The sequence below is a fragment of the Ensifer sp. GW101-20A05 genome, assembly GCF_059424735.1.
Map to the genome: position 1 here is coordinate 1 of NZ_JBWKZT010000012.1, position 108195 is coordinate 108195.

Below are 108195 nucleotides of genomic sequence, written 5' to 3' on the forward strand. Positions count from 1 at the left end.
GTTAACCGTGACGGCGTTGAGCGTGGCCAAATCCTGTGCAAGCCGGGTTCGGTCAAGCCGCACAAGAAGTTCATGGCTGAAGCCTACATCCTGACGAAGGAAGAAGGCGGCCGTCATACGCCGTTCTTCACGAACTACCGTCCGCAGTTCTACTTCCGCACGACGGACGTGACGGGCATCGTGACGCTGCCGGAAGGCACGGAAATGGTCATGCCGGGCGACAACGTCACCGTTGCCGTCGAGCTGATCGTTCCGATCGCGATGGAAGAAAAGCTGCGCTTCGCGATCCGCGAAGGTGGCCGTACCGTCGGCGCAGGCATCGTTGCCTCGATCGTCGAGTAATCGACGAGACTGAGGGCGGAGAAATGCGAGGCGCATGTGCTATGCGCCTCGAACATACCCGCCCCGAAAGAATTAGTTGGTCGCACGGCTTGCCGAAGACGACGAAATAGTGCAAATGGCGCCCACGCGTGATTTGCACGGTGCTTCGACGTTGTGCGCTCACAAAAAGACAGGCCGGCCACGGCCGCTCAAATAGGAAGGGGCAGGGGAAACCCTGTCCCTCCGATCTTTGAAAATTAGCGGACTGGCCGAACATTAAACGAAGTTCAATGCGTGTTTTTCCACGGAAACCGCAGACAACATGAACAAGGATAAGTCGTATGAACGGCCAGAACATCCGCATCCGCCTCAAGGCGTTTGATCACCGGATCCTCGACGCCTCGACGCGCGAAATCGTGTCGACGGCAAAGCGTACCGGTGCAAGCGTGCGCGGTCCCGTACCGCTGCCGACGCGCATTGAAAAGTTTACGGTCAACCGCTCGCCGCACGTCGACAAGAAGAGCCGTGAACAGTTCGAAATGCGCACCCATAAGCGCCTTCTCGATATCGTAGACCCGACCCCGCAGACCGTTGACGCGCTGATGAAGCTCGACCTGGCTGCCGGCGTCGACGTGGAAATCAAGCTTTAATAACAAGGAAGGTACGTGGACCCCGGTCCAACGGCTTCCGAAAACGGGCGACCTCAAGATCGGATGATCTCAAGGAAACCTTAAACCAGAGATGTGAGGGGGCTCGCCCCATCACTAACTCTCAAGAGGAATGAACCGATGCGTTCAGGTGTGATTGCACAGAAAGTGGGAATGACCCGCGTCTATAACGACGCCGGTGAGCATATCCCGGTTACAGTATTGAAGCTGGAGAACTGCCAGGTGGTAGCCCAGCGTACGGAAGAGAAGAACGGCTACGTGGCTGTCCAGCTGGGCGCCGGCCGTTCGAAGGTCAAGAACACGCCGAAGGCGATGCGCGGCCATTTTGCTGCTGCCAACGTCGAGCCGAAGGCGAAGCTCGTCGAGTTCCGCGTTTCCGCGGACAACCTGATCGACATCGGTGCAGAACTGACGGCCAACCATTTCGTTGCCGGCCAGCTCGTTGACGTCACCGGTACCACGATCGGTAAGGGCTTTGCTGGTGCGATCAAGCGCCACAACTTCGGTGGTCTGCGTGCAACGCACGGCGTTTCCGTATCGCACCGTTCGCATGGTTCTACCGGTTCCAACCAGGATCCGGGCCGCGTTTGGAAGGGCAAGCGCATGGCTGGTCACATGGGTCAAACCCGCGTCACCACCCAGAACCTCGAAGTCGTATCGACCGATGAAGACCGCGGTCTGATCCTGGTCAAGGGCGCAGTCCCCGGCTCCAAGGGTGCCTGGATCGTCGTTCGTGACGCCATCAAGTCGGGCACCCCGGAAGGCGCTCCGCGCCCGGCCGCTGTGCGCGCCGAAGCATCGAAGTAAGGGAGCCGAGTAATGGATCTCAACGTCAAAACCCTCGAGGGCAAGGACGCGGGAAAGGTTTCCCTTTCTGACGCCATTTTCGGCCTCGAACCCCGTGAAGACATCATTGCCCGCGTCGTTCGCTGGCAGCTCGCCAAGAAGCAGCAGGGCACGCACAAGGCCAAGGGCCGCGCAGAAGTTTCGCGCACCGGCGCCAAGATGTACAAGCAGAAGGGTACGGGCCGCGCCCGCCACCACTCCGCTCGCGCTCCGCAGTTCCGCGGCGGTGGCAAGGCCCATGGCCCGGTCGTCCGCAGCCACGAGCATGATCTGCCGAAGAAGGTTCGCGCCCTCGGCCTGCGTCATGCACTGTCGGCCAAGCTGAAGGCTGCAGAGATCATCGTCATCGACGATCTCGTTGCCAAGGAAGCCAAGACCAAGGCTCTCGCCGGCGTATTCGCATCGCTCGGCCTCACCAACGCTCTCATCATCGGCGGCGCCGAGATCGAGAACAATTTCAAGCTCGCAGCCCAGAACATCCCGAACGTGGACGTTCTGCCGGTTCAGGGCATCAACGTTTACGACATTCTGCGCCGTGGCAAGCTCGTGCTTTCCAAGGCTGCCGTGGAAGCTCTGGAGGAGCGGTTCAAATGACGGATCTTCGCCACTACGACGTGATCGTGTCTCCCTCGATCACTGAAAAGTCGACGCTGGTTTCCGAGCAGAACCAGGTCGTCTTCAACGTCGCCAAGGACGCTTCGAAGCCTGAAATCAAGGCTGCTGTCGAAGCTCTGTTCGGCGTCAAGGTTACGGCCGTGAACACGCTCGTCCGCAAAGGCAAGACGAAGCGTTTCCGCGGCTTTGCCGGAAAGCAGAAGGACGTGAAGAAGGCGATCATTACGCTCGCCGACGGTCAGTCCATCGACGTCTCCACCGGTCTCTAACGGATAGGCCCATTAGGGTAAAAACCCAAAAGGGAACAAGAAAATGGCATTGAAAAGTTTCAATCCGACGACCCCGAGCCAGCGCCAGCTGGTCATCGTTGACCGGGCTGGCCTCTACAAGGGCAAGCCGGTCAAGGCGCTGACCGAGGGCCTGTCCTCCAAGGGCGGTCGCAACAACCTCGGTCGCATCACCGTTCGCTTCCAGGGCGGCGGTCACAAGCGTACCTACCGCCTGGTCGACTTCAAGCGTCGCAAGTTCGACGTTGAAGGCACGGTCGAGCGTCTGGAATACGACCCGAACCGCACCGCCTTCATCGCGCTCGTCAACTATGCCGACGGCGAAAAGGCCTACATCCTCGCTCCGCAGCGTCTCGCTGCCGGCGACAAGGTCATCGCTTCGGAGAAGGCCGTTGACGTCAAGCCCGGCAACACGATGCCGCTGCAGTACATCCCGGTCGGCTCCATCATCCACAACGTGGAAATGAAGCCGGGCAAGGGCGGCCAGATGGCCCGCTCCGCCGGTACCTACGCGCAGCTCGTCGGTCGTGACCAGGGCATGGCGATCCTTCGTCTGAACTCGGGCGAACAGCGTCTCGTGCACGGTTCCTGCCTCGCATCGATCGGCGCCGTATCGAACCCCGATCACGGCAACATCAATGACGGTAAGGCTGGTCGTTCGCGTTGGCGCGGCAAGCGTCCGCACGTTCGCGGCGTCGTCATGAACCCGGTTGACCACCCGCACGGCGGTGGTGAAGGCCGTACCTCGGGTGGTCGTCACCCGGTTACCCCGTGGGGCAAGCCCACGAAGGGCAAGCGTACGCGCTCGAACAAGGCGACCGACAAGTTCATCATGCGCTCGCGGCACCAGAAGAAGAAGTAAGAGAGGAAGTCTCGAATGACTCGTTCAGTATGGAAAGGTCCGTTCGTTGACGGTTATCTTCTCAAGAAGGCTGAGAAGGTCCGCGAAGGCGGTCGTAACGAAGTGATCAAGATTTGGAGCCGCCGCTCCACGATCCTTCCGCAGTTTGTCGGCCTCACCTTCGGCGTCTACAACGGCAGCAAGCACGTTCCGGTCAGCGTCAATGAAGACATGGTCGGTCACAAGTTTGGCGAATTCTCTCCGACCCGGACCTACTACGGTCATGGCGCGGACAAGAAGGCAAAGAGGAAGTAACAATGGGCAAGGCAAAAGCCGAACGCCGGCTGAAGGATAATGAGGCGCAGGCAATTGCGCGCACGATCCGCGTCAGCCCCCAGAAGCTCAACCTGGTTGCCGCGATGATCCGCGGCAAGAAGGTCGACCGCGCTCTGGCCGAACTGGAGTTCTCCCGCAAGCGCATTGCAGAAACGGTCAAGAAGACCCTTGAATCTGCCATCGCAAACGCAGAGAACAACCACGATCTCGACGTCGATTCGCTCGTCGTTGCAGAAGCTTACGTTGGCAAGTCGATCGTCATGAAGCGCTTCCACGCCCGTGGTCGCGGCCGTGCATCGCGCGTCGAAAAGCCGTTCTCGCACTTGACGATCGTCGTTCGCGAAGTGGAAGCCAAAGGGGAGGCCGCATAATGGGTCAGAAGATTAATCCGATCGGTTTCCGTCTCGGTATCAACCGGACCTGGGATAGCCGTTGGTTTGCAGACAACGCCGAATACGGCCAGCTGCTTCATGAAGACCTGAAGATCCGCGCTTACCTGATGGAAGAGCTGAAGGCTGCCGGCATCGCCAAGGTGGTCATCGAGCGTCCGCACAAGAAGTGCCGCGTCACGATCCACTCGGCTCGCCCGGGTCTCATCATCGGCAAGAAGGGCGCCGACATCGAAAAGCTCCGCAAGAAGCTTTCCGAGATGACCAACTCCGAAACGCACCTCAACATCGTTGAAGTGCGCAAGCCGGAAGTTGACGCAACGCTCGTTGCCCAGTCGATCGCCCAGCAGCTCGAGCGCCGCGTGGCTTTCCGCCGTGCGATGAAGCGCGCTGTTCAGTCGGCCATGCGTCTTGGCGCCGAAGGCATCAAGATCACCTGCGCCGGTCGTCTCGGTGGCGCCGAAATCGCTCGTACCGAATGGTACCGCGAAGGTCGCGTTCCGCTGCACACCCTGCGTGCGGACATCGACTACGGCACGGCCGAAGCGGAAACCGCTTTCGGTATCTGCGGCATTAAGGTCTGGATCTTCAAGGGCGAAATCCTTGAGCACGATCCGATGGCTTCCGAGCGCCGTGCGATCGAAAGTGACAACCAGGGCCCTGGCAGCCGTGATCGCGACCGTGGCGATCGTGACCGCCGTCGTGAAAACGCGTAACATTCGCGTTTGGCAGCCAATATCGGAGAAGTAAAAAAATGTTGCAGCCAAAGCGTACGAAGTATCGCAAGCAGTTCAAGGGCCGCATCAAGGGCGTAGCCAAGGGCGGTTCTGATCTTGCCTTCGGCGAATTCGGCCTGAAGGCTCAAGAGCCGAACCGCGTCAATGCGCGCGAGATCGAAGCGGCCCGCCGCGCGATCACGCGTCACATGAAGCGCGCCGGCCGCGTGTGGATCCGTGTGTTCCCCGACGTTCCCGTAACCGCCAAGCCGACGGAAGTCCGCATGGGTAAGGGTAAGGGTTCGGTCGAATACTGGGCATGCAAGGTCAAGCCCGGCCGTATGATGTTTGAGATCGATGGTGTCAGCGAAGAACTTGCCCGTGAGGCACTTCGTCTTGGCGCTGCCAAGCTCTCTGTCAAGACGCGCTTCGTGCAGCGTATCGCAGAGTAAGGAGTGAACTCATGAAAGCCGTAGAAGTTCGCGCTCTGAGCGCCGATCAACTCAACGAAGAGCTTGCCAAGCTGAAGAAGGAGCAGTTCAACCTGCGCTTCCAGAAGGCAACCGGCCAGCTCGAGAAGTCTTCGCGTATCAACGAAGTCCGCAAGGACATCGCACGCGTCAAAACCATTGCCCGCCAGAAGGCGGCAGAAGCCAAGGCCTAAGGACCAGAAAATATGCCGAAACGCATTCTGCAGGGCACTGTTGTCAGCGACAAGAACGACAAGACCGTCGTCGTCCGGGTCGAGCGCCGTTTTGCGCACCCGATCCTCCAGAAGACTGTCCGTCGCTCGAAGAAGTACAAGGCGCACGACGAAAACAACCAGTTCAAGGTTGGTGACGTCGTTTCCATTGAGGAATGTGCGCCGATCTCGAAGGATAAGCGCTGGACGGTTGTAGCCGTCCACGCTTGATTTCTGCAGGTTTTGACCTGAAGACCCTTGCGTCTTGGGCAAATACCTGTATGAAGCACGCAATTGAAGCAGGGGAACGCTCGAGTCCGGGCGTTCTTTTGCTTTGAGATGAGCACTATAAGCCAGGCGAGGGGGTTTCGACCCAACCGGCCGGGTAACAACAAGAAGGCGACCTGACATGATTCAGATGCAAACAAACCTCGACGTGGCGGATAATTCCGGCGCACGTCGTGTCATGTGCATCAAGGTGCTGGGCGGCTCCAAGCGCAAGTATGCGTCGGTCGGCGACATCATTGTCGTTTCGATCAAGGAAGCCATTCCGCGCGGCCGCGTAAAGAAGGGTGATGTCATGAAGGCTGTTGTCGTTCGCACTGCGAAGGACATCCGCCGTCCGGATGGCTCTGTCATCCGCTTTGACACCAACGCAGCCGTTCTTATCGATAACAAGAAAGAGCCGATCGGCACCCGTATCTTCGGACCGGTTCCGCGCGAACTTCGCGCCAAGAACCACATGAAGATCATCTCGCTGGCTCCAGAAGTACTCTAAAGGAGCGTAGAGAGATGCAAAAGATTCGCAAAGGCGACAAGGTTGTCGTTCTCACCGGTAAGGACAAGGGCCGTACCGGCGAAGTCGTCCAGGTTATGCCGAAGGAAGACCGGGCTGTTGTGCGTGGCGTCAACATGGTGAAGCGTCACCAGCGCCAGACCCAGAGCCAGGAAGCCGGCATCATCAATAAGGAAGCCTCGATCCATCTTTCGAACATCGCGATTGCCGATCCGAAGGACGGCAAGCCGACTCGCGTCGGTTTCAAGATCGACGGTGACAAGAAGGTCCGCGTGGCCAAGCGTTCGGGAGTAGTGATCGATGGCTAAGTCCGCTTACGAGCCGCGGCTCAAGAAGGAATACGTAGAGCGCATCCGCAAGGCGATGCAGGAGAAGTTCTCCTACGCCAACGAAATGCAGATCCCGCGCCTCGACAAGATCGTCATCAACATGGGTGTTGGCGAATCGACGGGCGACTCGAAGAAGCCGACCGTTGCTGCTGCCGACCTCGCTGCGATTGCTGGTCAGAAGCCGGTAATCACCCGCGCTCGCAACTCCATCGCAGGCTTCAAGCTTCGCGAAGGCATGCCGATTGGTGCCAAGGTTACCCTGCGCGGCGTTCGGATGTATGAGTTCCTGGATCGTCTCGTGAACATCGCTCTTCCGCGCGTTCGCGACTTCCGTGGCCTCAATCCGAAGTCCTTCGATGGCCGTGGCAACTTCGCCATGGGCGTCAAGGAGCACATTGTGTTCCCTGAGATCAACTACGACAAGGTTGATCAGATGTGGGGCATGGACATCATCGTTTGCACGACGGCTACTAACGACGACGAAGCACGCGCTCTGCTCACAGAGTTCAACTTCCCGTTCCGTCAGTAATCCGTAACGACAAGCGTAAAGAAGGATAACTGTTATGGCGAAAACGAGCGCAGTTGAAAAGAACAAGCGCCGCCGCAAACTGGTTGCCGGGCAAGCTTCAAAGCGTGCCGCGCTGAAGGCAATCATCATGAACCAGTCTCTGCCGATCGAAGAGCGGTTCAAGGCAACCATCAAGCTGGCAGGTCTGCCGCGCGATGGATCCAAGACCCGCATTCGCAACCGCTGCGAAGTCACCGGCCGTCCGCGCGCCTACTATCGTAAACTTCGTATGTCGCGTATTGCGCTTCGCGAACTGGGCAATCTCGGCAAGGTGCCGGGCATCGTCAAGTCGAGCTGGTAAGGAGACGGGCACATGGCAATGACTGATCCGCTGGGCGATATGCTCACCCGTATCCGTAACGGCGCGGCTCGCCGCAAGTCGAGCGTTTCCACGCCGGCTTCGAAGCTCCGCGCACGCGTTCTGGATGTCCTTCAGGCTGAAGGCTACATCCGTGGATACTCTGAAGTCGTGTTTGGCAACGGCAAGGCCGAGCTGAACATCGAACTGAAGTACTACGAAGGCGCTTCCGTAATCCGTGAGATCGGACGCGTTTCCAAGCCGGGCCGCCGAGTTTATGTCTCGGTTAAGTCCATTCCGCAGGTCGCGAACGGCCTCGGCATCACCATCCTTTCGACCCCGAAGGGTGTGATGGCCGATCACCAGGCACGCGAACAGAATGTTGGTGGCGAGATTCTTTGCTCCGTCTTCTAAGGCGTAGCAAGTTCTCCATAGCGAACAGACAGGTATAAAAATGTCTCGTATCGGTAAGAAGCCCGTTCAGGTTCCGGCAGGCGTCACGGCAAGCGTTGATGGCCAGAAGGTAACGGCGAAGGGCCCGAAGGGCGAACTGTTCTTTGTTGCAAACGACGAAGTTTCGGTAAAGCTCGAAGATAATGCGGTTGTCGTACAGCCGCTCAGCCAGAGCAAGGATGCTCGTTCGAAGTGGGGCATGTCCCGCACGATGATCGAGAACATCTTGAAGGGCGTCAAGGACGGTTACGAGCGCAAGCTCGAAATCAACGGCGTTGGTTATCGTGCGTCGCTGCAGGGCAAGAACCTGCAACTGGCGCTCGGTTTCAGCCACGACGTCGTCTACCAGACGCCGGAAGGCATCACGATTGCTGTTCCGAAGCCGACCGAAATCATCGTGTCCGGCATCAACAAGCAGCAGGTCGGCCAGGTTGCCGCGGAAATCCGCGAATACCGTGGCCCCGAGCCCTACAAGGGCAAGGGCGTCAAGTATGCCGAAGAGCGGATTGTCCGCAAAGAAGGCAAGAAGAAGTAAGGATCACGCGAAATGGCTAGCAGGAAAGATACTCTTGTGCGTCGCGCCAACCGCGTGCGCCGTCAAATCAAGGCGGTCGCCAATGGCCGTCCGCGCCTGTCGGTTCATCGCTCGTCGAAGAACATCTACGTACAGGTTATCGATGACGTTGCCGGCAAGACGCTTGCGTCTGCCTCCACGCTCGATACCGATCTGCGTTCGTCTTTGAAGACGGGCGCTGACGCGGCAGCTGCTGCTGCCGTCGGCAAGCTCATCGCTGAGCGCGCCGTAAAGGCTGGCGTCAAGGACGTTGTCTTTGATCGTGGCGCCTTCATCTATCACGGCCGCATCAAGGCTTTGGCCGAAGCTGCACGTGAAGGTGGTCTGAACTTCTGATCGATCACAGGGCGGGCCTCGAGTCCGCCCTGGACGTTCAGTGGTTTCCGGTCGCTTCCAGTCGGAAAGACGGAGGCGACTTTTGTCAATCTGCCGATTGCACCCGGAAAAGAAAAAGGAAAAGGACAATGGCACAAGAAAGAAAGGGTTCTCGCGAAGATCGCCAGAACCGCGAAGAGCGCGACAGCGAATTTGTCGACAAGCTCGTAGCAATCAACCGCGTCGCCAAGGTGGTGAAGGGCGGTCGTCGTTTCGGTTTCGCCGCTCTCGTCGTCGTTGGCGACCAGAAGGGCCGCGTCGGCTTCGGCCATGGCAAGGCACGCGAAGTGCCGGAAGCCATCCGCAAGGCGACGGAAGCTGCCAAGCGCGACCTGATTTTCGTCCCGCTGCGTGGTGGTCGTACCCTGCATCACGACGTTCATGGCCGTCACGGCGCCGGCAAGGTGCTGCTGCGTTCGGCCAAGGCCGGTACCGGTATCATCGCCGGTGGCCCGATGCGCGCCGTCTTCGAAACGCTCGGCGTTCATGACGTCGTCGCCAAGTCGACCGGTTCGTCGAACCCCTACAACATGGTTCGCGCAACCTTCGACGCCCTCAAGAACCAGATGCACCCGAAGGACATCGCAGCTCAGCGCGGCATCAAGTACGCCACGCTCCAGGCTCGTCGTGTTTCCTCCGGCGCTGCTTCCGAAGAATAAGGGAGCTGACAGATGGCTAAGAAAGAACTTGCCAAGAAGACGGTTACCGTCGAGCAGATCGGTAGCCCCATTCGCCGTCCGGCCGTGCAGCGTCAGACGCTCATCGGTCTGGGCCTCAACAAGATGCACCGGGTTCGCACGCTCGAAGACACTCCGTCTGTTCGCGGCATGATCCGGACCGTCCAGCACCTCGTTCGCGTCGTCGACGAGAAGTGAGGGGGATAAGCTCATGAAACTGAATGAAATCAAGGACAACGAAGGCTCTACCCACAGCCGTAAGCGTCTCGGCCGTGGTATCGGTTCGGGTTCCGGCAAGACGGCCGGCCGCGGTGTCAAGGGTCAGAAGGCTCGTTCGGGCGTTGCTATCAACGGCTTCGAAGGCGGCCAGATGCCGATCTACCGTCGTCTGCCGAAGCGCGGCTTCAACAACATCTTCGCTTCGGAGTTTGTTGTCGTGTCGCTCGGCCGTATCCAGACGGCAATTGACGCCAAGAAGCTCGACGCTTCGAAGACCGTCGATGCGGCTGCCCTCAAGGCTGCCGGCGTCATCCGTCGCGAAAAGGACGGCGTCCGCGTTCTCGCTGACGGCGAACTGAAGGCGAAGGTTTCGATCGAAGTCGCTGGCGCTTCCAAGTCGGCGATCGAAAAGATCGAAAAGGCCGGCGGTTCGGTCAAGCTGCTCGCAGCCGCTGCTGAATAATATTATTGATGAACCGCCCGGGGTGCTTCACTCCGGGCGGTTTTGCTCCCATATGTGAGCCTCACGTCCGCAGCCGGCGAATCGCTTGCCGCAAGCGGACATAGCGGAAACCACGGTGAGGCATCCGATTGCAGACACAATCGCCTCGCGTCCGGTTTTCAATACGAAAAGTTACTCCTTCCGGAACGGACCGGGTGTTCCCGCTGATTCCGAGATTTGGTACGCGGAGAATTGCATGGCTTCTGCAGCGGAACAGCTCGCCTCGAACCTGAATTTCTCGACTTTCGCCAAGGCGGAAGATCTGAAGAAACGGCTTTGGTTCACGCTTGGTGCGCTTCTGGTTTACCGTCTTGGCACCTATATTCCGCTGCCCGGTCTTAACCCGGAAGCGTTTGCCCAGGCATTCCGCGGCCAGAGCGGCGGCATTCTCGGCCTCTTCAACATGTTTTCGGGCGGTGCAGTTGAGCGCATGGCGATCTTCGCGCTCGGCATCATGCCCTATATCTCTGCCTCGATCATTGTTCAGCTGATGACCTCGGTCGTTCCGGCTCTGGAACAGCTGAAGAAGGAAGGTGAGCAGGGACGCAAGATCATCAACCAGTACACCCGCTACGGCACGGTGCTTCTCGGCACGGCGCAGGCTTACGCCATCGCCGTCGGCCTCGAGAGCGGCAATGGCCTTGTGAACGATCCGGGCTGGTTCTTCCGCATTTCGACTGTCATTTCCCTGCTCGGCGGCACCATGTTCCTGATGTGGCTCGGTGAGCAGATCACCTCGCGCGGTATCGGCAACGGTATTTCGCTGATCATCTTCGCTGGTATTGTCGCGCACCTGCCGACGGCTCTCGCCGGTACGCTCGAACTCGGCCGCACCGGCGCGCTTTCGACGCCGCTGATCCTTGCGATCATCATCATGGTCGTTGCCGTCATCGCCCTTATCGTCTTTGTCGAACGGGCGCAGCGCCGACTTCTGATCCAGTATCCGAAGCGCCAGGTCGGCAACCGCATGTTCCAGGGCGACACCTCGCACCTACCGTTGAAGCTCAACACTTCGGGCGTCATCCCGGCAATCTTCGCATCCTCACTGCTGCTCTTGCCGGCAACGCTCGCGGGCTTTGCCAACACGGCGGCGCTGCCGGGCTGGGCCACCACCATCGTTGGCGCACTTGCTCACGGCAAGCCGCTCTACATGGTCCTCTACGGTGCGATGATTGCCTTCTTCGCCTTCTTCTACACGGCAATCGTCTTCAATCCGAAGGACACGGCCGACAATCTCAAGAAGCACGGCGGCTTCATTCCGGGCATTCGTCCGGGTGAGCGCACCGCGGAATACATCGATTACGTCCTGACGCGCATCACCGTCATCGGTGCGGTCTACCTGATCTTCGTCTGCATTCTGCCGGAAGTTCTGATTTCGCAGACCGGCGTGCCGTTCTACCTTGGTGGTACGTCGCTTTTGATTGTTGTCAGCGTGACCCTTGATACGGTAGCACAGATCCAGGGCCACCTCATCGCACAGCAATATGAGGGGCTGATCAAGAAGTCGAAGCTGCGCGGAGGAAAGAGGGGACGATGAGACTGATTTTTTTGGGACCGCCGGGCGCTGGCAAGGGGACGCAAGCCAAGCTTCTGACGGAGAGATACGGCATTCCGCAGCTTTCCACAGGCGATATGCTGCGGGCGGCCGTTGCCCAGGCGACTGAGGTCGGCAAGCGTGCCAAGGCCGTCATGGATGCCGGTCAGCTGGTATCCGATGAGATCGTCAACGAAATCGTGTCGGATCGCATCGACCAGCCGGATTGTGCAAAGGGTTTCATCCTTGATGGTTACCCGCGTACCGTTCCGCAGGCGATTGCGCTCGGCAAGATGCTCGAGGGCAAAGGTCTGAAGCTCGACGCAGTCATCGAGCTGAAGGTCGACGAGGCAGCCCTTGTAAAGCGGATGGAGAATCGCGTAGCGGAAACCATCGCTGCGGGAGGCACGGTCCGTTCGGACGACAATCCGGAGGCGTTCAAGCGCCGGCTGACCGAGTATCGTGAAAAGACCGCACCGTTGTCGGAGCATTATGCCGGTACGGGGCAGCTGAGAACGGTGGATGGCATGGCGGATGTGAACACCGTTACTGCCGAGATCGAGAAGATTCTGGCTTAGACACTGGTCTTTGCCGAAAAGGAACCGCCGGGGAGTTGACTTTTCCGGCCGATTCCGCCAAAGACAGCGCCAACTCGCGACATGAGAGCGATCGGCGCGGTCTTCAAAGAAAATGAAGTCCGAGTACGGTCGTTTTTGACGTGTCTCGAACCTCAATCAACGTGCGGCTCTTCGAGGTCGCGTAACGAAGCACCTATTGCCGGATGGCAACTGGAACGCAAGGAGAATAGACGTGGCACGTATCGCTGGCGTCAACATCCCGACGGCGAAGCGCGTAGTTATCGCGCTGACCTACATTCACGGGATCGGCCCGAAATTCGCACAGGAAATCATCGAGAAGGTCGGTATCCCGGCTGATCGTCGCGTGCATCAGCTGACGGACGCTGAAGTCCTGCAGATCCGCGAAGCGATCGACCGTGACTACCAGGTCGAAGGTGACCTGCGTCGCGAGACCTCGATGAACATCAAGCGCCTGATGGACCTCGGCTGCTACCGCGGCCTGCGTCACCGTCGTGGCCTGCCGGTTCGCGGTCAGCGCACCCACACCAACGCTCGCACCCGCAAGGGTCCGGCGAAGGCGATTGCCGGTAAGAAGAAGTAATTTCCCGAAAAGGGAGATTGGGAGGCTGGCGTCAAGCGCCGGCCTCCTTTTGCAGTTTGGAAAGGCGCTTGCCTGACCGCCGTCCGGTCCAATGACCGGGTGTGAAGTCCGCGGAGTGGATATCCTCTCGGCGGGAGAATGAAGATGCAGGGCAGGGGACGACAAATCCTTTTCCCGGTGGAGCCGCTGGAATTACGGCGGTGCAGAGATCTAAGAAAGGGATCCTATGGCCAAGGAAGCCACCCGCGTTCGCCGTCGCGAACGCAAGAACATCACGTCTGGCGTTGCTCACGTCAATTCGTCGTTCAACAACACCATGATCACCATCACCGACGCACAGGGCAACGCGATTGCCTGGTCGTCTGCCGGTGCCAAGGGTTTCAAGGGTTCGCGTAAGTCGACCCCGTTTGCCGCTCAGATCGCCGCTGAAGACTGCGCCAAGAAGGCTCAGGAACACGGCATGAAGTCGCTGGAAGTCGAAGTTTGCGGCCCGGGTTCCGGCCGTGAATCCGCTCTTCGCGCGCTGCAGGCTGCGGGCTTCATGATCACCTCGATCCGCGATGTGACCCCGATCCCGCACAACGGTTGCCGCCCGCGCAAGAAGCGCCGCGTCTGATCATTTGCGTTCAACATGCCGGTGAGGGGGCATCCGCTCTCTCCCGGTCTTCGGGGCTCGGTTGTCACGATTGGATGGTGGCAACGAACGGAAGGCAGAAAACATGATCCAGAAGAATTGGCAGGAACTGATCAAGCCGAACAAGGTGGAGTTCGTCTCCTCCGGCCGCACCAAGGCAACGCTGGTTGCGGAACCGCTTGAGCGCGGCTTCGGTCTGACCCTCGGCAACGCGCTTCGCCGCGTGCTTCTGTCGTCGCTGCGTGGTGCTGCTGTCACCGCAGTGCAGATCGACGGCGTCCTGCACGAGTTCTCCTCTATCCCGGGCGTCCGGGAAGATGTGACGGACATCGTGCTCAACATCAAGGAAATCGCCATCAAGATGGATGGCGACGACGCAAAGCGCATGGTTGTGCGCAAGCAGGGTCCGGGCGTTGTAACCGCCGGTGACATCCAGACGGTTGGCGATATCGAAATCCTCAACCCGAACCATGTGATCTGCACCCTCGACGAGGGCGCCGAGATCCGCATGGAGTTCACCGTCAACAACGGCAAGGGCTACGTGCCGGCTGATCGCAACCGTTCGGAAGATGCTCCGATCGGCCTGATCCCGGTCGACAGCCTGTACTCGCCGGTCAAGAAGGTGTCCTACAAGGTGGAAAACACCCGTGAAGGCCAGGTTCTTGACTACGACAAGCTGACGATGTCCATCGAGACGGACGGTTCCGTCACCGGTGAAGATGCGATCGCATTTGCGGCCCGCATCCTTCAGGACCAGCTGTCGGTTTTCGTCAACTTCGACGAGCCGCAGAAGGAAGCAGAGGAAGAGGCAGTCACCGAACTCGCCTTCAACCCGGCGCTTCTCAAGAAGGTCGACGAACTGGAACTTTCGGTCCGTTCGGCCAACTGCCTGAAGAACGACAACATCGTCTACATCGGCGACCTCATTCAGAAGACCGAAGCAGAAATGCTCCGCACGCCGAATTTTGGTCGCAAGTCGCTGAACGAAATCAAGGAAGTTCTCGCTTCCATGGGTCTGCACCTCGGCATGGAAGTGCCGTCCTGGCCGCCTGAGAACATCGAAGATCTCGCCAAGCGTTACGAAGACCAATACTAACCATTAGACTGCGGGCGGATGCCTGCAAGTGAAGGAGAATAGCCATGCGCCACGGTAAAGCCGGCCGCAAGCTGAATAGAACCGCCAGCCACCGCAAGGCGATGTTTGCCAACATGGCAGCTTCGCTGATCGAACACGAGCAGATCGTTACGACCCTGCCGAAGGCCAAGGAAATCCGCCCGATCGTCGAGAAGCTCGTCACGCTCGGCAAGCGCGGTGACCTGCACGCTCGCCGCCAGGCGATCTCGCAGATCCGCGACGCCGCTGTCGTTTCGAAGCTGTTCGACACGATTGCATCGCGCTACGCCACCCGCAACGGCGGCTACCTGCGCATCATGAAGGCCGGCTTCCGTCACGGCGACAACGCCGCGCTCGCCGTCATCGAATTCGTTGACCGCGACGTCTCGGCAAAGGGTGCGAAGGATCTCGCCCGCGTTGCCGCTGAAGCTGAAGCTGCTGAAGCAGCCTAAGCCGATCGAAGGCAGTGAAATCGAAATGGCCGGGTGTTCATCACCCGGCCATTTTTCTATGGGCGGTGGTTTGCACCATTTCAATGCTTGGTCGAGCGCTTGAGCGACCGAGTATCCGGCTGCTCCGAGCGAATGGGAAAATTACACTTTTCCTGGGATCGCCCTGGCCGGCGCGCTCGCCGTCTGACGTTTGCGACGGAGATAGGGTTTGCGCGCCAACCGCCAGAGAAGCAACGCGGCGACCAAGCCGAGATAGAGCATCTGCTCGGGGCCAACGACCTTCACCGACATGGCAAAATGCAGGGCGCCGGCGGCAGCAATCACGTAGGCGAGCCTGTGTAACGTGTTCCAGCGGGTGCCAAGCCTGCGGATCGACCAGGTGTTGGACGTCAACGCCAGCGGGATCAGCATGACGAGGGCCGCCATGCCGATGGTGATGAACGGACGGCGCGCGATGTCGGCGAGGATCGCCGGGACGTTCAGCACCTGATCGAGCAGCATGTAGGCCAGGAAGTGCATCAGCACGTAGTAGAATGCCAGCAGCCCGAGCGCCCGGCGGTAGCGTAGCCAGTTGATGCCGAAGAGATCGCGAATCGGGGTGATTGCCAACGTGGCCACGAGAAAGCGCAGCGCCCAGATCCCGAGCAGATGCTCGAATCCCTTGACCGGATTGCCGGGCAGTTGCCCGGTAGCGCCGAGATAGAAGGCAAACGCCGCCGGCACCAGGCCAAAGCCATAGAGCGCCCAGACCGAGCCCGAATGAAAGCGTTTCGGGAGTATGGGCAGGCCGGCCATCGTCAGTAGTTCGCTCTCAGATCCATGCTGGCATAGAGGCTGGCAACCTCGTCGGCATAGCCGTTGAAGGGCAGGGTGTCGCGACGGTTGGAGCCGAAGAAGCCTCCGCCCCCGATGCGGTTCTCCGTCGCCTGGCTCCAGCGCGGGTGATCGACGGCCGGGTTGACGTTGGCATAGAAGCCGTACTCGTTGGGGGCCGAGAGGTTCCAGGTGGAGGGCGGCTGCGCCTCGGTGAGCGAGATCCGCACGATCGACTTGATCCCCTTGAAGCCGTACTTCCAGGGGGTGACGAGCCGAATCGGTGCGCCATTCTGGTTGGGAAGCGTTTTGCCGTAGACGCCGACGGACAGCAGAGTGAGCGGGTGACGGGCTTCATCGAGCCTCAGTCCTTCGCGATAGGGCCAGGGCAACGGCTGAAAGAAGCCGGATTGGCCCGACATCTCCGCCGGGCGAACGACCGTTTCGAACGAGACATATTTGGCGCTGCCCAGCGGCTCCACCTTGTCGAGCAGGGTCGAAAGTTGGAAGCCGGTCCAGGGGATCACCATCGACCACGCCTCGACGCAGCGCATGCGATAGACGCGTTCCTCGATGGGGAACTTCAGCAGTTCCTCCAGCCCGAACTCCTTCGGTTTGCCGACGAGGCCATCGACCTTCACTGTCCAGGGGGTCGGCTTGAAGCCGCTCGAATTGGCGGCCGGATCGCCCTTGCCGGTCCCGAATTCATAGAAGTTGTTGTAGCCCGTGACGTCAGCTTCGGGGGTCAGGTCCTCGTCGACGACGTATTTGCCTTTTGGTGCGCTAAGCGCCGCCGCGATACCTGTGCCGCTTCCGGCAAGAAGGACGCCGCCGACCGCGGCGCCCAGGAATGCGCGGCGATTGATGAAGATGTTCTCCGGCGTGATTTCGGAGGAAACGATTCGTGGTGGACGGTAGGATGGCATGGTCTTATCCGAGAGTGGTTTATGAGCCTTGTCTTGTACGAACTCAGCAGACTTTCGATCACCGTGAAAGGGGTGCGGAACCACGTTTTCGTGCGTAGCGCGTGAAGCCGGCAACTTTGCGTATCCTGCGCCAACATTTGCCTTTTTTCGCGCGAAATCCTATCTGAACGTAGCCGTGACGAATAGGAGAATGCTTCACATGATCGTTGGTCAAAGAGCGCTTGTTGCGCTCGTCATTGCTGTGTCTCTTGCCTGTCCGGCATGGGCTGAGGAGGCCAAGACGGTTCCGCAGTCGCGCACCGAAATGCAGCTTTCCTTCGCGCCGCTCGTCAAGCAGACGGCAAATGCGGTCGTCAACGTCTACGCCGAACGCGTGGTCGAGCGCCGCTCGATCTTTTCCGGCGATCCCTTCTTTGAGGAGTTCTTTGGCCAACGCATGCCGAACCGCTCGGAAAAGCAATCGTCGCTCGGCTCCGGCGTGATCGTCGGCAAGAACGGCATCGTCGTGACCAACAATCACGTCATCGAGGGCGCCGACGACATCAAGGTGGCGCTGGCGGACGGGCGCGAATTTCCCTGCAAGATCGTGCTCAAGGATGACCGACTCGACCTGGCGGTGCTGAAGATCCAGTCGGAAGGCCCGTTCGAGATCGTCCCGCTCGGCGACTCGGATGCGGTCGAAGTCGGCGACCTCGTGCTGGCGATCGGCAACCCGTTCGGCGTCGGCCAGACGGTCACGAGCGGCATCGTCTCGGCTCTCGCGCGCAACCAGGTTTCTTCAGGGGATTTCGGCTTCTTTATCCAGACGGATGCGGCGATCAATCCGGGCAATTCCGGCGGCGGCCTCATCGACATGAACGGTCAATTGATCGGCATCAACACCGCGATCTTCTCCAAGGGTGGCGGCTCGAACGGCGTCGGCTTTGCTATCCCCGCCAATCTGGTAAAGGTCTTCGTCGCGTCCGCTGACGGCGGCAATGGCGCCTTCGTCCGTCCCTTCATCGGCGCAAGCTTCGAACCGGTGACCTCGGAAGTGGCCGAAGCCCTTGGCTTCAACCGCGCCCGCGGTGCGCTGGTGACGGCTGTCGTGGCGGGTGGCCCGGCCGAACTGGCAGGCATCAAGCCGGGGCAAGTGATCACCGCCGTCAACGGCATTGAAGTCGAACATCCTGATGCGCTCGGCTACCGCTTGACGACGGTCGGCATCGGCCACGAGGCGCGCGTTACCGTGTCGGAAAACGGTAAGCCGCGTGAGGTGATGCTCAGGCTCGATCGGGCGCCGGAGACCTCGCCGCGTGACGAACGGCTGATCGAAGGTCGCAATCCCTTCGCCGGCGCGGTCGTCGCCAATCTGTCGCCACGTCTAGCCGAGGAACTGCGCGTGTCGACTTCGCTCCAGGGCGTCGTCGTCATGCAGGTCAACCGCGGTTCGCCGGCAGCACGCATCGGCCTTGAGCCGAAGGACATCGTGCGCTCTGTCAACGGCACGGCGATCGACACGTCCAAGACGCTGGAGCATGTGATGGCCGACGACGCCTCCTTCTGGCGCGTCGAAATCGAGCGGGACGGCCAACTTATCCGTCAGTTCTTCCGATGAGCGATCTGTTTACAGCACACGAGCCTCCTGAGATGGCGTCCGCAAGACCGCTTGCCGACCGGCTTCGCCCGCGTACGCTCGCCGAAGTCACGGGCCAGGAGCACCTGACCGGGGATGATGGCGTGCTGTCGCGTATGATCGCGTCGGGTTCTCTCGGATCGATGATCTTCTGGGGACCGCCAGGCACCGGCAAGACGACCGTCGCGCGTCTGCTTTCGGGGGAGGCGGGACTCGCCTTCGAGCAGATCTCCGCCATCTTCTCCGGTGTTGCCGATCTCAAGAAGGTGTTCGAATCGGCGCGTGCACGGCGCATGTCCGGCCGGCAGACCCTGCTGTTCGTCGACGAGATCCACCGTTTCAATCGTGCCCAGCAGGATAGTTTCCTGCCCGTGATGGAGGATGGCACCGTCATCCTCGTCGGCGCCACGACCGAAAATCCGTCCTTCGAGCTCAACGCCGCTCTGTTGTCCCGCGCTCGCGTGCTGACGTTCAAGCCACACGGTGAGGACAGCATCCAGGAGCTTCTGTCCCGTGCCGAGCAGGCAGAAGGCAAGGCGTTGCCGCTTGATGCGGATGCACGCGCGAGCCTGATCCGCATGGCCGATGGCGATGGCCGTGCGGCGCTGACGCTGGCGGAAGAAGTCTGGCGCGCCGCGCGGCGCGACGAGATCTTCGATGCTGCAGCGCTTCAGAACATCGTCCAGCGCCGGGCGCCGGTCTACGACAAGGGCCAGGACGGCCACTACAATCTGATCTCGGCGCTGCACAAGTCGGTACGCGGTTCCGATCCGGATGCCGCGCTCTATTATCTCTGCCGCATGTTCGATGCGGGCGAGGATCCTCTTTATCTCGGGCGACGGCTTGTACGCATGGCGGTTGAAGATATCGGCCTTGCCGACCCTCAGGCCCTGGTGATCTGCAATGCCGCCAAGGACGCCTATGATTATCTGGGCTCGCCGGAGGGGGAATTGGCGCTTGCCGAAGCCTGTGTCTATCTGGCGACCGCGCCGAAGTCGAACGGGGTCTACACTGCCTACAAGGCGGCGATGCGCGCTGCCAAGGAGAACGGCTCGCTGCTGCCGCCGAAGCACATTCTCAACGCCCCGACCAAGCTGATGAAGGGCGAAGGCTACGGCGACGGTTATCGCTACGATCACGACGAGCCGGATGCCTTTTCCGGCCAGGACTATTTTCCGGAAAAGATGGGGCGCCAGACTTACTATGATCCGCCGGAGCGTGGTTTCGAGCGAGAAATCCGCAAGCGGCTGGAATGGTGGGCGAAACTCCGCCGGGAGCGCAATGCTCCCTAGAATGCCCAGAAAACTGTAAGACGGCCTTTCCTTGTGCTTGGCCCGGACGAAAACCCCGTCGTTTTCAAGGATTCAAGGAATGCGGCACGTGGCTTAGCCTTGCCACCGGTGCAAGGCTGATCTGCCCGTGGCTGCCTTGCCGTCGGAACCGGAGTGTGAGATAGAACCGGCATTGCAGACGGCTGCACGGTTCGCGAATTCGAAACCGAACATCCGCGGGGACGGCCTCGCTCCAGTATTAGGAGTTTGACATGGCCTGGTTCCTTCTTTTGGTTGCCGGTATCCTCGAAATCGGCTGGGCAATCGGTCTCAAATACACGGATGGCTTCACGCGCGTTACGCCGACGATCCTGACCGTCGGGTCGATGATCCTCAGCATCGCGCTGCTCGGCCTTGCCGTGCGCACCCTGCCGCTCGGCACGGCCTATGCGGTCTGGACGGGTATCGGTACGGTCGGTACCGTCATCCTCGGCATCTTCCTGTTTGCAGAGCCGGCGACCTTCGTCCGCCTCGGCTGCATCGCGCTCATCGTCAGCGGCATTGCCGGGCTGAAACTCGCCGCCTAACGCAGCGTAATACACTAACGTGGCGTTAGGTAAGCAGGGCGATCTTGCTCTGAAGCCGTAACCATAATTGCAAACGAAGCGGGCTGCTCGTCATGAAGGACGCGCAGCCCGCAATCGTATTCAGAGATGTTTCGCTGTCTCCGTTTACCGCAAGGCGTCCAGAACCGCAGCAGTCGCCAGCATTTCCTGCCAGCGGTTTTCGCGGCGGCGGAAGGCTTCCTCGTCGGTTCCCCAATGCTCGATCTGCCAGTCTTCGTCGACATGCGCGGCCGTCCAGGCCTCTTCGGCCGTGAACCTGCCGGAGGCGAAGGCAAGCGCCAGCAGGGCCGAACCCGTCAGGCTGGTCACCGTATGAACGCAGGTGAGCCCGAGCGGAGTGGCGAAAGCGCGCAGGCCCTCGGCATAGGCCGAAAGGGCTTCCTCCGGCTGCTCCTGATGGATCACGCCTTCGGCGAGGATGAAGCGGGCGCCGAGCGTTTGCCGCGCCCAGTCGAGCACCGGGTTCCAGATCTCGTTCTGGCGTGCGACCAGGCCTTCCGGGCTGTCGGCGCGATAGCAGATCATGTCGGTTCCGGCGAAGCGCAGGATGTCGTCGAACACCGAGCGCTGGTCTTTCGCAACACCATCGAGCGCCGTGTTGACGATGCGGGTGACCGGCATTCGGGCGGGATCGATGACCTCGGCCTGTGCCTCCCATTCGGCGGCCAGCATATCGGCAAGCTTGCGTGTCGGCACGGCAAGCGGTTGCTTTGCTGGCGTGCGCACCGTGCGGCCGTCGAGCAGCACGGCGTGGGTGTCGCCTTCCGCCGCAGCGACGCTGACCGCCTTGTAGAAGCGCTTCGGCAGCGGCTTCAGCATCTGAATCTGTGCGCGGCGGACCGGATCCTCGTGGCTCATCGCACCGCTGAGCTCGTCGCGAATATCAGGCATGATTGTGTTCCATCCATTCAATGATGTCTGCCGGCGTCTGCGCAACGAAATCGGCACCCGCCTCGATGAGATCGGGAACGGACGCATAGCCCCAGGCTACGCCGATGGCGGCGGCTCCCGCGGCCTTGGCCATTTGCATGTCGTAGATCGCGTCGCCGATGACGACCGTATCCTTCGCATCGATGCCCGCTTCCGAACAGCACTCCGTCACCATCGCCGGGTGCGGCTTGGAAGGGCAGTCGTCGGCGGTGCGCGAAACGAAGAAGATATTGTCGAAACCGTGGGTTTCGGAGATGTGAGTGAGGCCGCGCCGAGACTTGCCGGTGACGGCGCCGATCAGCAGCGCGTCCCGCGACGAGAGCGTCTGCATCATGTCGGCGATGCCCGGAAACAAAAGCTCCTGGAAGCCGGCTTCGCTGCGCACGCCTGCGAAGATCGACTTGTAGTGCGCAGTCATCGCCAGTGCCAGGTCGTCGACGTGCTCGCGGCCAAGCAGGCGGGCAATGGCGATGTCGAGTGTCAGGCCGATGATGCCCTTGGTTGCTGAAAGCGGCGGGCGCTCGCGATCGAATGCCTCGAAGGTGCGCGCCATCACCTCATGGATCAGCCCGCCGCTATCGACCAGCGTCCCGTCGCAATCGAAAAGCGCCAGTTTCATCAGTCGTCCTCGCCCGGCTCGTTCTCTTCAAAGCCCAGTAGGTTCCAGCTTTGGACCATGTGCGGCGGCAGCGGCGCGGTCACGCGCAGGCGACCGCCGTCCGGATGCGGGATATCGATATGGCGCGCGTGCAGATGCAGACGGTTCTGCATGCCGCCGGGCAGGCTCCAGTTGATATCGGCGTCGAAATACTTCGGGTCGCCGAGGATCGGGTGACCGATATGCAAGGCATGCACGCGCAACTGATGGGTACGGCCGGTATAGGGCTCCATCTCGAGCCAGGCGAGGTTCTGTGCCGCTTGCTCACGAATTCGGTAGTAGGAAATCGCGTGGTCGGCACCGTCCTCGCCATGCTTGGCGATGCGCATGCGGTCGCCGTCCGGCGTCTGTTCTTTGACCAGCCAGGTCGAGATCCGGTCTTCGCGCTTGCGCGGCACGCCTTTCACCAGCGCCCAATAGGTCTTCTTGGTGTCGCGCTCTCGGAAGGCGGCCGTCAGCTTCTGGGCGGCGCCACGCGTACGGGCAATGACCAGAACACCTGAGGTGTCACGGTCGAGGCGGTGCACCAGACGGGGCTTTTCGCCACGCTGATTGGTCCAGGCCTCGAGCATCTTGTCGATGTGACGGTTGACGCCGGAGCCGCCTTGCACGGCAAGCCCGGCCGGCTTGTTCAGCACGATCACCTTCGCGTCCTCATGCAGCACCATCCGCGACAGCAATTCTCCGTCGGGCGAGTGGCGAAGGTCGCGGCCGGCGATCGGGCCTGTCTTCGTCTCCTTCGCATCGACGCCAAGGGGAGGGATGCGCACCGTCTGGCCCGGCTGTAGGCGCGTGTCGGACTTGACGCGGCCGCCGTCGACACGGATCTGGCCCGAACGCAAAAGCTTCTGCAGCGGACCGAAACCCAGCCCCGGAAAATGCACTTTGAACCAGCGGTCAAGGCGCATGCCTGCCTCGTCACCGTCCACTTGCCTGTGTTCTATGCCTGCCATTTGAGCGAACCTGCTTTCTGTTCCTGCAGCGTCGCGCGTCAATCTGAAGCTCTTACGTTGGGATGGACGTAAGAAAACGCTTCAGGTGCGCAAGGGCTGCCGCAATCCTTTAACGGCTGCATGACAATGCCCCTGAAGCGATGACGGTTGAAGAGCAATGCAGCAACGCACCGCGTTTCCCTCAGGCTACGCAGCGCTCGTAGAAGCAGCCTTTAGACTATTGCGCGCATCAGAGCCAGCCCGCTGAAGACCGCAAGGAGCGAAAGCGCGACGCTGGCAACGACATAGATGACGGAAAGCATGACATCACCACGCTCGAAGAGCGTGATCGCATCCAGCGAAAAGGCGGAAAAGGTGGTGTAGCCGCCGAGAACCCCGGTGATGAGGAACACGCGCATTTCCGGCGACGCGCCAAACTTGCGCATGATCGCCTCTGCCAGCACGCCGATCAGGAACGAGCCGGTGATATTGACGCCGAGTGTGCCCCACGGGAAGCCCGCCCCGAGGCGATGGACGGTCCAGAGGCCGACAAGGTAGCGCAAGATCGAGCCGATCGCGCCGCCGGCTCCAACGAGAAGGAGGTGGGTCATCAGTCGCTCCGGGACAAAATCGGCCTAGGCCAGCCGTACGGCATGCCACTTCAGGTGATCGTCCATGAAGGTGGAGATGAAGTAGTAGGAGTGGTCGTAGCGCTCATGCATGCGCAGCGTCAGATCGATGCCGGTTCCCTTGACCGCATCCTCGAACAGCCACGGGCGCAGGCCGTTTTCGAGAAAGCTGTCCGCCTTGCCCTGGTCGATCAGAAATTCCGGGAAGCGCGCACCGTCCTTGACGAGGGCGCAGGCATCATATTGGCGCCAGGCGGCGCGGTCTGTGCCGAGATACTTTTCGAAGGCGCCGACCGACCAGTCGGCGGTCGAGGGCTCGACGATCGGCGCGAAAGCCGAGCAGCTCTTGAAGCGATCCGGGTGTTTGAGCGCAATGGTCATGGCGCCGTGGCCGCCCATGGAATGGCCGAAAATGCCCTGGCGGCTCATGTCCATGCGGAAGTGCTGGCTGACGAAAGCGGGCAGTTCTTCGGTGATGTAGCTGTACATCTGGTAGTGCTCGGCCCAGGGCTTCTCGGTGGCGTCGACATAGAAACCCGCGCCCTTGCCCATCTGCCAGTTCGTCAGTTCGTCTGGCACGTCGGCGCCGCGCGGGCTGGTGTCGGGGCAAACGATGATAAGCCCGAGTTCGGCGGCCATGCGCCGGTATTCGCCTTTCTCCATGACGTTCGCGTGCGTGCAGGTGAGGCCGGACAAGTACCAGAGCACTGGTCTCGGTTCCTTGATCGCCTGCGGCGGCACGAAGACGGCAAAGGTCATCTCGCCCTTGCAAGCCTCGGAATCGTGCGAAAAGACGCCCTGCATGCCGCCGAAAGCGGTGTGTTGCGAGAGGACCTTCATGAAATGCTCCTTGGGTAATGATGCTCAGCCGGCAAGCTGCACGGCCGCGTTGACGGCGGCGGCGACGAGCACGGTGTTGAAGAAGAAAGAAACGACGGCATGCATCAGATTGATGCGCCGCATGGCTGTTGTGGTGATGGCGACGTCTGAGGTCTGCGCGGTCATACCGATGACGAAGGAAAAGTAGAGGAAATCAAAACCGCCGGGCTCGGGTGTCTCGGGAAAGTCGAGGCCACGTGCAGGCTCCGGCGTCTTCGCATCCGCGGAAGGCACCCAGTATATGTGCGCATAATGCATCGCGGCCATCATATGGATCGTCGCCCAGCCGAGCACGACCGAGGCAAAGGCGAGGCCGAGCGCGAGTGCGGATCCTGTTTGCTGGGCGTTGAGCGCAAAGAACAGAGAGATGAGCGAGCTCGCAGCCGCACCGAATGTCACGAGGAGGATAACGAACTCGGGCTCGTCGGTGTTTCTGGCATGGGTCTTCAGGTGCCGCCCGGTCATCATCCGCAATCGCCGCCAGCACATGACGAGATAGACGCAGAAGAAGGTGATCGCAGCGCCTTCAAGTGCGAAGCGTCGCGCAACGAACCAGAGGACGGGCACGCTTGCGAGCGCGCATAGAATGGCGGTGTAGAAGGGCCAGTGCCTGAGCTTCGTCGTCGTCGCTGTCATCCAGATACCCCTGCGATCTGCAGCGGAAGCGGCTGCCGCACCGTCACTTTTTCGCCTGCCGTGCGAGTCGGTCAAGCGTTTCGAGGAAGGCGGATCGATCGCGCGGCGTGAAGGCGGCGTTGTAGCCCTTGCTCTCGCCGGTTTCACGCAAATGCTGCCCAAGATCGCGCATCGCCGAAGCCATGCCGATATTGCCCTTGTCGAAGATGCGTCCGGAAGGGCCGGTAACCAACGCGCCGGCAGCAACGCAACGCACGGCCAGCGGTACATCGGCGGTGACGACAACATCGCCCTCCTGCGCCCGTTCCGCGATCCAGTTGTCGGCCGCATCGAAACCCGCCGAGACGATGACGTTGTGTACCGTCGGGTCGCGCGAGGGGCGCAGGCCGGAATTGGCGACGAAAGTCACCTCTATTCCATGGCGTTCGGCCACCTTCAGGATTTCCGCCTTCACCGGGCAGGCATCGGCATCGACATAGATCATCTTGAATCAGTTTCTCAACGGGACTGAAAAGGCGCCGGAAATCAATCGACTCCGACGCCGTTCTGAATTGGATTGTGAAGCAATTCCAGGAAAAGTGCGAAGCGGTTTTCCGTCCGGAATTGCGTCGTTCAGGTTGTGAAGCAATTCCAGGAAAAGTGCGAAGCGATTTTCCCGGAATTGCGCCATTGCCAGCTTAGCTTAGTAAAGAACGACCGAACGGATGCTTTCGCCGGAATGCATCAGCTCGAAGCCCTTGTTGATGTCTTCGAGGGCCATGGTGTGGGTGATCATCGGATCGATCTCGATCTTGCCCTCCATGTACCAGTCGACGATCTTCGGCACGTCGGTGCGGCCACGCGCGCCGCCGAAGGCCGTGCCCATCCAGCTGCGGCCGGTGACGAGCTGGAACGGCCGGGTGGAGATCTCCTGGCCGGCGCCGGCGACGCCGATGACGACGGACTTGCCCCAGCCGCGATGCGAGGCTTCGAGCGCCTGGCGCATCACCTTGGTGTTGCCGGTGCAGTCGAAGGTGTAGTCGGCGCCGCCGATCTGGTCGGCCCCACGCTTGGTCATGTTGACGAGGTAGGGAACGATGTCGTCGCCGACCTCCTTCGGATTGACGAAGTGGGTCATGCCGAAGCGTTCGCCCCAGGCCTTCTTGTCGTTGTTGAGGTCGACGCCGATGATCATGTCGGCGCCGGCAAGACGCAGGCCCTGGATGACGTTGAGGCCGATGCCGCCGAGACCGAAGACGATCGCGGTCGCGCCCATCTCGACCTTCGCCGTGTTGATGACCGCACCGATGCCGGTGGTGACGCCGCAGCCGATGTAGCAGATCTTGTCGAACGGCGCGTCCGGGTTGACCTTGGCAACGGCGATCTCCGGCAGAACCGTGTAGTTGGCGAAGGTCGAGCAGCCCATGTAGTGATGGATCTTGTCCTTGCCGATCGAGAAGCGCGAGGTGCCGTCGGGCATCAGGCCCTGGCCCTGGGTCGAGCGGATCGCGGTGCAGAGATTGGTCTTGCGCGACAGGCACGACGGGCAGGAGCGGCACTCGGGCGTGTAGAGCGGAATGACGTGATCGCCCTTCTTCACCGAGGTGACGCCCGGGCCGACGTCGACGACGATGCCGGCGCCCTCATGGCCGAGGATGGCCGGGAACAGGCCTTCCGGATCGGCGCCGGACAGCGTGAAGTCGTCCGTGTGGCAGATGCCGGTGGCCTTGACCTCGATCAGCACTTCGCCGGCCTTTGGGCCTTCGAGTTGAACCGTCATGACCTCGAGCGGCTTGCCTGCCTGAACGGCAATGGCGGCACGTACATCCATCTATTTTCTCCCTAGGACAAAAATGGTTTCGGGCCGCCAGGGCGGCGGCCCGTTGGAATCGACAATAAGCTAACGAATGTTCTGTTGAACGCGATTGAGTTCCATCTCAAGTGCGGCGATGGCCTTGCCGGTCTGTTCGTGCAGCTTCTTGACCAGGGCAAGCTGCTCGCGAAGGCCGTCGCGCTCGTCATCGACCGCGTCCGAATCCGGCGCCTTGCCGAGGCCGGCGATCAGCCAGGCCGGGGTAACGCCCAGCACGCCGGCAAGCATGAAGAGCCGGTTCGTCCGGGGTTCGGCGCGGTCGCGCTCCCAGGCGGCGACCGTTTCAGCGCGGACTCCGAGTTGGTCTGCCAGGTCCTTGGTGCTGATGTTGGCGGCGTCGCGCGCCCTCCAGATGCGTCCTCCCAGCGTATCACCGTCGCTGGTGTCGCGCAGGCGGGCAATCATCGTTTCGGTGGACAAGCGCATGGATATCTCCTTTGCCACGGTTACGTTCAAAGGTCCCGGAGAGACGGCAGGAAGCCGCTTTTGACTTCCGGGGCGGAAGATGGTCCTGAGCTTATAGGCATTCGGCCAGCGAGGGACCACCCCGAAGCGCCAAAAACACCGTCAATTGCGGCTAAGGCGCGGATAGTTCGGCCTCCGGCGCATCCTCGGCCGTTGAAAACCGTAGCCTAGGCTCTAATGTGCGGCGGCCAACCGGAGCTTGCCCCATGACCGATGCCCGAACCGCGGCTGCCGAGCCTGCCGATACCGTGATGCAAGGCGTCGCCATCATGCTCTTTGCGATGGTCATCCTGCCCGGCATGGACGTGATCGCGAAGTATATGGCCGTCTACGAAGGCATGTCGCCCGGCCAGGTGACCTTCTACCGGTTCTTCTTCCAGCTGGTGGCGACGTTGCCGATGCTGCTTGGCGCCGGCGGCCTGCGGGCGCTGAAGCCGAAGCGTCCCTGGGCCAATCTGCTGCGCGGCGTGCTGCTGGCGACCGCGGCCTTGTTCTTCTTCATTTCCGTGAAGTACATGCCGCTGGCAGATACCTTTGCCATCTATTTCGTCGAACCCTTCATCCTGACCTGCCTTTCGGCGGTGTTCCTGAAGGAGAAGGTCGGCTGGCGACGCTGGCTTGCCATCGTCGTCGGTTTCGGTGGGGCGATGATCGTCATCCAGCCGAGTTTCGCGGCTTTCGGCGTGACGGCTTTGCTGCCGGTGGCCTGCGCCTTCGTCTTTGCCTGCTACCTGCTTCTCAATCGCGCGGTCGGTACCGGAGACTCGCCGCTGACGATGCAGACCATCGCTGGCATCGGCGGCACATTGATGATGGCGCTGGTGATCCTGGTCGGCAACGGCATGGGCAGCCCCGATTTCGTGCCGTCCTTGCCCAAATCGGCGCTTGGCTGGACGCTGGTGGTTATCCTCGGGGCGCTCTCCGGCTACGGCCATCTGCTGGTCGTCAAAGCCTTCAGAGCGGCACCTGTCTCCTTGTTGGCGCCATTCCACTATTTCGAGATCGTCACGGCGACGGCGCTCGGCTATCTCATCTTCGGAGACTTCCCGTCGCTCTCCAAATGGCTCGGCATCGCCATCATCGTCGGGTCCGGCTTGTTCATCATCTGGCGCGAGCGGCAGGCCGGCCGGCGGGCGGCCGCTTGAGCGATATCACGCCCCGTCGTTCTTCGTCGGCCCGAATACGGTCTCGAAGGCCTCGCGCAGCCGGATGTCGACATCCGGCATCATGACCGGTAGGCCGAGGTCGACCAGGCTTGTTACGCCGTAGCCGCGAATACCGCAGGGCACGATGCCGCCGAAATGGTCGAGATCCGGATCGACGTTCAGTGCGAAGCCGTGGAAGCTTACCCATTTGCGCAGGCGTATGCCGATCGCGGCAATCTTGTCTTCCGCCACCGAACCGTCGGGCAGGGCGGGCTTTTCCGGGCGGCGAACCCAGACGCCGACCCGGTCTTCGCGGCGCTCACCTCTCACATTCATCGAGTCGAGCGTGGAGATCACGACGCTTTCCAGCGCAGCGACGAAGGCGCGGACGTCCTGTTTTCGGCGCTTGAGATCGAGCATGACATAAACGACTCGCTGACCCGGCCCGTGATAGGTGTATTCACCGCCGCGACCCGTCGAGAACACCGGAAAGCGATCCGGCATCACCAGGTCAGCAACATCGGCGCTGGTGCCGGCTGTGTATAGCGGCGGATGTTCGACGAGCCAGACGAGTTCGTCCGCGGTGCCGGCGGCGATCGCGGCAGCCTCCTGCTCCATCAACTCGACTGCCTGTGGATAATCCACCAGATCAGAGGCAATCCGCCAGCGAACCGGGGGTGATTCCGGGGGGGCGAACATGGTCTGGCTCAGATTCTCACGCTGCATTCGGTCGGCATTCCTGTTTTTCAGAGCTTGTAAATGGGATGGCGTGTGACAAGAGTCCAGCGTTTCCAACGCTTCCCCAGCGGGCTGTTGAAATAGTTTCATTTCCCGTCAAATTTCTGTCGTCATCCCCTTGTGCCCCCCAGGGGCTTTTGCTACATGCAGCCCCGTCGACGCAGGTCGGCATCTACCACGATGCGGTCGTGGCGGAATTGGTAGACGCGCAGCGTTGAGGTCGCTGTGGGGCAACCCGTGGAAGTTCGAGTCTTCTCGACCGCACCAAAAAAACCCGGCTTTGGCCGGGTTTTTTGTTTTTTATCCTGCCCCTGGCGAACACGGCATGCTGCGCGGAATCGCATCGCCGACACATCCTTTCGCGGCACGTTTCCAATCTAGAGTAGGCGTTTGGCACGGTGGGAAGGAACTCGCTCTCCTTGCTGGCGATTGGCCGAAGACGAACGGGATCCCGCCCCCCAGCAATCGGTCTCGGCGCGGTGCCCGACAAAGTGCGCGCGCCTGGTGCGCGGAAAGGCGACCTGGCCGCTTCGCCCGCAATGCGAAGGCCGCTGAAGTTCTGTCGTGATCTCCCGAATTGTGCACAGCCATCTCTTGTGCACTGCGGGGGCTTTTGCTACATGCAGCCCCGCTGGCGCAGGTCGGCATCTACCACGATGCGGTCGTGGCGGAATTGGTAGACGCGCAGCGTTGAGGTCGCTGTGGGGCAACCCGTGGAAGTTCGAGTCTTCTCGACCGCACCAAAACCGGCTTCGGCCGGTTTTTTCGTTTTTATCTCCAACGCTTAGGTCTTGAGCCCACCGCGCGGCTCAGCCTCGGGCCGAAGCTGCAAGCCCGCAAACCTCAATACATCTTCCGACCGCACTTCGGCGTGCATAGCGCTTGCCGCCGCGGAAAAAGAGTGAACGAGCACCGCCACGTTGCAGGCGAAATGGCTTGGAATGTTATTTGGTGCTAACCTTGGCGCGGTATTCCAGAACGAGGGCCGGGCTGGAAGCAGTTTTCTGGGCGCGGCGGTGGCTGGGCGACCTGCACCGATGACGAAGCCTGTTTGCTTGGGAGGTTCCTTTGGGCGGCGATCTCAGGGCTGTTGCAGATGCAATCCTCAATACCGCCGTCAGCGCCGCGGATGGCGTGCCCGGCGTCGTCGCGATTGCCACAGATAGACGGGGCGACATCTACACGGGTGCAGCCGGAAAGCGAGCATTGGGTGGCGATTCGGACATGACCGCCGACAGCGTCTTCGGGCTCTTCTCGATGACGAAAGCGATCACCGGCACTGCCTGCCTGCAACTGGTCGAAGAGGGCAGGCTCGATCTCGATGCTCCAGCCAAGCGATACGCTCCCGAGATTGGCAAGCTGCAGGTGATCGATGGCTTTGATTCCTCCGGGAACCCGAAGCTCCGCCCGCCCAAGCGGGATATCACGACGCGCATGCTGCTTTTGCATACGGCTGGCTTTGGATACGACTTCTTCAATGAGACCTACGCCAAGTTGGCCCGGCAGCATGGGCAGCCGAGCGTGATCACGAGCTCCTATGCGTCCATCCGCACCCCATTGCTGTTCGACCCAGGCGACGACTGGGAATATGGAAGCAACCTGGACTGGGCCGGACAGGTGGTGGAGGGCATAGCCGGTAAGCGATTGGGCGAGGTGATGATCGAGCGAATCCTTCAGCCGCTCGGCATGGACGATACCGGTTTTGCATTGACCCCAGCGATGGCCTCACGCGTGGTCACGCTGCATCAGCGGGACGATGCAGGGCGATTGCAGCCGGTGCCCGATTTCCGGTTCCCCCAGGAACCCGAGGTCCAAATGGGTGGGCATGGCCTCTACTCGACAGCTACCGATTACTCAAAATTTATTCGCATGTGGCTCAACGACGGGGTGGCACCCGGCGGCCGCGTGCTGAAACCCGAAACCGTCGAAATGGCGGAAAAGAATGGCCTCGGAGAAAAGAAGATCAAAAAGCTTCCCGGGGTGATACCGAGCCTTTCGCACGACGTCGAATTTTTCCCCGGAATGCCGAAATCCTGGGGGCTTAGCTTCATGATCAATGATGAAGCCGCGCCGACAGGCCGACCGGCCGGCGCGCTGGCCTGGGCTGGGCTTGCAAACCTCTATTACTGGATAGACCGCCAAAATGGTCTCGGCGGCCTCTGGGCGACGCAGATATTGCCCTTCGTCGACCCGGCCTCGATCGGGGGCTACCTTGACTTCGAAACGGCGGTCTACTCCGCCTTTCCAAGGTAGTCGGCCGAAACATTTGATTGCACACGCCAAGCCTGGGTCGCTTGCACCGCGCGCCGCGCGCTTGCCCCGCCCTGCGTCCACGTCGTCAGCTGTTGCCTTGCGGTCCGCTCTGGTCCATGCGGCGGCGGATAAGCTTGAAGCTGTGATCGGGCTGAACCTCATAGGTTTCGTAGACCATCTGCCCTTCATACATGAAACGGTGCTGAACCATGGTGCCGGGAGCGGCCTGCGTCTTTCTTTTGCTGGCGTTTTCGCCGTAGGTCAGGCTCTCGGGCAGGGGCTCAAGACTCTGTTGGGCACTGTTGCAACCGGCGAGGGCCAGGAGGCCGATGACTGCAAGATATGTTGGCTTCATTGTTCGATCCTTGGTGAACTGGGAGGCATTTGATGCTGTCGGCGGGAAGTCCTAGACGCGCGTTTGTTCCCTTGTCAGCTTTTCGAATTTCTTGATCGCCCGATCGCGTTTCAGGCGCGAGAGGCGTTGGGTCCAGAAAATACCGTCGAGCTGGTCGATCTCGTGTTGCAGGCAAATGGCCATCAGCCCTTCGGCTTCCTCTTCGACCTCTTCGCCCGAAAGGCTTTGATAGCGAACACGGACGGTCTGCGGTCGCTCGATGTCCTCCGAAACCCCAGGCATCGATACACTGCCTTCAGCATGTTTCATGACTTCGGCGGAGTTCCAGACAATCTCTGGATTGATGTAAATCCTGACGCCGCTCTCCCGGTCGAGCTCGATCACCGTCACCCTTTGCAGGACACCGACATGCGGAGCGGTGATGCCGATACCCGGTGCCGCTCGCATCGTGTCGAGCAGGTCGTCCGCAAGGGCTTCGAGCGCCGCATCAAAGTGGGTAACGGTGTCCGCCTTCTGGCTCAGTAAGGGACTGGGAAAACGGACAATGGGACGGATCGCCATCAGATGTTCCTCGGCTGCAGCGTTTGCGGCGCCGTGCGTCCCGTTGAGGAGCGCAAGGGGCGCCGTAAACCTTGGGCTGCTGTTTCGTTCTCTGATATCGATTCCGGTTCCAGGGAACGAAGAGAAGTGCTAGCCGATCGCGCGATCGATGTCGACAGTGTCGAGATGCAGCCGGTTTCTCATGTATTTGCAACAGCTTGAATAAATCTGTTATCGCCGCGCACAGGGTGCTATCTGTGCTGTGGACCTCGGCGGGGCTTTGCGCTAGCAGGGCTGTAGGACCCAACTTCCGGAGCACGGCAGCGGAAGAGGCACCAACCGTCAGTGACGCATTCTTTCCGGTCCGTATGATGGAGCACCGGAAAGCAGCAATCGTTTCGAGGGCGCCCATGAGCAATATCGGCGACGACGACAGCGGTATCGAAGACGTCAAGACCTTTGACGGCTCGGACATCTATGCCGACGACGGTTCGGTCCGTTCCGATTTCCTCATGCATGTCGGGGCCGCGATCGCCGATCGCGATACGATCTATCTGCGCCAGCACGTCGCCGGCCTGCATTCGTCGGAACTCGGCGACCTGCTTGAAGCGATCCAGCCTGACCAGCGCCTGGCGCTGGTCTCACTGCTCGGCAAGGAATTCGACCTTTCGGCACTGACCGAGGTCGACGAGGCCATCCGTCTCGATATCGTCGAGCATCTGCCGAACGAGCAGATCGCCGAGGCCATCGGCGAAATGGACTCGGACGACGCCGTCTACATTCTCGAGGACCTCGACCAGGAAGATCAGGACGAGATCCTGGCGAAGCTTCCCTTTACGGAACGAGTTCGCCTTCGCCGCTCGCTCGACTATCCGGAGAGCACGGCCGGCCGGCGCATGCAGACCGAGTTCGTGGCGGTGCCGCCATTCTGGACCGTTGGCCAGACGATCGACTACATGCGCGAAGACGAGGACCTGCCCGAGAGCTTCACGCAGATCTTTGTCATCGACCCGACCTTCAAGCTGCTCGGTGCCATGGACCTCGACCGCATCCTCAGGACCAAGCGCTCGGTCAAGGTCGACGCGATCATGCATGACACGAGCCATGCGATTCCGGCCGAGATGGACCAGGAAGAGGCAGCGCAACTGTTTGAGCAATATGACCTTCTCTCCGCGGCGGTCGTCGATGACAATGGAAGGCTCGTCGGCGTGCTCACCATCGATGACGTCGTTGACGTCATTCAGGAAGAAGCGGAAGAAGACCTCTTGCGCTTGAGCGGTGTCGGCGATGAAGAGCTCTCGGACTCGGTTGCCGAGGCATCGCGCTCGCGCGTGCCGTGGCTGTTCATCAATTCGATGACGGCGTGCATGTCCGCCTCGGTCATCGGTCTGTTCGATGCGACCATTCAGCAGATCGTGGCGCTCGCCATTCTGATGCCGATTGTCGCCGGAATGGGCGGCAATGCCGGCTCGCAGACCATGACCGTTACCGTCCGCGCGCTTGCGACCCGCGGCCTCGACATTCACAACGCGCCGCGCATTATCCGGCGCGAAGCGGGCGTGGGGCTGTTGAACGGCATGATCTTCGGCACGCTGATCGGCCTGCTCGCCGGTCTCTGGTTTCAGGACCCGAACATCGGCGGTATCATCGCCACGGCCATGCTGATCAATATGATGGCCGCAGCACTTGGCGGCATCCTCGTCCCGCTCTGCCTGGACCGCTTCGGTGCCGATCCGGCCGTGTCTTCTGCCGTTTTCGTGACGGCCATCACCGACATAACCGGTTTCTTCAGTTTTCTCGGCATCGCCACGTGGTGGTTTCACGTTACGTGAGGTGAACGCCGTTGTTTGACTTTTACGTCAAGGTCAACGATAGTGTATACGCATTACAGCGCGCGCGTCTTCCATGACACGCTGAGATCGCTGTAACACTTTGACCTGCTGCATAATTTTGACCTTAAATCGATACCGATTTTAGGAACGATGCAGTAAATCATGGAATGGCAGCGTGAATAAATATTATAGCATCACCGAATTGACGCGGGAATTCGGCATTTCCACCCGAACGCTGCGGTTCTATGAGGACGAGGGCCTCATTCATCCTGAACGCCGTGGACGCACGCGCCTGTTCCGGCCTGCGGATCGGCGGCTGATCCAGGAAATTCTGCGTGGCCGGCGCATCGGCTTCACGATTGCCGAAATCCGCGAAATCATCCAGGTCTACAAGGATCCACCCGGCGAGATGGGCCAGCTTCGGCTCTTGATGAACCGTGTCGAGGAAAAGCGCGAGGAGCTTCGGCAGAAGCGCAAGGATATCGAAGACACGCTGGCAGAGCTCGACAATGTCGAGGAGGCTTGCCTGACGCGTCTCGCGGAGATCGGCGTCGGTACCTGAGCGGGCGGGCGTATTCTTAAAAGCGAAAGTTTCGAAGGGTGGCGTCCGCGCTGCCCTTTTTGGTTTTGGGCGTTACGGTCTTTTGGTCAGATCCAGCGGCTGGTGTGCCGACAATAACGCTCGAACTCGAAGCCGAAGCGCGACAGCAGATGCCGCTCTTCGTTGCGAATGGCAAAGACGGTCGTCAGCATCACCGCTGCGATCGCCGTGATGAAGAACCAAGGATTGAGCGTCGCCAGGCCGAAGCCGACCATCATCAGGGTGTAGCCGAGATAGATCGGGTTGCGTGTGAAGCGGAAGGGGCCGTAGGTGACGAGGCAGGTCGCCGACCGGTAGGGCATGACGGCCGTGTGCCGGTCGAGCAAGGTCTTGACTGCCCAGAGATCCAGCCAGATGGCGACGATGATCAGTGTGCCGCCGCTGATCCAGGGAAACCAGCTGTGTCCGTGTGCGACGGGGATGGGGGAATATCGCGCCAGAACAAGGGCCGCGAGCGTGGCGACGCCGTAGAGCAGGGCGGGCCACGGGAAATTCAGCGGCTTGGCACGATAGGCATTCATGTCCTAGTCCCCTGATTGCACGTCCATTGTGCACTGTCGCGCGATTCGCGCAATGCGTTCATCGGTGCTGACGTTGATCTCTCCCCTGTTCAGGCTGTCGAACAGGTTCTGTTGTACCAGAAGGTCGAGCGTACAGCCGCAGAAGGCCTCGCACGGCACGGCCGGGTTCCCCTGGTTGCAGGCCGCGACGCAATTGCTGCGGTAGGCTTGCTTGGGATCCGGCAATGTTGGCGGTGAAATCAGCGAGAAGAGATAGACCAGTCCGATGAGCACGGGCTGGTGAATGAGGTATATGGCCAGACTGTGACGGCCGCCGAAGACGAGCGGGCTCATCCACAGTTTGCCCTTGCCACCTGTGGACGGACGGCTTGCGAGGACCGCGACGAGCCGCGCATGGAAGAGCTTGGCTGCGGCAAGGCCGAAGAGGAAAGGCCCGAGCCACGGCAGCAGCGGCACATAGTCGTTGGAGCGCGGCAAGGTTTCCGACAGTCCGACCCACCAGAGCCAGGGTGCATCGAAGGCCGGCGAGCGCAAATAGAAGGGTGCCGCGATGGCTGCTGCCGCCGCAACAAGGGAAACGACGGCGGGAAGCCGCAGGAAGACAAGGCCGATCACGCTTGCCGCGGCGATCGCATGCAGGATGCCGAAGAAGATGAAGGTGTCCGGGAACGCGAAATAGGTCGCGGTCGTGATCAGCGCTGCCGCACCGGCGATTTTGGCAAAGCGCCGCATGAACGCGTCGAGGCGAAGCTTCGGCCATTGTCCGAGCACAAGGCTGTACCCGGCGAGAAACAGGAAGCTGCTGGCGATGAGCCGGGCAAAGATCTTCCAGCCGCCGGTGCCGGCGGTTCCCGCGGCGACGTAGCCGAAGAACTCGAGATCCCAGACGAAATGATAGGTAGCCATGGCGAGCAGTGCCACGCCGCGCGCGACGTCGATGAAGGCGAGCCGCCCCCGTGCGGCAGATTGAGCCGGTATCGGTGTCGTCGGTGAAGTCACATTGCTGTCGGACATGGGCATTCGCCATCCTGTGGGCGTGAAGAAGAGTGCCATGTTTGGCTTGTGCCAAACACGCGTCGTTGGCTGATGGTGGAAGTGGTCAGGCCTGGTCTGTTTCCGTTCAGCGCGATGGGCGCGCATGCTGTCAGGGCGTTGCGTCCGGCAGCAGCGCCGCGCGTGCCTCCGAGAAGAACTGCCTGCGGGTCAGCACAAAGATGACGAAGACGGTGAGCCCGACGAAGACATAGGGGCTGATGAACCAGCCGAGATATCCGATCGACAGGAAAATCGCCCGAAGCCCGGCGTTGAAGTGCTTGGCGGCCAGCACGTTCATGCGGATCGCCCGTTCGGCTGCCTTCTCCGCCGCCTGCAGGTCGCGTTGCATGTCGGCGGTCATTGGAATGCCGCCCATCAGGATCGAGCAATAGTTGAACAGCCGGTAGGACCAGCCGAACTTGAAGAAGGAATAGCCGAAGAGACAGGTGAGGCCACCGACCTTCAGCTCGAACGCGGTCCGACCGCCATGGAAGACATAGGGCATGTCCGCGAAGATCACTTGCACCTGTTCGGTTGCGCCGAGCAGAGCGAAGCAGCCACCGAGGGCGAAGATCGTCGTCGAGGCAAAGAAGGCGGTGCCGGCCTGCAGCCCCGCGATGATCTGCGTATCGATCATCTTCAGATCGCGGTTGAGCGAATTGCGGATCCAGCGGCCACGATGCTCGTTCATGAGGCGGGTGAGACTCACCCGCTTGAAGCCGCGCGTGCCGTCGGTCGCCCAGCTGAAACCCGCCCAAAGCAGGATAAACACGACAAGCGCTATGTAATCTTCGAAGGTCATACACGTGTTTTTGGCATGGCTTTTGGAAAATGCAAGGTGGCCGCGGCGGCGCGGGAATCGACGGCGCGTCAACTACTGTGATGAAATTGCGGCGGAATTTTTCTCCGCTCCCGCCGGCCAATTGCGCGGTTTTCACCAGCTTAGTGTACTGAGCGGCGAGGGCCTGACACCTTTCCGCCACATTTCCCCATTGCGCAGTAACACTTTCTTCAATATGCAAGGCCCCAGACGCGGGCACCCAATGTGCTGCTCGCGGCCGTTGAGAGTGTTTTCGGAGACATCATGGACAATACAATTCAGAAATCTTGCTGGGGCGTAACTGCACGCGCCGTGGCTGGTTTCGCTGGCGTTCTTGTTCTTGCTTATCTTTTCGGCGGCCTTTGATATCTGGTATCTAGAAAAGACCACTGATTGACGGCGCGGCTTCCCAAAAGCCGCGCCGTTTTTGATTCCAGGCAGCCAATCTCGACACCCCGGAGCCTTTGCGGGATGACAATGTCGCACGGATGGGATCGAATGTCGGTTGACCGCCTGACCGTCTGCTATGGGATCGCTTAGGCTTCGTTCCTATATTTGTTGCGGATTTCCTTAAATCGGTGCCGATCTGAGGATAAAATCGCGCAGTAAATATGAGGATAGCGCGCCGGTTCGCACAGACCGTGAAGCGTGATATCGAGGCAATCGTGAATGCGGTGCTCGGGCAATCATGCCGGTGCGCCGCGAGTCAGTCTCCGGGGCAGGCAAACTTATGTTTCTTTCCGTCTTCGACGTGTTCAAGATCGGTATCGGGCCTTCGAGCTCGCATACGATGGGGCCGATGTCGGCCGCCAACCGCTTTCTCGAACTCATTCTTTCCGACGACTGGCCGCGCCCGTCCCATGCTGCCGTTGCGGCGATCAAGGTCAGCCTGCACGGTTCGCTGGCCCATACCGGTATCGGCCACGGCACGGGCAGGGCGGTTGTCCTTGGTCTCGTCGGCGAACGCCCCGACCTGGTCGATCCTGATCGCATGGACGGCTTGATCGACGAGGTCGAGCGCAGCGGCCGCATTTCGCCGCCGGGACATCCGTCCTATGAATTCCAGCCGAAGACGGACCTGGTCTTCGACAAGAAGGTGCCGCTGCCCGGCCATGCCAACGGCATGTCCTTCTCCGCGTTCGACCGCGACGGCCGGCTGCTGCTGAAGCGGATCTATTATTCGATCGGCGGCGGCTTCGTCGTGACCGATACGGAACTCGAGGCGATGCGTGCCTCGAAGAACAAGGCGGCCGGCGTCAAGGTGCCATTCCCGTTCTCGTCGGCCCAGGAGATGCTGGACATGGCGGCCCGCTCCGGGATGACGATCGCCCAGATGAAACGGGCGAACGAAGAAGCGACCATGTCGCCGGATGAGCTGAATGCCGGGCTCGACCGCATCTGGGGCGCGATGAGCAACTGTATCGACCGTGGGCTGAGCCAGGAGGGCATCATGCCCGGTGGCTTGAAGGTCCGCCGCCGCGCACGCTCGATCCACGACAAGCTGCAGGAAGAATGGCGCTCCAACAAGACCAACCCGCTGCTCGCCAACGACTGGCTGAGCGTCTACGCGATGGCGGTCAATGAAGAGAATGCCGCCGGCGGCCGCGTCGTCACGTCGCCGACCAACGGTGCAGCAGGCGTCGTCCCCGCCACTATCCGCTACTACATGCATTTCCATGACGACGCGGATCAGGAGGGCATCCGCGACTATCTGCTGACGGCTGCCGCAATCGGTGGCATCATCAAGCACAACGCCTCGATCTCCGGTGCCGAGGTCGGCTGTCAGGGTGAGGTCGGCTCAGCGTCTGCCATGGCCGCTGCCGGACTTGCTGCCGTCATGGGCGGTACGCCCGAGCAGATCGAAAACGCCGCCGAGATCGCACTCGAGCACCACCTCGGCATGACCTGTGATCCGGTCGCCGGCCTGGTTCAGGTGCCGTGCATCGAGCGCAACGCGCTCGGTGCGGTCAAGGCGGTGACGGCAGCCTCGCTGGCGCTCAAGGGCGACGGTAAACATTTTGTGCCGCTCGATGCCTGCATCGAGACGATGCGCCAAACCGGCGTCGACATGAACGAGAAGTACAAGGAAACATCGACCGGCGGTCTCGCGGTCAACGTCGTCGAATGTTGAGCCGCCACGGTGATTGTGGATGAACAGCGTCCGGCCGCTTGACCGCAACGGCCGGACGGGTGTTCAAAACAGCTATGTCTCTGCATCTCATAAAGCTCTGCGTCGGAGCGGAATCGATCGAGGACCTGCGCGAATGGGTTTCGCGCAAGGCTATGGCCGCCATGGCCGCTGGCCTTGAGCCCCATTCCTTCCACACGACCCGCATGGTGCCGAAACGGGTGGAGGAACTGCTGAGCGGCGGTTCGCTCTACTGGGTGATCAAGGGGACCGTGCAGGCGCGACAGTCCTTGATCGGTATCGAAACCTTCACGGATGGCGAGGGTATCGGCCGCTGCAATCTGCTGCTTGGCCCGGAAGTGGTCGAGACGGAGTTGCAGCCGCGGCGTGCCTTCCAGGGCTGGCGCTATCTCACCGACAAGGATGCGCCGCGCGACCTGGCGTCGCTTTCCGGTGGCGGTGCCGAGATGCCGCTCGAGCTGCGCCGCGAATTGGCGGAACTCGGACTGCTCTAGTCTTCAATATGGATGACCTGACGGCCCATCATAGGGCAGGCTGCGATGCTGACACGCGCATGGTTGCGGCGGTGTCGCAACAAGAAAAAAGGCGGCACAGGCCGCCTTTTGGAATTTCATGAACGTTCAGGTGATCCGCATTCTCAGGGGATGGCGCCGGTTCGGCCCCGTCACGTGAAGATGAATGCCGGCCCGCGGCTGCGTCGATCGCCAGGCGCGCGCTCCGTGCGTCAGGAGCATCCCGACCAGATCACGCGTCTTCGCCTTCGATCGGTTCAGCCCGAGATCGGCAATGCGCATGGCCGCCTCGTGCAGGGGATGCAGGTTGATGCGCGACGGCTTGGCGCGCCGTCCCGGCAGCGGGGTGACACCCGGAACGTTTTCGTTCATCGCCATGATTAACCTCGTTACGCTGTACAAATCCGAGGAAGACGGCCGGAAAACAAACACATCCGGCCGCCAAATCTTTTGACCTTACTGCTGGCTCGCCCAGCAGGAGATGCCTTTCTTCTTCAGGGCCTTGCAGGCATTGACCGCTGCATTCTGGTCGTCGAAGCCGCCGAAACGGGCGCGATAGACCTGGCCGAAAGCGACAGTGAAGGGTTTTGCATCGCGAAGTGCCTTGCCGCCCTTGTCCTTGGCGTTGCCGAGAAGGGTCATGGCCTGATCCTTGTCCGGCGTTGCGCCGATCTGGATGACCCAGCCCTGCGGCTGCGCCGGCATCGGTTCGGCTTTTGCGGCTTCGGCCGGTTCGGCCTTCGCAACCGCGTCGGCCTTCTTCGGAACGGAATTGGTGATCTGGGTGTCAACCATGCCGGCGGCGACAGGCTGACGGAGTTTCAGGCTCTGTGCGTCGAGCGTGTTGGGAACGATCTTCGGGGAAAGAACGGGGTTGTCCGACGCGCGCTTGTTGCCGGCATAGGCCATCTGTACGCTGCTCGCGCTTTCGCCGTTATAGCGGATGCCAGGAACCGGGCCGGTGTTGGGCAGGTCGTGACCGCTGGCCGCGGCCGCGACGACAGGCGTATCCGCAACGGGAGCCGCCTCTGCAACCTGGGTCTCTTCAGCCGGAACGGGAGTAGGCTTGGTCTCGGCAATCAGATTGCCGTCGCCACGCCGCGATGCCGACGGCATGTACTTGGCGACGAGCCGGCGCATCTGCGCATCACGGCTGGCGCCGGAGCTGCCGCCCATGACGACGGCGACGATGCTGCGACCCTCGAGCTGAGCCGAGGTCACGAGATTGAAGCCCGACGCGCGGGTGTAACCGGTCTTGATGCCATCCACGCCGCGGACATTGCCGAGCAGGCGGTTGTGATTGCCGATCGTCTGCTTGCCGAAACGGAAGCTGCGGGTGGAGAAGTAATCGTAATACTGCGGAAAATGCTGGCGAAGCGCGAGGCCAAGACGGGCCTGGTCGCGCGCGGTCGTGCGCTGTTCCGGGTCCGGCAGGCCGTTGGCATTGCGATAGGTCGTGCGCGTCATGCCGAGCGCCCGGGCCTTGTTCGTCATCATGCGGGCAAAACGCTGCTCCGAACCGCCGAGATATTCACCGAGCGCCGTCGACGCATCGTTGGCCGAGCGGGTGACGAGCGAAAGGATCGCCTGTTCGACGGTGATCGACTGTCCGGCACGCACACCAAGCTTCGATGGCGGCTCGGCGGAAGCGTTTTTCGAAAAGGGGATGGAGGTGGACTTCGTGATCCGACCGGCTTCGAGCGCTTCGAAGGTCAGATAGAGCGTCATCATCTTGGTGAGAGACGCGGGATAGCGCAGTTCGTCGGCATCCTCGCCGTAAAGAATCTTGCCGGTCTTGGCATCGACGACGATGCCCGAATATTTCGGATTGGCATAGTTCGAGGCGGCGAAGGCCGGTGCGGCAAAGGCCGCCGATGCAATGGCGCCCGCAAGGACGACCCGTCCTACCATCTTTGAAAGAGCACCGAACGGGCGCTTCGCGAGATCAAAAAAACCGGATTGGGACACTACGCTACTCTTTATTCTCATGTCATGGGGTTGTCCGGACGCCGCCTCCGGGAACGACCGTTCTCGAGACAGTATCGGCATAGCGTTACCAATCGGTTTATGATGAATGATTGGTTTCCGGAATCGAACGCATTTGTACAAGGGCGATGCCGGTGTAGCGCAATGGTGCGGCAGGCTGCCTGCACCACACCAGTTAGACGAAATCAGGGCACGAGACGGTTTTTGACGAAGGCGGTGATCGCTTGGTCGATTTCGCGCCACTGCGGCAGCAGTTTGTTGGAGAATCTGTAGAGCACGGCGAGGTCCTTTCCGGCGTGAATGTCGCGCTGGCAATCGGCGCTGGTCGAGATGGATTGTGGGCCGAGGCAGCGCACCACGTAGGGCGCCTGGGTGCTCGTCTCAGCGGTAAAGAACACTTCGCCCGCATAGCTGGATGTCGGCTTGACTGCGTGCTCCGTCAGCCCGGCCGGGCCAGCCGTGGGCGCGCCGTCGAAGACCTGCGAATAGATCGGCTCCAGCCGCCCGGACATGTCGCGCGACATCGTGCTTTGGGAAATCTGCAGGAAAAGGAGGCTTTCGGGTGCGTCGACATTGTTGAAGAGTGCCCGGCTCCGGGCGCTGTAACCTTCGAGCCCCGGCCAGGTCAGGTAGAGATCGACGCGCTCGACGATCGAGGTGGCGCGTTGTGCCTCGAAGCGGATCATGTTGGCCGGCAGGCGCAAGTGATCCTGGCCGATGAAGATGTCGAAAAGCTCGTTGCTCGCGGTGTGGCCGGCAAGGGCGAGGTTTTCGCCGAACCAGCGCCCTGCAAATGAGATGGCAGCGGTCAGCGCCGCAAGCACCGCGACCGCTGCCATCACCCGGTAGACGAAGCCGGGCGACAGCAGCGGTCGGAGCTCCGGTTCGTGAATGTCGTTTGAAGAGCTGCTCATCGTTGGGCTGTCCCGTCGCGATGGCCGAACCCCGGCGGTCCGTTGTTCGGCTCACGCATTCCCGCGCATCGTAGGATGGACGACGTCGCTTGCCCGACGCTGGTCGAGGATGGTTAATTTTCTGTGAATTCCCCCTCGAGCTGCGAAACATCAAAAACTTAAAGAAAGATCGCGACACGGTTTACCGCCGGGAATGCCGGTCATAAAAACGGCCGGTTCCGAGGGACGCGGAACCGGCCGAGGCTCGGTCTGGACGGGGATGTTTATGACCGGTGCCCTGGAATGGTGGAGGCTGATGCGAAAGGCGCGCCGCCTCCGATGTCTTCTGTGCTTACTGCGTCCGTACGCTGCCGACGGCGACGGTGCGGCCGTCCTGGAGCTTGACCCAGCGACCGGAGTGTTCGGTCGATTGGCGCTTGAGGTAGGTGTATTCGGTGTCCGACCACAGCAGCACCTTGTTGCGCATGTTGTCGAGAATGAAGTCGCCACGGTCAGTGCGCACGGTGAGAACGGCATGGCCATCACCGTTCGGTTGCAGAACGACGGTGATCAGGAGGTCCGACGGAGAGAAACCGTTCTCGATCAGTTTGCGGCGCTTCAAGAGGACATAGTCTTCACAGTCGCCAACCGTGTCCGGATAGGACCACTTCTCCTCGACGCCATGAATTTCCATGTCGGTCATCGGGGTGACCGCCTGATTGACGTCGTAGTTGACCTCGAGAATCTTCTGCCAGCCTTCGCGCGTCAGCATCATCGGGCCGCGGTCCTTACCGTTGGAGGTGCACTCCGACGGATAGATCTTGCAGAACTCGTAGTGACCGATCGGCGGGTTGGTTGCACCGGTGACGACCATGTTGGCCGGAAGCGCCAGCGCCGTTTCGATCAGACCGCCGGTGAAAAGGACCGCAACCGCGATCATCTTGGTGATTGTCTTGAGCATGATTGTCTCCCCGTTGTGGTTCGACAATGGCACAGACGTTTTTATCGCTCGCGAACTTGCGAACTAAAAACAAGTACAAATGAAAGTCGTATAAGAATAAAACAAGAATAGAATTTGATTTTTATTTAAATCGAATTTGAGTCAAATTTTATCGATTTCTCGACGGAGCGATCTTCCATTCATGTTTCCTTGACGATGTAAGCGATTGTAATCAATAGACCTATGCCGATCCGCAGAGCGACAGGAGCAGTGGCTGCCGGAAAATCGCGGTCGCGATGCGTCGCGCCAGGGGCGGATGACGTCGATCTTGTCGTCGCTTTTCGACTTCAAATAAGCGTCGCGCCTTGAATTTGTTCGAAAAAATATTTGCGGTCAGAAGTCGCGGTCGGATCGAGATGTTCCGAAATGAAGCAGTCGTCGTCAGCGAGGCGATGCCGGTCGCCCAGTCCGCGCGGACAGCGTCGTCGCGGCCCGTGGGGCAGGTCTACTGTGAAAGCCAAGGTTGGTTTCGTGCCGCAGGATCGGGCCAGCGATTGGCTGGTCTGTCGTTGCGCATATCGGGGCGGCCCGCAATCACGCGTAAGAAGTGGCGCGGAGCCTCAGGGGGCTGGTGCGCGATCGGGGTGACAAGGCAACGATCTTGATCGGGGTAGGCCAGTGAGGGTCGCGCGGACACGCCCTTAGAGGAATTCCGTCAATGCTTCGCGCGACTGTACGCCCGAGAACTCGATGGCGCAGCCTTCCTGGAAATGGCGAACGATCTTGCCCTTCATGTTGCCGAGCAGGACCGGGGTGCCGATCGGCGGGCGGTTCTCGATATCGACGGCCGCGCCGGAGAGCGAGAGGTCGATGATGCGGCAAGGGAATTTTTCGCCGGTGTCCAGCGTCAGCTCGGTTGACGTCTTGCGCGGCGCAAGGCGGTCGTGGCGCCGATCCTCGGGCAGACCGAGTTCGTGTTTGTTGGCGATCCAGGTGAGCTGCGCAGCCAACTTCTCGCGCTTGCGTTCGGTGGCGTTGAGCTGAATCACGAAGGCATCGTCGGCGATGCGCGACACGGTGCCTTCAAGGCGGCCGACATGGTCGATATAGGCGATGATGCGCTCACCCGCCCGCGGCCGTGCCGGGGAGGAAAGCAGCACGTCACCCGGCGACATGTCGACGGCGGTGCAATCATATTCGTCGCGATTGGCCAGCATCAGCCGTCCAGCAAGGTTCACGGAAACGCGCTGGAACGCACCTTCGTGATGCGGCTTCGGAGCGGTATTCTGAGCGTGCTGGAATGAGAACATGGTGACTCTGCATGACGTATTTTGGCAGGCAGAGTTTAGAACGTTCGGGTTAATAGAATGTTCGTCCTGCGGTTGGTCCGCGTGGCCAACCCGGGACAGCAGCGGCGATCATTCGCGTCGTCCGCCCTCCAGAATGCGAAGATGTCCGACACGACGGGACTCTCCCAAAAACCCTTCGCCAGCGCGGGATTCTGCACGCGGGGAGACGTGTTCCACCGCCGGCTCTTCGCGAAACACGGCTGTGCGGTCGGGGTCGAGGATTTTCATGCCGGTGACGTCGAGGCCTTCCACCGATGTCGCATGCAACCAGTACGGGCGGGAAAGTGGCGAGAGCGCGCCAAGGATTCGGTCGCTTGCACCCTCGGTTGAGGCGAGCGGCAACAGCAGCATTTCGACCTCGACCTCGCGTGCATCGGCTGTGCGCCCTTTGGCGGACAGCATCACAGGCACCCGGTGCGTCATCACCTGGCCGGCGATGCGCTGCGTCTTGGCAGCCTGCGAGTTCAGCCACAGCATGCCGAATTGTCGCCCGCGCAGTTCAAGGCCGAAGAGTGCGCAGACATGGGTTCCCCCAAGACGAAACGAGATGCCGTTGCGATCGCGCTCGAGAATAAACAGGTTGGGCAACAGTGCGCGGATGTCCCCCGGCTCGAGTTCGTCCCGACAGGGAAGGTCGCGCTTGCCGCGAATGGTGTTCCAGTATCGGAAAAGCTCCATGGTCGTCTTGCTGCGCATCTTGCGTTCATTCCATTTCTGCGGCCCGCTTGTGCCGGTCTGGCACATGTTTGGCCGATCATTGCGGTCTTGAGATCAATGGAGCGAAAAGCATGCCAGCTCGAAATTAAGGTTAACGAATGGTTTCGATTGCGCTGGAGCACTGCGACTGGCACTGAAAGACATGACTTCACGAAGCGTTGGCTTCGGCACTTGAACTGGAGCTCGGATCTGAGCTTGGCGACCGTTCAGTTTTTACTGGACGGTCTTTTTTTGTTTGCTTATGGCTGGTCGCCCCAGTCCGGTCCGAATCCCGCGATGTCATGCCATCGCCTCGATCGAATGCGATCGAACGGGCCAATCGATGGAGAAAGCAGCAACCATGGAACGAGATCAGACGGCAACGCCACCGGAGACGGACCGGGACAGCGCCGCCAGTCCGTCACGTGAGCCTGCCTTCAATCTGCCGGCCGGACTTACCGGCATTCTGCTGTTTCTGATCGCCATTCATGCCTTGCGCACCTATGTTCTGCCGCCTGCGATCGATCAGGAGATCATCTTCAACTTCGCCTTTCTGCCGGCGCGCTACGATCATCCCCTGGCCGAGCAGGGGCTCGCCTGGCTCTGGAGCCCCATTACCTATTCGTTCCTGCATGGCAGCTGGGAGCACCTGATCTTCAATATCTTCTGGATGGTCGCTTTCGGTGCGCCGGTCGTGCGCCGCATCGGCATGGGACGGCTTGCGGTATTCTGGTGCCTTTCGGCTGCGGCCGCAGTTGCGCTGCACACGGCATTTCACTGGGGCGAGATGATCGTGGTCGTCGGTGCCTCGGGCGTCGTTTCCGGTTTCATGGGCGCGGCGGCGCGCTTCGTCTTTTCGCCAAGCGGGCGGATCAGCCGGCAATTTGCCCATCTCAACCGGCGGCTGCCCGTCAGTGAGGCGCTGGCAAATCGCTCTGTCGTGATGTTCGCCGGGATCTGGTTCCTCACCAACTTTCTGATCGGGCTCGGCATGTTCACGCCTGGGGGGGCGGGTAGCATCGCCTGGGAAGCGCATATCGGCGGCTTCCTCTTCGGCTTCCTTCTCTTCGGCCTTTTCGACCCCCGCGACTGACGACGTCGAAAGATCGGCGGACGGCGCTTGTGAGCGCTTGATTTCCCCGGAGCGCTGGCGCACCATTTGTTACGGTCGCCGATTGTCGAAAGGCTAGGCGGCCCGTGAATGCCGGGTATAGAAAGCCCGTCCGCGTCTGAGGAGCACGCGGGCAGGCGATCATAAGCGGCCAGGGTACAGGTTCCATCGCCCGACCGTACCGCACGAGAGACGGCTGGACCTTGCCCTGCCGACCCGGAGTTGTCGCAACGGGAGATGTGCGCATGTCAGTAAAAGCAATACTCGATGAAAAGGGTCGCAACGTCGTAACGGTCGGCCCGCAGATGACAGTCCAACAGGCTGCCATTCTCTTGCGTGACAATCATATCGGTGCGGTCATCATCGTAGATGCGGATGATCAGATCGCAGGCATCCTCACCGAGCGCGACATCGTCGCAGCGATCGCCAAGCAGGGAGCGACCTGTCTCGAAAGGTCGGTCGCGGCCGTCATGTGGCAAAATGTCTACTGCTGCACCGAGGAAATGTCCGTTCAGGCCCTGATGGAAATGATGAGCAAGCTCAGGGCCCGCCACCTGCCGGTCGAAAAAAATGGCCAGCTCGCCGGCATTGTTTCGATCGGCGACGTGATCAAACACCACATCCGTGCGATCGAGCACGAGACCGAGCAGATCAAGGCCTATATCGCCGGCTAAATGGGAAGGCAGCCTGCGCCGCCCCCTTATCCACCTCAGGTACTTTGCCCTGTTCGTGCCTACTGCATGTCTCCTTAAATCGACCTCGATTTAAGGACAAAGACATGCAGAAAATCAAAGTGCTGCAGCGACCTTTGCGTGTCTGATAAGGCGCGCGGCGCTGTAGCGATCGGGCGGCAAGGTCTTATGGCGCGATGCGGCCTGCTTGCGGTTCGCGACGCATTCCCCGTAATGGGACAACGACCCCGCGCACAATCGCTGCGCGGATAACCCGCAACAGATCGACGGAAGATCGCTCGTCAGCGCACGAGGGCGTCCTGCATCCGGCGGATCTCCACGAGCTTGGCCTTCGCTTCGTGGTAGCCTCGGTCGATCGCCTCACCTGCACGGTGAAACTCCGATAGGCCGATATCGTTGAGCTTGGGGTGCAAAGCCAGGTCCGGAGGGTCGCCGGCAAGACGAGCACGGGAAATACGATCCTGGATGATGTTGAAGGCCTGAACCATCACGCCGGTCATGCCGAGGCGGGAGTGAAGGGTCGCTTCCTTTTCCTGCGCCGGGGCATCCGGCGTCCCCATGCCGGCGCTGTGTTTGACGACGGCTGAGCGGCCATAGAGCTCGTAGTTGAGGTTCACGGCGACGACGAGCTGCTGCTCGTGAGCGCGGCAGACAGAGACCGGGACGGGGTTGACGAGCGCGCCGTCGATGAGCGTGCGTCCGTTCGCCTTGATCGGCTCGAAGATGCCGGGCAAGGCGTAGGAAGCGCGGATCGCGGTGATGAGCGATCCTTTTTCGAGCCAAACCTCATGCCCACTATGCACTTCGGTCGCAACGGCAATGAATGGCCTGTCGAGGCTTTCGATGCTAAGTCCCTGCAGATGCTCCTGCATGCGCTTGGTCAGCCTCAGTCCGCCAAAGAGACCGCCGCCGCCAATAGCGAAATCGAGCAGTCCCGCAATCCGCCGGACGGTGAGGGAGCGTGCGAAGGTCTCGAGTTCGTCGAGCTTGCCGGCAAGATAGCAACCGCCGACGAGCGCGCCGATCGAGGTGCCCGCAATCATGCCAACTTCGATGCCTTCTTCGTCGAGCGCTCGCAGCACGCCGATATGGGCCCAGCCGCGCGCGGCGCCGCCCCCAAGGGCAATTGCGATCTTCGGTCTCTGCGGAGGTGTCGCAGGTTCTGGTGGTGTTGTTGAAATCGATGTGCCGTCCGGGCCGGACAGATCTGCAATCTGGTTGCTACGCGTAAAAGTCCAATTCAACATCCGGCACCTCCAACACCGCCGAATACTCCGCAGCGCGACACGTCGATGAAGATGCGCGAAGGTCGCTGTGGTAATTCACGACTGACTTAACTTTCAGGGATCGGTTTCGATCCTGAAGGAACGCAATTTCTTGCACGCGTCCTGGGGAGGCTCCGCCAAGCCGGCGCAGGTGCCGGCCTCGTCCTGTCCATTGCTGAAAGACTGGCACCGTTCTTAGGTATATCACCGATCCCGTCGCCGATTGCGGCAGGATCGATAAACATTGGATACAGTTTGCAATACAGCCGGGAACGTTGCCGTTCCTTCGTAGCGCCGCATCCTTGCCAAAGGATTAGGCGCTCGCTTGGTTTCCAAAAGATAAATATAGCATGTGCCCGCACCAAAAAGATGCGCGATGCTTAATTTTTATCATAGATTTCTGCGGGGTCGAAGTGCCTATGGTCGTCGGTGATTTCGACCATGGCCTTGCCGTTTTCGGCGCCGACCGTGCGGTAGAAGCAGGACCGGCGGCCGGTATGGCAGGTGGCGTCGTGACCGGCGACGGACACTTTCAACCAGATCGCATCCTGGTCGCAATCGGTGCGGATCTCCTTGACCGTCTGCAGGTTGCCGGAGCTTTCGCCCTTCTTCCAGAGGCTCTTGCGCGAACGGCTGTAATAGTGCGCGACACCCGTCTCGATCGTCAAAGCCAGGGCCTCGGCGTTCATGTGGGCGACCATCAAAAGCTCACCGTCCCGCGCATCCGTGACGACAGCCGTGATCAGCCCCTTTTCATCGAAGCGCGGGGTGAAGGCCGGACCGGTTTCCAGTTCAGCCTTGTTGGAGGAGGGAGCGTCGAAGGTGAGCGTCATGGAAAGGCTCCGTCTGTCGGAGCCTTACTTAAAGCCCCTGAGCATCGTCATGAACCGGGCCTGTTCAGCCGGTTCCGTCTGGAACGTACCCGTAAATGTGGTGGTGAGCGTTGTCGAGCCTTGCTTCTGCACGCCACGCATCGCCATGCACATATGTTCGGCTTCGATCATCACCGCGACGCCGCGCGGGGCAAGCGTTTCGTCGATCGCCTTGGCGATCTGCGCCGTCATCGATTCCTGCGTCTGCAGCCGGCGGCCATAGATATCGACCACCCGGGCGATCTTGGAAAGGCCGAGCACGCGGCCATTCGGCAGATAGGCGACATGCGCTTTGCCGATGATCGGCACCATGTGATGCTCGCAATGCGAATAGAACGGGATGTCCTTGACGAGCACCATGTCGTCGTAACCGGCGACTTCCTCGAAGGTCCGTCCGAGTACGTCTTCGGCAGCGAGATCATAGCCGCTGAAAAGCTCGCGGTAGGACTTGGCGACGCGCGCCGGCGTGTCCAGCAGCCCTTCGCGTTCCGGATCTTCACCGGCCCAGCGCAGGAGAACGCGCACGGCTTCCTCGGCCTCCTTCTGGGTCGGGCGGCCGCTCGCATCGTCGAGCACGGGAAAATTCTTCACTATGGCGTCCATAATGGCCTCTTTTAGCAATACGGGATTGCTTGACGTTTTATCTTTCGGACAACTCGCCACTGGCCATTCGCCTAACCCTGCAGGCTTGGGTTCCGTTGGCGGGCTCCGGGGCTTTCCGGTCCTGGCTTAGCAGTGCACTGGACCTTCCGGCACGGTTTCCCAAACAACAGGCGACATTGTTCCTCTTGCGGAACTGTCGCCCCAACACGACATAGCATATAGTATGGTGCCACAGAGATGAAAGAGGCGGAGCGTGTCGCGTCGTGCTTTTTTCCTGCCTACCGGAGAAAATCATGCGTCGATCACTCAAAACCGCGAAAAATCAGCCGGATCGCGTCAAATGATGGATGACATCTACAACAGCCGAATTCTCGAATTTGCCGGCAATATTTCGCGCATCGGAACGATTGCCGACGCCGACGCGGACGCGACCGCGCACTCGAAGCTCTGTGGTTCGAAAGTGCATATCTGGCTGAAGATGGACGGCGACGTGGTCACCGATTTTGCCCATGACGTGAAGGCCTGCGCGCTTGGCCAAGCCTCGTCCTCGATCATGGCGCGCCATGTCGTCGGCGCCGGCGCGGAAGAAATCCGACAGGCGCGCGCGGACATGCTGGCCATGTTGAAGGCGGACGGCGAGGGCCCATCCGGGCGCTTCGAGGATATGCGCTTCCTGCGTCCGGTGAAGGATTACAAGGCGCGTCACGCGTCGACGATGCTGACCTTTGATGCCGTCGTCGATGCCATCGAGCAGATCGAGGCCAAGCGACTGCTCGCGGCCGTCTGACATGTGCGGCGAACCGAATTGTCGGCATACGCCGGACAACGGTGCGAAGCCTGCAGTGCGTGGCCGAAACTGGGATGGTCCGTTTCGCAAGACGCCGGGGCGGCTGATCGGGATGGCGCTGATCCGTATCTATCAGCTCACGCTTTCGAGCTTCATCGGCAATTCGTGCCGGCACCTGCCGACCTGTTCGGAATACGGCTATGAGGCAATCGCCCGCCATGGCATCTGGGCCGGAGGGTGGATGACGCTGTTTCGCGTGGCGCGCTGCGGTCCGGGCGGAACGCACGGCTTCGATCCGGTTCCGGAACGGCTTGAACCTCGCCTGACCTGGTACACGCCGTGGCGCTACTGGCGGCCGCGGCCGAAGGCTGGATGACCACCATGACCATGCCGATGGAATACCGTCAGGCCTCCGCGGATTTCGAGCGTTTCATCGTCGACGCGCGCGACCTTGCCGGGCTGCAGACGACGAACCAGGCCTACACGATGGTGCAGGCCGTGCTGCAGACGTTTCGGCGGCGGCTGGAGCTGGAGGATGCCATCCTGTTCGCGGATGTCTTGCCGCCGGTGCTGCGCGCGATTTTCGTGGCCGAATGGGACCTCGAAGAACCGAGGGTCCCGTTTTCGGGCCGCATCGCCATGACCCGCGAGGTGCAGTCGCTGCGGCCGGATCACAATATTTCCCCCGACAGCGCCATTGCCGACGTGGCTGGCGCCTTGCGTCGCAACCTCGATGAGGTGAAGCTCGACCGGGTTCTTGCCCGGCTTCCGGCAGGCGCTGCCGATTTCTGGCGAGCCTGAAGGGAGGGTGGATGAACAGCTACGTTGCCTTGCTTTACAGCATTGTTCTTGGTGCCGGGCGACGTGTCGTGATGGCCGATCTCAGAGAGATGGCCGAAGGCCTCGGCTATCGCTCGCCGCGAACCCTGGTTGCGACCGGCAATCTCGTGTTCGAGACCGGACAAACGTCCATCGGCGACTTAGAATCGCCGCTTGAGAAGGCCTTCTCCGAGACATTCGGTCGGCATGTCGACATCATTGTCCGTTCCGGTGCCGGTTGGCTGAAGCTCGCGGCATCCAATCCATTTCACGACGAAGGCGAAGAGGATGCCAGGCGCGTGCATGTCCGCGTGATGCGCGACCCGCTCACCGAACCCGCGCTCGAAGGACTTCAGCGTTACTGCGTCGCTGGGGAACGTCTGGCAATCGTTGACGGCGATCTCTGGGTGCATTTTCCCGGCAAGGCAAGCGAATCGAAACTGCTGGGTGCAATGACGACCAAGCGTTTGGGCATCGGGACGTTTCGCAACTGGAACACCGTGAAGGGGCTCGCCGAGATGCTGCGCGGCTAGGCTCTGTCGCAGCCTTCGCCTTTACTCACTTTCGAAAACCCTTTATCAGGCTACGGCGTGTTTTCCTGGGTCGTCTCGGCCTAGGGCAAAACATGCGGCAATCCAAAGCACTACAGCGACCTTTGCGCGTCTGACGGATGCGACGCTGTATCGTCAATTCACCGGTCGTTTCCGGTCAACCATACCACCCGCATTCGTTGGCGGGACTGGATAGGAGATCATCATGTCGAATCCTGTTTCCCTTACATTTCCAGATGGCTCGGTGCGCGAATATCCTTTCGGCACGACCGGCCGTGACGTGGCAGAATCGATTTCGAAGTCGCTCGCCAAGAAGGCGGTCGCGATTGCGCTCGACGACGAGCTGCGCGACCTGTCCGATCCGGTGACCAATGGCCGGCTCGAGATCGTCGTGCGCGACGACAAGCGTTCGCTTGAGCTTATCCGTCACGATGCCGCACACGTGATGGCCGAGGCCGTGCAGGAACTGTGGCCGGGAACGCAGGTGACTATCGGTCCGGTCATCGACAATGGCTTCTACTACGACTTCGCCCGCAACGAGCCCTTCACGCCGGATGATCTGCCGCTCATCGAAAAGCGGATGAAGGAGATCATCGCCCGCAACAAGCCTTTCACCAAGGAAGTCTGGTCGCGCGAAAAGGCGCGTCAGATCTTTGCCGACAAGGGCGAGGCCTACAAGGTCGAGCTCGTCGATGCGATCCCCGAGGGACAGGATCTCAAGATCTATTACCAGGGCGATTGGTTCGACCTTTGCCGCGGTCCGCACATGGCCTCGACCGGCCAGATCGGCACCGCCTTCAAGCTGATGAAGGTGGCCGGCGCCTATTGGCGCGGTGACAGCAACAACGCGATGCTGACCCGCATCTACGGCACGGCCTGGCACACACAGGAAGAGCTGGACCAGTATCTCCACGTGCTCGCCGAGGCCGAGAAGCGCGATCACCGCCGCCTTGGCCGCGAAATGGACCTGTTCCATTTCCAGGAAGAGGGTCCGGGCGTCGTCTTCTGGCACGGCAAGGGCTGGCGCATGTTCCAGACGCTGACGGCCTATATGCGCCGTCGGCTTGCGAACACCTACCAGGAAGTCAATGCGCCGCAGGTGCTCGACAAGTCGCTGTGGGAAACCTCGGGTCACTGGGGTTGGTACCGCGACAACATGTTCAAGGTGACGGTTGCCGGCGATGAAACCGACGACGACCGCGTCTTCGCGCTGAAGCCGATGAACTGCCCGGGCCATATCCAGATCTTCAAGCATGGCCTGAAGTCCTACCGCGAGCTTCCGGTTCGCCTAGCCGAATTCGGCAACGTTCACCGCTACGAGCCCTCCGGTGCTCTGCACGGCCTGATGCGCGTGCGCGGCTTTACCCAGGACGATGCCCACGTCTTCTGCACCGACGAGCAGATGGCGGCTGAATGCCTGCGCATCAACGACCTCATCCTCTCGGTCTACGAGGACTTCGGCTTCAAGGAAGTGGTGGTCAAACTCTCCACCCGTCCGGACAAGCGCGTCGGCTCCGACGAGCTGTGGGATCGCGCCGAAAGCGTGATGATGGACGTGCTGAAGACGATCGAGGCGCAGTCGGAAGGCCGCATCAAGACCGGGATCCTGCCGGGCGAGGGCGCTTTCTACGGTCCGAAGTTCGAATACACGCTGAAGGATGCCATCGGCCGCGAATGGCAGTGCGGCACGACCCAGGTCGACTTCAACCTGCCGGAGCGTTTCGGTGCCTTCTATATCGACAAGGAATCGGAAAAGCGCCAGCCGGTGATGATCCACCGCGCCATCTGCGGCTCGATGGAACGGTTCCTTGGTATCCTCATCGAGAACTTTGCCGGCCACATGCCGCTTTGGGTTTCGCCGCTGCAGGTGGTGGTCGCGACGATCACGTCTGAAGCCGACGACTATGGTCGCGAGGTTGCCGAGCTCCTGCGTGACGCCGGCCTCACCGTCGAGACCGACTTCCGCAACGAGAAGATCAACTACAAGGTCCGCGAACATTCGGTGACCAAGGTTCCGGTCATCATCGTTTGCGGCAAGCGCGAAGCCGAGGAGCGTTCGGTCAACATCCGCCGTCTTGGCTCCCAGGCCCAGACCGCAATGTCGCTCGATGAGGCAATCGCGTCGCTCGCCTTGGAGGCGATGGCCCCGGACCTCAAGCGCAAGTTGGAAAAGAAAGCCCGGGGTTGATACCCCGGGCACTTGCTTTGTCAGCAAACTGTCATATTAGCGGAATATCCGGATAAGATTATATCCATCGGAGATTTCCGTGCAGTTCAAAGAGCTGTCCTACGCCAATGAAAACGACCGGCGCCTGAAGCGCTGGTTCATTCGCTCCATAGAAGGCCTGTCGGGCCGCAACCGCTACGCAAAGCTTTACACGCGCTGGCGGTCCGACATTGTCGGCAAGAGCGATCGGGTCTTCGGTGAAATGCTGCAACTGATCGACGTGAAGCTGCGAACCCAGGTTGAGTGGCCGCCGCGGCACTTGCCCGACACGCCGATCGTCATCATCGCCAATCATCCCTTCGGCATTGGCGATGGCATCGCGGTGCTGGCGCTCGCCGAACAGCTCGGCCGACCTTTTCGCGTCCTCATCAACAACGAACTACTGAAGGTGCCTGAGATGGCGCCCTATTCCTTGCCGGTGTCGTTCGAGGAGACGAAGGAGGCGCTCGCGGTCAACATGGCGACACGCCATGAGGCGCTGCGCCTGTTGAAGGAAGGCGTGACGATCGTGATCTTTCCCGCCGGCGGTGTCGCGACCGCGCCGAAGGGTTTCGGCCGCGCCGAGGACCTGCCCTGGAAGATCTTTCCGGCGAAGCTGATCCAGGCCGCACGGGCGAGCGTCATCCCGATCTACTTCGAGGGACAGAACGGTCCCTTTTTCCACCTGGCGAGCAAGATTTCACAGACGCTGAGATTGTCGCTGCTGATCCGCGAGTTTCGCCGCCTGTCGGGCACGACGATCGCCGCGCGCATCGGCCGTGTGCTGACGCCGGAGGACCTCGGTGCCTGTGGCGACCGCAAGGATTTGCTGGCCCGCATCTATGAAGCGGTCTTCTCCATGGCGCCGCCGCGCCGGCGGTTCATGAGACGGGTAGGCTGACGTAGCGTCAGCTGGTTGATGTTGGAAGAAGATCCTAGTCGGCCGCGTCGGAGATTGCGCCCGGGTTGGTACTCGCGTCGTTGCCGCCGCTACTGAGCAACACTTCCACATCCGTGTTGACGCCGGCCTTCACGGCGAAGTCGCGTTCGTAGATCTTGTCCTTGTAGCGTGCGACGGCGGAGTAGCTGCCTTCGAGCAGAACCAGCGTCGGGAAGGCGCCGTTTTCTTCGTCCACCGTGTCGCCCGCGGACGTCAGGATCGTCCATGCGGTGTTGGCAATCGCTTCGCCGCCGGGCTCAGAGACCAACTTGAGCGTCAGCTTGGCGGCGCGATGCTGGATGGTCGCTTCCGTCAGCTTGCCGGCTTCGACCTGGATGTCGGCGGCCGTCGAGGCGTTGGTGGCACCGTAACTCGAGGTCACATGATAGGTTCCGGCGCCGAGCCGGATCACCGTGTTCGGCTTCACATCCGACATGATGAGCGCCCGTTCGCCGTCGCTCTTGGTATCGGCGGAATAGACGGAGAAGCTGAGTTCGGCCGGTGGTATGCGCACATCGCTGCCGGAAACGGCGTTCAGCTTGATGCCGCCCGCATCCAGGACCAGAACCTGCTTTTCGAGCGTGCCTTCCTGGGGCACGCGGATCTTGCGCGTCGCGGAGGCACGTCCGAAGGAAACGTTGACGAAATAATCGCCCGGCACGACGTTGAACGCCGTCGATCCACCTTCCGAGGTTGCAAGAAGCGGCAGCTTGCCGTCGCTTCCGGGGATCGGGCTGAACACGCGCCAGGTCAGGCCGGCCTCGACCGGGGCGCCTTTCTCAGTGAGCAGCGCCTCGAGCTTGACATCCTTCAAGGTACCGTCGGCGATCGGATCCGTCGTCATCGGGCTGAAGCCCGTGAGCTTCGGCATCTTGCGCGGGCCGGCGATCGAAGGAAAACTCTCGAAGGCCTGGGTCGCATCCTCGGCAAGCACGCTTCCTGCAGCAGCGCCGGCGACAAGGATCGCGAGCCCGGTTCTGAGGAAAATACGAGAGCATGCACGCATGAGAGCAGTTGACTTCCTGACTGAGTGACTCCACTTGGGACGCCGATATGGCATTTTCGTGGCTGCCGATGCTGCGGCAAATTAGTGGAATTCATCCGACATGAAAACCGAAATTAAGCTTGTTGATTATCTCGCGTCCCGTCGCTCGATCCCCGCATTCCAGATGGGCGAACCCGGCCCCAGCAAGGCCGAGGTCGAGGAGATGTTGAAGCTCGCCTCCCGCGTCCCGGACCACGGCAAGCTCGCACCCTGGCGCTTTATCGTCTACCGCGGTGAGGAGCGGGCGCGCATCAGCGCCGAGCTGAAGGCGATGGCGCTCGCAGTGAAGCCCGATCTCTCGGAAGAAATGATCAAGGTCGAGGAAACGCGGCTGACGCGGGCGCCGGTCGTGGTCGCCGTGGTCAGCACGGCTGCGCCGCACTTCAAGATTCCGGAATGGGAGCAACAGATGTCTGCCGGTGCCGTGTGCCTCAACCTGCTGATGGCCGCAAACGCACTTGGCTACGCCTCCAACTGGCTGACCGAATGGTTTGCCTTCGACGAGCGCGCCTATCCCTTGCTGGGCGTCAAGCCGGGTGAGAAGCCAGCCGGCTTCATTCATATCGGCACTGCGATGGTGCCGCCGACGGAGCGGCCGAGGCCCGAGCTTGAAGAGATCGTCACCTGGGTTGGCGAGGGCGCCTGATGTTCTACGATACGGCCTCGAATCGTCACGGCTTGCCGCATGACCCCTTCAAGGCCATCGTCTCGCCGCGGCCGATCGGTTGGATCGGCACGCGTGGGCGCGACGGTTCGCATAACCTCGCGCCCTATTCTTTCTTCAATGCCATCAGTGATCGGCCGAAGCTCGTGATGTTCTCATCGAGCGGCTACAAGGATTCGGTCCGCAACATCGAAGCAACCGGTGAGTTCACGGCGAGCTTCGCCAGCCGCAGTCTTGCCGAGGCTGTGAACAAGACGTCAATTCCCGCGCCGCACGGTGAGAGTGAATTCGAGATCGCCGGGCTCACGCCAGTCGACGGCACTCTGGTGAAGGCGCCGTTCGTCGGTGAGGCCTTTGCTGCGCTCGAGTGCCGGATGACGGAGATGTTTCAACCGAAGGGCCTGGATGGCGAAGTGTCCGACAACTATGTCGTCATCGGCCAGGTCGTCGGCATTCATATCCGCAAGGAAGCAATCCGCGATGGCCGCTTCGACATGGCGACGGTCAGGCCGCTCGCCCGTCTCGGCTACATGGACTATTGCGACGGCGGCGACGTCTTCCAGATGACACGCCCGACCCTCTGAGATCAGCGACTTTGCGCGCCTGATAGGTCACGTGTTGCTTACGATCGTTGCCTGTTCGATCGAGTTGCAAACGACCGAGGCAAAGCCGTTGTCCCGGCTCAGTGAATGCGCCCACCGTGTCGCGGCTTCGTCGGGGGTGGCAGCAGGTAGCACCTCATAGGCGGGCACACCAGCTTCGCACGCCCTCAGGACCACATATGCTCGTCCGGCAAGGATCGGCGCTGCGACGCGTTGATGGGGAGCGCTGGTCGGCTCCAGACAGCCAAGGGACTTGGCCAACGCTGCACCGTTGAAGATCAGCGCTTCCAGGCGGGACGACGAACCTGTCAGCGGATTGGGCGATAACAGGCCTCCCGGCGAGCCGCCGTATTCCGCATAGATCCGAATACGGTTGGGCGCGGTACCGTTGGCGGCTTCCGCAACCCGCAACATCACGTCGAGCCGTTGTATGTCGGCGCGCCCGCGGCATCCGGAAAGCACGATACCGTCGACACCGCTGTCGAGCAGCCGGTTCAATGCCTCTTCGTCCAGCCGCTCCAGCGGTTCGACGCGCGCAAGAAGGGCGAAGCTGCGGCCTGCCAAACGCGCCATGCTGCGCACTATTTCTGTGTCGCAACCGATATCCATGATGACACCGGCGAGCGCATTGAGCACAGCGACTTCCATCGCCGGAGCCGTACCCTTAACGATCAGCAACGGCTTCATGGTTTGGGAGCGGTTAACAGACATGGTGAACCAATCTTAAACCTTTGCCGGCTAGGGTTTGAACATCGGTGGCATTGGCGTGGTCTAGTGGGGCGTAGGTGATCATACAAGCATTTCTTCGCTGGGTGGAAACGGCGAGAACGGGTGAACGCACCCGCGCCGCCAGTGCGCTCGGTCGCGCCTATGTCGACGCGCAGATGAATGGCCTCGATCGCCGCGCCGCTGAGATGGCGATGACCTTCCTGCTCGACGATCCGTCGCCGAAGGTTCGGCGTGCACTCGCTGATGCGCTTTGTGGCTGCTCGTCCGTTCCGCGCGGCATCATTCTCGGCCTTGCCGAAGACCAGCCGGAAATTGCCTATGTCGTCATATCCCGCTCGCCTGTCCTGACCGATGAGGATCTGGTCGACCTTGCTGCCAGGGGAACGCTCGAAACGCGCGCTCTGATCGCGGCGCGCAGTTTCGTCTCCCGTGCCGTATCGGCCGCAATCGCTGAAATCGGCGGTGAGGAAGAAATTCTGATCCTCCTGGAAAACGCCGGCGCCAACCTGTCGCGCCGATCGTTGAAACGCATTGCCGAGCGTCTTGGCCGCTTCGCGGCCGTGCGCGACCTGTTGCTTGCCCGGCCGGACCTGCCAAGCGATGCCCGCCACGCGCTGGTGGAAGAGGTGGGAGCGGCGCTGGCAGCCTTCGGCCTGGTGCAGATGGCGATCGGCGAAGCCCGGGTCCAGCGGATCATGCGGGAAGCTTGCGATATTGCTGCCGTCGGCATGGCCGGGACGCTGGCTGTGGACGAGTTGCCTGGCCTCGTGGTGCATCTGCGTGAGACCGGCCGCCTGACCCCAGCCTTCCTGCTGCACGCGCTGGTGACCGGCCGTGCGGAGTTTTTCTCGGCCGCGATCGTCGATCTCTCCGGCGTTTGCGAGAAGCGCGTGCGCTCCATCCTGTCCGGCGGCCGCGTTCATTCGATCCGTGCTCTGTTCGAGAGCGCCGGCCTCGGCCACGATGTCAGCGAAACCTTTGCTGCGGCTGTGCTTTTCTGGCGCCAGGACACTTCAGCTGGAAACGACAGCACGGCTTCCGTCTCCACGGCGCTGCTCGCGCGGCTGCGGAATGAGAGCCCGTCCTCGGTCAATACTGCGATGATCGATCTGCTCGAACGCCTGGCATTTGCCGAGGAACGGCAGTCGGCTCGCAATTATGCGGAACTTGCGGCGCGGCAGGCCGCCTGACTTCTATTGCGGCGGATTGTATCCGCGACGTAATACTGCTGGCGGCCCGATGATTGCGGGTTCGCGGTCAATGAGGAACTGACGCATGAACGCGAGGGCCGACGCAACCGTTGCTGTTACCGGCATAGGCGGCTTTGTCGGGCGTCACGTCGCGCTCCTCTTGTTGCGGCGGGGCTATGACGTACGCGGCACCGTTCGGGACCTAGCGCGCGCAGAGGAGATCGAACGATCAATCCGCGCCGCCGGCGGCACGGAGGCGGCCAAACTGAGTTTTGCTGAAGCGGACCTGCTGGGCAAAAAGGCTGGGCCGATGCCTTCGCTGGCGTTTCCTATGTCATGCACACGGCATCGCCGTTTCCGGCGCGTCTGCCTGCCGACGAACCAAAGAAGAGGCGGTCATGGCCAGCGCCGAAAGCCTGATCGGCACTGGTCTGGTGTGAGCGTGCCCGCTAGTTGGTGAAGCGGCGAGCGACCCAGGAATAGCCATCTTCGATGTAGTGCACCGGCTTTGTAACGATGGTCTTGAGTTTCTCCCGGTCCGGCATGGCACCCGACAGGAAAGCCAGCGTCCGTTTCGGCAGGTTTTGTTCCGGCTCCGGTTCCGTCACCTGCGAGGGCGGCATCTGGCTCTGTTGCGAGCCGGCCGGTGGTGGGGTGAGGTCGGCAAGGGCTGGGCCGGAGGTTTCGCAAACCGCGACGACGACCGGATAGTTGGCGTTCGAGAACTTCGGCAGTTGCGCCTGCGAGTCCGTGTCGCATTGGGCGATCGACGGCCATGTGCCGTTGACCGTCGAGATGTATTGGCATTGGCTGACATCGTGGTCGCAGCCGAGAATGGTCATGACAATCAGCGCCGCTTGCATGGAGTTCCTGTCGGTCCCTGGAGGTTGTGATGCGATCAACCTATGCCTGTGCGATTCTCCCCGAAATAGGGCGGCGTTGCCGGTGACAGGGAACAAATTGTTTCAGCCCGTTAGCCGGATTGATAGGGTGGCACCGGGCGCGCCTGCGTCATTTGCCGTATTGGCTGGCGGTACGGGTGGCACTAACGTCCGGCCGCAAACAGTTAAAATCGACAAGGACGAAACAATTGCCTGCCGTAACCATAGCCCTGGAGTCGCCACGCCAAGCGCAGGTCGTGCGTCTGCTGAAACTCTCCGACGCCTATGCCGCTTCGCTCTATCCCGCCGAAAGCAACCACATGGTCGACCTTTCGAGCCTGGAGCAGCCGGGGGTTTCCTTCTTTGTGGCGCGGCGTGACGACAACATCGTCGGTTGCTGCGCCCTGGTAGAGGCCGGCGACGGTACGGCTGAGATCAAGCGTATGTTCGTCGATCCGGAGGCGAGGGGGCTGAGGCTCGGCAAGCTGCTGTTGCAGGCACTGGAAGCGCGCGCAGGTGAACTCGGCTACACGGCAATTCGCCTCGAAACCGGCATCTATCAGCCCGAGGCGATCGGACTTTACAAGGCGGCCGGCTATATCGAGCGTCCGCCCTTTGGTGACTATCAGCCGGATCCGCTCAGCCTGTTCATGGAAAAGCCTGTTCGCCAGGCGGCATGATCTCGCCACGCCGAGTGGTGCCGTGAGCTGAAAATCAAAACGGCGGCGCGAGGGCCGCCGTTCTCAAACTTGATTTCTCAGGGAGTGCGGCGCGCAAAAACGCCATGCGCCTTCGCATCCATCGCCCAATCAGATGTCCAGGTTTTCGGCGAACACGGCGCGCTCCTGGATGAAGCGGAAGCGGGCGTCAGCCTTCGTCCCCATCAGATTGTCCACCGCCTCGCGCGTGCCTTCGAAATCGATCTCGTCGATCTCGACCTTGAGCAACGTGCGAAACTTCGGGTCCATCGTCGTTTCCTTGAGCTGCGCCGGCAGCATCTCGCCGAGACCTTTGAACCTGCCGATCTCGACCTTGCCACGACCGGCGAATTCAGTCCGCATCAGTTCTTCGCGGTGCGCATCGTCGCGGGCGTAGAGCGTCTTCGAGCCTTGGCTGATGCGATAGAGCGGCGGTACGGCGAGATAGAGGTGACCGCCGCGAATGAGCTCTGGCATCTCCTGATAGAAGAAGGTGATGAGCAGCGAGGCGATATGCGCGCCGTCGACGTCGGCGTCGGTCATGACGACGATGCGTTCGTAGCGCAAATCCTCTTCGCGGTACTTGCTACGCGTGCCGCAGCCGAGTGCCTGAATGAGGTCGGTGATCTGCTGGTTGGCGCTGAGCTTTTCGCGGCCTGCGCTCGCGACGTTGAGGATCTTGCCGCGAAGCGGCAGGATCGCCTGGTTGGCGCGGTTGCGCGCCTGCTTTGCCGATCCGCCAGCCGAGTCCCCTTCGACGATGAAGAGTTCAGCGCCTTCGGCCGTGTTCTGCGAGCAGTCCGCAAGCTTGCCCGGCAAGCGCAGCTTGCGCACTGCCGTCTTGCGGTTGACTTCCTTTTCCTTGCGCCGGCGGACGCGCTCTTCGGCGCGCTCGACCACCCAGTCGAGCAGCTTGGCGGCTTCTCCGGGATTGTCGGCAAGGTAGTGATCGAAGGGGTCGCGGAGCGCGTTTTCGACGATGCGCTGTGCCTCGACCGTCGCGAGCTTGTCCTTCGTCTGGCCAACGAATTCCGGTTCGCGGATGAAGACCGACAGCATGCCCGCCGCCGAGATCATCACGTCGTCGGTGGTGACGATCGACGCGCGCTTGTTCTGCGTTAGCTCGGCGTAATTTTTCAGGCCCTTGGTCAGCGCGATGCGGAAGCCCGCTTCGTGCGTGCCGCCCTCGGGCGTCGGGATGGTGTTGCAGTAGGAATGGACCTGCTGGTCGCCACCATACCAGGTGACGGCCCATTCGAGCGAGCCGTGGCCGTTGGCCTTCTCCGACTTGCCGGCGAAGATCTCGCGGGTGACGGTGAATTCCTTGCCGAGTGTGGCGGCAAGATAATCCTTCAGGCCGCCCGGGAAGTGGAAGACGGCCTTGTCCGGGATCTCCGAGCCTTCCTGCAGCAGCGACGGATCGCAGGACCAGCGGATTTCGACGCCGCCGAAGAGATAGGCCTTCGAGCGCGCCATGCGGAAAAGCCGTCCGGGCTCGAAATGCGCGTGCGGACCGAAAATATCCGGGTCCGGATGGAAACGAACGCGCGTGCCACGGCGATTGTGAACGTCGCCGAGTTCCTCGAGCCCGCCCTGCGGAATGCCGCGGGAGAAGCGCTGCCGGTAGAGCTTGCGGTTGCGGGCGACCTCGACCTCGAGCGCGTCGGAAAGCGCATTGACGACGGAAACGCCCACACCGTGAAGACCGCCCGACGTCTCGTAGGCCTTGCCGTCGAACTTGCCGCCGGCATGGAGCACGGTCATGACGACTTCAAGGCTCGACTTGCCGGGGAATTTCGGATGGTTCTCGACCGGGATACCACGGCCGTTGTCCGTGACCGTCAGGAAACCGTCGGCGTCGAGATGGACTTCGATGAAATTCGCATGACCGGCGACCGCTTCGTCCATCGAGTTGTCGATGACTTCGGCGAAGAGGTGGTGCAGCGCCTTCTCGTCGGTGCCGCCGATATACATGCCCGGACGACGACGGACTGGCTCCAGGCCTTCGAGCACCTCGATCGCCGAAGCATCGTAGTCGCTGCCATCGCTGCCGCGCGGGGCAGGGCGCGGTTCGTCACTGCCTGAAGCGGGCGCAGTCGGCGGCTTGCGCGGCGGAGCTCCAGCTTCAGCAGGCTTCGGCTGCAGGGGCGCGGAGGAGAAGAGGTCGCTGTTGTCGTCCATGGGGCCGTTCGGATCGTTCCTGTCACTTGGGGAGAGGCCATAGCAAGACCTCGACTTTGCCGCCATCCCCCGGCGGTCGAATCACCTGAATTCTGCCAGACTCCCGCCGAAAGAGCGAACAAAAGGAGAATGCTGGGCATCGCTTGCAGGTGAAATGCCGCCTTTGCGGCCCTGTTACGGAGCAAGTGTTGCTTTGGCGTCCGTGCGATGGCAAGGCTTCCGGCCAAAGAGGGAGCCCGTCATTGGCCGTGTCCACAACTGTTTTTCCGTTTCGCCGGCTTTTTCTGGCTGCGGCCTTCGCCGCAGGCGCTTCCGCGGCTCAAGCGCAGACGTTGAAACCCTTCAAGGATGAGCTTTTCTCCTATGCCAAGGTGCTGCAACAAAATGATGGCGGCGACGACCTGACGGTGGAATATCAGGAACTGCGCGACATCAACGAACGGGACGAAATTCCGGAACGCCGGGTGAAGCGCGCCTATGTTTCGCTGGGCGTGAAAAGCGAGCAGGTCAACGAGACGCTCGACATTGGCGGTCGCTCGCTTGACGTGACCCGCGTCGGTCCGGACCGCGGCGCTGCCTTTACGGTGATCTTCATCCACGGCCGCGGCGGTGATCGCCGGCTCGGCACCAACGATTTTTCCTTCGGCGGCAACTTCAACCGGCTGAAAAACCTCGCCGTCGCCAATGGCGGAGTCTACTACGCGCCGAGCGTCCGCTCCTTCGACACGGCAGGTGCTGCTGATATTGCCGGCCTGGTCAAACAGGTTTCCGAGCGTTCCGGCGGTCGCCCCGTGGTGCTGGCCTGCGCCTCGATGGGAAGCTTCATCTGCTGGGGCGTTTCGCGCGATGCCTCCGCGGTCGCGGCTCTCGGCGGCATGATGGTCATGGGGGGCGTAAGTGACCCCGATTTCACCAAGAGCGCCGCCTACAAGGCGAAGCTGCCCATGTTCTTCAGCCATGGCAGCCGCGACAGCGTTTATCCGGCCGAGAGCCAGAAAGCGCTCTATCGCACGCTGAAGGGCCAAGGCTACCCGACACGCTTCGTCCTCTTCGAAACCGGCTCGCACGGCACCCCGGTGCGCATGACCGACTGGCGGGATGCGTTGAACTGGATCGGTCGCCGCTGACCTTTGTCCGCGCCGCTGACTTTTGTTAACCAGCCCGACAGTTTCCGGGCGAGATTGTGGCCCGTGTTTCCACTCTGGAAAGTTGAAGACGTCATCATGCCCGGCAATTATTGCTGGGATGGAAATCATGGACGCGCGCACCGAGACACGGCACATTCCGCTGTGTGTGGATCTGGACGGTACTTTGTTGGCCGCCGATACGCTGTGGGAAGGTGCGGCGATCATTCTCTTGCGCAATCCCCTGATGCTCTTTCCCATGCTGTTCTGGTTGGCGAAGGGCAAGGCGCGGCTGAAGCATGAGGTAGCCTTGCGTTCCGGCCGCAAGGCTCAGGACTGGCCCTACCGGCAGGCCGTCATCGATCGGCTCGCCGAGGAGAGAAAGGCGGGCCGCGAACTGGTGCTCGTCACCGGTGCTGCGCCGTCGGTCGCCAGAGACGTTGCCGATCATGTCGGACTTTTTTCCTCGGTCATGCATTCGACCGATGCGCTCAATCTGACGAGCAGCCGCAAGCGCCAGGCGTTGGTCGATCGTTTCGGCGACGGTGCCTTCGACTATATGGGCAACAGCCGTGACGATATCGCCGTTTTCGAGGTAGCGCGGCGTGCGATCGTGGTCGCCCCGGATGCTGCGGCGGAGAAGTGGCGCCGCAATCATGACGCGGAACGGCTGGAGACCGGCAAGGTGAGCGCGCTTGCGCCGTTGAAGTCCATCCGCGTGCATCAATGGGCGAAAAACGTACTCATCGGCGTGCCGATGATCCTCAATCATGAGGTGCTGCATTTCGACGCGATCATGAGCGTCATCGTCGCCTTCTTCGCCTTCAGCTTCCTCGCCTCGGCGGTCTATGTCATCAACGATCTTTCGGACCTCGCCAATGATCGCCGCCATGCAAAGAAGCGTCACAGGCCGCTCGCCAGCGGCCAGATGTCGGTGCCGACAGCGCTCATTCTTGCCGGCTGCCTCGTCCTGGCATCGCTGTCGCTGACGCTGTTGCTGCCATGGAAATTTGCCGGTGTGCTGGCGTTCTATGCCTGCGCGACGACTGCCTATACCTTCGTGCTGAAGCGCAAGCTGTTGGTCGACGTCTTCACGCTCGCCGGCCTCTACACCACGCGCATTGTTGCCGGTGCCGCGGCCACGGGCACGGAACTCTCCTTCTGGCTGGTCTCCTTCGCCATCTTCTTCTTCCTCAGCCTGGCGCTGGTGAAGCGCTTTGTCGAGTTGCACGAATTCGACGACAAGGATGGCGGCAACGTTCCGGGGCGCGGCTATCTCGCTGTCGATTTCGAGATGGTGGGGCAGGCTGGCGTTGCTTCCGCTTTCACCTCGGCTCTGGTCCTTGCGCTCTACGTGCACAGCAAGGAACTCCAGGAAATGTACACCACGCCGTGGGCGCTGTGGCCGCTTTGCCCGCTGGTGCTCTATATGTTGTTGCGCATCTGGATGCTCGCGCGTCGCGGCATGCTGCATGAGGACCCTGTTGTCTTCATCATGCGTGACTGGCGCAGCCAATTGACCATGCTGGTCGGCGCGCTGTTGATACTGTTTGGAGCCATCGGGCCGCAATGAGTTTGCAAGACCATGAAAGCTGGGGCCGCCTCGACAATCGCGCGCGGCCGGCCATTTCGCCTGACGACTATGAGGATCGCCTCGGCAGCCTGGAGGCGGAAGGCTACTTGCCCTTCGGCAATGGCCGCAGCTACGGCGACAGTTGCCACAATGACCGAGGCACGCTGATCGAAAGCCGCCGGCATGGCCGGATCATCGCCTTCGATCCCGGCACCGGCATGATGACCTGCGAGGCCGGCGTGACGTTGCGCGAGGTGCTCGAACGCGCGATCGAACATCGCTTCTTCCTGCCGGTCACCCCCGGCACGGCTTTCGTGACCGTCGGCGGCGCACTTGCCAACGACGTGCACGGCAAGAACCACCATGCGCGCGGCACCTTCGGCAATCACGTGACAGGTTTCACGCTTCTGCGCTCGAACGGGGATCGATTGACCTGTTCGCCCGGAGAGAACGCTGAACTCTACGCTGCGACCATCGGCGGCATGGGCCTGACGGGGTTGATCCTGACCGTGGATCTGCGGCTGATGAAGGTGCCGTCGCCGCACGTGCAACAGCATGCGATCCGCTTCGATAATCTCGACCAATACTTCGCCCTCGTCGATCGGGTCGACGAGGAGCACGAATATTCCGTTGCCTGGATCGACCAACTCGCTATAGGAGCCCGCGCGGGCAGGGGCGTACTGCTGGCCGGCGACCATGCCGACGGCTCCTGTGAACTGCCCGATATCCCGAAGGGATTGAAGCTTTCGGTGCCCTTCGCGCCGCCCTTCAATCTTCTGAACCGGACAACGCTCAAGGCCTTCAACGAATATTACTTCCGCAAGGAAAAGCCTGGCGAAACCGTGACGACGGTTCCCTGGACCTCCTATTTCTATCCGCTGGATGCCATCGGCGCCTGGAACAGGCTTTACGGCCCACGCGGTCTCTATCAGCACCAGAGCGTCTACCCGGCAGAGCGGGCACCGGCGATCACCGCGCAACTCATGGAAACGGCCCGCAGGGCCGGCCATGCGTCGTTCCTGACGGTTCTCAAGCGTTTTGGCGATATCGGCTCGCGCGGCGTTCTGTCCTTCCCGCGACCCGGTTTTACTTTGACATTGGACTTCGCCAATCAAGGTGAACGGACAGTAAAGCTGCTGGATGCGCTCGATCGCATCGTGGTGGAGGCAGGCGGTGCGGTCAATCCGTACAAGGATGCTCGCATGAGCCCGCAAGTCTTTGAAATGTCTTTCCCTTCCTGGAGGAGGCTCGAGGCGTTGCGCGATCCAGCGCTCGTTTCCAACTTCTGGAAGCGCACGGCTCTGGCTTTGCCAGAATGAGAATGCAGATAATTTTATTCAAATAAACTTTCAAACTTCACGGAAAATCCGTCTCTTGCCCGTAAGTACATTTTCGGGACTGGGAGTAAAACAATGAAATATATTCCATTCATTCTCTTTACGGTGCTTACCAACGCTGCCGCTCAGCTCATGCTGAAACAGGGCATGCTGACGCTCGGGCCGATTTCTATGACCGCTGAAACGGCGATCGTCCGGCTGTTCCAGATCGTCTTCAACCCCTGGGTCTTTGCCGGCCTCGCGACCTTCGTCATTTCGATGGCGTCGCATCTCTATGTGCTGTCGAAGGTCGAGCTTTCCTTTGCTTATCCGTTCCTGAGCCTCGCCTACGTCGCAGTCGCGGTCTTCGCCTATTTCGTTTTCCGCGAGGACCTCAATGCCTGGCGCATCGCCGGCATCGCGCTGATCTGCGCAGGAACCCTTCTTATCGCCCAGTCGGGCATCTCATCCCACGCCGATGACAAGCCGGCGGATGCAGCCGGGGTGAGCACTGCAGAATTCGGGAGCAAGTCATGAAACACATCATCTTTGGTGGCGACGGCTTTGTTGGCCGTCACCTGGCGGAACGTCTCGTCAAGGACGGCGAGGACGTGGTGATCGCCGATATCGTCAAGTCCGACCTGCCGCATTACGGCCGCGCCCGCTTCGTCCATTGCGACGTCACTGACCTGAAGGCTGTACAGAAGGTCGGCATCGGTCCCGATGACATGGTCTACAATATGGCGGCCAAGATGCTGTCGCCGCTGCAGATCCGCTCGAAGCGCTGGGAATTCTTCTGGCCCGTCAACTATTACGGCGCCGAAAACATCATGAAGGCCATGGACGCCGCCGGCGCATCGCGCCTGGTGCAGTTCACCACCGACATGATCTACGGCCACACGGTGCAATCGCCGCAGACCGAAACCCATCCGGCAAAGCCGCTCGGCGAATACGGCAAGTCGAAATGGGCGACCGAGCAGCTTGCGGTGCAATGGCGCAAGCAGGGCATGAACATTTCGATCTTCCGCCCGCGCCTGATCATCGGGCCCGGTCGTCTCGGCATTCTCGAGAAGCTGTTCAAGCTGATCGACATGAACCTGCCGGTGCCGATGATCGGCTCGGGCAAGGTGCCCTATCAGTTCATCTCGGTCTTCGATTGCGCCGAAGCTGCACGCCTTGCCTGGAAGGGTGGCGTGCCGAATGAAGCTTACAATCTCGGCTCCGACAATCCGCCCTCGGTGCGCGACCTGCTCGGCAATCTCATCGAGCACGCCGGTTCCAAATCGTTCCTGCTGCCGACCCCCGCCTTCGCGGTCAAGCAGACGCTGGCCTTCTTCGATCTGATCAACAAGCCGATCATGGATCCGGAGCAGTATCTGATCGCAGACGAGATGTGCGTGCGTGAGACCGGCAAGCTGAAGCGCGAGCTCGGATGGCGTGCGGAATACAATGATGGCGACATGCTGGTCGCCGCCTATGACGAATATCGGGCAAAGAAAATGGGTGCCGCGGCCACCGCCGCCGTCGCCGTGCCGGCCGAATGAGGGGAGACACCATGTTGGACATACCGAACCGTATCGCCCTTGCCGCCCCTTCGCTCGATGGTGGTGTGACAAAGCCCGAACTGATCACCGTGGAACAGGCAAAGGCCATGTCGATCGGCGACATCACCACGGCTTTCAAGGAGCATCTGAATCCCGGACAGCTTCACTTTATGAAGCTTCTTGGCTTCCACAAGGTGAAGATCGAAAGCGCCGAGGGCATGTTCTACACCGACCAGAACGGCCGCAAGATCCTCGATTTCTTCGGTGGCTTCGGCTCGCTGGCCTTCGGCCATAACCATCCGCGCATCCTTGAAGCGCGGCAGAAGTTCCAGGACGAGAAGCGTCACGAGATCGCCATCGCCTTCATGTCGCAATATGCGGCGGCGCTGGCCAAGAACATCGCCGCCTGCTCGCCGGGTGACCTCGACATGGTCTTCCTCGGCTCGTCCGGCTCGGAAGCGATGGAGGCTGCCGTCAAGCTCGCCGAGCGCGCCGCCGGTCCGAAGCGGCCTAAGGTCGTCTATGCCGAGAATTCCTTCCACGGCAAGACCAAGGGTGTGCTCGCCATCACCGACGGCCAGCTCTATCGCGCCGACTTCAAGCTCACCGACAATACGGTCCGCGTGCCATTCGCCGATATCGACGCGGTGGAAAACGCCTTCAAGTCCGATCCTGAAATCGGTGTCATCGTGCTCGAAACCATCCAGGGAGGCGGCGGCATCATCCAGGCGCCGGCCGAGTATTGGCAGAAGCTTCGCGCGCTCTGCGACAAGTACGGCGTGCTCTGGGTCGCCGACGAGGTGCAGTGCGGTTATGGTCGCTCCGGCCGCTTCTATGCGTTCGAGCATTATGGTGTCGTGCCTGACGTGACAGCGCTCGCCAAGTCGCTCGGCGCCGGCAAGGCAGCCGTCGGCGCGATGATCGCGCGTCGCGAAGTCTATATGAAGGCCTACGGCACGCCGAAGACCGCAATGATCCATGCCATGGCGACCTTTGGCGGCATGGGAGAGGCCTGCGTGACGGCAATCGAAGGCATCAATGTGCTCTATGACGAGCACCTGATCGACCGCGCCGCCGACAGCGGCAACTATCTCATCGATCGCCTGCAGGCGCTGAAGGAAAAATACCCGAAGATCATCAAGGACGTTCGTGGCCAGGGGCTGATGGTCGGCCTGGAGTTCCAGGACTTCAGCCAGACGCTGCCGATGGTGCTGCGCCCCGTCGTCTCCATGCTTGACGACAAACTCAAGGGTTCGCTGTCCGGCTTCATCGGCGCGCTGCTCCTACGCGACTACGATGTGCTGGTGGCCTTCACCGAATACAATCGCAACGTCATCCGGCTCGAGCCGCCGCTGATCTGCGAGCGCGCTCATGTCGACCAGTTCATCGCAGCGCTCGACGACCTGCTCGGCCGCGGTATCGTGCGCATCGTCAAGGATTTCGTCGGCAGCCAGATCGGCTGAGCCAAGGACTTGCGTTCAGAAAGGGGCAGGGGCGTTCACCGCCTCTGCCCTTTGATATTCATGTCGAACTCGACGACGTTGGAATAGATCGGCGTGCCGACATCCATGCCATAGGGCGAACGGTGGATGTTGCCGCGGATGTTGAAGGCGATCGAGCCGCGGTTCCAGTCAAGCAGCGTCACCGAGAAGCGTTCCTTTCGCGAGGTGCCGCGGGCGGTCAACGTTCCCTCGACCGCCGCGGTAGCGGGGCCGGTCTGCTTCACATTCGTCGAACGGAAGGTGACGGTGCTGTAGTTCGCGGTGTCGAAAACGGCGCTGGACTTCAGGAAATCCTCGGTCCGCTTCTCTCCCGTTTTCACACTTTCCGGGTAGAGCGTGAACTCGACGGTCGAGTGGTCGACATCATTTCGGTCGATGCGGAAGCTGCCGGAAAATTTGCCGAAGTCGCCGACGATTCCTCCGCCGCCTGCTTGTGCTACCGTGAAATGGATACGGGAAGCGGACGTGATGCCGTAGTTTCCGGCCGCATCGGCAAGGTCTGGCGCGGCGCCGACAGCGAGCGATGGGCTGACGGACATGGCCGCCAGCAAGGCGAGTGCAATTGCCCTGGGTGATGGTTGCAAGCGCAGTGTCATGGTTTCTTCCTTCCAGCGATGACCGGATTCGCGCCCGCCGTTTGGGAGCGTTTATGGCGGCGCGATCCGGTTGGCAGCATGCGGACGAGGACGTCGTCCCGCCGCGCAAAGTGGTGGTAGAGGGCGGCCAATACGTGAAGCGTCACAAAGGCGAGGAGCAGATAGGCGAGCGTCATATGGACGAGCGTCCAGAGGTTCTCAGCCGGTGCCGATTTCGCCATCGGCAGATGCGGTATGACGACCCAGTTGAAGTAAAAGCTTGGGATGTTCAGCGTCGAGGTGGATGCGACGGCCCAACCGGCAAGCGGGACAGCGAGCGCAAGCCCCATGAGCACGATATGAGTGACGCTGCCTGCGCGCTGCTCAAGGGGGCTGAGGCCTTCCGGCGGCTTCGGATGAAGCTCGACCACGTGCCAGAGGGCGCGCACCACCGCCAGGCCAAGCGCGGTGAAACCCAGCGACTTGTGCCACTGGTACAGCGAAAACTGCAGCACTGGGTCGATCGGAACCCGGCGCATGATGAAGCCGAGGGCGAGCAAGGCAAGGATGATCGCCGCAATCGTCCAGTGAAGGATGATGGTGACCCAGCCGAACCCGGCCTTGTCGTTGCGCAACATGTTCGTCTCCGTGGTCGCCAGCCCGGCCGCTACAACTCGGTTACGGCGGTGAGACCCATGAGCTCATGCTTTTATTCGCCGATAATACCGTAAAATTGCACTGCGATCTTGTTGACGTCGGCAAGCTGTGGTCCACTTGCGGTGGAAGGGGACACGGAGGGGTTGTTCCCGGAAGCAGTTGGGCTGGCGTAGATGACGAAGAAAAAAACGACACCGAAGAAAAAAACGACACCAATGAGTCCGCATGAGCGGGAGGCTTATGAACTGGCTCGCACGGGCATCCGCCTTGGAACCGAAGGCAAATATGGCGAGGCGATCGATGCCTGGCGTCTGGCATCCGACATAGCCGATGCCTACCTCGCTTTCACGGACATGTATTACTGGATCAAGAGTGGTTACGGCGCGGCACTTTGCGATGCCGGGCAGTACCGCGAGAGCATCGCCGTCTCGCTGCTGTCCCGCGAGTGGACCTTGGAGCGGCGCCAGCCGCTTTCGTCGCTTTCGATCGCACGCTCCTACCTCGCTCTTGGCGAAGGCGAGGCGGCTGCCCCCTACCTGCGCGAGGTTCACGGCTTGATCGGCGATGCGATCCTCGAGCAGTTCGACGAAGACGTGGAGGCGGACGTTCACGCGGCGATTGCCGGCCTCGAGAACGGCGGTACACATCCGTCAGCAGGCCGACCAAAGTGACGTTGGGTTTCTAGGCTAGACCAGGACCATCTGCGAACCGGAGTCTAGCGCCGTTCGCTATCGCGAACGGTCAAGCGTTTTCTCGCCATGATTTCATCATACGTGCCGTTTGCCCCTTTAGCGGGTGATCCGAAGTCGACCGTTCTGGTTCCGGCTCTTTTTTAACATTTTGATTTTTCTTAGGAGTTTCCAATGGGTGAGACCGTATTGCCGTCTGATGCCGAAATTACCCTGCGGCGCATTTCAGCCCTGACCGTCTGCGACGTCTGCGAGCTCAGCGAAACGCTAAGTGACGAACAGCGCAACATGGTGGCGGACAACGGCACCTCGATTGCCGAGGCGCATTTTTCCGAGAATGCCTGTTCCGCGCTGTTTATGCCGAAGAGACGCTGGTCGGCTTCATCATGCTGCATGAAGGATCCGACTGGGACGACGGTATCGATTGCCCCGGCGTCTATCTCTGGCGCTTCATGATTGCCCGCCCGTTCCAGGGCAGGGGCTTTGGCAAGCAGGCGATCGCCCTTGTCGTTCGTGATTTGAAGGCGCGCGGTCTTCGCGAACTCTACACGAGTTACGGACAGGGTCCCGGCAGTCCCGAAGGATTTTATCGAGAGCTCGGCTTTGAGCCGACGGGCGAGCACTATGACGACGAGCTCGAGGCCGTGCTGAAATTCTAAAAACAGCGCAGCATGGGGCCCTGGCTCCGTGTCTGCCGCACGATTTTCATGAGTAGACTATGAGTAACGATCTACACGAGGCCAATCGCCTCTCCTGGAATGCGGCGACAGTCGCGCACAACAGCCATAAGGGCGACCAGGCGGCCTTTTTCCGTGCCGGGGGCTCCACGCTCTATCCGGAGGAAATCGAACTGCTCGGTGATATCGCCGGGCTGGACCTCCTCCATCTCCAATGCAACTCCGGCCAGGACAGCCTGAGCCTTGCGCGCCTCGGCGCGAATGTGACCGGCGTCGACATCTCGGATGAGGCGATCGCCTTCGCCACGCGGCTTTCCGAAGAATGCAGGATCGCGGCCAGATTCGAACGGTCCGACCTGTTCGAATGGTTCGAGCGTGCCCGCGCAGACGAACGGCGGTTCGATCGCGTCTTTGCGTCCTACGGCACCATCTGCTGGCTGTCGGACCTCGGGGTCTGGGCGCGCGGTATCGCCGATGTACTCAAGCCCGGCGGGCGCTTCGCCTTCATCGAGTTCCATCCCTTCGCGATGGTCTTCGACCCAAGCTGGGAGCCGCACTATGACTACGCGCCGAAGGAACCGGTCGCCGAAGCGGGCGTCGGCGACTATGTTGCGGATTCCGGTGCCGGTCTTGCGGCCGGAGGCTACCAGGAGGGTGTGGTGGGCTTTAGCAATCCCCACCCATCTTTCGAGTTCAACTGGGGCATCGCGGATGTGATCCAGACGCTCATCGATGCCGGGCTCCGGATCGAGCGTCTGACGGAATATCCCTATTCCAACGGCTGGATCGGTTTCGAAGGCATGCGCGACCTTGGTGGCCGGCGTATGGCGCCGCCTGCAACCATGCCAAGCCTGCCGCTTATGTATGCGATTGCGGCATTGCAGCCGCAAGGGAAGCAGGGAGCGGGGGGCAGGGGCCGGGCGGTCGCTGGCGCCAAGCCCATCACCATCCGGCCCTGGCGCCCCGAGGAGGGCGAACGGCTGTTGGCAATCTGGCTCGCGGCGTCGCGCTTCGGTCATCCGTTTCTCGGCGAGACGCGCCTTGTCGAGCAGCAACAGGTGGTGCGCGACACCTATCTGCCGATGGCCGACAACTGGGTCGCCGAAATCGACGGGGAGGTCGTGGGCTTCATCGGGCTGATCGGGAATTTCATCGGCGGGCTGTTCGTGGATCCGCACATTCGCGGCGCCGGTATCGGTCGCGCGCTTGTCGAGGATGCTACCGCCCGGCTCGGGCGACTGGATGTAAGCGTCTATGCCGACAACCAGGCGGCGGTCGCGTTTTATCTCCGCCTCGGTTTCGTCGAAACCACACGCAAGGCAACCGACGACGAAGGGCTGCCGTTTGCCGTGGTCGAGATGACGCGCGCCGCATGAGGTGCATTTACGGCGGGGCAGGCAACCGGCCCCGCCGTCGGGAATAATCGCCGTCAGCGCTTTTATTTGCCGGCCGCATTTGCTAGGCCGCTTCGGGAGAAAAGCATCCGGAGGAAACTGCATGACGCCCGATATCCGCCCGCTCGTCGCCGGCAACTGGAAGATGAACGGAACCCGCGCCTCGCTCGATCAGATCAAGGCGATGGCCGAAGGGGTCAAGGGCGAACTCTCCGCCAATGTCGAAACGCTGATCTGCCCGCCTGCGACCCTGCTCTACGTGGCGACGGCGCTTTGCGACGATAGTCCGTTGCTGATCGGCGCGCAGGATTGCCATCAGAAGCAATCGGGCGCCCACACCGGCGACGTTTCCGCCGAAATGATCGCCGATTGTTTCGGCACCCACGTCATTGTCGGTCACTCCGAGCGCCGCACCGATCATGCCGAAAGCGATGCGCTGGTGCGCGCGAAGACGGAAGCGGCGCATGCCGCCGAACTCGTGGCGATCGTCTGCATCGGCGAGACCGGTGACGAGCGCAAATCGGGCAAGACGCTCGACGTCCTGAAGCGACAGCTGGCCGAAAGCCTGCCGGACGCGGCGACCGCCGAAAACACCGTCATCGCGTACGAACCCGTCTGGGCGATCGGCACGGGCCTGACGCCAACGGCTGCCGATGTCGAGGAAGCGCACGCCTTCATGCGCAAGGAACTCGTTTCGCGCTTTGCCGACGCGGGAGCCAAGATGCGTATCCTCTATGGTGGCTCGGTCAAGCCTTCCAATGCGAAGGAGTTGATGGGCGTCGCCAATGTCGACGGCGCACTGATCGGCGGCGCGAGCTTGAAAGCCGAAGACTTCCTCGCCATCTACCGGGCTTATGAAGAATTGACGGCCTGATCGCCCGGGTTGCCGGGCAGGGGCTTGGAATGGCGTACGGCTTGGTATAAAGAGGCGAAAAATTGCGCCCGGCCAGGCCGAGTTTGCGCATGGTTTGATTCGTGTGCCCCAAGGGCAGGACTGGAAGCTGATGCAGACCGTACTACTCGTCATCTATCTCATGGTGGTCGTCGCCCTGATCGGCGTCGTTCTCATTCAGCGTTCCGAAGGCGGTGGTCTCGGCATCGGCGGCGGCTCGGGCTTCATGTCCGCCCGCGGCACGGCCAACGCGCTGACCCGCACGACGGCGATCCTCGCCGCGCTCTTCTTCGTTCTGGCGCTCGCGATGGGCATCCTCGCTCGCTATCAGCCGCAGGCGACCGACATCCTCGACCGTATCCCGGGCACCAGCTCGAACGGCGGCGGCGTTCTCGATTCGCTCGGTGGCGGCAACACCCAGGCTCCGGCCGGTGGCGCCACGCAGCAGCAGCCGGGAACGGCCCCGGCAACCGGTAACGGCGCTGCGACTGGCAACGGTGTCCCTTCGACGGCGCCGGCAACATCGGGCGAAGCTCCGGCAGGCGGCACAACGACTGAGACGCCCGCCAACAACAATTCGGGATCGCAAGTTCCCAGCGGCCAATAAGGCCGCAATTCAGAAGAACCCGCCGGCGGATGTTTCATCCGCCGGTTTTGTTTTGTGTGAAGTCTGCCTCCATCCCAAGACGAAAAGTTCTGGAACATGAATTTTTCGGTGGCGGAATCATTTGTTAAAAGGTATCCGGTGACTCCCATGGCGCGATATGTATTCATCACAGGCGGCGTGGTTTCCTCCCTCGGAAAAGGCATCGCTGCAGCGGCTCTCGGAGCACTGCTGCAGGCGCGTGGCTACCGGGTGAGACTGCGCAAGCTCGACCCCTACCTCAACGTTGATCCGGGCACCATGAGCCCGACCCAGCACGGTGAGGTTTTCGTAACCGATGATGGCGCGGAGACCGATCTCGATCTCGGCCACTATGAACGCTTCACAGGGCGTTCGGCGACGAAGACCGACAACATCACCACCGGCCGGATCTACAAGAACATCATCGACAAGGAACGGCGCGGCGACTATCTCGGCGCAACCGTTCAGGTGATCCCGCACGTTACCAACGAGATCAAGAACTTCGTTACCGAAGGCAACGACGACTATGATTTCGTGCTCTGCGAAATCGGCGGCACGGTCGGCGACATCGAAGCGATGCCGTTCATGGAGGCGATCCGCCAGCTCGGCAACGATCTGCCGCGTGGCACCGCCGTCTACGTCCATCTGACGCTGATGCCGTATATTCCGGCGGCCGGCGAGCTGAAGACCAAGCCGACGCAGCATTCGGTCAAGGAACTGCAGGCGCTCGGCATTCATCCCGATATCCTGCTCGTTCGTGCCGACCGTGAAATTCCGGAAGCCGAGCGTCGCAAGCTCTCGCTGTTCTGCAACGTCCGCCAGTCGGCCGTTATCCAGGCGCTCGACGTTGCCTCGATCTACGACGTTCCGATCGCCTACCACAAGGAAGGCCTCGACAACGAAGTGCTGGCCGCCTTCGGCATCGAGCCGGCGCCGAAGCCGCGCATGGAAGCCTGGGAGCGCGTTGCCGATCGTATCCGCACGCCGGAAGGCGAAGTCACGATCGCGATCGTCGGCAAGTACACCGGCCTCAAGGACGCCTACAAGTCGCTGATCGAAGCGCTGTATCACGGTGGTATCGCCAACCGGGTGAAGGTCAAGCTTGAGTGGATCGAATCGGAAGTCTTCGAGAAGGAAGACCCGGCACCCTATCTCGAGAAGGTACACGGCATCCTCGTTCCCGGCGGCTTCGGTGAACGCGGCTCCGAGGGCAAGATCAATGCGGCGCGTTTTGCCCGCGAGCGCAAGGTGCCCTATTTCGGCATCTGCTTCGGCATGCAGATGGCGGTCGTGGAAGCGGCACGCAATCTCGCAGGCATCGAGAAGGCCTCCTCGACCGAATTCGGTCCGACGAAGGAGCCGGTCGTCGGCCTGATGACCGAGTGGGTGAAGGGCAACGAGCTCGAGAAGCGTTCGGCCTCCGGCAATCTCGGCGGCACCATGCGCCTCGGCGCCTACCGCGCGTCGCTCAAGGGCAGCACCAAGATCGCCGAGATCTATGGTTCGACCGATATTTCCGAGCGCCACCGCCACCGCTACGAAGTCAATGTCGACTACAAGGATCGCCTTGAGGCTTGCGGCCTTGTCTTCTCCGGCATGTCGCCGGACGGCGTGCTGCCGGAAACGGTCGAATATCCGGATCATCCGTGGTTCATCGGCGTTCAGTACCATCCGGAACTGAAGTCGCGCCCGCTTGATCCGCATCCGCTGTTTGCGAGCTTCGTCGAAGCGGCGCTGGAGCAGTCCCGTCTCGTCTAAGCCGGGCTTGCATCGATCAGGAAAGGCCGGTCTCGCGACCGGCCTTTTTCATGCGCGCTGGTGTGCGGAACTGCTCCCGCGGTCAGTCGGAGGTGTTGTCAGCGCGCCCCGACCGGTTTGCGCCATTGCGGCGCCCGCCAGATGGTGATGAAGCGCAAGACCCATTCGAGCGGGCCGTAGGCGAAACGGGCCATCCACCAGCGGCTGATGAAAAGCTGCGCCGTGTAGATACCAAGGGCGATCAGCACGGTTGTCAGTGGTGTGGCCTGGCCGATGAGGCCAAGGCCGTAGCCATGGAAGATCAGAGCGGCGATCAATGATTGCGCGAGGTAGTTGGAGAGCGCCATGCAGCCGGCAGGCGCCAGTAAGTTGCGCAACCGCTGCCCGGCCTTCGTTCCGAGGAACAGCATCACGCCGCCGACATAGGCACCCGTCAGGAACGGCCCGGTAATCAGCCCGATCGAGAGCCCGATGATGGCGGCAGGCGAATCGATCATCTCGACGCTGGCATAGGCATAGACGATGGCGCCGGGCAGGCCGATCCACAGGCCGGCGCGCAGCAGGCGTTGGAACAACGCCTTGTTTTCTTCCGGCCGCGCCAGCGTCTTGTGACGCCCGGCGATGAGCCCGAGTACGAACATCGCGAGTGCCGAGGGCGCCTGCAGCAAACCCAGGATCACCCAGACGGACGAAAGCTCCGTCAAGTGTTGGCTGATGATTGCCTGCCAGTCGCCTCGGAAGGCAAGTTCGGTTGCCTTGGCGGCGGCAAGGATGCCAGGCCGATCAAGCGGCGTTGGTTCCAGGGTGGCAACAATCCCGAGTGCGCCCCATGCGACGGCGACGAGAATCACCAGCCATTTCGCCAGGCGGAAGAGGGCACCGTCGCTGCGGTTTCGCAGCATCAGGAGGACAATGCCGAGCACGGCATAGGTGGTGAGAATATCGCCATGGAAGAGCAGAACCGCATGGGCGACACCGATCAGCCAGAGGCCGGCCTGCCGACGCAAGAGCCGCGGCACGAAGGCCTCGCCGGATTTTTCCGCCGAGCGCATCTGCAGGGTGAAGCTGTAGCCGAATAGAAATGAGAACAGCAGGTAGAACTTCATCTCGAAGAACAGCGCGATCACAAGATGCACGGTGCGATCGGCAATGCCGGTGAAGGCGGGGTCCGCGAGTTCCAGTCCGTAGAAGGCGGAGGCGAAGGCCATGGTGTTGACGAGAAGGATTCCGAGCAGTGCAAAGCCGCGAAGTGCGTCGACATCGTCGATGCGGTCGGGGTTGGTCATTCGTGTTCTCCGTAGCGGAAGGCGTGGAGGATCGCGCCGTAGCCGATTGAAACAGAAGTCTTTTGCGACAAATGAACCTCTCGATCGCCAGTAGGTGCAGGCAACGCCGCTCCGCCCCGTCGAGTGTTCAAGTTTAATAAATCGACTAATCAATCTAATAATTAATGCAACGAAACGTCAAGGGGCGCCTGCGGGTTATCGCGCGGGCGTCGTTCAGTTGTAGCGGTAAGGAACGATCAGCCTTTCGGGGTGGCGTTGTGCCGGAGCCAGGCGATCTGGCGGCGGGCACGCACGAGGGCGGTTAAGGCCGCGCCGATCGAGATCAACAGCAGCGCCGCCCAGAGGATTTCACCGTCGCCGAGCCAAAGACCTTCAAAGGCCGAGAGGACCGCAGCCAGCGTGATTGTCGCCATGCGGTGCTGTTTGGCCATGGGGCCGGAGAAGTCGCTCGGGGCGCCATTGGCGCGGCCGAGTTCGCGTACATAGGCGGTCAGCACGGCGAAGGCGGCTGCGGCAAAACCGAGGGCGGGGGCGCCAATCCCGTATCCGGCGCCGACGAAGATGAAGACATCCGCGACCCGATCCGGAAACTCATTCCAGAACGGACCGTCGGCTTCGCCCTTGCCGCCCTCGACGGCGACCATGCCGTCGAAGAGATTGCAGAGCAGGCGCAACTGGCAGAAGAGGGCGGCAGCGAAGAACAGCGTAACCCTCACGCCATCCTGGGTTTCGCCCGTCAGCCAGAAGGCCAGCCCGGCAAAGGCGGCGGCCAGCATGCTTGCCTGCGAGATCCGGTTGGGTGTGACATTCATCGATGCCAGGCGGCGGGCGATCGCCTGGGCCCAGCGGGTGTTGCGGCTTGCGAGCGGCCTGCGGTCACCGGTCATGCCCGGGCTCTCCTCGGTTGATGGAATAGTTGTAGATGGCGGCGTAGGTGGTCGACACCGCGAGCGGCAACGCGATCGTCCTCAGGACCTCCGGCGTGCCGCTCATCGTGTGGATTGCCACGAGCGCCGCCGACGAGCCGAGACAGGCGAGGAGCGGCGGCAGGAACAATCGCTTGGTTCCACGGAACCGCCGGGAAAGCGCGTCGACCGCTGTCTTGAGGTAAAGGGTCAGAAGCGCCGAGAGCGTACCCTGGATGACGGCGGCAAGAAGCGGCTTGGGCATCGGGTGATGGCGGTTGGCGAAAAGCGCCCAGCCGCCCATGGCAAAAAAAGCGAATGCCACGTGCACGACGCCGCTGCCCGCCAGTCCCTTCAGCTTCGCGGTCATGTCAGCGACCACCAATAGCGCGTCAGATGGAAGAAGATCGGCGCCGAGAAGACGACGGAATCCAGCCGGTCGATCAACCCGCCATGGCCCTCGATCAGATGGCCCCAGTCCTTGACGCCGCGGTCCCGCTTGATCGCCGACATGACGAGCCCTCCGAAGAAGCCCATCAGGGTGATGATGAAGGACATCAACGCCGCCTGGGCGGGCGTGAACGGTGTGATCCACCAGAGCGAGGCGCCGATCAGGGTGGCGCTTGCGACCCCGCCGACAAAACCCTCGACCGTCTTCGAGGGCGAAAGCGTTGGGGCGATCTTGGTCCTGCCGAATAGCTTGCCCCAGACATATTGCAGCACGTCGCTCGATTGGACGACGATGACCAGGAAGGCGATCAAGAGAACGTTGCGTCCCTCATAGCCCGGGATCTGCAGGGTCAGCAGCGCCGGCACATGCGAGGCGCAGAAGACACAGATCATCAGCGCCCATTGCACCTCCGAGATCCTGAGCAGGAAGTCGCGCGTGTCGCCGTGCAGAACCGCGATGATCGGCATCAGCAGAAAGGCATAGACCGGCACGAAGATCGAATAGATGCCGTATTGCTCGGCCCAGAGCAGGAAATAATTGATCGGCAGCACGACGAAGAAGGCCGCGGCGATCGCCCAGTGGTCACCGCGGCGGGTGTTGATGAGCGTGATGAATTCACGCAGCGCCGCGAAAGAACAAAATGCAAAGAGCAGCAGCACGCCGACCCGACCGGCAACGAAGGCGATGGCAATCAACACCACCATCGCCCACCAGGCCCTGATGCGGGCGTTGAGGTTCTCGATCGCGCCGTTCGATCCGTCCGGTGAAAGCTTCTGCTTGAGCACGTAGCCGATGCTCGATGCCAGGACGAGAATGCCGCCGACGCCGAGAAGCAGTTTGAGCATATCCAGGCTCGCCGCGCTCATGCATTGTCTTCCGTCGAAGAGGGGGCGAGCGAGAGCAGGGCGGCCTCGGCACGGGCGATGAACTCGTCCTTGGTCTCCTGTGCCTTGAGGCGCATCGGTTCGCCGAAACTTACGGTACAGATCAGCGGGATCGGCACGAACTCCCCCTTTGGCATCACGCGGTTGAGATTGTTGATCCAGACGGGCACGAGCGCCACGTCCGGCCGCTTGCAGGCGAGGTGGTAGAGCCCGCTCTTGAACGGCAGGAGCCGCGCCTCGGTCTGGTTGCGTGTTCCCTCGGGAAAGAGAATAAGCGACGAGCCGTCGTTAAGGACGGCCGTCATCTGCTCGACCGGGTCCTGGGTGCGGGCCGCCGCGTCGCGCTCGATCAATACGGCGTCGAAGACGTCGCGACCGATGAAGGCCGAGAGCTTCGATTTCAGCCAGTATTCCGCCCCGGCAACCGGCCGCGCGCGTTCCCGAAGCCACGGCGGCAACACCGCCCAGACCAGCACGAAATCGCCATGGCTGGAATGATTGGCGAAATAGATGCTCTGCTTTGGCGGCAGGCCGGTCTCATGCCAGATGGCGCGCGCCGCAGTCAGCGCGCGCGCAAACATCATGATGGCGATGGAAGCCAGCTTGGCCATCAGATCGCGGATCATGTGGGCTCACGTCCAGATGATAAACAGGCCGTCGTGCCGACGCGCTTTGCAGAGCGTACCGGTCGGCCCCGGATGTGTTCCATGCCTTGCAACAATAAGATCAAGCGCTGCCCCTCAGCCTGCGCCCGGCGTAACCCCAGGCTGCAATCGACCAACTTTACGCGATTGCGCCCGCTTCTCAAGCGGTTGAAATCACACGCAGGGTGATAACGGACCAGAAGCTCTGGATATTCGCTCCGGCTGAGAGGCGATCGAACGCAAACCGATGCGACGCCACGCCACAGCCATCGACTGCAAAGTCGTCGTCGCCGACATTGACCGCCTGCAACCCAGCCGCTAGCTTGCAGGCACAACAAGAGGAGCGTCGTCCAATGCGCCAGTAATGCCCGGTGAAAACCGAATTCGCCTCAACTTCGCTTGCGAAGGGGATGGACGATGGCATTGCTCGACCCGCATTGACGGACAGACGCCGAGGCATTCCTCGCCTACGATCTCTTCTCCATCGTGAGCGGTCACATTTGGACAAGTTTCCAGGGACCGAACATGCAAGATAGACCCAGTCTCGATATCATTGATCACAACCGCCAGGCCTGGGACAGGCAGGCAAGTCAGCACTGCGAGTGGTCGCGGCCGGTGACGCCGGAAATGATCGCCGCGGCTCGTGCCGGGCAATGGCAGGCGCGGCTGACGCTCGGTGACCTACCGAAGGGGTGGCTGCCGGACATTCGCGGCCAGAAGATCCTGTGCCTGGCTTCGGCCGGCGGTCAGCAGGCGCCCATTCTGGCGGCCGCCGGTGCCGAGGTCACCGTCTTCGATATCTCCGAGGGGCAACTCGCGCAGGACCGGCTCGTTGCCGAACGCGAGGGGCTGTCGCTGACGGCCGTGCAGGGAGACGTGCGCGACCTATCGGTGTTCGCTGATGATACCTTCGATTTCGTCTTTCATCCGATCTCCAATCTCTACATTCCGGACATTCAGCCGGTTTGGCGGGAATGCCACCGGGTGCTCAAGACGGGAGGTCGGCTGCTTGCCAGCTTTTTCAATCCGGTGGTTTTCGTTGGTGACCGGGATCCGAGCTATGCGGAAAACGGCCTCATTCGCCCGGCCTACGCGCTGCCCTTTGCCGAGGCTGAGCATCTCGCTGCCGGTGTGGTAAAATCCAAGATCGAACGCGGCGAGGCGCTGGTGTTCGGGCATGGCCTGGCCGAACAGATCGATGGTCAATTACGGGCCGGATTCGTGCTGGCGGGCTTCCACGAAGACTGGCAACCTGTGCCACGCTTCCTGATCGACAGGTTCGTGCCGACCTTCATCGCCACCTGCGCCATCAAGAGCGATCTGCATCTTTGATGGGATTGGCCCGAGCGTGTTGTTCAGGCCGAAAACATAGGCGGAACGAGAATAACCGCGGCGGCCGACACGACGCTGCGGTTGCGGATACCGGCCTCCTTTGCCGCCCTGTTACGTCGCGTTACTGTTACGTACTCGCCAAATCACCGGTTTCATTCTTTTCTGTTCGTCAGCGAAACTGGAAAGGGTCAATAGATATGCGCTTCATCGCTTCGTTGTTCGTACCGTTGGCGGTCGTGCTGGGGCTTGCGGGCTGTGCCACTACTTCCTCGACCAATACGACCTACGCGCAGCCCCAAATCTTCGCCCCCGGTCTCGGGGCGGGAAATACGGCCAACTCCACGGCGGCTCCGGGCTACTACTGAGGCCCTGGCAGCCCGGCACCATCAGGCAAGCATGACTCTGCGGCGGGCGCGGCCCGGCGCGGAGGGTTCCTGTTTGCGGCCTTTGTTTGGGCTCAAGCGGCCAATCGGCTCTGTGGCCGCCAGCCCGCTTGCATTCGCCGGCCAAAAGTTGCAAACAGCGGCGAACCATCAGGGAAAACGCCATGAGCCTCTCCAAGCGAACCACCCGCCCGCTCGATCACCTCGTGCTGCCGGTGGATACGCTTACGCAGGCACGGCGCCGCCTATCTAATCTCGGCTTCACCGTCGCTGAGGATGCCCGCCATCCCTTCGGTACCGAAAACGCCTGCGTGTTCTTTTCCGATGGCACCTATCTTGAGCCGCTCGCCGTTGCTTCCCGCGAGGAATGCGAAGCCGCTGCACTCGAAGGTAATGCCTTTGTCGCGCGCGACCAGGCCTTCCGCTTCCGCCAGGGTCCTGAAGGTCTCTCGGCGCTGGTCCTCGGCACCGAAGATGCGGCGAGCGATCACATCCGCTTTCGGGCGCGCGGCATTTCCGGTGGCGACATGCTGGAGTTCTCGCGGCCGATGAAGCTGCCGGATGGCCGTGAGGGATTGGGTTCCTTCCGCCTTGCCTTCGCGGCAGACCTGCGCTCGCCGGATCTCTTTCTCTTCAACTGTCAGCGTGTCCGGGCGCTGCCCACCGATCGGGCTGCGCTGGAGCAGCATGAAAACGGCGTGATCGGCATCGCCGAGGTGGTTCTGTCGGAAACCAACCCCACCGATTTCCAGTACCTGCTGCAGGAAGCGATCGATGAGCGCGAGGTCGCGGCCCACTCCTTCGGCATGGATGTGTCGGCCACCAACGCCAAGATCTCGGTGCTGAACGCCGCCGGCATGGAAGCCTTCTTCGGCCGTTCCGTGCGCGGTGCCGAGCGCGGCCTGCGTGGTCGCGCCATCGTCTTCCGTGTCGCCGACCTCGAGGCGACGCGTGCACTGTTTGCTGAAAACGACATCGAATTTGCAGAAATGGGCGGGCGCCTCATTGTTCCCGAAATGCCGGGGCAAGGGGTGATCTTTGCTTTTGGAGCTTGATGATGAAAACCAATGCCAGAGTAGTAGTCGGCAACGGCGGCCATGAGGTCGCCTTCGCGCAAACCGAGAAGCTGTCGCTGATCGCCGGCCCCTGCCAGATGGAGAGCCGCGAGCACGCCTTCATGATGGCGGGCGCGCTCTCCGAACTCTGCAGGAAGCTCGATCTCGGCCTCGTCTACAAGTCCTCCTTCGACAAGGCGAACCGCACGTCGCTCTCCGGCAAGCGCGGCATCGGCCTGGATAAGGCGATGGAAATCTTTGCCGACCTCAAGAAGGAGTTCGGCTTTCCGGTCCTGACCGACGTGCACACCGAAGAGCAGTGCGCTCTCGTCGCCGAGACGGTCGACATCCTGCAGATCCCCGCGTTCCTGTCGCGCCAGACGGACCTCCTGGTCGCGGCCGCCAAGACCGGCCGGGCAATCAACGTCAAGAAGGGCCAGTTCCTCGCCCCCTGGGACATGAAGAACGTACTGGCGAAATTCACCGAGAGCGGCAACCCGAATGTCATGCTCTGCGAGCGCGGCGCCTCCTTCGGCTACAACACGCTCGTGTCCGACATGCGCTCGCTGCCGATCATGGCTTCGCTCGGCGCACCCGTCGTTTTCGATGCGACCCATTCCGTGCAGCAGCCGGGCGGGCAGGGCGGCTCTTCGGGCGGCCAGCGTGAATTCGTCGAGACCTTGGCGCGCGCCGCCGTCGCGGTCGGTGTCGCCGGTGTGTTCGTCGAGACGCACGAAGATCCGGACAACGCGCCGTCGGACGGTCCGAACATGGTGCACCTGAAAGACATGCCGCGGCTGCTCGAAAAGCTGCTCGCCTTCGACGCGATCGCCAAGAGCTGAGCCATCAGCGGCGCTTCGTGAAATTTTCATGAACCGCAATGGCGCGAACGGTTTTGCATCTTGCGCGCCATTGAAATTTCGAGGCCTTGGCGTATGACAGGCCCCGACCATTCCACCGTCCTCAAGCAGGGAAGAGATCATGACTGCAATCATCGACATCATCGGCCGAGAAATTCTGGACAGCCGCGGCAACCCGACCGTCGAGGTCGACGTGTACCTGGAAGACGGAAGCTTCGGCCGTGCGGCGGTCCCGTCGGGCGCCTCGACCGGTGCGCATGAGGCTGTCGAGCTGCGCGATGGTGGTACGCGTTACCTCGGCAAGGGCGTCGAGCGCGCCGTCGAAGCCGTCAATGGCGAGATCTTCGAAGCGATCGGCGGTCTCGATGCCGAGAACCAGATCCAGATCGACAAGACCATGATCGAACTCGACGGCACGTCGAACAAGTCGCGCCTCGGCGCCAACGCCATCCTCGGCGTGTCGCTGGCCGTCGCCAAGGCTGCCGCCGAAGCGGCCGGCCTGCCGCTCTACCGTTACGTCGGCGGCCCGAACGCCCACGTGCTTCCGGTTCCGATGATGAACATCATCAACGGCGGCGCCCATGCCGACAATCCGATCGACTTCCAGGAATTCATGATCGTTCCGGTTGGTGCCGATACGATGCGCGATGCGGTCCGCATGGGCTCGGAAGTGTTCCACACGCTGAAGAAGCAGCTTGCAGCCGACGGCCACAACACCAATGTCGGTGACGAAGGCGGCTTCGCTCCGGGCCTCGCTTCCGCTCCGGCAGCGCTCGACTTCATCATGAAGTCGATCGAGAAGGCCGGCTACAAGCCGGGCGAAGACATGTTCGTCGCGCTTGATTGCGCCGCGACCGAATTCTTCAAGGACGGCAAGTACGTTCTCGAAGGTGAAGGCCGCACGCTGGAGCCGGGCGCAATGGCTGAATACCTGGCGGAACTCGCTGCCAAGTACCCGATCTTCTCGATCGAAGACGGCATGGCGGAAGACGACTGGGACGGCTGGAAGGCCGTGACCGACCTCATCGGCAACAAGTGCCAGCTCGTCGGCGACGACCTGTTCGTCACCAACTCGGCGCGCCTGCGCGACGGCATCAAGATGGGTGTCGCCAACTCGATCCTCGTCAAGGTCAACCAGATCGGCTCGCTCTCCGAAACGCTCGACGCCGTCGAGACCGCACACAAGGCGCGCTACACCGCCGTCATGTCGCACCGCTCGGGCGAAACCGAAGACGCCACGATCGCCGATCTCGCGGTTGCCACCAACTGCGGCCAGATCAAGACCGGTTCGCTCGCCCGTTCGGACCGGCTCGCCAAGTACAACCAGCTGATCCGCATCGAAGAGCAGCTCGGCCTGCAGGCCACGTACGCCGGCCGTTCGATCCTGCGCGGCTGATCCTGTAGCGCCGCGCGTCTTTTCAGACGCGCAAAGGTCGCTGTAGCTGACAAACGAAGCCCGCCCACGTTCCCACGTGGGCGGGTTTCTGTTTTCCTGCCATTCATGGTCAACGGTCGGTTAATCAATCGACGCTAGTCTCATTTCCGTAATGCGTATCAGGGCGTGAATGGATGTGGACACGGCATCATAAGAAACGGAAACTGGGCCGGCTGGTTATGCCGTTGATCGCGGTCGCCTTTCTCTCTTACTTCGGCTATCATTCCATCCACGGCGGCTATGGCTTGAAGGCGACGGAGCAATTCGATCGCCAGATCGTCGAGCGGCAGGCGCGGCTGGATAAGCTCACGAAGCAGCGGATGATCCTTGAAAAAGAGGTCCAACTGATGAGTGATGGGTCGCTGGAACGGGACATGCTGGATGAAAAAGCTCGCCTCGCGCTGAACATGTCGCGAAGTGACGAGATCGTTATTTTTCACCGCCCCGAAAATTAACTTGAATTCAGTTAATTGAAATTTGTGAAGCAAATTCAATTGTTTGCGTGGAATGCGAGCCATGCAAATATGGCATTGCTGTGGCGCTTTTCTTTCCCTATGGTAACCGCCAAAGGCTAACCATTGGGAGGAATGAATGGCTCCGCGAAAAACCGCGTCCGTCTCCAGCCGTAAGGCCGCCGCAAAGCCGGCCAAGAAGGACTTCAACGGCGGCACCATCGCCGATTTCACCAAAGAAGATGACCTGAAGGCTTACCGCGAAATGCTGCTCATCCGGCGTTTCGAGGAAAAGGCCGGCCAGCTCTATGGCATGGGTTTCATCGGCGGCTTCTGTCACCTCTACATCGGCCAGGAGGCTGTTGTCGTCGGCATGCAGATGGCACTGAAAGACGGTGATCAGGTCATCACCGCCTATCGTGACCATGGCCACATGCTGGCCTGCGGCATGAGCGCTCGTGGCGTCATGGCCGAACTTACCGGTCGTCGCAGCGGTCTTTCCAAGGGGAAGGGCGGCTCGATGCACATGTTCTCCAAGGAAAAGCACTTCTACGGCGGTCACGGCATCGTCGGCGCCCAGGTTTCGCTTGGTACCGGCCTTGCATTCGCAAACCGCTATCGCGGCAACGACAATGTCAGCGTCGCCTATTTCGGTGACGGCGCTGCCAACCAGGGTCAGGTCTACGAAAGCTTCAACATGGCGCAGTTGTGGAAGCTGCCGGTGATCTACGTGATCGAGAACAACCGCTACGCCATGGGTACGGCAGTATCGCGTGCCTCGGCCCAGACCGACTTTTCGCAGCGCGGCGTTTCCTTCAACATTCCGGGCTTCCAGGTCGACGGCATGGACGTTCGCGCCGTCAAGGCGGCCGCCGACGAGGCCGTCGAGTATTGCCGTTCCGGCAAGGGCCCGATCATCCTCGAAATGCAGACCTACCGTTATCGTGGCCACTCCATGTCCGACCCGGCGAAATACCGCTCGAAGGACGAAGTGCAGAAGATGCGCTCGGAGCATGACCCGATCGAGCAGGTGAAAGCCCGTCTGACCGAAAAGGGCTGGGCGAGCGAGGACGAGCTCAAGCAGATCGACAAGGATGTCCGCGATATCGTTGCCGACAGCGCCGATTTCGCCCAGGCCGATCCGGAGCCGGATGCATCCGAGCTCTACACCGACATCCTGCTTTGATCCGGGGAGGGACAAACATGCCAGTAGAAATTCTTATGCCCGCCCTTTCCCCGACGATGGAGGAAGGCACGCTCTCGAAATGGCTGAAGAACGAGGGGGACAAGGTGTCCTCCGGCGACGTCATCGCCGAAATCGAGACGGACAAGGCGACGATGGAAGTCGAAGCCGTCGACGAAGGCACGATCGGCAAGCTGTTGATTGCCGCCGGCACCGAGGGCGTCAAGGTCAACACGCCGATCGCCGTGTTGCTGCAGGACGGCGAAGCGGCAGGCGATATCGCCGCTCCGAAGGCCGAAGCGCCGAAGGCGGCAGCCACTGAGGCTCCGGCTGCGTCCGCGCCGGCTCCGGTTGCAGCCCAGCCGAAGGTTGAAGTTGCCGCCGATCCGGCAATCCCGGCCGGCACCGAAATGGTGACGATGACCGTTCGCGAAGCGCTTCGCGACGCCATGGCCGAAGAAATGCGCTTGAGCGACGACGTTTTCGTCATGGGCGAAGAAGTCGCCGAGTACCAGGGCGCCTACAAGATCACCCAAGGCCTGTTGCAGGAATTCGGTTCGCGTCGCGTCATCGACACCCCGATCACCGAGCACGGCTTTGCCGGTGTCGGCGTCGGCGCTGCCATGACCGGCCTTCGCCCGATCGTCGAGTTCATGACCTTCAACTTCGCCATGCAGGCGATCGACCAGATCATCAACTCCGCTGCCAAGACGCTCTACATGTCCGGCGGCCAGATGGGCGCGCCGATCGTCTTCCGCGGCCCGAGCGGTGCCGCTGCCCGCGTGGCTGCCCAGCACTCGCAGTGCTATGCCGCCTGGTACAGCCATATCCCCGGCCTCAAGGTCGTCATGCCCTATACGGCAGCCGACGCCAAGGGGCTGCTGAAGGCCGCGATCCGCGACCCGAACCCGGTCATCTTCCTCGAAAACGAAATCCTCTACGGTCACTCCTTTGAAGTGCCGAAGCTTGACGATTTCGTGCTGCCGATCGGCAAAGCCCGCATCCACAAGGTCGGCAAGGACGCAACTATCGTCTCCTTCGGCATCGGTATGACCTATGCGGTCAAGGCGGTTGCTGAACTCGAAGCCCAGGGCATCGACGTCGAGCTTATCGACCTGCGTACCATCCGTCCGATGGACCTGCCGACGGTCATCGAATCGGTCAAGAAGACCGGTCGCCTCGTCACCGTCGAAGAAGGCTACCCGCAGTCGTCCGTCGGTACCGAGATCGCGACCCGCGTCATGCAGCAGGCATTCGATTACCTTGACGCTCCGATCCTGACGATCGCCGGCAAGGATGTGCCGATGCCTTACGCCGCGAACCTCGAGAAGCTCGCGCTTCCGAACGTTGCTGAAGTCGTCGATGCGGTGAAAGCCGTTTGCTACAAATAAGGGGAGGGTTCTTCGATGCCTATCAACATCACAATGCCGGCCCTCTCTCCGACGATGGAAGAAGGCAATCTGGCCAAGTGGCTGGTCAAGGAAGGCGACAAGGTCAAGTCCGGTGACGTGATTGCCGAGATCGAGACCGACAAGGCGACGATGGAAGTCGAAGCCGTCGACGAAGGCACCGTCGCCAAGATCGTCGTTCCCGCCGGCACCGATGGCGTCAAGGTCAATGCGCTGATCGCCGTTCTCGCCGCAGATGGCGAGGATGTTGCTGCCGCTGCAAAGGGTGGCAACGGCGCAGCCGCACCGGCTCCCGCGGCCAAGGCGGAAGCGCCGGCACCGGTGGCGCCGAGCGCTCCGGCTGCGGCTCCTGCCGCTGCTCCGGCTCCGGTTGCAGCCCAGCCGGCGAAGTCCGAAGGCGCTCGCGTCTTCTCCTCGCCGCTCGCCCGTCGTCTGGCCAAGGACGCCGGCATCGACCTGTCGGCAATCGCCGGCACAGGCCCGCATGGTCGCGTCGTCAAGAAGGACGTTGAGACTGCCGTTGCCGGTGGCACCGCGAAGCCTGCAACCGCACCGGTTGCCGGCACTGCCGCTCCCGCGGCCGCTCCGCTTGCCAAGGGCCCGTCGGACGATGCCGTTCTCAAGCTCTTCGAGCCGGGCTCTTACGAGCTCATACCGCATGACGGCATGCGCAAGACGATCGCCAAGCGCCTGGTCGAATCCAAGCAGACGATCCCGCACTTCTACGTGTCGCTCGACTGCGAGCTCGACGCGCTTCTTGCACTGCGCGCCCAGCTCAATGCCGCTGCTCCGGAGCAGGGCGGCAAGCCGGTCTACAAGCTCTCCGTAAACGACATGGTCATCAAGGCCCTGGCGCTTGCGCTGCGCGACGTTCCGAATGCGAACGTCTCCTGGACCGAGAGCAACATGGTCAAGCACAAGCACGCTGACGTCGGCGTTGCCGTGTCGATCCCGGGCGGCCTGATCACCCCGATCGTGCGCCAGGCGGAGCTGAAGAGCCTGTCTGCCATCTCCAACGAGATGAAGGACCTCGGCCAGCGCGCCAAGGACCGCAAGCTGAAGCCCGAGGAGTACCAGGGCGGCACCACGGCGGTCTCCAACATGGGCATGATGGGCGTCAAGAACTTCGCCGCCGTCGTCAATCCGCCGCATGCCACGATCCTCGCGGTCGGTGCGGGCGAGGAGCGCGTCGTCGTCAAGAACAAGCAGATGGTCATCGCCAATGTCATGACCGTTACGCTCTCGACCGACCATCGCTGCGTCGACGGAGCGCTCGGCGCCGAACTGCTCGGAGCCTTCAAGCGCTACATCGAAAACCCGATGGGCATGCTGGTCTGAGTTGGATAGGGACCGGCCTTCGGGCCGGTCCGTTCCTTTTCGCGCAGTCGAAGGCGGGCCCGGACGATGAAAACAGTTCTCTGCTATGGCGACAGTCTGACCTGGGGCTACGATGCCGCGGATGGCGGCCGTCACGCGTTTGCCGATCGCTGGCCGAGCGTGTTGCAGAAGGCGCTGGGCTCGGGCGTTCAGGTCATCGCCGAGGGACTGAACGGTCGCACGACCGCCTATGACGACCATCTCGCCGATTGCGACCGCAACGGCGCAAGAGTGCTGCCGACGGTGCTGCACAGTCATGCGCCGCTCGATCTGATCATTCTTCTTCTCGGCGCCAACGATATGAAGCCGGTGATCCACGGAACCGCTTTCGGCGCCGTGAAGGGCATCCAGCGTCTCATCACGCTCGTGCGCCGGCATGACTGGCCGGTCGAAGACGAGGGTGGGCCAGAAATCCTGATCGTCTCGCCGCCGATGCTCTGCGAAACGGCCAATGCCGCCTTCGGCGCGATGTACGCCGGCGGTGTCGAGCAGTCGGCGATGCTGGCACCGCTCTATCGCGATCTCGCCGACGAACTCGATTGCGGCTTCTTCGATGCCGGATCGGTCGCTCAGACCACGCCGCTCGATGGTGTGCATCTCGATGCCGAGAATACGCGTGCGATCGGCCGGGGTCTCGAACCGGTCGTGCGGATGATGCTTGGGGTCTAGGGATGGTGGGGGGCGTCACCATTCGTCCGGCGGAAAAGCGCGAGGCGGCCGAGCTCGCCATCCTCGTCGATATCGCCGCGCATGGCTTTGCCTCCTGGCTCTGGTACGGCGCCGTTCTTCATGGGGTGACGGATACGGCCTTCGAGCGTGGCCGCAACAAGCTGCGCGAAGAGCCCGGGCCTGGAAACTGGCGCGACGCTCTCGTTGCTGACGTTGATGATGAGGTTGCCGGCCTGACGGTCGGTTATTCGATCGGTCCGGAAGTGCTGGAGATCGTTCCCAAGCATCCGGTTCTGGAACCCTTGCTGGCACTGCAGAGGCAGATCGTCGGTCACTGGTTCATCGAGAGCCTCGGCGTCTATCGCCATCAGCGCCGCCGCGGAATCGGCAGCGCGCTCCTGGCAAAGGAATTCGAACGCGCCGGATCGGCGCCGGTGAGCCTGATCACCGAAAGCCACAACGACAGGGCCCAGGCACTATACAGAGCAAACGGTTTCGGCGAGGCAGCGCGCGCCGGGGCGGTTCCGCTCTTTGAGGAAAGCAAGAAACACGACTGGGTGCTGTTCACCCGCAAGGTCGCTTGAGACAAAGGCAGGAAACATATGGCTGAGAATTACGACGTCATCGTCATCGGTTCGGGTCCAGGGGGCTATATCGCCGCCATTCGTGCGGCGCAGTTGGGTCTCAAGACCGCGATCGTCGAGCGCGAGCATCTGGCCGGCATCTGCTCCAACTGGGGCTGCATTCCGACCAAGGCGCTGCTGCGCTCCGCCGAAGTTCTGCACTACGCCCAGCATCCGAGCGCCTATGGCGTCAAGATCGAAGGCACGGTGACGCCGGACCTGAAGGCGATCGTCGCACGCTCGCGCGGTATTGCCGAACGCATGAACGGCGGCGTCGGCTTCCTGATGAAGAAAAACAAGGTCGACGTGATCTGGGGCGAGGCGAAGCTGACGAAGCCCGGCGAAATCGTCGTCGGTAAATCGACGAAGCCGGTCGTCCAGCCGCAGGCGCCGCTGCCGAAGAACACCAAGGGCGAGGGCACCTACACCGCCAAGCACATCATCATCGCGACCGGCGCCCGGCCGCGCGCGCTTCCGGGCATCGAGCCCGATGGCAAGCTGATCTGGACCTATTTCGAGGCGATGAAGCCTGAGGAAATGCCGAAGTCGCTGCTGGTCATGGGCTCGGGCGCGATCGGCATCGAGTTCGCCTCGTTCTACCGCACCATGGGCGTTGACGTAACGGTTGTCGAAGTCATGTCGACCGTGATGCCGGTCGAGGACGCCGAAATATCCGGCGTTGCCAAGAAGCAGTTCGAAAAGCAGGGCATGAAGATCCATCTCGAAGCCAAGGTGACGAAGGTCGAGAAGGGCGCGAACTCGATCACAGCCCATGTTGAGATGAAGGACGGCAAGGTCGAAAAGATCACCGCGGACCGGATGATCTCCGCCGTCGGCGTGCAGGCCAATATCGAGAATATCGGTCTTGAGGCGCTCGGCGTGAAAACCGATCGCGGCTTCATCGCCATCGATGGTTACGGCAAGACCAACGTGCCGGGCATCTACGCCATCGGTGACGTCGCCGGCCCGCCGATGCTCGCCCATAAGGCCGAGCACGAAGCCGTGATCTGCGTCGAAAAGATCGCCGGCCTGCCGAATGTGCACCCGATGGACAAGCTGAAGATCCCGGGCTGCACCTATTGCCATCCGCAGGTCGCCTCCGTCGGCCTCACCGAAGCCAAGGCCAAGGAATTGGGCCGCGACATCCGCGTCGGCCGCTTCCCCTTCGTTGCCAATGGCAAGGCAATCGCGCTCGGCGAGGACCAGGGTCTCGTCAAGACCATCTTCGACAAGAAGACCGGTGAGCTGCTCGGCGCCCATATGGTCGGGGCCGAAGTCACCGAGCTCATCCAGGGCTTCGTCGTCGCGATGAACCTCGAGACGACAGAAGAAGACCTGATGCACACGATCTTCCCGCATCCGACGATTTCGGAGACGATCAAGGAAAGCGTGCTCGACGCCTACGGCCGCGCGCTCAACGCCTAAAGCCCCGTATAATTCCTTAAATCGACATCGATTTAAGGGCAAAATTATACGACATTCAAAGGGTTACAGCGACCTTTGCGCGTCTTTCGAGACGCGCGGCGCTGTATCCTCGCCGGAACTTTTGATAGGCTTCGGCATTGAGAATGGCCTCGTTTTCAATGCACGGAGATCAAAATGAGCGTGAACGGCGTCGGCATTCTGGCTGCGATCATCATCGGCGGTTTGGCCGGGTGGCTCGCGGAGAGGTTCATGAACAGCGAGATGGGGCTGTTCATGAACATACTGCTCGGCATCATCGGCGCGGTGGTGCTGAATTTCATCCTGGCGGCCTTCGGCATGGCTTTTGCCGGATGGGTCGCCTATCTGGTCATCGGCTTTATCGGCGCCTGCCTGCTGATTGCCGTTGGTCGCGCCGTCAAACGATAGCCTGCCGGGCCATTTGCGCTTCCGTCGGGCAAGACGGCCTGACATTTCCCGTCGGGCCGTCTATATAGAGCGAAAATGGGTCATCCGGCCTGATGCCGGCCCGCCGCGACGAGGAAGACAGTATGGTAACGGTATTCGATGCCGTCTCTGACCGGGCGCAACGCGTCCGCCACCCGGAAAAGGCCCACAAGCCCGACACCGAAGTGATGCGCAAGCCGGAGTGGATCCGCGTCAAGGCGCCGATGTCCAAGGGATATCAGGAGACGCGTTCGATCGTGAAGAGCAACAAGCTCGTCACTGTTTGCGAAGAAGCGGGCTGCCCGAACATCGGCGAATGCTGGGACAAGAAGCACGCCACCTTCATGATCATGGGCGAGATCTGTACCCGCGCCTGCGCCTTCTGCAACGTCGCGACCGGCAAGCCGAATGCGCTCGATCTCGAAGAGCCGGCGAACATCGCCAAGGCCGTCAAGCAGATGGGCCTCAGCCACGTCGTCATCACCTCGGTCGACCGCGACGACCTGGAAGATGGCGGCGCCGAGCACTTCGAGAAGGTGATCTGGGCGATCCGCGAAGCGTCCCCGGCAACGACCATCGAAATCCTGACGCCGGACTTCCTGAAGAAGCCGGGTGCACTGGAGCGCGTCGTCGCTGCCAAGCCTGACGTCTTCAACCACAATATGGAAACCGTACCGGGCAACTATCTGACGGTCCGTCCGGGTGCGCGCTACTTCCACTCCGTCCGTCTGTTGCAGCGCGTGAAGGAACTGGACCCGACGATGTTCACCAAGTCGGGCATCATGGTCGGCCTCGGCGAAGAGCGCAACGAAGTGCTGCAGCTGATGGACGACCTGCGCACCGCGGATGTCGACTTCCTGACGATCGGCCAGTACCTGCAGCCGACGCGCAAGCACCACAAGGTCGAGAAGTTCGTGACCCCCGAGGAGTTCAAGTCCTACGAGACCGTCGCCTACACCAAGGGCTTCCTCATGGTCTCCTCGAGCCCGCTGACGCGCTCGTCGCACCATGCCGGCGACGACTTCGCCCGCCTCAGGGCAGCGCGTGAGAAGAAGCTGCAGGCTGCCGAGTAAGACGGAAACAGGTTCTCAAAAAACGATCGGCTCCGGCGCTTGCGCCGGAGTTTTTGTTTTGGGGAGGGCGTCGGAGCGACAACTGGCCGCTCGCGCCAGGCTTGCATCCTCCGATCCAATCACCTAACGGCTGTCACTGGAGGAGGCGAGCCGATGCCGCGATGCATGAGCAACTGGGACGAGGCGGCGACGCATCTCAAGAATGCGCAGCGTATTCTGGTGATCGGCTGTTCCGGCAGCGGCAAGAGCACGCTTTCCCGGCAACTGTCCGAACAGTTCGGTTTGCCGCATCTGGCGATGGATCGGGAATTCTTCTGGTTGCCGGGGTGGAGGCTGCGGCCGAGGCAGGAAATGCTTGCCCTGATCTCGAAGGCTGCTGCTGGCGAACGCTGGATCATGGATGGTACCAGTCCGAAGACGCTGCCGCTCCGCTTGCCACGCACACACGTGGTGATCTGGATGCGGCCGCCGCGCTGGGTTTCGTTGCGCGGTGTGCTCTGGCGCTGGTTCGCCCATTGGAAAAAGACCCGCCCGGATATGGCCGACGATTGTCCGGAGAAGGTCGATCTCGATTTCCTTCGCTACATCTGGAACTTCGAGCGCAGGGATGCGGTTGAGATCGAGGCACAGCTTGCCGGTCATGCCAACCTGCCGGTTCTCGTGTTGAAATCGCACGCGGAAACGGCGTTACTACTTGCGAAGATAAGGCGGGGCGACTAGCTCTCGATCATGCCGCATTTCGAAACCAACCACGTCGTCAAGCATACCGCCGATCAGATGTTCGATCTCGTTGCCGATGTCGAGCACTATCCCGCATTCCTGCCGCTCTGCGAGGCACTGACGGTGCGCACGCGCAAGGAGCGCGACGGCAAGGTGTTGCTGCTGGCCGACATGACCGTCGGCTACAAGGCGATCCGCGAGACCTTCACGACGCAGGTGCTGTTGAACAAGGACGAGCGCGTGATCGAGGTCAAGTACATCGACGGGCCGTTCAAATATCTCGACAACCGCTGGCGCTTCGAACCCGCGGGCGAGGGGCAGTCGATCGTGCATTTCTACATCGACTACGAGTTCAAGAGCCGCATTCTCGGCGCGTTGATGGGATCGATGTTCGACCGGGCCTTCCGCATGTTCTCCGACGCCTTCGAAAAGCGCGCCGACAGCATCTATACGGTCTGAGCGATTTCCGTGAGCATGTCGAGCGCGGTGCGGACGGTCGCAAGCCGGATGCCGCTGCGGCCAATATCGCCGTAGCGCATCTCCCGATGCAGCATCGCGCCGTTTCGCCCGGATGCCGCAAGGTGCACGAGCCCGACCGGCTTTTCGGCCGAACCGCCGCTGGGACCCGCAATGCCGGTGACGGCAACGGCGAAATCCGCTGCCGAATGGGAGATGGCGCCACGCGCCATCTCGATTGCAGTCTCCCGCGAAACGGCGCCATGGGCCGCAAGGGTGGCGGTCTCGACGTCGAGCATCGCTACCTTCGCTTCGTTGGAGTAGGTGACGAAACCGCGATCGACGACCGCGGACGAACCGGAAATTTCGGTCAGCGCCCCGGCGATCAGGCCGCCGGTGCAGGATTCGGCGGTGGCGACTTTGAGGTCCCGCGCCGTGAACTTGGCGATGATCTCACCGGCTTTGACTTCGATATCGGCGGGCCACATTACGAAAGGCTCCCATAGACGACGGTGGCCGTGGCGATGGCGGCAATGCCTTCATCGCGGCCCACGAAGCCGAGACGCTCGTTCGTCGTTGCCTTGACCGAGCAGCGGTCGAGCGAGATGCCCAGTATCTCCGCAAGCTTTTCGCGCATCGTCAGGCGATGCGGGCCGACCTTCGGCGCTTCGGCGATCAGCGAGATGTCCGCATTGGTGATGATGCCGCCGCGCTCGCGCACGATCCGTGCGGCATGTTCAAGGAAGATGCGCGACGGCGCGCCCTTCCATTGCGGGTCGGACGGCGGGAAATGGTCGCCGATGTCGCCGGCGCCACAGGTGGCAAGCAGCGCGTCGGTGAGCGCATGCAGCGCCACATCGGCATCGGAATGGCCGGAGAGTTTTTTCGTGTGCGGAATGAAGACGCCACAGAGCGTGACACCGTCTCCTTCGATGAGCTGGTGTACGTCGTAACCGTTTCCCGTGCGCACATCAGGCAGGGCGATGCGCGTGAGTTTCTCGTCGGCCATGGCGATATCCCTTCTCAGCGTAAGCTTGACGTTGTCGACCGTGCCCTCGACGAGGACGACCTTGAGGCCGGCCCATTCGGCGATCGAGGCATCGTCGGTAAAATCGGTGCGGCCGCTCTTGGCTGCATCCCGGTGGGCAGCAAGAATGGCCGGAAGATCAAAGGTCTGCGGTGTTTGCGCGCCATAGAGACCGTCGCGCGGCACCGTCTCCAGTACGACGCCATCCTTGCCCCCGCGCTTTAGCGTGTCGGCAACGGCAATCGCCGGCAAGACGGCTTTGACCTTGCCACCGAGCGCCGCTGCGCAGCGCGAAAGCAACGGGTGATCGGCAAAGGGACGGACCGCATCGTGGATCATCACATGACCGACGCCAGTTTCAGCCAGGGCTTCGAGGCCGGCGAGCACGGAGATCTGCCGGGTCGCGCCGCCATGGACGATGATCACATCGCCGGCCACCGAGCGTCTGCGTGCGGCGTCGAACAAGGCCCCGTCGTCCGGATGGATGACGACGACGATCGGGCCAGCGCCCGGCCATGTCGCGAAAGTGTCAAGCGTATGGGCGATAACGGGGCGGCCGCCGATGGTTCGATACTGCTTTGGGCCTTCGGCGGATTGCCCGGCACGCTCGCCGCGTCCGGCCGCAACGATCACCACGCCGCACTTAAGCTGTTCTTGAGGCTGCATCTTCTGTATGAGGTCCCGCATTCGCCGATCTTCGCGGTGATGTACCGCGAAGGGTCGCGCTTTGCCAGCAGTTCTCGTTTCTTACGGCCACCTTGGCGCGTCTTGAAAGACGCGCGGCGCTGTAAACCGGGAAATTTGCGCAAGGCGCCGAAATCGCTTGGCAAGCCCGAGAACAATGTCTAAAAATAGTGCAGGAACAACATGTGCCTGAAAGATATGCATTTGCCAATTCCGGCTCTTTCGTCTCCGCTCCGGATAGGGACTATCGAACTGCGCAATCGCGTTGCGCTCGCCCCCATGTCCGGCGTTACCGATCTGCCGTTCCGGCGGCTTGCATGGCGTTATGGTGCCGGCTTCGTCGTGACCGAGATGGTTGCAAGCCGCGAACTGGTCGGCAATGCGTCTGAATCGTGGGCGCGGCTCAAGAACTCCGGCATCAAGCCGCATATCGTTCAGCTTGCCGGCCGTGAGGCCCATTGGATGGCGGAAGCCGCCAAGATAGCTGCAGACAATGGTGCCGATATCATCGACATCAACATGGGATGCCCGGCCAAGAAGGTGACGGGTGGCTACTCCGGCTCGGCACTCATGCGCGATCCCGATCACGCGCTGTCGCTGGTTGAGGCGACAGTCGATGCCGTCGAAGTGCCGGTGACGTTGAAGATGCGGCTCGGCTGGGACGAAAACTCGATCAACGCGCCGCTGATTGCCAAGCGCGCCGAAGACGCCGGGGTTAAGGCGATTACCGTGCACGGCCGTACACGCATGCAGTTCTACAACGGCAAGGCGGATTGGGATGCCATTCGCCCGGTCCGCGAGGTCATTACCGTCCCCCTGGTCGCCAATGGCGACGTGGAGACGATCGCCGACGCGCAAGAGATTCTCCGCCGGTCGGGCGCTGATGCCGTCATGGCCGGGCGTTCGTCGCAGGGGCGCCCGTGGCACGTCGGCTTTCTTGCCGGTGCCGTTGAGCACCCGTCGCAGGCGGAGATCGCCGATATCTTTGCGGAGCACTACGAAATGATGCTCGAATTCTATGGTGTCGACGTGGCCGTGCGGCACGCGCGCAAACATGTCGCCTGGTACCTTGACCGCTTTGCCCCTGATATCGCAGGCACGGAAAAGGCAGCGATCCTGACATCGACTGATGCCCGTTTCGTCTGCGACAGGGCAAGCGCCGTGATACTCGACGCGGCTCCGGCCAAGCTGGACGGCGAGGCGGTCGCGGAAGGAATGGCCGCATGACCGAGAAACCGAGCATTCCCGATACGGCCGCAAACGGTCTGTCGATGGCGGTTCTGAACGCCATTCAGAATCCGGTGATTCTGGTCGATGCCAATGGTTTGGTCGCGTTTGCCAACTGGGAAGCCGAATCGTTTTTCGGCGCGAGCGCCAATCATCTGGCGCGCCACAACATCAGCGCCTTCATCCCCTTCGGCAGCCCGCTCTTGACCCTGATCGAACAGGTGCGCGAGCGCAAGGCGCCGGTCAACGAGTACCGCGTCGACCTGAGTTCGCCGCGTCTCGGCGCCGACAAGCTCGTCGATCTCTATGTCGCCCCGGTCCTTTCCGAGCCAGGCTCGGTCGTCGTCGTCTTCCAGGAGCGCTCGATGGCCGACAAGATCGACCGGCAGCTTACCCATCGTGGTGCTGCCCGTTCGGTGACGGGGCTTGCCTCGATGCTGGCGCACGAAATCAAGAACCCGCTTTCGGGCATCCGCGGTGCCGCCCAACTGCTGGAAACCTCCGCCAATGACGAAGACAGGGCGCTGACACGTCTGATCTGCGATGAGACCGACCGCATCGTCTCGCTGGTCGATCGCATGGAGGTGTTTTCCGACGAGCGCCCGGTGGATCGCGTGCCGCTGAACATCCATTCGGTGCTCGACCATGTGAAGGCGATCGCCAAGGCCGGTTTTGCCCGACACATCAAGTTTGCGGAGAACTACGATCCGTCTCTGCCGCCCGTTTATGCCAACCGCGACCAACTGGTTCAGGTGTTCCTGAACCTGATCAAGAATGCGGCCGAAGCGATCGGCGACCGCAGCGATGGCGAGATCGTGCTGACGACGGCCTACAGGCCGGGTATACGCCTGTCGGTAGCCGGGACGCGCGAGAAGATCTCGCTGCCGCTGGAATTCTGCGTGCACGACAATGGACCGGGCGTGCCGTCCGACCTGCTGCCGCTGCTCTTCGATCCTTTCATTACCACCAAGACCAACGGTTCCGGCCTGGGGCTGGCGCTGGTCGCCAAGATCATCGGTGCCCATGGCGGCATCGTCGAATGCGACAGCCAGCAGAACCGCACCACTTTCCGTGTCCTGATGCCGGCCTCCAAAGGCCAGGCAGCGGATGAAGACGACATGCCGATGACAAAAGGAAGCCTTGCATGACGGGTGCCACGATCCTCGTTGCGGATGATGATGCCGCCATTCGCACCGTGCTGAACCAGGCGCTGAGCCGCGCCGGCTACGATGTCCGCATCACCTCCAATGCGGCGACGCTCTGGCGCTGGATCGCAGCGGGCGACGGCGATCTCGTCGTGACCGACGTTGTCATGCCCGACGAGAATGCCTTCGATCTCCTGCCGCGCATCAAGAAGGCGCGCCCCGATCTGCCGGTGCTGGTCATGAGTGCCCAGAACACCTTCATGACGGCGATCAAGGCTTCGGAGAAGGGTGCCTACGACTATCTGCCCAAGCCCTTCGACCTGACCGAATTGATCGGCATCATCGGCCGGGCGCTGTCGGAGCCCAAGCGCCGGCCGGCCAAGCTCGACGACGACACCCAGGACGGTATGCCGCTGGTTGGTCGTTCGGCGGCGATGCAGGAAATCTACCGGGTGCTGGCGCGCCTGATGCAGACGGACCTCACCCTGATGATCACCGGCGAGTCCGGCACCGGCAAGGAACTCGTCGCCCGCGCGCTGCACGATTATGGCAAGCGACGCAACGGTCCGTTCGTTGCGATCAACATGGCGGCGATCCCGCGCGATCTTATCGAATCGGAGCTTTTCGGCCACGAGAAGGGCGCCTTCACCGGTGCCCAGGTGCGCTCGACTGGTCGTTTCGAACAGGCCGAGGGCGGCACGCTTTTCCTCGATGAAATCGGCGACATGCCGATGGACGCACAGACCCGCCTGCTGCGCGTGCTGCAGCAGGGCGAATACACGACCGTTGGCGGCCGCACGCCGATCCGTTCGGACGTGCGCATCGTGGCGGCGACCAACAAGGACCTGAAGCAATCGATCAATCAGGGCCTGTTCCGCGAAGACCTCTATTATCGCCTCAACGTCGTGCCGCTGCGTCTGCCCCCGCTGCGTGACCGCGCGGAGGATATTCCGGATCTCGTTCGTCACTTCGTCCAGCAGGCCGAAAAGGAAGGGCTCGACGTCAAGCGCTTCGATCATGAAGCGCTGGAACTGATGAAGGCGCATGCATGGCCGGGCAACGTGCGCGAGTTGGAAAACCTGGTGCGGCGCCTGACGGCACTTTATCCACAGGACGTGATCACCCGCGAGATCATCGAAAACGAGTTGCGTTCCGAGATACCGGACAGCCCGATCGAAAAGACCGCGGCGCGGCCCGGATCGCTCACCATTTCGCAGGCCGTCGAAGAAAACATGCGCCAGTATTTCGCAAGCTTCGGCGAAGCTTTGCCTCCGGCCGGCCTTTACGATCGCGTGCTTGCCGAAATGGAGTATCCGCTGATCCTTGCGGCGCTCACCGCAACCCGTGGTAACCAGATCAAGGCGGCCGATTTGCTCGGCCTCAACCGTAACACGCTGCGCAAGAAAATCCGCGAACTCGGTGTTTCGGTCTATCGCAGCTCACGCAGCGCTTGACTTGGACACGGCCACCGTTGCATTTTCGCCACAATGCGTTGCTTGAACGTGTGACGATCGCCGAATCGCGTGTCGTTGCCGTCTCGTTCAATCGATTTGACCCAATTGATTGACTGGGGGTGCAACGCGGCAGCCCTTTGGGCGGCGAGGTCAACCTTTGACCAGAGAATGCTAGCAAGTGATGCCGTCGCCGGCTGGCGCCGGTTGGGGGAACGCTTTTCATGGTGGACGCAATGGCCTTGCCGCTGGGCACAGATGAGGGACTCGCGGCGCAGGACCGGCGCGCGTCCTTTGCCCTGCCGGGGCTGATGCTGGCGACCGGCGCCTTGATCTGCGCCACTGTCTCGCTGCTCGTTCTTCTCGGATTGACGCCGATACGGCTCGAGCGAAATGTCGTCATCGCCTGCGCTGCCATCAACAGCCTGTTCGTCGTTGGCCTGATCTATCTGATCGCCCGCGAAATCCTGCGGCTGCTACGCGCCCGACGCAAAGGCCGCGCCGCCGCGCGCCTTCACGTGCGCATCGTTGCGCTGTTTTCGATCGTGGCGATCACGCCTGCGGTTCTTGTCGCGATTTTTGCCAGCATTACGCTCGACGTCGGCCTCGATCGCTGGTTTTCGCTGCGGACGCAGGCGATCGTCCGCTCGTCGATCAACGTCGCCCAGGCCTATGTGCTCGAGAATGCCAGCTATCTGCAGGGTCAGACGGTGTCGATGGCCAACGACCTCGAACGCAACCGGCAGCTCTACAGCCTCGACCGCACCGGTTTCACGGAACTCATGACCCGCCAGGCGCGCGGCCGCGGCATGCTTGGGGCATTCCTGGTTCGTGCTGATGGCAGCGCTATAATTCAGGCCAACATCTCCACGGACCGTCCGCTGCCCTCCATTCCGCCGGACGCACTGAAAAGCTCGGTATCCGGTCAACCGACACTGATTCCGCCAGGGGTCACCAACCTTGTCGGGGCCGTTATTCCGCTCGACGACATTCCGGGCACCTATCTCTACACGGTTCGCAATGTCGATCCGGAAGTGATGCGCTCGCTGCGGCTGATGGAAGAGAACACGGCCGAGTACAAGATGCTTGAGGCCGGTCGAACCTTCACGCAGATCGCCTTCGGTGTTCTCTATATCGGGTTTGCGCTCATCGTTCTCCTGGCTGCGATCTGGACCGCGATCGCGGTTGCCGACCGGATCGTCCGGCCCATTCGCCAGTTGATCGGCGCTGCCGACAGTGTCGCCTCCGGCAATCTCGATGTTGTCGTGCCGGTCCGTGCCGTCGACGGCGACGTTGGTAACCTGTCGCGCACCTTCAACAAGATGGTCTCGGAAATCCGCAGCCAGCAGGAACAGATCCTGGAGGCCAAGGACGAAGTCGATCATCGCCGTCGTTTCATCGAGGCTGTTCTTTCAGGCGTGACTGCGGCGGTGATCGGTGTCGGGCGCGATCGACAGATCACCATCGTCAACTCGTTTTCCGAAGAGTTCCTGAAGAAGGCGGCGCCTGAACTCCTCGGCGCGGACCTGCGCACGGTAGCGCCGGAGGTCGAAGAGGTTCTGGTGGAGGCCGAAAGCCGCCATCGCAACGACTACCGCAAGCAGATCAATATCATGCGCAGCGGAACCGAGCGGACGCTGAACGTTCAGGTGACGCGCGAAGAGGGTGGCGAAGCGAACGAATCCTACGTCATCACCATCGATGACATCACCGACCTCGTCATCGCTCAGCGCTCGACCGCCTGGGCCGATGTCGCGCGCCGCATCGCGCACGAGATCAAGAACCCGCTGACGCCGATCCAGCTCTCCGCCGAACGTCTGAAGCGCCGTTATGGCAAGCAGATCAACCAGGAAGACAAGGCTATCTTCGACCAGTGCACCGATACGATCGTGCGCCAGGTAGAAGACATCGGTCGCATGGTCGACGAGTTCTCGGCTTTCGCGCGCATGCCGAAGCCGACCAAGGAAAAGGCGGATCTCCGCACGATCCTGAAGGATGCGATGTTCCTGCGCGAGATGGGCAACAATCACATCGATTTTGTGCGGGACCTCGGCGAAGAGCCGCTCGAGGGCCTGTTCGACGGGCGCATGCTCGGTCAGGCCTTCGGCAACATCGTCAAGAACGCGGTCGAATCGATCGAGGCGGTGCCGGCCGATGCGGCGCGCGGCCATCCGAGGATCGTCGCGCGAGCACGAACCGACGTGGCAACGGGCCGCTTCGTTGTCGATATCATCGACAACGGCAAGGGGCTGCCGACGGAGAACCGGCACAGGATTCTGGAGCCATACATGACGATGCGCGAGAAGGGCACGGGCCTGGGACTCGCCATCGTCAAGAAGATCATTGAGGACCATGGCGGACAATTAGAGTTGCACGACGCGCCAGCCGATTTTGACGGCGGTGTCGGGGCGATGATCCGCGTGGTCCTGCCGCCTGCCGGAGAAACCGGGGGCGAAGACAGTTTGAAGGATAAGGGTGCGAGCGATGGCCGCTGATATTCTGGTTGTGGACGATGAGGAAGATATCCGCGAGATCGTGTCGGGTATCCTCTCTGACGAAGGGCACGAAACCCGCACCGCCTTCGACAGCGACAGTGCGCTGGCGGCGATCAGCGATCGCGTGCCGCGCCTGGTCTTCCTCGATATCTGGATGCAGGGAAGCCGGCTCGACGGCCTGGCGCTGCTCGATGAGATCAAGGGGCGCTATCCGGACCTCCCCGTCGTCATGATTTCCGGTCACGGCAATATCGAGACCGCCGTCAACGCCATCAAGCGTGGCGCCTACGATTTCATCGAGAAGCCCTTCAAGGCCGACCGGCTGATCCTGATTGCCGAGCGGGCGCTGGAAAACTCGAAGCTCAAGCGTGAAGTCTCGGAGCTGAAGAAGAAGTCCGGCGATCCGGTCGAACTGATCGGGACGTCGGTTGCCGTGTCGCAGCTTCGTCAGACGATCGAGAAGGTCGCGCCGACCAACAGCCGCATCATGATCCAGGGGCCGTCCGGATCGGGCAAGGAACTGGTCGCGCGGATGATCCACCGCAAGTCGACGCGGTCGACCGGTCCCTTCGTGGCGCTGAACGCGGCGGCGATCACGCCGGACCGCATGGAAATTGCGCTGTTCGGAACCGAGGGAACGCCGGGACAGCCACGCCGCACTGGTGCGCTCGAGGAAGCCCATGGCGGCATCCTCTATCTCGACGAAATCGGCGAGATGCCGCGCGAGACGCAGAACAAGATTCTGCGGGTGCTCGTCGACCAGCAGTTCGAGCGTGTCGGCGGTACCAAGCGCGTCAAGGTCGATGTCCGGATCATCTCCTCGACCGCCTACAATCTCGAAAACATGATCTCCGAGGGCCTGTTCCGCGAAGACCTGTTCCACCGGCTTGCCGTCATTCCGGTGCGCGTGCCGGCGCTCGCCGAGCGGCGCGAGGATATTCCGTTCCTCGTCGACATGTTCATGCGCCAGGTCAGCGAACAGGCCGGCATTCGTCCGCGCAAGATCGGCGACGATGCCCTGGCCGTGCTCCAGGCCCACGACTGGCCCGGCAACATCCGCCAGCTTCGCAACAACATCGAGCGCCTGATGATTCTTGCCCGCAGCGACGGTCCGGACACGCCGATTTCCGCAGACATGCTGCCGACGGAGGTGGGCGATACGCTGCCGAAGATCTCCGCGCAGGGCGACCAGCACATCATGACGTTGCCGTTGCGCGAGGCTCGCGAAATGTTCGAGCGTGATTATCTGATCGCGCAGATCAACCGATTCGGGGGTAATATTTCCCGTACGGCGGAATTTGTCGGAATGGAGCGGTCGGCGCTGCATCGCAAGCTCAAATCGCTGGGCGTCTGAGGCATTTTTCCGGCCATCGCGGCAGTGCTCCCAGCTGAAAGTACGACATGAAGGTAGTCATTTGTGGTGCGGGCCAGGTGGGGTACGGCATTGCCGAGCGGCTCGCGCAGGAAGATAACGACGTATCGGTGATCGATACCTCGGCGACGCTGATTGCCAACATCACCGAGAGCCTCGACGTGCGCGGCTATGTCGGCCACGGTGCGCATCCGGATGTGCTGGCCAGGGCCGGCGCCGACCAGGCCGACATGCTGATTGCCGTCACGCTCTCCGACGAGGTCAATATCGTCGCCTGTGAAGTGGCCCATGCGATCTTCAACGTGCCGACGAAGGTCGCGCGCATCCGGGCGCAAAGCTATCTCGCGCCCGAGTATTCGAACCTGTTTTCACGTGAGAACGTGCCGATCGACGTCACCATCTCGCCCGAAGTCGAGGTTGGGCGGCTGGTGCTGCGCCGTATTTCCTTTCCCGGCGCGATCGACGTCGTGCGTTTCGCCGAAGATCGTATCGCCATGGTCGCCTTCGAGTGCCTGGAAGATTGCCCGGTCGTCGGCACGCCGCTCCAGCAGCTGAGCGAACTGTTCCCCGATCTGCTTGCAACAGTTACCGGCATCTTCCGCAACGGCAAGGTCATGGCGCCGCATTCGGATGACCAGCTGCAGGCCGGCGATATCGCCTATGTCGTTTGCGACCGGGACCACGCCCGCCGGACCTTGGCGCTCTTTGGCCATGAGGAGCAGGAAGCGCGGCGCATCATCATCTTCGGTGGCGGCAATGTCGGCTACTTCGTTGCCAAGGCCATCGAGGAGCATCAGCCGCGGACCCGGGTGAAACTGATCGAAAGCGATCGCGACCGGGCGGTGGTGATGGCGGATAAGCTGAGCAACACGGTTGTGCTCAACGGTTCGGCGATGGATCAACGGATTCTGGCCCAGGCTGACGTTCAGGATGCCGATCTCGTGGTGGCGCTGACCAACAACGACCAGATCAACATTCTCGGCAGCATGATGGCGAAGCGGCTGGGCGCCAAGTCGACGCTGGTGCTGATCAACGAACCGTCCTATCAGGATTTTGCCGGCACGGCTGGCGTCGACGCCTATGTGAACCCACGTGCCGTTACCATCTCGCGCGTGCTGCAGCATGTCCGCAAGGGGCGCATTCGCGCGGTCTATGCGGTGCAGAAGGGCATGGCCGAGGTGATCGAGGCCGAAGCGTTGGAAACCTCGCCGCTGGTTGGCAGGGCCCTGCGTGACCTCGATCTTCCCGAAGGCATCCGCATCGGTGCACTCTATCGCGACAAGACGTTTATTCGTCCGGACGGCAATACAAAGATCAAGGCGAAGGACCGTGTCGTGCTCTTTGCCACCGCCGATGCCGTACGGCACGTCGAACAGCTTTTCCGCGTCAGCATCCAGTACTTCTAGGGCCGAGATCCATGCCGAGAATTGCCTATGTCAACGGTGCCTACGTGCCGCATGCCGACGCCGGCATCCATATCGAAGACCGCGGTTATCAATTTGCGGACGGCGTCTACGAAGTCTGCGAGATACGCCATGGTTACATCGTCGATCTCAACCGGCAT

The 108195-nt window shown here is 61.4% G+C and carries 124 protein-coding genes and 2 tRNA genes (1 of these 126 only partly in view); 87 read left to right on the forward strand and 39 right to left on the reverse strand.

The features are described 5' to 3' along the window. The 28 genes from AC070A_RS24730 to rplQ all read left to right on the forward strand — a co-directional run. On the forward strand, window positions 1–342 hold a 342-nt coding region (locus AC070A_RS24730; RefSeq protein ID WP_494773596.1), incomplete at its 5' end, for an EF-Tu C-terminal domain-related protein. 320 nt (window positions 343–662) lie between these two features. Further along, a complete protein-coding gene (gene rpsJ / locus AC070A_RS24735; RefSeq protein ID WP_003507767.1) occupies window positions 663–971 on the forward strand; it encodes a 30S ribosomal protein S10 in 309 nt (102 codons plus the stop codon). A 138-nt stretch (window positions 972–1109) separates the two neighbouring features. Beyond that, window positions 1110–1796, forward strand: coding sequence for a 50S ribosomal protein L3 (gene rplC / locus AC070A_RS24740; RefSeq protein ID WP_057255569.1), 687 nt, complete (start codon window positions 1110–1112; stop codon window positions 1794–1796). A 12-nt stretch (window positions 1797–1808) separates the two neighbouring features. Continuing rightward, the gene (gene rplD, locus AC070A_RS24745) at window positions 1809–2429 is read left to right on the forward strand and encodes a 50S ribosomal protein L4 (protein ID WP_058324771.1); all 621 of its coding nucleotides are present in this window, start codon (window positions 1809–1811) and stop codon (window positions 2427–2429) included. Further along, a complete protein-coding gene (locus AC070A_RS24750; RefSeq protein ID WP_057255571.1) occupies window positions 2426–2719 on the forward strand; it encodes a 50S ribosomal protein L23 in 294 nt (97 codons plus the stop codon). Before rplD ends, AC070A_RS24750 begins: the two co-directional genes overlap by 4 nt. 43 nt (window positions 2720–2762) lie before the next feature. Next, window positions 2763–3599 (forward strand): 50S ribosomal protein L2, encoded by an 837-nt coding sequence (gene rplB, locus AC070A_RS24755; protein WP_113478804.1) that lies wholly within the window; start codon window positions 2763–2765, stop codon window positions 3597–3599. A 15-nt stretch (window positions 3600–3614) separates the two neighbouring features. Continuing rightward, window positions 3615–3893 (forward strand): 30S ribosomal protein S19, encoded by a 279-nt coding sequence (rpsS, locus tag AC070A_RS24760; RefSeq protein WP_018239488.1) that lies wholly within the window; start codon window positions 3615–3617, stop codon window positions 3891–3893. 2 nt (window positions 3894–3895) lie between these two features. Further along, window positions 3896–4285, forward strand: a complete 390-nt coding sequence (gene rplV / locus AC070A_RS24765) for a 50S ribosomal protein L22 (RefSeq protein WP_057255573.1) — start codon at window positions 3896–3898, stop codon at window positions 4283–4285. Further along, window positions 4285–5019 (forward strand): 30S ribosomal protein S3, encoded by a 735-nt coding sequence (gene rpsC / locus AC070A_RS24770; protein ID WP_057255574.1) that lies wholly within the window; start codon window positions 4285–4287, stop codon window positions 5017–5019. Before rplV ends, rpsC begins: the two co-directional genes overlap by 1 nt. Before the next feature lie 38 nt (window positions 5020–5057). Beyond that, the gene (gene rplP, locus AC070A_RS24775) at window positions 5058–5471 is read left to right on the forward strand and encodes a 50S ribosomal protein L16 (protein ID WP_011975175.1); all 414 of its coding nucleotides are present in this window, start codon (window positions 5058–5060) and stop codon (window positions 5469–5471) included. A gap of 11 nt (window positions 5472–5482) precedes the next feature. Then, the gene (rpmC, locus tag AC070A_RS24780) at window positions 5483–5683 is read left to right on the forward strand and encodes a 50S ribosomal protein L29 (RefSeq protein ID WP_057255575.1); all 201 of its coding nucleotides are present in this window, start codon (window positions 5483–5485) and stop codon (window positions 5681–5683) included. A 12-nt stretch (window positions 5684–5695) separates the two neighbouring features. After that, window positions 5696–5932: a 30S ribosomal protein S17 gene (rpsQ, locus tag AC070A_RS24785; RefSeq protein ID WP_057255576.1), complete on the forward strand. Its 237-nt coding sequence runs from the start codon at window positions 5696–5698 to the stop codon at window positions 5930–5932. A gap of 178 nt (window positions 5933–6110) precedes the next feature. Continuing rightward, window positions 6111–6479, forward strand: a complete 369-nt coding sequence (gene rplN, locus AC070A_RS24790; RefSeq protein ID WP_034795548.1) for a 50S ribosomal protein L14 — start codon at window positions 6111–6113, stop codon at window positions 6477–6479. 14 nt (window positions 6480–6493) lie between these two features. Then, the gene (gene rplX, locus AC070A_RS24795) at window positions 6494–6805 is read left to right on the forward strand and encodes a 50S ribosomal protein L24 (protein ID WP_025426674.1); all 312 of its coding nucleotides are present in this window, start codon (window positions 6494–6496) and stop codon (window positions 6803–6805) included. Then, window positions 6798–7355, forward strand: coding sequence for a 50S ribosomal protein L5 (rplE, locus tag AC070A_RS24800; protein WP_057255577.1), 558 nt, complete (start codon window positions 6798–6800; stop codon window positions 7353–7355). Before rplX ends, rplE begins: the two co-directional genes overlap by 8 nt. Before the next feature lie 34 nt (window positions 7356–7389). After that, the gene (gene rpsN / locus AC070A_RS24805) at window positions 7390–7695 is read left to right on the forward strand and encodes a 30S ribosomal protein S14 (protein WP_057255578.1); all 306 of its coding nucleotides are present in this window, start codon (window positions 7390–7392) and stop codon (window positions 7693–7695) included. A gap of 12 nt (window positions 7696–7707) precedes the next feature. Next, complete coding sequence (rpsH, locus tag AC070A_RS24810) at window positions 7708–8106, forward strand: 30S ribosomal protein S8 (RefSeq protein ID WP_025426677.1); 399 nt, start codon at window positions 7708–7710, stop codon at window positions 8104–8106. A gap of 40 nt (window positions 8107–8146) precedes the next feature. Continuing rightward, window positions 8147–8680 carry a 50S ribosomal protein L6 gene (rplF, locus tag AC070A_RS24815; RefSeq protein ID WP_057255579.1) on the forward strand — a complete coding sequence of 178 codons (534 nt, stop codon included), beginning with the start codon at window positions 8147–8149 and terminating at the stop codon, window positions 8678–8680. A gap of 12 nt (window positions 8681–8692) precedes the next feature. Continuing rightward, window positions 8693–9055, forward strand: a complete 363-nt coding sequence (gene rplR, locus AC070A_RS24820) for a 50S ribosomal protein L18 (RefSeq protein WP_025426679.1) — start codon at window positions 8693–8695, stop codon at window positions 9053–9055. Window positions 9056–9183: 128 nt separating this feature from the next. Beyond that, entirely contained in the window at window positions 9184–9753 is a 570-nt protein-coding gene (gene rpsE / locus AC070A_RS24825; RefSeq protein ID WP_057255580.1) for a 30S ribosomal protein S5, read from the forward strand. Between the two features lie 12 nt (window positions 9754–9765). Further along, window positions 9766–9969, forward strand: a complete 204-nt coding sequence (gene rpmD, locus AC070A_RS24830) for a 50S ribosomal protein L30 (RefSeq protein WP_058329562.1) — start codon at window positions 9766–9768, stop codon at window positions 9967–9969. A 13-nt stretch (window positions 9970–9982) separates the two neighbouring features. Continuing rightward, window positions 9983–10453, forward strand: a complete 471-nt coding sequence (rplO, locus tag AC070A_RS24835) for a 50S ribosomal protein L15 (protein ID WP_057255582.1) — start codon at window positions 9983–9985, stop codon at window positions 10451–10453. Between the two features lie 235 nt (window positions 10454–10688). Continuing rightward, window positions 10689–12029 (forward strand): preprotein translocase subunit SecY, encoded by a 1341-nt coding sequence (secY, locus tag AC070A_RS24840; protein WP_058324770.1) that lies wholly within the window; start codon window positions 10689–10691, stop codon window positions 12027–12029. Next, on the forward strand, window positions 12026–12604 hold the full coding sequence (locus AC070A_RS24845; protein ID WP_057255584.1) for an adenylate kinase: 579 nt from the start codon (window positions 12026–12028) through the stop codon (window positions 12602–12604). The genes secY and AC070A_RS24845 overlap by 4 nt, the downstream gene beginning before the upstream one ends. Before the next feature lie 232 nt (window positions 12605–12836). Further along, window positions 12837–13205 (forward strand): 30S ribosomal protein S13, encoded by a 369-nt coding sequence (gene rpsM, locus AC070A_RS24850; protein WP_058329561.1) that lies wholly within the window; start codon window positions 12837–12839, stop codon window positions 13203–13205. Between the two features lie 226 nt (window positions 13206–13431). Then, complete coding sequence (gene rpsK, locus AC070A_RS24855; protein ID WP_003536496.1) at window positions 13432–13821, forward strand: 30S ribosomal protein S11; 390 nt, start codon at window positions 13432–13434, stop codon at window positions 13819–13821. Between the two features lie 103 nt (window positions 13822–13924). Continuing rightward, window positions 13925–14935, forward strand: coding sequence for a DNA-directed RNA polymerase subunit alpha (locus AC070A_RS24860; protein ID WP_034795592.1), 1011 nt, complete (start codon window positions 13925–13927; stop codon window positions 14933–14935). Window positions 14936–14979: 44 nt separating this feature from the next. Further along, a complete protein-coding gene (gene rplQ, locus AC070A_RS24865; protein WP_057255585.1) occupies window positions 14980–15405 on the forward strand; it encodes a 50S ribosomal protein L17 in 426 nt (141 codons plus the stop codon). 141 nt (window positions 15406–15546) lie between these two features. On the opposite strand, the gene msrQ is transcribed toward rplQ, so the two are convergent. Together msrQ and msrP are read right to left on the reverse strand one after the other, a co-directional pair. Beyond that, window positions 15547–16200 carry a protein-methionine-sulfoxide reductase heme-binding subunit MsrQ gene (gene msrQ, locus AC070A_RS24870; RefSeq protein ID WP_492384526.1) on the reverse strand — a complete coding sequence of 218 codons (654 nt, stop codon included), beginning with the start codon at window positions 16198–16200 and terminating at the stop codon, window positions 15547–15549. A gap of 2 nt (window positions 16201–16202) precedes the next feature. Then, complete coding sequence (gene msrP / locus AC070A_RS24875) at window positions 16203–17144, reverse strand: protein-methionine-sulfoxide reductase catalytic subunit MsrP (RefSeq protein ID WP_110878294.1); 942 nt, start codon at window positions 17142–17144, stop codon at window positions 16203–16205. A gap of 199 nt (window positions 17145–17343) precedes the next feature. Here msrP and AC070A_RS24880 point away from each other — a divergent pair, with 199 nt between their 5' ends. The 3 genes from AC070A_RS24880 (at window position 17344) to sugE (ending at window position 20617) form a co-directional block, all read left to right on the forward strand. Beyond that, window positions 17344–18741, forward strand: a complete 1398-nt coding sequence (locus AC070A_RS24880; protein WP_110878295.1) for a DegQ family serine endoprotease — start codon at window positions 17344–17346, stop codon at window positions 18739–18741. After that, a complete protein-coding gene (locus tag AC070A_RS24885) occupies window positions 18738–20051 on the forward strand; it encodes a replication-associated recombination protein A (RefSeq protein WP_058324766.1) in 1314 nt (437 codons plus the stop codon). Before AC070A_RS24880 ends, AC070A_RS24885 begins: the two co-directional genes overlap by 4 nt. Window positions 20052–20302: 251 nt before the next feature. Next, on the forward strand, window positions 20303–20617 hold the full coding sequence (sugE, locus tag AC070A_RS24890) for a quaternary ammonium compound efflux SMR transporter SugE (protein ID WP_093232347.1): 315 nt from the start codon (window positions 20303–20305) through the stop codon (window positions 20615–20617). A gap of 144 nt (window positions 20618–20761) precedes the next feature. On the opposite strand, the gene AC070A_RS24895 is transcribed toward sugE, so the two are convergent. From AC070A_RS24895 to AC070A_RS24935, 9 genes are all read right to left on the reverse strand, one after another. Next, window positions 20762–21547: an ATP12 family chaperone protein gene (locus AC070A_RS24895; protein WP_093232348.1), complete on the reverse strand. Its 786-nt coding sequence runs from the start codon at window positions 21545–21547 to the stop codon at window positions 20762–20764. After that, entirely contained in the window at window positions 21540–22205 is a 666-nt protein-coding gene (locus tag AC070A_RS24900; RefSeq protein ID WP_058329557.1) for an HAD-IA family hydrolase, read from the reverse strand. Before AC070A_RS24900 ends, AC070A_RS24895 begins: the two co-directional genes overlap by 8 nt. Beyond that, window positions 22205–23197 (reverse strand): RluA family pseudouridine synthase, encoded by a 993-nt coding sequence (locus AC070A_RS24905; protein ID WP_057255592.1) that lies wholly within the window; start codon window positions 23195–23197, stop codon window positions 22205–22207. Before AC070A_RS24905 ends, AC070A_RS24900 begins: the two co-directional genes overlap by 1 nt. Window positions 23198–23409: 212 nt before the next feature. Beyond that, window positions 23410–23787 carry a fluoride efflux transporter CrcB gene (gene crcB, locus AC070A_RS24910; RefSeq protein ID WP_058329555.1) on the reverse strand — a complete coding sequence of 126 codons (378 nt, stop codon included), beginning with the start codon at window positions 23785–23787 and terminating at the stop codon, window positions 23410–23412. 24 nt (window positions 23788–23811) lie between these two features. Continuing rightward, window positions 23812–24645 carry an S-formylglutathione hydrolase gene (fghA, locus tag AC070A_RS24915; RefSeq protein ID WP_113737751.1) on the reverse strand — a complete coding sequence of 278 codons (834 nt, stop codon included), beginning with the start codon at window positions 24643–24645 and terminating at the stop codon, window positions 23812–23814. A gap of 24 nt (window positions 24646–24669) precedes the next feature. Further along, window positions 24670–25320 carry a DUF1345 domain-containing protein gene (locus AC070A_RS24920; RefSeq protein WP_058329553.1) on the reverse strand — a complete coding sequence of 217 codons (651 nt, stop codon included), beginning with the start codon at window positions 25318–25320 and terminating at the stop codon, window positions 24670–24672. A gap of 43 nt (window positions 25321–25363) precedes the next feature. Further along, window positions 25364–25804, reverse strand: a complete 441-nt coding sequence (locus tag AC070A_RS24925; RefSeq protein WP_113478810.1) for a YaiI/YqxD family protein — start codon at window positions 25802–25804, stop codon at window positions 25364–25366. Between the two features lie 198 nt (window positions 25805–26002). Then, entirely contained in the window at window positions 26003–27130 is a 1128-nt protein-coding gene (locus AC070A_RS24930) for an S-(hydroxymethyl)glutathione dehydrogenase/class III alcohol dehydrogenase (RefSeq protein ID WP_218373835.1), read from the reverse strand. Between the two features lie 69 nt (window positions 27131–27199). After that, window positions 27200–27598, reverse strand: a complete 399-nt coding sequence (locus tag AC070A_RS24935) for a helix-turn-helix domain-containing protein (protein ID WP_057255598.1) — start codon at window positions 27596–27598, stop codon at window positions 27200–27202. A gap of 245 nt (window positions 27599–27843) precedes the next feature. On the opposite strand from AC070A_RS24935, the gene AC070A_RS24940 reads away from it, so the two are divergent. Then, window positions 27844–28782 carry a DMT family transporter gene (locus tag AC070A_RS24940; RefSeq protein ID WP_246806038.1) on the forward strand — a complete coding sequence of 313 codons (939 nt, stop codon included), beginning with the start codon at window positions 27844–27846 and terminating at the stop codon, window positions 28780–28782. A gap of 6 nt (window positions 28783–28788) precedes the next feature. Here AC070A_RS24940 and lipB read toward each other — a convergent pair whose 3' ends face one another. Then, on the reverse strand, window positions 28789–29508 hold the full coding sequence (gene lipB / locus AC070A_RS24945) for a lipoyl(octanoyl) transferase LipB (protein WP_112947128.1): 720 nt from the start codon (window positions 29506–29508) through the stop codon (window positions 28789–28791). Between the two features lie 194 nt (window positions 29509–29702). Here lipB and AC070A_RS24950 point away from each other — a divergent pair. The 3 genes from AC070A_RS24950 to acmB all read left to right on the forward strand — a co-directional run bounded on the left by AC070A_RS24950 (window position 29703) and on the right by acmB (window position 31773). Further along, a tRNA-Leu gene (locus AC070A_RS24950) sits at window positions 29703–29787 on the forward strand. Between the two features lie 391 nt (window positions 29788–30178). Beyond that, window positions 30179–30263: transfer RNA gene (locus tag AC070A_RS24955), tRNA-Leu, on the forward strand. 325 nt (window positions 30264–30588) lie between these two features. Further along, on the forward strand, window positions 30589–31773 hold the full coding sequence (gene acmB / locus AC070A_RS24960; protein WP_113736695.1) for a methyl acetate hydrolase AcmB: 1185 nt from the start codon (window positions 30589–30591) through the stop codon (window positions 31771–31773). Between the two features lie 85 nt (window positions 31774–31858). On the opposite strand, the gene AC070A_RS24965 is transcribed toward acmB, so the two are convergent. Continuing rightward, on the reverse strand, window positions 31859–32128 hold the full coding sequence (locus AC070A_RS24965; RefSeq protein ID WP_057255602.1) for a hypothetical protein: 270 nt from the start codon (window positions 32126–32128) through the stop codon (window positions 31859–31861). A 51-nt stretch (window positions 32129–32179) separates the two neighbouring features. After that, entirely contained in the window at window positions 32180–32689 is a 510-nt protein-coding gene (locus AC070A_RS24970) for a peptide deformylase (protein WP_113736696.1), read from the reverse strand. 389 nt (window positions 32690–33078) lie between these two features. On the opposite strand from AC070A_RS24970, the gene mgtE reads away from it, so the two are divergent. Beyond that, window positions 33079–34500, forward strand: coding sequence for a magnesium transporter (mgtE, locus tag AC070A_RS24975; protein ID WP_057255604.1), 1422 nt, complete (start codon window positions 33079–33081; stop codon window positions 34498–34500). 175 nt (window positions 34501–34675) lie between these two features. Further along, complete coding sequence (locus tag AC070A_RS24980; protein ID WP_057255605.1) at window positions 34676–35062, forward strand: MerR family transcriptional regulator; 387 nt, start codon at window positions 34676–34678, stop codon at window positions 35060–35062. Window positions 35063–35148: 86 nt separating this feature from the next. On the opposite strand, the gene AC070A_RS24985 is transcribed toward AC070A_RS24980, so the two are convergent. From AC070A_RS24985 to AC070A_RS24995, 3 genes are all read right to left on the reverse strand, one after another. After that, entirely contained in the window at window positions 35149–35622 is a 474-nt protein-coding gene (locus AC070A_RS24985; RefSeq protein ID WP_057255606.1) for a methyltransferase family protein, read from the reverse strand. 3 nt (window positions 35623–35625) lie between these two features. Then, window positions 35626–36636, reverse strand: coding sequence for a heparan-alpha-glucosaminide N-acetyltransferase (locus tag AC070A_RS24990; protein ID WP_113736697.1), 1011 nt, complete (start codon window positions 36634–36636; stop codon window positions 35626–35628). A gap of 130 nt (window positions 36637–36766) precedes the next feature. After that, on the reverse strand, window positions 36767–37459 hold the full coding sequence (locus tag AC070A_RS24995; protein WP_058328549.1) for a DUF599 domain-containing protein: 693 nt from the start codon (window positions 37457–37459) through the stop codon (window positions 36767–36769). A gap of 748 nt (window positions 37460–38207) precedes the next feature. On the opposite strand from AC070A_RS24995, the gene AC070A_RS25000 reads away from it, so the two are divergent. Together AC070A_RS25000 and AC070A_RS25005 are read left to right on the forward strand one after the other, a co-directional pair. Beyond that, window positions 38208–39608, forward strand: a complete 1401-nt coding sequence (locus AC070A_RS25000; protein ID WP_057255609.1) for an L-serine ammonia-lyase — start codon at window positions 38208–38210, stop codon at window positions 39606–39608. A gap of 74 nt (window positions 39609–39682) precedes the next feature. Then, window positions 39683–40120 (forward strand): DUF1489 family protein, encoded by a 438-nt coding sequence (locus AC070A_RS25005; RefSeq protein ID WP_057255610.1) that lies wholly within the window; start codon window positions 39683–39685, stop codon window positions 40118–40120. 126 nt (window positions 40121–40246) lie between these two features. Here AC070A_RS25005 and AC070A_RS25010 read toward each other — a convergent pair whose 3' ends face one another. From AC070A_RS25010 to AC070A_RS25035, 6 genes are all read right to left on the reverse strand, one after another. Continuing rightward, complete coding sequence (locus AC070A_RS25010) at window positions 40247–40516, reverse strand: hypothetical protein (protein WP_057255611.1); 270 nt, start codon at window positions 40514–40516, stop codon at window positions 40247–40249. A 78-nt stretch (window positions 40517–40594) separates the two neighbouring features. Continuing rightward, window positions 40595–42127, reverse strand: a complete 1533-nt coding sequence (locus AC070A_RS25015; protein WP_058320549.1) for an SPOR domain-containing protein — start codon at window positions 42125–42127, stop codon at window positions 40595–40597. Between the two features lie 182 nt (window positions 42128–42309). Beyond that, window positions 42310–43038: a hypothetical protein gene (locus AC070A_RS25020; protein ID WP_058320550.1), complete on the reverse strand. Its 729-nt coding sequence runs from the start codon at window positions 43036–43038 to the stop codon at window positions 42310–42312. Window positions 43039–43369: 331 nt separating this feature from the next. Next, window positions 43370–43978: a transglutaminase-like cysteine peptidase gene (locus AC070A_RS25025; protein ID WP_058328550.1), complete on the reverse strand. Its 609-nt coding sequence runs from the start codon at window positions 43976–43978 to the stop codon at window positions 43370–43372. A gap of 680 nt (window positions 43979–44658) precedes the next feature. After that, on the reverse strand, window positions 44659–45267 hold the full coding sequence (locus AC070A_RS25030; RefSeq protein WP_057255615.1) for a PilZ domain-containing protein: 609 nt from the start codon (window positions 45265–45267) through the stop codon (window positions 44659–44661). 108 nt (window positions 45268–45375) lie between these two features. After that, a complete protein-coding gene (locus AC070A_RS25035; protein WP_063891421.1) occupies window positions 45376–46002 on the reverse strand; it encodes a PAS domain-containing protein in 627 nt (208 codons plus the stop codon). A gap of 361 nt (window positions 46003–46363) precedes the next feature. Between AC070A_RS25035 and AC070A_RS25040 the strand changes: the two genes are divergently transcribed. Together AC070A_RS25040 and AC070A_RS25045 are read left to right on the forward strand one after the other, a co-directional pair. Further along, window positions 46364–47095, forward strand: a complete 732-nt coding sequence (locus AC070A_RS25040; RefSeq protein ID WP_058328551.1) for a rhomboid family intramembrane serine protease — start codon at window positions 46364–46366, stop codon at window positions 47093–47095. 263 nt (window positions 47096–47358) lie between these two features. Beyond that, complete coding sequence (locus tag AC070A_RS25045) at window positions 47359–47787, forward strand: CBS domain-containing protein (RefSeq protein ID WP_057255618.1); 429 nt, start codon at window positions 47359–47361, stop codon at window positions 47785–47787. Between the two features lie 299 nt (window positions 47788–48086). Here AC070A_RS25045 and AC070A_RS25050 read toward each other — a convergent pair whose 3' ends face one another. The 3 genes from AC070A_RS25050 to folE all read right to left on the reverse strand — a co-directional run bounded on the left by AC070A_RS25050 (window position 48087) and on the right by folE (window position 50545). Beyond that, window positions 48087–49052: a patatin-like phospholipase family protein gene (locus AC070A_RS25050; protein WP_057255619.1), complete on the reverse strand. Its 966-nt coding sequence runs from the start codon at window positions 49050–49052 to the stop codon at window positions 48087–48089. Between the two features lie 398 nt (window positions 49053–49450). Beyond that, window positions 49451–49903, reverse strand: a complete 453-nt coding sequence (gene hisI, locus AC070A_RS25055; protein ID WP_058320553.1) for a phosphoribosyl-AMP cyclohydrolase — start codon at window positions 49901–49903, stop codon at window positions 49451–49453. 24 nt (window positions 49904–49927) lie between these two features. Then, window positions 49928–50545, reverse strand: a complete 618-nt coding sequence (folE, locus tag AC070A_RS25060; protein ID WP_057255621.1) for a GTP cyclohydrolase I FolE — start codon at window positions 50543–50545, stop codon at window positions 49928–49930. Window positions 50546–50885: 340 nt separating this feature from the next. On the opposite strand from folE, the gene AC070A_RS25065 reads away from it, so the two are divergent. The 6 genes from AC070A_RS25065 (at window position 50886) to AC070A_RS25090 (ending at window position 55809) form a co-directional block, all read left to right on the forward strand. Beyond that, entirely contained in the window at window positions 50886–51332 is a 447-nt protein-coding gene (locus AC070A_RS25065) for an iron-sulfur cluster assembly scaffold protein (RefSeq protein ID WP_113736698.1), read from the forward strand. Between the two features lies 1 nt (window position 51333). Then, window positions 51334–51708, forward strand: a complete 375-nt coding sequence (yidD, locus tag AC070A_RS25070) for a membrane protein insertion efficiency factor YidD (protein ID WP_058320554.1) — start codon at window positions 51334–51336, stop codon at window positions 51706–51708. Further along, the gene (locus AC070A_RS25075) at window positions 51705–52133 is read left to right on the forward strand and encodes a DUF2267 domain-containing protein (RefSeq protein ID WP_058320555.1); all 429 of its coding nucleotides are present in this window, start codon (window positions 51705–51707) and stop codon (window positions 52131–52133) included. Before yidD ends, AC070A_RS25075 begins: the two co-directional genes overlap by 4 nt. Window positions 52134–52144: 11 nt before the next feature. Continuing rightward, on the forward strand, window positions 52145–52684 hold the full coding sequence (locus AC070A_RS25080; RefSeq protein ID WP_113736699.1) for a DUF1697 domain-containing protein: 540 nt from the start codon (window positions 52145–52147) through the stop codon (window positions 52682–52684). Window positions 52685–52907: 223 nt separating this feature from the next. After that, window positions 52908–54890, forward strand: a complete 1983-nt coding sequence (gene thrS, locus AC070A_RS25085; RefSeq protein WP_113736700.1) for a threonine--tRNA ligase — start codon at window positions 52908–52910, stop codon at window positions 54888–54890. 79 nt (window positions 54891–54969) lie between these two features. After that, the gene (locus AC070A_RS25090; RefSeq protein WP_113736701.1) at window positions 54970–55809 is read left to right on the forward strand and encodes a lysophospholipid acyltransferase family protein; all 840 of its coding nucleotides are present in this window, start codon (window positions 54970–54972) and stop codon (window positions 55807–55809) included. Window positions 55810–55843: 34 nt separating this feature from the next. Here the strand turns inward: AC070A_RS25090 and AC070A_RS25095 are convergent, their stop codons facing one another. Next, window positions 55844–56854 (reverse strand): RgsD C-terminal domain-containing protein, encoded by a 1011-nt coding sequence (locus AC070A_RS25095; RefSeq protein ID WP_113736702.1) that lies wholly within the window; start codon window positions 56852–56854, stop codon window positions 55844–55846. A 100-nt stretch (window positions 56855–56954) separates the two neighbouring features. Here AC070A_RS25095 and AC070A_RS25100 point away from each other — a divergent pair, with 100 nt between their 5' ends. Together AC070A_RS25100 and AC070A_RS25105 are read left to right on the forward strand one after the other, a co-directional pair. Beyond that, entirely contained in the window at window positions 56955–57539 is a 585-nt protein-coding gene (locus AC070A_RS25100; RefSeq protein WP_057255628.1) for a nitroreductase family protein, read from the forward strand. Then, the gene (locus tag AC070A_RS25105; protein WP_113736703.1) at window positions 57539–58141 is read left to right on the forward strand and encodes a flavin reductase family protein; all 603 of its coding nucleotides are present in this window, start codon (window positions 57539–57541) and stop codon (window positions 58139–58141) included. Before AC070A_RS25100 ends, AC070A_RS25105 begins: the two co-directional genes overlap by 1 nt. 27 nt (window positions 58142–58168) lie before the next feature. Here the strand turns inward: AC070A_RS25105 and AC070A_RS25110 are convergent, their stop codons facing one another. Then, the gene (locus tag AC070A_RS25110) at window positions 58169–58870 is read right to left on the reverse strand and encodes an aldolase (RefSeq protein ID WP_113478417.1); all 702 of its coding nucleotides are present in this window, start codon (window positions 58868–58870) and stop codon (window positions 58169–58171) included. A 74-nt stretch (window positions 58871–58944) separates the two neighbouring features. Between AC070A_RS25110 and AC070A_RS25115 the strand changes: the two genes are divergently transcribed. Together AC070A_RS25115 and AC070A_RS25120 are read left to right on the forward strand one after the other, a co-directional pair. Beyond that, window positions 58945–60078, forward strand: coding sequence for a DUF2336 domain-containing protein (locus tag AC070A_RS25115; RefSeq protein WP_113736704.1), 1134 nt, complete (start codon window positions 58945–58947; stop codon window positions 60076–60078). An 85-nt stretch (window positions 60079–60163) separates the two neighbouring features. Next, entirely contained in the window at window positions 60164–60538 is a 375-nt protein-coding gene (locus tag AC070A_RS25120) for a GDP-mannose 4,6-dehydratase (protein WP_113736705.1), read from the forward strand. Here AC070A_RS25120 and AC070A_RS25125 read toward each other — a convergent pair. Continuing rightward, complete coding sequence (locus AC070A_RS25125; RefSeq protein ID WP_057255632.1) at window positions 60528–60941, reverse strand: hypothetical protein; 414 nt, start codon at window positions 60939–60941, stop codon at window positions 60528–60530. The genes AC070A_RS25120 and AC070A_RS25125 overlap by 11 nt on opposite strands. Window positions 60942–61168: 227 nt before the next feature. Between AC070A_RS25125 and AC070A_RS25130 the strand changes: the two genes are divergently transcribed. Further along, on the forward strand, window positions 61169–61639 hold the full coding sequence (locus AC070A_RS25130; protein WP_057255633.1) for a GNAT family N-acetyltransferase: 471 nt from the start codon (window positions 61169–61171) through the stop codon (window positions 61637–61639). 129 nt (window positions 61640–61768) lie between these two features. Here AC070A_RS25130 and parE read toward each other — a convergent pair whose 3' ends face one another. Then, the gene (parE, locus tag AC070A_RS25135) at window positions 61769–63838 is read right to left on the reverse strand and encodes a DNA topoisomerase IV subunit B (RefSeq protein WP_057255634.1); all 2070 of its coding nucleotides are present in this window, start codon (window positions 63836–63838) and stop codon (window positions 61769–61771) included. Window positions 63839–64080: 242 nt separating this feature from the next. On the opposite strand from parE, the gene AC070A_RS25140 reads away from it, so the two are divergent. The 6 genes from AC070A_RS25140 to AC070A_RS25165 all read left to right on the forward strand — a co-directional run bounded on the left by AC070A_RS25140 (window position 64081) and on the right by AC070A_RS25165 (window position 70858). Beyond that, on the forward strand, window positions 64081–64965 hold the full coding sequence (locus AC070A_RS25140; protein WP_112947123.1) for an alpha/beta hydrolase: 885 nt from the start codon (window positions 64081–64083) through the stop codon (window positions 64963–64965). A 127-nt stretch (window positions 64966–65092) separates the two neighbouring features. Further along, the gene (locus AC070A_RS25145; RefSeq protein WP_113736735.1) at window positions 65093–66535 is read left to right on the forward strand and encodes a UbiA family prenyltransferase; all 1443 of its coding nucleotides are present in this window, start codon (window positions 65093–65095) and stop codon (window positions 66533–66535) included. Further along, window positions 66532–67854, forward strand: a complete 1323-nt coding sequence (locus AC070A_RS25150) for an FAD-binding oxidoreductase (protein ID WP_162770908.1) — start codon at window positions 66532–66534, stop codon at window positions 67852–67854. Before AC070A_RS25145 ends, AC070A_RS25150 begins: the two co-directional genes overlap by 4 nt. A gap of 93 nt (window positions 67855–67947) precedes the next feature. Further along, the gene (locus AC070A_RS25155) at window positions 67948–68388 is read left to right on the forward strand and encodes an EamA family transporter (protein WP_113736706.1); all 441 of its coding nucleotides are present in this window, start codon (window positions 67948–67950) and stop codon (window positions 68386–68388) included. Beyond that, on the forward strand, window positions 68385–69395 hold the full coding sequence (locus AC070A_RS25160; protein ID WP_058320564.1) for an NAD-dependent epimerase/dehydratase family protein: 1011 nt from the start codon (window positions 68385–68387) through the stop codon (window positions 69393–69395). The genes AC070A_RS25155 and AC070A_RS25160 overlap by 4 nt, the downstream gene beginning before the upstream one ends. A gap of 11 nt (window positions 69396–69406) precedes the next feature. Next, window positions 69407–70858 (forward strand): aspartate aminotransferase family protein, encoded by a 1452-nt coding sequence (locus tag AC070A_RS25165; RefSeq protein ID WP_492384528.1) that lies wholly within the window; start codon window positions 69407–69409, stop codon window positions 70856–70858. A 35-nt stretch (window positions 70859–70893) separates the two neighbouring features. Here AC070A_RS25165 and AC070A_RS25170 read toward each other — a convergent pair whose 3' ends face one another. Together AC070A_RS25170 and AC070A_RS25175 are read right to left on the reverse strand one after the other, a co-directional pair. After that, complete coding sequence (locus AC070A_RS25170) at window positions 70894–71493, reverse strand: YceI family protein (protein WP_058320566.1); 600 nt, start codon at window positions 71491–71493, stop codon at window positions 70894–70896. Further along, the gene (locus AC070A_RS25175) at window positions 71490–72110 is read right to left on the reverse strand and encodes a cytochrome b (protein ID WP_112947120.1); all 621 of its coding nucleotides are present in this window, start codon (window positions 72108–72110) and stop codon (window positions 71490–71492) included. Before AC070A_RS25175 ends, AC070A_RS25170 begins: the two co-directional genes overlap by 4 nt. A gap of 192 nt (window positions 72111–72302) precedes the next feature. On the opposite strand from AC070A_RS25175, the gene AC070A_RS25180 reads away from it, so the two are divergent. The 7 genes from AC070A_RS25180 to pyrG all read left to right on the forward strand — a co-directional run bounded on the left by AC070A_RS25180 (window position 72303) and on the right by pyrG (window position 78164). Further along, entirely contained in the window at window positions 72303–72800 is a 498-nt protein-coding gene (locus tag AC070A_RS25180; protein WP_113398879.1) for a hypothetical protein, read from the forward strand. Window positions 72801–72992: 192 nt separating this feature from the next. Next, the gene (locus AC070A_RS25185) at window positions 72993–73274 is read left to right on the forward strand and encodes a hypothetical protein (protein WP_246806037.1); all 282 of its coding nucleotides are present in this window, start codon (window positions 72993–72995) and stop codon (window positions 73272–73274) included. Further along, window positions 73205–73477: a GNAT family N-acetyltransferase gene (locus tag AC070A_RS25190; RefSeq protein WP_255571416.1), complete on the forward strand. Its 273-nt coding sequence runs from the start codon at window positions 73205–73207 to the stop codon at window positions 73475–73477. Before AC070A_RS25185 ends, AC070A_RS25190 begins: the two co-directional genes overlap by 70 nt. Window positions 73478–73536: 59 nt before the next feature. Continuing rightward, a complete protein-coding gene (locus AC070A_RS25195; protein ID WP_210334583.1) occupies window positions 73537–74871 on the forward strand; it encodes a bifunctional class I SAM-dependent methyltransferase/GNAT family N-acetyltransferase in 1335 nt (444 codons plus the stop codon). A 121-nt stretch (window positions 74872–74992) separates the two neighbouring features. Continuing rightward, window positions 74993–75763 (forward strand): triose-phosphate isomerase, encoded by a 771-nt coding sequence (gene tpiA / locus AC070A_RS25200; RefSeq protein WP_113736709.1) that lies wholly within the window; start codon window positions 74993–74995, stop codon window positions 75761–75763. A gap of 130 nt (window positions 75764–75893) precedes the next feature. Beyond that, complete coding sequence (gene secG, locus AC070A_RS25205; protein WP_057255646.1) at window positions 75894–76388, forward strand: preprotein translocase subunit SecG; 495 nt, start codon at window positions 75894–75896, stop codon at window positions 76386–76388. A 138-nt stretch (window positions 76389–76526) separates the two neighbouring features. Continuing rightward, entirely contained in the window at window positions 76527–78164 is a 1638-nt protein-coding gene (gene pyrG / locus AC070A_RS25210) for a CTP synthase (protein ID WP_082616291.1), read from the forward strand. Window positions 78165–78262: 98 nt separating this feature from the next. Here pyrG and AC070A_RS25215 read toward each other — a convergent pair whose 3' ends face one another. The 5 genes from AC070A_RS25215 to AC070A_RS25235 form a co-directional block, all read right to left on the reverse strand. Next, a complete protein-coding gene (locus tag AC070A_RS25215) occupies window positions 78263–79450 on the reverse strand; it encodes a DUF418 domain-containing protein (protein ID WP_113736710.1) in 1188 nt (395 codons plus the stop codon). Window positions 79451–79686: 236 nt separating this feature from the next. After that, window positions 79687–80337 (reverse strand): CDP-alcohol phosphatidyltransferase family protein, encoded by a 651-nt coding sequence (locus AC070A_RS25220; RefSeq protein ID WP_113736711.1) that lies wholly within the window; start codon window positions 80335–80337, stop codon window positions 79687–79689. Beyond that, the gene (locus AC070A_RS25225; protein WP_057255650.1) at window positions 80327–80725 is read right to left on the reverse strand and encodes a hypothetical protein; all 399 of its coding nucleotides are present in this window, start codon (window positions 80723–80725) and stop codon (window positions 80327–80329) included. Before AC070A_RS25225 ends, AC070A_RS25220 begins: the two co-directional genes overlap by 11 nt. Next, on the reverse strand, window positions 80722–81672 hold the full coding sequence (locus AC070A_RS25230) for a phosphatidate cytidylyltransferase (protein WP_057255651.1): 951 nt from the start codon (window positions 81670–81672) through the stop codon (window positions 80722–80724). Before AC070A_RS25230 ends, AC070A_RS25225 begins: the two co-directional genes overlap by 4 nt. Next, window positions 81669–82316, reverse strand: a complete 648-nt coding sequence (locus AC070A_RS25235) for a lysophospholipid acyltransferase family protein (RefSeq protein ID WP_192495288.1) — start codon at window positions 82314–82316, stop codon at window positions 81669–81671. The genes AC070A_RS25230 and AC070A_RS25235 overlap by 4 nt, the downstream gene beginning before the upstream one ends. Window positions 82317–82859: 543 nt before the next feature. Between AC070A_RS25235 and AC070A_RS25240 the strand changes: the two genes are divergently transcribed. The 15 genes from AC070A_RS25240 (at window position 82860) to AC070A_RS25310 (ending at window position 97233) form a co-directional block, all read left to right on the forward strand. Further along, a complete protein-coding gene (locus tag AC070A_RS25240; protein ID WP_113736712.1) occupies window positions 82860–83666 on the forward strand; it encodes a class I SAM-dependent methyltransferase in 807 nt (268 codons plus the stop codon). A gap of 547 nt (window positions 83667–84213) precedes the next feature. Continuing rightward, window positions 84214–85104 carry a VOC family protein gene (locus AC070A_RS25245; RefSeq protein ID WP_113131795.1) on the forward strand — a complete coding sequence of 297 codons (891 nt, stop codon included), beginning with the start codon at window positions 84214–84216 and terminating at the stop codon, window positions 85102–85104. Further along, window positions 85104–85946, forward strand: a complete 843-nt coding sequence (gene kdsA / locus AC070A_RS25250; RefSeq protein WP_192495287.1) for a 3-deoxy-8-phosphooctulonate synthase — start codon at window positions 85104–85106, stop codon at window positions 85944–85946. Before AC070A_RS25245 ends, kdsA begins: the two co-directional genes overlap by 1 nt. Window positions 85947–86085: 139 nt before the next feature. Next, window positions 86086–87360, forward strand: coding sequence for a phosphopyruvate hydratase (gene eno, locus AC070A_RS25255; protein ID WP_057255655.1), 1275 nt, complete (start codon window positions 86086–86088; stop codon window positions 87358–87360). Window positions 87361–87533: 173 nt separating this feature from the next. Further along, window positions 87534–87854 (forward strand): FtsB family cell division protein, encoded by a 321-nt coding sequence (locus AC070A_RS25260; RefSeq protein ID WP_057255656.1) that lies wholly within the window; start codon window positions 87534–87536, stop codon window positions 87852–87854. Window positions 87855–87990: 136 nt separating this feature from the next. Beyond that, the gene (pdhA, locus tag AC070A_RS25265) at window positions 87991–89037 is read left to right on the forward strand and encodes a pyruvate dehydrogenase (acetyl-transferring) E1 component subunit alpha (RefSeq protein WP_057255657.1); all 1047 of its coding nucleotides are present in this window, start codon (window positions 87991–87993) and stop codon (window positions 89035–89037) included. Between the two features lie 17 nt (window positions 89038–89054). After that, the gene (locus AC070A_RS25270) at window positions 89055–90425 is read left to right on the forward strand and encodes a pyruvate dehydrogenase complex E1 component subunit beta (RefSeq protein ID WP_057255658.1); all 1371 of its coding nucleotides are present in this window, start codon (window positions 89055–89057) and stop codon (window positions 90423–90425) included. A 15-nt stretch (window positions 90426–90440) separates the two neighbouring features. Then, window positions 90441–91781: a pyruvate dehydrogenase complex dihydrolipoamide acetyltransferase gene (locus AC070A_RS25275; RefSeq protein ID WP_058320576.1), complete on the forward strand. Its 1341-nt coding sequence runs from the start codon at window positions 90441–90443 to the stop codon at window positions 91779–91781. Window positions 91782–91847: 66 nt separating this feature from the next. After that, a complete protein-coding gene (locus AC070A_RS25280) occupies window positions 91848–92489 on the forward strand; it encodes an SGNH/GDSL hydrolase family protein (protein WP_113736713.1) in 642 nt (213 codons plus the stop codon). 2 nt (window positions 92490–92491) lie between these two features. Then, the gene (locus tag AC070A_RS25285) at window positions 92492–93073 is read left to right on the forward strand and encodes a GNAT family N-acetyltransferase (RefSeq protein WP_057255662.1); all 582 of its coding nucleotides are present in this window, start codon (window positions 92492–92494) and stop codon (window positions 93071–93073) included. An 18-nt stretch (window positions 93074–93091) separates the two neighbouring features. After that, window positions 93092–94537 (forward strand): dihydrolipoyl dehydrogenase, encoded by a 1446-nt coding sequence (gene lpdA, locus AC070A_RS25290; protein ID WP_113512943.1) that lies wholly within the window; start codon window positions 93092–93094, stop codon window positions 94535–94537. 174 nt (window positions 94538–94711) lie between these two features. Beyond that, a complete protein-coding gene (locus AC070A_RS25295; protein WP_058320579.1) occupies window positions 94712–94963 on the forward strand; it encodes a GlsB/YeaQ/YmgE family stress response membrane protein in 252 nt (83 codons plus the stop codon). A 122-nt stretch (window positions 94964–95085) separates the two neighbouring features. Further along, on the forward strand, window positions 95086–96054 hold the full coding sequence (gene lipA, locus AC070A_RS25300; RefSeq protein ID WP_057256065.1) for a lipoyl synthase: 969 nt from the start codon (window positions 95086–95088) through the stop codon (window positions 96052–96054). A 153-nt stretch (window positions 96055–96207) separates the two neighbouring features. Beyond that, window positions 96208–96774 carry a P-loop NTPase family protein gene (locus AC070A_RS25305; protein WP_113512945.1) on the forward strand — a complete coding sequence of 189 codons (567 nt, stop codon included), beginning with the start codon at window positions 96208–96210 and terminating at the stop codon, window positions 96772–96774. A gap of 9 nt (window positions 96775–96783) precedes the next feature. Further along, the gene (locus AC070A_RS25310; RefSeq protein ID WP_093232385.1) at window positions 96784–97233 is read left to right on the forward strand and encodes a type II toxin-antitoxin system RatA family toxin; all 450 of its coding nucleotides are present in this window, start codon (window positions 96784–96786) and stop codon (window positions 97231–97233) included. Here AC070A_RS25310 and AC070A_RS25315 read toward each other — a convergent pair. After that, window positions 97221–97718 carry a CinA family protein gene (locus AC070A_RS25315; RefSeq protein ID WP_113736714.1) on the reverse strand — a complete coding sequence of 166 codons (498 nt, stop codon included), beginning with the start codon at window positions 97716–97718 and terminating at the stop codon, window positions 97221–97223. The two genes, AC070A_RS25310 and AC070A_RS25315, sit on opposite strands and share 13 nt — an antisense overlap. Next, window positions 97718–98923: a bifunctional 2-C-methyl-D-erythritol 4-phosphate cytidylyltransferase/2-C-methyl-D-erythritol 2,4-cyclodiphosphate synthase gene (locus tag AC070A_RS25320; RefSeq protein WP_375293085.1), complete on the reverse strand. Its 1206-nt coding sequence runs from the start codon at window positions 98921–98923 to the stop codon at window positions 97718–97720. Before AC070A_RS25320 ends, AC070A_RS25315 begins: the two co-directional genes overlap by 1 nt. Window positions 98924–99124: 201 nt before the next feature. Here AC070A_RS25320 and dusB point away from each other — a divergent pair, with 201 nt between their 5' ends. The 7 genes from dusB to AC070A_RS25355 all read left to right on the forward strand — a co-directional run. Further along, window positions 99125–100168 carry a tRNA dihydrouridine synthase DusB gene (dusB, locus tag AC070A_RS25325; RefSeq protein ID WP_057255674.1) on the forward strand — a complete coding sequence of 348 codons (1044 nt, stop codon included), beginning with the start codon at window positions 99125–99127 and terminating at the stop codon, window positions 100166–100168. Continuing rightward, window positions 100165–101316 carry a two-component system sensor histidine kinase NtrB gene (locus AC070A_RS25330; protein ID WP_093232389.1) on the forward strand — a complete coding sequence of 384 codons (1152 nt, stop codon included), beginning with the start codon at window positions 100165–100167 and terminating at the stop codon, window positions 101314–101316. The genes dusB and AC070A_RS25330 overlap by 4 nt, the downstream gene beginning before the upstream one ends. Continuing rightward, window positions 101313–102767, forward strand: coding sequence for a nitrogen regulation protein NR(I) (gene ntrC / locus AC070A_RS25335; RefSeq protein WP_057255678.1), 1455 nt, complete (start codon window positions 101313–101315; stop codon window positions 102765–102767). The genes AC070A_RS25330 and ntrC overlap by 4 nt, the downstream gene beginning before the upstream one ends. A gap of 221 nt (window positions 102768–102988) precedes the next feature. Further along, window positions 102989–105259 (forward strand): sensor histidine kinase NtrY-like, encoded by a 2271-nt coding sequence (locus tag AC070A_RS25340; RefSeq protein WP_058320586.1) that lies wholly within the window; start codon window positions 102989–102991, stop codon window positions 105257–105259. Further along, window positions 105249–106613: a two-component system response regulator NtrX gene (gene ntrX, locus AC070A_RS25345; protein WP_057255682.1), complete on the forward strand. Its 1365-nt coding sequence runs from the start codon at window positions 105249–105251 to the stop codon at window positions 106611–106613. Before AC070A_RS25340 ends, ntrX begins: the two co-directional genes overlap by 11 nt. A gap of 47 nt (window positions 106614–106660) precedes the next feature. After that, window positions 106661–108037, forward strand: a complete 1377-nt coding sequence (trkA, locus tag AC070A_RS25350) for a Trk system potassium transporter TrkA (RefSeq protein WP_057255685.1) — start codon at window positions 106661–106663, stop codon at window positions 108035–108037. A gap of 11 nt (window positions 108038–108048) precedes the next feature. Beyond that, window positions 108049–108195: the beginning of a D-amino-acid transaminase gene (locus AC070A_RS25355; protein WP_057255686.1), read on the forward strand. The gene runs 717 nt beyond the window's last position; 147 of the gene's 864 nt are visible here — the first part of the coding sequence; its start codon is at window positions 108049–108051; its stop codon lies off the right edge, out of view.

What these genes read in the sequence shown, in the direction of transcription:
- pdhA (WP_057255657.1), top strand. Translation starts at nt 87,991, where the DNA reads ATGGCTCCGCGAAAAACCGCGTCCGTCTCCAGCCGTAAGGCCGCCGCA.
- AC070A_RS25010 (WP_057255611.1), bottom strand. Translation starts at nt 40,516, where the DNA reads ATGGCGATGAACGAAAACGTTCCGGGTGTCACCCCGCTGCCGGGACGG.
- AC070A_RS25280 (WP_113736713.1), top strand. Translation starts at nt 91,848, where the DNA reads ATGAAAACAGTTCTCTGCTATGGCGACAGTCTGACCTGGGGCTACGAT.
- AC070A_RS25050 (WP_057255619.1), bottom strand. Translation starts at nt 49,052, where the DNA reads ATGTTGAATTGGACTTTTACGCGTAGCAACCAGATTGCAGATCTGTCC.
- AC070A_RS25330 (WP_093232389.1), top strand. Translation starts at nt 100,165, where the DNA reads ATGACCGAGAAACCGAGCATTCCCGATACGGCCGCAAACGGTCTGTCG.
- rplX (WP_025426674.1), top strand. Translation starts at nt 6,494, where the DNA reads ATGCAAAAGATTCGCAAAGGCGACAAGGTTGTCGTTCTCACCGGTAAG.
- AC070A_RS25100 (WP_057255628.1), top strand. Translation starts at nt 56,955, where the DNA reads ATGAAAACCGAAATTAAGCTTGTTGATTATCTCGCGTCCCGTCGCTCG.
- AC070A_RS25125 (WP_057255632.1), bottom strand. Translation starts at nt 60,941, where the DNA reads ATGCAAGCGGCGCTGATTGTCATGACCATTCTCGGCTGCGACCACGAT.
- AC070A_RS25160 (WP_058320564.1), top strand. Translation starts at nt 68,385, where the DNA reads ATGAAACACATCATCTTTGGTGGCGACGGCTTTGTTGGCCGTCACCTG.
- AC070A_RS24900 (WP_058329557.1), bottom strand. Translation starts at nt 22,205, where the DNA reads ATGAAACTGGCGCTTTTCGATTGCGACGGGACGCTGGTCGATAGCGGC.
- secG (WP_057255646.1), top strand. Translation starts at nt 75,894, where the DNA reads ATGCAGACCGTACTACTCGTCATCTATCTCATGGTGGTCGTCGCCCTG.
- AC070A_RS25190 (WP_255571416.1), top strand. Translation starts at nt 73,205, where the DNA reads ATGCTGCATGAAGGATCCGACTGGGACGACGGTATCGATTGCCCCGGC.
- mgtE (WP_057255604.1), top strand. Translation starts at nt 33,079, where the DNA reads ATGAGCAATATCGGCGACGACGACAGCGGTATCGAAGACGTCAAGACC.
- AC070A_RS25180 (WP_113398879.1), top strand. Translation starts at nt 72,303, where the DNA reads ATGACGAAGAAAAAAACGACACCGAAGAAAAAAACGACACCAATGAGT.
- AC070A_RS25020 (WP_058320550.1), bottom strand. Translation starts at nt 43,038, where the DNA reads ATGAGCAGCTCTTCAAACGACATTCACGAACCGGAGCTCCGACCGCTG.
- AC070A_RS24990 (WP_113736697.1), bottom strand. Translation starts at nt 36,636, where the DNA reads ATGTCCGACAGCAATGTGACTTCACCGACGACACCGATACCGGCTCAA.
- AC070A_RS25235 (WP_192495288.1), bottom strand. Translation starts at nt 82,316, where the DNA reads ATGATCCGCGATCTGATGGCCAAGCTGGCTTCCATCGCCATCATGATG.
- rpmC (WP_057255575.1), top strand. Translation starts at nt 5,483, where the DNA reads ATGAAAGCCGTAGAAGTTCGCGCTCTGAGCGCCGATCAACTCAACGAA.
- AC070A_RS25245 (WP_113131795.1), top strand. Translation starts at nt 84,214, where the DNA reads ATGAGCCTCTCCAAGCGAACCACCCGCCCGCTCGATCACCTCGTGCTG.
- rpsQ (WP_057255576.1), top strand. Translation starts at nt 5,696, where the DNA reads ATGCCGAAACGCATTCTGCAGGGCACTGTTGTCAGCGACAAGAACGAC.
- eno (WP_057255655.1), top strand. Translation starts at nt 86,086, where the DNA reads ATGACTGCAATCATCGACATCATCGGCCGAGAAATTCTGGACAGCCGC.
- AC070A_RS25340 (WP_058320586.1), top strand. Translation starts at nt 102,989, where the DNA reads ATGGTGGACGCAATGGCCTTGCCGCTGGGCACAGATGAGGGACTCGCG.
- AC070A_RS24965 (WP_057255602.1), bottom strand. Translation starts at nt 32,128, where the DNA reads ATGAAGCCAACATATCTTGCAGTCATCGGCCTCCTGGCCCTCGCCGGT.
- rpsK (WP_003536496.1), top strand. Translation starts at nt 13,432, where the DNA reads ATGGCCAAGGAAGCCACCCGCGTTCGCCGTCGCGAACGCAAGAACATC.
- rpsS (WP_018239488.1), top strand. Translation starts at nt 3,615, where the DNA reads ATGACTCGTTCAGTATGGAAAGGTCCGTTCGTTGACGGTTATCTTCTC.
- AC070A_RS25270 (WP_057255658.1), top strand. Translation starts at nt 89,055, where the DNA reads ATGCCAGTAGAAATTCTTATGCCCGCCCTTTCCCCGACGATGGAGGAA.
- msrQ (WP_492384526.1), bottom strand. Translation starts at nt 16,200, where the DNA reads ATGGCCGGCCTGCCCATACTCCCGAAACGCTTTCATTCGGGCTCGGTC.
- rpmD (WP_058329562.1), top strand. Translation starts at nt 9,766, where the DNA reads ATGGCTAAGAAAGAACTTGCCAAGAAGACGGTTACCGTCGAGCAGATC.
- AC070A_RS25165 (WP_492384528.1), top strand. Translation starts at nt 69,407, where the DNA reads ATGTTGGACATACCGAACCGTATCGCCCTTGCCGCCCCTTCGCTCGAT.
- sugE (WP_093232347.1), top strand. Translation starts at nt 20,303, where the DNA reads ATGGCCTGGTTCCTTCTTTTGGTTGCCGGTATCCTCGAAATCGGCTGG.
- AC070A_RS24940 (WP_246806038.1), top strand. Translation starts at nt 27,844, where the DNA reads ATGACCGATGCCCGAACCGCGGCTGCCGAGCCTGCCGATACCGTGATG.
- dusB (WP_057255674.1), top strand. Translation starts at nt 99,125, where the DNA reads ATGTGCCTGAAAGATATGCATTTGCCAATTCCGGCTCTTTCGTCTCCG.
- AC070A_RS25005 (WP_057255610.1), top strand. Translation starts at nt 39,683, where the DNA reads ATGTCTCTGCATCTCATAAAGCTCTGCGTCGGAGCGGAATCGATCGAG.
- AC070A_RS25285 (WP_057255662.1), top strand. Translation starts at nt 92,492, where the DNA reads ATGGTGGGGGGCGTCACCATTCGTCCGGCGGAAAAGCGCGAGGCGGCC.
- rplV (WP_057255573.1), top strand. Translation starts at nt 3,896, where the DNA reads ATGGGCAAGGCAAAAGCCGAACGCCGGCTGAAGGATAATGAGGCGCAG.
- AC070A_RS24995 (WP_058328549.1), bottom strand. Translation starts at nt 37,459, where the DNA reads ATGACCTTCGAAGATTACATAGCGCTTGTCGTGTTTATCCTGCTTTGG.
- crcB (WP_058329555.1), bottom strand. Translation starts at nt 23,787, where the DNA reads ATGACCCACCTCCTTCTCGTTGGAGCCGGCGGCGCGATCGGCTCGATC.
- msrP (WP_110878294.1), bottom strand. Translation starts at nt 17,144, where the DNA reads ATGCCATCCTACCGTCCACCACGAATCGTTTCCTCCGAAATCACGCCG.
- secY (WP_058324770.1), top strand. Translation starts at nt 10,689, where the DNA reads ATGGCTTCTGCAGCGGAACAGCTCGCCTCGAACCTGAATTTCTCGACT.
- parE (WP_057255634.1), bottom strand. Translation starts at nt 63,838, where the DNA reads ATGGACGACAACAGCGACCTCTTCTCCTCCGCGCCCCTGCAGCCGAAG.
- AC070A_RS25030 (WP_057255615.1), bottom strand. Translation starts at nt 45,267, where the DNA reads ATGTTCTCATTCCAGCACGCTCAGAATACCGCTCCGAAGCCGCATCAC.
- AC070A_RS25155 (WP_113736706.1), top strand. Translation starts at nt 67,948, where the DNA reads ATGAAATATATTCCATTCATTCTCTTTACGGTGCTTACCAACGCTGCC.
- rpsE (WP_057255580.1), top strand. Translation starts at nt 9,184, where the DNA reads ATGGCACAAGAAAGAAAGGGTTCTCGCGAAGATCGCCAGAACCGCGAA.
- AC070A_RS25230 (WP_057255651.1), bottom strand. Translation starts at nt 81,672, where the DNA reads ATGAGCGCGGCGAGCCTGGATATGCTCAAACTGCTTCTCGGCGTCGGC.
- AC070A_RS24885 (WP_058324766.1), top strand. Translation starts at nt 18,738, where the DNA reads ATGAGCGATCTGTTTACAGCACACGAGCCTCCTGAGATGGCGTCCGCA.
- AC070A_RS24985 (WP_057255606.1), bottom strand. Translation starts at nt 35,622, where the DNA reads ATGAATGCCTATCGTGCCAAGCCGCTGAATTTCCCGTGGCCCGCCCTG.
- rplF (WP_057255579.1), top strand. Translation starts at nt 8,147, where the DNA reads ATGTCTCGTATCGGTAAGAAGCCCGTTCAGGTTCCGGCAGGCGTCACG.
- AC070A_RS25170 (WP_058320566.1), bottom strand. Translation starts at nt 71,493, where the DNA reads ATGACACTGCGCTTGCAACCATCACCCAGGGCAATTGCACTCGCCTTG.
- kdsA (WP_192495287.1), top strand. Translation starts at nt 85,104, where the DNA reads ATGATGAAAACCAATGCCAGAGTAGTAGTCGGCAACGGCGGCCATGAG.
- AC070A_RS24880 (WP_110878295.1), top strand. Translation starts at nt 17,344, where the DNA reads ATGATCGTTGGTCAAAGAGCGCTTGTTGCGCTCGTCATTGCTGTGTCT.
- AC070A_RS25320 (WP_375293085.1), bottom strand. Translation starts at nt 98,923, where the DNA reads ATGCAGCCTCAAGAACAGCTTAAGTGCGGCGTGGTGATCGTTGCGGCC.
- AC070A_RS24845 (WP_057255584.1), top strand. Translation starts at nt 12,026, where the DNA reads ATGAGACTGATTTTTTTGGGACCGCCGGGCGCTGGCAAGGGGACGCAA.
- AC070A_RS25080 (WP_113736699.1), top strand. Translation starts at nt 52,145, where the DNA reads ATGAACAGCTACGTTGCCTTGCTTTACAGCATTGTTCTTGGTGCCGGG.
- rplR (WP_025426679.1), top strand. Translation starts at nt 8,693, where the DNA reads ATGGCTAGCAGGAAAGATACTCTTGTGCGTCGCGCCAACCGCGTGCGC.
- AC070A_RS25000 (WP_057255609.1), top strand. Translation starts at nt 38,208, where the DNA reads ATGTTTCTTTCCGTCTTCGACGTGTTCAAGATCGGTATCGGGCCTTCG.
- rplE (WP_057255577.1), top strand. Translation starts at nt 6,798, where the DNA reads ATGGCTAAGTCCGCTTACGAGCCGCGGCTCAAGAAGGAATACGTAGAG.
- rplQ (WP_057255585.1), top strand. Translation starts at nt 14,980, where the DNA reads ATGCGCCACGGTAAAGCCGGCCGCAAGCTGAATAGAACCGCCAGCCAC.
- rpsH (WP_025426677.1), top strand. Translation starts at nt 7,708, where the DNA reads ATGGCAATGACTGATCCGCTGGGCGATATGCTCACCCGTATCCGTAAC.
- AC070A_RS25095 (WP_113736702.1), bottom strand. Translation starts at nt 56,854, where the DNA reads ATGCGTGCATGCTCTCGTATTTTCCTCAGAACCGGGCTCGCGATCCTT.
- AC070A_RS25150 (WP_162770908.1), top strand. Translation starts at nt 66,532, where the DNA reads ATGAGTTTGCAAGACCATGAAAGCTGGGGCCGCCTCGACAATCGCGCG.
- AC070A_RS24750 (WP_057255571.1), top strand. Translation starts at nt 2,426, where the DNA reads ATGACGGATCTTCGCCACTACGACGTGATCGTGTCTCCCTCGATCACT.
- AC070A_RS25315 (WP_113736714.1), bottom strand. Translation starts at nt 97,718, where the DNA reads ATGTGGCCCGCCGATATCGAAGTCAAAGCCGGTGAGATCATCGCCAAG.
- rpsN (WP_057255578.1), top strand. Translation starts at nt 7,390, where the DNA reads ATGGCGAAAACGAGCGCAGTTGAAAAGAACAAGCGCCGCCGCAAACTG.
- AC070A_RS25225 (WP_057255650.1), bottom strand. Translation starts at nt 80,725, where the DNA reads ATGACCGCGAAGCTGAAGGGACTGGCGGGCAGCGGCGTCGTGCACGTG.
- trkA (WP_057255685.1), top strand. Translation starts at nt 106,661, where the DNA reads ATGAAGGTAGTCATTTGTGGTGCGGGCCAGGTGGGGTACGGCATTGCC.
- rplO (WP_057255582.1), top strand. Translation starts at nt 9,983, where the DNA reads ATGAAACTGAATGAAATCAAGGACAACGAAGGCTCTACCCACAGCCGT.
- tpiA (WP_113736709.1), top strand. Translation starts at nt 74,993, where the DNA reads ATGACGCCCGATATCCGCCCGCTCGTCGCCGGCAACTGGAAGATGAAC.
- AC070A_RS25145 (WP_113736735.1), top strand. Translation starts at nt 65,093, where the DNA reads ATGGACGCGCGCACCGAGACACGGCACATTCCGCTGTGTGTGGATCTG.
- AC070A_RS25275 (WP_058320576.1), top strand. Translation starts at nt 90,441, where the DNA reads ATGCCTATCAACATCACAATGCCGGCCCTCTCTCCGACGATGGAAGAA.
- AC070A_RS25045 (WP_057255618.1), top strand. Translation starts at nt 47,359, where the DNA reads ATGTCAGTAAAAGCAATACTCGATGAAAAGGGTCGCAACGTCGTAACG.
- AC070A_RS24895 (WP_093232348.1), bottom strand. Translation starts at nt 21,547, where the DNA reads ATGCCTGATATTCGCGACGAGCTCAGCGGTGCGATGAGCCACGAGGAT.
- AC070A_RS25075 (WP_058320555.1), top strand. Translation starts at nt 51,705, where the DNA reads ATGACCACCATGACCATGCCGATGGAATACCGTCAGGCCTCCGCGGAT.
- lpdA (WP_113512943.1), top strand. Translation starts at nt 93,092, where the DNA reads ATGGCTGAGAATTACGACGTCATCGTCATCGGTTCGGGTCCAGGGGGC.
- AC070A_RS25015 (WP_058320549.1), bottom strand. Translation starts at nt 42,127, where the DNA reads ATGAGAATAAAGAGTAGCGTAGTGTCCCAATCCGGTTTTTTTGATCTC.
- AC070A_RS25260 (WP_057255656.1), top strand. Translation starts at nt 87,534, where the DNA reads ATGTGGACACGGCATCATAAGAAACGGAAACTGGGCCGGCTGGTTATG.
- AC070A_RS24925 (WP_113478810.1), bottom strand. Translation starts at nt 25,804, where the DNA reads ATGATCTATGTCGATGCCGATGCCTGCCCGGTGAAGGCGGAAATCCTG.
- AC070A_RS25220 (WP_113736711.1), bottom strand. Translation starts at nt 80,337, where the DNA reads ATGACCGGTGACCGCAGGCCGCTCGCAAGCCGCAACACCCGCTGGGCC.
- folE (WP_057255621.1), bottom strand. Translation starts at nt 50,545, where the DNA reads ATGGACGCCATAGTGAAGAATTTTCCCGTGCTCGACGATGCGAGCGGC.
- AC070A_RS25175 (WP_112947120.1), bottom strand. Translation starts at nt 72,110, where the DNA reads ATGTTGCGCAACGACAAGGCCGGGTTCGGCTGGGTCACCATCATCCTT.
- rplB (WP_113478804.1), top strand. Translation starts at nt 2,763, where the DNA reads ATGGCATTGAAAAGTTTCAATCCGACGACCCCGAGCCAGCGCCAGCTG.
- hisI (WP_058320553.1), bottom strand. Translation starts at nt 49,903, where the DNA reads ATGACGCTCACCTTCGACGCTCCCTCCTCCAACAAGGCTGAACTGGAA.
- AC070A_RS25195 (WP_210334583.1), top strand. Translation starts at nt 73,537, where the DNA reads ATGAGTAACGATCTACACGAGGCCAATCGCCTCTCCTGGAATGCGGCG.
- AC070A_RS25295 (WP_058320579.1), top strand. Translation starts at nt 94,712, where the DNA reads ATGAGCGTGAACGGCGTCGGCATTCTGGCTGCGATCATCATCGGCGGT.
- AC070A_RS25305 (WP_113512945.1), top strand. Translation starts at nt 96,208, where the DNA reads ATGCCGCGATGCATGAGCAACTGGGACGAGGCGGCGACGCATCTCAAG.
- thrS (WP_113736700.1), top strand. Translation starts at nt 52,908, where the DNA reads ATGTCGAATCCTGTTTCCCTTACATTTCCAGATGGCTCGGTGCGCGAA.
- rplD (WP_058324771.1), top strand. Translation starts at nt 1,809, where the DNA reads ATGGATCTCAACGTCAAAACCCTCGAGGGCAAGGACGCGGGAAAGGTT.
- AC070A_RS25240 (WP_113736712.1), top strand. Translation starts at nt 82,860, where the DNA reads ATGCAAGATAGACCCAGTCTCGATATCATTGATCACAACCGCCAGGCC.
- AC070A_RS24935 (WP_057255598.1), bottom strand. Translation starts at nt 27,598, where the DNA reads ATGCGCTTGTCCACCGAAACGATGATTGCCCGCCTGCGCGACACCAGC.
- AC070A_RS24970 (WP_113736696.1), bottom strand. Translation starts at nt 32,689, where the DNA reads ATGGCGATCCGTCCCATTGTCCGTTTTCCCAGTCCCTTACTGAGCCAG.
- AC070A_RS25120 (WP_113736705.1), top strand. Translation starts at nt 60,164, where the DNA reads ATGAACGCGAGGGCCGACGCAACCGTTGCTGTTACCGGCATAGGCGGC.
- ntrC (WP_057255678.1), top strand. Translation starts at nt 101,313, where the DNA reads ATGACGGGTGCCACGATCCTCGTTGCGGATGATGATGCCGCCATTCGC.
- rpsC (WP_057255574.1), top strand. Translation starts at nt 4,285, where the DNA reads ATGGGTCAGAAGATTAATCCGATCGGTTTCCGTCTCGGTATCAACCGG.
- AC070A_RS24920 (WP_058329553.1), bottom strand. Translation starts at nt 25,320, where the DNA reads ATGACAGCGACGACGACGAAGCTCAGGCACTGGCCCTTCTACACCGCC.
- AC070A_RS25185 (WP_246806037.1), top strand. Translation starts at nt 72,993, where the DNA reads ATGGGTGAGACCGTATTGCCGTCTGATGCCGAAATTACCCTGCGGCGC.
- yidD (WP_058320554.1), top strand. Translation starts at nt 51,334, where the DNA reads ATGTGCGGCGAACCGAATTGTCGGCATACGCCGGACAACGGTGCGAAG.
- rplP (WP_011975175.1), top strand. Translation starts at nt 5,058, where the DNA reads ATGTTGCAGCCAAAGCGTACGAAGTATCGCAAGCAGTTCAAGGGCCGC.
- AC070A_RS25025 (WP_058328550.1), bottom strand. Translation starts at nt 43,978, where the DNA reads ATGCTCAAGACAATCACCAAGATGATCGCGGTTGCGGTCCTTTTCACC.
- AC070A_RS25065 (WP_113736698.1), top strand. Translation starts at nt 50,886, where the DNA reads ATGATGGATGACATCTACAACAGCCGAATTCTCGAATTTGCCGGCAAT.
- rplC (WP_057255569.1), top strand. Translation starts at nt 1,110, where the DNA reads ATGCGTTCAGGTGTGATTGCACAGAAAGTGGGAATGACCCGCGTCTAT.
- AC070A_RS25310 (WP_093232385.1), top strand. Translation starts at nt 96,784, where the DNA reads ATGCCGCATTTCGAAACCAACCACGTCGTCAAGCATACCGCCGATCAG.
- AC070A_RS24905 (WP_057255592.1), bottom strand. Translation starts at nt 23,197, where the DNA reads ATGGCAGGCATAGAACACAGGCAAGTGGACGGTGACGAGGCAGGCATG.
- lipB (WP_112947128.1), bottom strand. Translation starts at nt 29,508, where the DNA reads ATGCAGCGTGAGAATCTGAGCCAGACCATGTTCGCCCCCCCGGAATCA.
- rplN (WP_034795548.1), top strand. Translation starts at nt 6,111, where the DNA reads ATGATTCAGATGCAAACAAACCTCGACGTGGCGGATAATTCCGGCGCA.
- lipA (WP_057256065.1), top strand. Translation starts at nt 95,086, where the DNA reads ATGGTAACGGTATTCGATGCCGTCTCTGACCGGGCGCAACGCGTCCGC.
- ntrX (WP_057255682.1), top strand. Translation starts at nt 105,249, where the DNA reads ATGGCCGCTGATATTCTGGTTGTGGACGATGAGGAAGATATCCGCGAG.
- AC070A_RS24860 (WP_034795592.1), top strand. Translation starts at nt 13,925, where the DNA reads ATGATCCAGAAGAATTGGCAGGAACTGATCAAGCCGAACAAGGTGGAG.
- AC070A_RS25035 (WP_063891421.1), bottom strand. Translation starts at nt 46,002, where the DNA reads ATGCGCAGCAAGACGACCATGGAGCTTTTCCGATACTGGAACACCATT.
- rpsJ (WP_003507767.1), top strand. Translation starts at nt 663, where the DNA reads ATGAACGGCCAGAACATCCGCATCCGCCTCAAGGCGTTTGATCACCGG.
- AC070A_RS25110 (WP_113478417.1), bottom strand. Translation starts at nt 58,870, where the DNA reads ATGTCTGTTAACCGCTCCCAAACCATGAAGCCGTTGCTGATCGTTAAG.
- AC070A_RS24930 (WP_218373835.1), bottom strand. Translation starts at nt 27,130, where the DNA reads ATGGATGTACGTGCCGCCATTGCCGTTCAGGCAGGCAAGCCGCTCGAG.
- AC070A_RS25105 (WP_113736703.1), top strand. Translation starts at nt 57,539, where the DNA reads ATGTTCTACGATACGGCCTCGAATCGTCACGGCTTGCCGCATGACCCC.
- AC070A_RS25215 (WP_113736710.1), bottom strand. Translation starts at nt 79,450, where the DNA reads ATGACCAACCCCGACCGCATCGACGATGTCGACGCACTTCGCGGCTTT.
- fghA (WP_113737751.1), bottom strand. Translation starts at nt 24,645, where the DNA reads ATGAAGGTCCTCTCGCAACACACCGCTTTCGGCGGCATGCAGGGCGTC.
- AC070A_RS25040 (WP_058328551.1), top strand. Translation starts at nt 46,364, where the DNA reads ATGGAACGAGATCAGACGGCAACGCCACCGGAGACGGACCGGGACAGC.